This window comes from Streptosporangium sp. G12 (genome assembly GCF_052983175.1).
The window spans coordinates 115,344-230,686 of sequence record NZ_JBRIQO010000016.1 but is presented as its reverse complement, the minus strand read 5'-3'; the positions used below and the strand labels follow the sequence as shown (position 1 = coordinate 230,686).

Genomic DNA, 115,343 nt, shown 5'->3' with positions numbered 1-115,343 from the left:
GGCTAGCGAATCAGCGTGTGAGGCGCTTTGCTTGTCTCATTGCGCCTTATAAGGGCTGAGAGATGGGTAACATCCTGCCCCAGAGCGGGTAGACATACCGGTCTAATGCCGCAAGACATCACAAAGGTTCCCTGTGTCCCACGATTCAGCAAGCCACATGCCAGGCCCGCTGGGCCTGGCACGTGGCGTCTCCCCGTGGTTGCTCCCGACCGTGGCCGCCGCCGCCGTAACCTCCCTGCTCAGCCGTCGTGACCGGCGCTGGGCGCTGGCGGCGGTCCCGCTGACCGCGCTCACCGGCGGGATGCTCTGGTTCTTCCGCGATCCAGATCGCACTCCGGGCACCGGGCGGATCCTGTCGCCCGCGGACGGCGTGGTGCAGAGCATCGACCCGTGGCCGGACGGCCGCACCCGGGTCGCGATCTTCATGAGCCCTCTCGACGTGCACGTCAACCGGGCGCCGCTGGCCGGCACGGTCACCTCGGTGGAACACGTGTCCGGGGGTTACCTGCCCGCGTTCAACAAGGACAGCGACACCAACGAGCGGGTCGTCTGGCACCTGGACACCGCGCTCGGCGACATCGAGCTGGTCCAGATCGCCGGCGCGGTCGCGCGCCGCATCGTGCCCTACGCGGCCGCGGGGGCGAAGGTCGCCAGGGCCGAGCGGATCGGCCTGATCAGGCTCGGCTCGCGGGTCGACGTCTACCTTCCCGAGGGGATCGCCCCGGCCGTCTCCGTGGGCCAGAAGACGGTCGCGGGGGTGACGGGTCTTGACCACGGCTGACGCGAGCTGGCCGATGGACGAGACGGACGACGAGCCACGAGGACCCGTGGGCAAGGCGTTCCGCCTGTCGGCCGCGGACTCCCTGTCTCTCGGCAACGCCCTCTGCGGCTTCCTCGCGGTCTGCGTGCTGGCCTGGTCGGCCATCAGCGCGCTGCAGCAGGACAAGCCCTTCGCGGCCGACCCCCGGTTCTTCGGCACCGCCGTGGTGCTCCTGCTGATCGGCGCCACCTGCGACCTGTTCGACGGCCTGGTGGCCCGCAAGTTCCGCGCCTCGGCCATGGGCGCCGAGCTGGACAACCTCGCCGATGTGATCAGTTTCGGCTTCGCGCCCGCCTTCATGGTGGTCATCTGGGCGGGGTTCAACCAGCAGATCCCCTTCCTGCTGGTGATGGCCGCGGCGTCGTCGGTGCTGCTGGCCGGGGTCATCAGGCTCGCGCGCTTCGCCTGCGTGAAGACCAAGAGTGGCGACTTCATGGGGCTGCCCATCCCGATGGGCGCGATGACCGTGGTCTCGGTCGTGCTGCTGTTCCCCCCGTCGATCTGGACGATCCTGCCCGTCTTCGGGGTGGCGTACCTCATGGTGAGCCGGATCGAGTACCCCAAGCCCAAGGGCAATCTGGCCGCCGCCGTGCTCGCCTGGATGATGATCAACGTCGCCTGCCTGACCATCTGGGTCGCGGGCCTGGCCGGCGGCGACACGCTGATCAAGGTCGGGGCCGTCATGCAGATGACGATCGTGGCGACCATCCCGCTGCGGGTCCTGATGTTCAAGAGGGAGAAGCGCAAGGAACAGCGCAAGGCGTCGGCCGAGGTCGGCTGACCGCCCGCGGCGTGCTCACGCCGTTTCCCCGCGGGCATGGCGGATGGTCGCCGGTACGCCATGCCCGAATCCGTTCTCGTCCCGGAATGCCCCGGCCCGCTTCCCATGTCCGGCGCGGCTGCGTTCAATTGCCTCATGGGAGCTGAGCCGCATGAGCACACCCGCACCTACTTCCTCGGCATGCTCGCCCGCGAGCTGGAGCTGAGAGGCATGAGCGTGACGCTCAAGCGGAGCCCGCCGTCTCTGCGGGTCAGCGATCCCGAGGCGGCGATGTTCAACGAGACCCTCGACTGCGTCCCGCTGGCCGAGGGCTGGTTCTACCGCTGGTCCTGGGGCGACCTGGTGGAGCGGGTGGAGGATCCGGCCAAGGCCGCGGATCGGATCCTCCGGGTCTTCGGCGGCTGACGTCCGCCTTCCCGCCGCGCTCGGGCCCCACCCGGGCGGCGGGGAGTCCGGCCGTACGGGCCCGGACTCCCCGCCGCCCGAGCGGGGGTGTCACCAGCCGCGCTCGCGCCACTCGGGCAGCGAGGGGCGCTCGGCGCCCAGCGTGGTGTCCTTGCCGTGGCCCGGGTAGACCCAGGTGTCGTCCGGCAGCCGGTCGAAGATCCGCTCCGACACGTCGGCGAAGAGCCGGGCGAACCGTTCGGGGTCCTTGTTGGTGTTGCCGACGCCGCCTGGGAAGAGCGAGTCGCCGGTGAACAGGTGGCCCGGGTAGTGCAGGGCGATCGAGCCGGGGGTGTGCCCGCGCAGGTGGATCACCTCCAGGCTGACCACGCCGACGGTGACACCGTCGCCGTCCTCCACCTCCAGGTCCACCGGCACCGGCAGCGCGCCCGCGTCGAGCGGGTGGGCGATCACCGAGGCGCCGGTCGCCCTGGCGACCTCCTCCAGGGCCTGCCAGTGGTCGCCGTGCTGGTGGGTGGTGACGATCTTGCTGATCGGCTGGTCGCCGATGAGTTCGAGCAGCCGGTCGGGCTCGGCGGCCGCGTCGATGAGCGCGCCGTCGCCGGTCTGGGTGCACCGGACCAGGTAGGCGTTGTTGTCGAACGGGCCGACGGCCAGCTTGGCGATCGTCAGGGCGGGCAGCTCGCGCAGGTCGGCGGGGCCGCCGACCTGAACATCACCGGTGTACGTCACGGATTCTCCTCGGACGGGGTCGCGGGAGGGCAGGGCGGTGCGCGCTCTGCCCCCGTCACCCTCATCATTCCGCCCGGCGGGCAGGTTGGGGCATAAGGCGGGTGTTCACATCGTTGAAACCGTGGGCCACCTGCCAGGTCTGGGTGAAGGCCGTAGTCTGGAGAGGGCGGGAAAACGACTCCGGACGCCGGTCCGGAAAATTGTCGGCCCCTCTCGCTAGTCTTCCCGCGACCGCTTCCAACCCTCTATCAACGACGTCGGGACTGCTGTGGCTGACCGCCTCATCGTGCGTGGTGCACGTGAACACAACCTCAAGGACGTCTCGCTGGAGCTGCCGCGAGACTCTCTGATCGTCTTCACCGGACTGTCCGGCTCGGGCAAGTCCAGCCTGGCCTTCGACACGATCTTCGCCGAAGGCCAGCGCCGCTATGTCGAATCGCTGTCGGCGTACGCGCGGCAGTTCCTCGGGCAGATGGACAAGCCCGACGTCGACTTCATCGAGGGGCTCTCGCCCGCGGTGTCGATCGACCAGAAGTCGACGAGCCGCAACCCCCGTTCCACCGTCGGCACGATCACCGAGGTGTACGACTACCTGCGCCTGCTCTGGGCGCGGATCGGCAAGCCGCACTGCCCGCAGTGCGGGCGGGCGATCGCCAGGCAGAGCCCCGAGCAGATCGTCGACCGGGTCATGGAGCTGGAGGAGGGCACCCGCTTCCAGGTGCTCGCCCCGGTGGTCCGCGGCCGCAAGGGCGAGTACGCCGAGCTCTTCACCCAGCTCCAGGCGAAGGGCTTCGCCCGCGCCCGCGTCGACGGCACGGTGGTCCGGCTGGACGAGCCGCCGACGCTGAAGAAGCAGGAGAAGCACGACATCGAGGTGATCGTCGACCGGCTGGCCGTGAAGGAGGGCGCGAGCAGCCGCCTGACCGGCTCGGTGGAGACCGCCCTGAACCTGTCGGGCGGGACGATCACCCTGGAGTTCGTCGACCTGCCCGAGGACGACCCCAACCGCGAGCGCTTCTACTCCGAGCACCTCTACTGCCCCTACGACGACCTGTCGTTCGAGGAACTGGAGCCTCGCTCGTTCTCGTTCAACTCGCCCTTCGGCGCCTGCCCGGAGTGCACGGGCCTGGGCGTCCGGATGGAGGTCGACCCCGACCTGGTCGTGCCCGACCCGGAGAGGCCGCTGGGCGAGGGCGCGCTCTCCCCGTGGGCCGGCGGCCACACCAGCGACTACTTCGTACGCCTGGTCGAGGCGCTCGGCCTGACCATGGGCTTCGGTCTCGACACCCCGTGGGAGCGGCTCCCCAAGAAGGCGCAGAAGGCCCTGCTGTACGGCCACGACGAGCAGGTCCACGTCCGCTACAGCAACCGCTACGGCCGCCAGCGCTCCTACTACACCACCTTCGAGGGGGTCATCCCCTGGGTGCAGCGCCGCCACGGCGAGTCCGACAGCGACGGCATGCGCGAGAAGTACGAAGGCTACATGCGGGAGATCCCGTGCCCGGCCTGCGAGGGGGCCAGGCTCAAGCCGGTCTCGCTCGCCGTCACGGTCGACGACCGCTCGATCGCCGACGTCTCGTCGATGTCGATCGGCGACTGCGCGGCGTTCCTGGCGGGGCTGAAGCTGTCCGACCGCGACATGCAGATCGCCGAGCGGGTGGTCAAGGAGATCAACGCCCGGATGGGCTTCCTGCTCGACGTGGGTCTCGACTACCTGACCATGGACCGGGCCTCCGGCACCCTCGCCGGTGGCGAGGCGCAGCGCATCCGGCTCGCCACCCAGATCGGCTCGGGCCTGGTCGGGGTGCTGTACGTGCTGGACGAGCCCTCCATCGGCCTGCACCAGCGGGACAACCAGCGGCTGCTGGAGACCCTGATCAGGCTGCGTGACATGGGCAACACGCTCATCGTGGTCGAGCACGACGAGGACACCATCGCCGCCGCCGACTGGGTGGTCGACATCGGCCCCGGGGCGGGTGAGCACGGCGGCCAGGTCGTCGTCTCGGGCACCGTGGCCGACCTGCTGGCCTCGGAGACCTCGATGACCGGCGCCTACCTGTCCGGCCGCAAGACGATCGCGATCCCCGCCACCCGCCGTAAGCGTGACAAGAAGCGGCAGATCACCGTGAAGGGCGCCCGCGAGCACAACCTCAAGGGCGTCGACGTGGAGTTCCCGCTGGGGCTGCTGACCGCGGTCACCGGGGTCTCGGGGTCCGGCAAGTCCACCCTGGTGAACGACATCCTCTACAACGCGCTGGCCAAGGAGCTGAACGGTGCGCGCACCGTCCCCGGCCGCCACGCGCGGGTCAACGGGATGGACCTGGTCGACAAGGTCGTGCACGTCGACCAGTCGGCGATCGGCCGCACGCCCCGGTCCAACCCGGCGACCTACACCGGTGTCTTCGACAAGGTCCGCGACCTGTTCGCGCAGACCACCGAGGCCAAGGTCCGCGGCTACCAGAAGGGCCGGTTCAGCTTCAACGTCAAGGGCGGCCGGTGCGAGGCCTGCTCGGGAGACGGCACCCTCAAGATCGAGATGAACTTCCTGCCGGACGTCTACGTGCCCTGCGAGGTCTGTCACGGGGCGCGCTACAACCGGGAGACCCTGGAGGTCCACTACAAGGGCAAGACGATCTCCGAGGTGCTCGACATGCCGATCGAGGAGGCCCTGGACTTCTTCGACTCCATCCCGGCCATCAAGCGCTACCTGAAGACGCTCAACGACGTCGGCCTGGGCTACGTCAGGCTCGGCCAGCCCGCCACGACCCTGTCCGGCGGCGAGGCCCAGCGCGTCAAGCTCGCCTCCGAGCTGCAGCGCCGCTCCACCGGCCGGACGATCTACGTGCTCGACGAGCCCACCACCGGCCTGCACTTCGAGGACATCCGCAGGCTGCTGGGCGTCCTGGGCAAGCTCGTCGACGGGGGCAACACGGTCATCGTCATCGAGCACAACCTCGACGTGATCAAGACCGCCGACTGGCTGATCGACATGGGCCCCGAGGGCGGCTCCCGGGGCGGCAGCGTGCTCGCCGTCGGCACGCCCGAGGAGGTCGCCCTGGTCGACGAGAGTCACACGGGCCGCTTCCTGGGCAAGATCCTCGGCAGCTGAAGGCCGGATTCCGGACCGGGCCGCCCCGTCAATACCCTTGACGCGGAGCCCGGTTCCGATCCGGGGACGATGTTGCGAGAAGGGCCGAGATGAGCACGCAGGAGGCCTCCGCCATGCCCGCGCGCAGGCAGGTGATCGCCGCCGCGGGGGCCGTGGCGTGCGGGGCGGCGCTGGCCGGGTGCGGCGGCGGGGAGTCCGCCGCCGCCATCGTGCCGCCGGGGATCAAGGGGAAGGTCATCGCGCGGACCACCGACATCCCGGTGGGCGGCGGCAAGGTGATCACCAAGTGGAAGATCGTGATCACCCAGCCGTCCTCGGGGGTGTTCAGGGCGTTCACGGCGAGCTGCCCGCACCGGGGGTGCGCGGTCGGCAGGGTCGGGGACGGCGTGATCCGCTGCCCCTGCCACGGCAGCGAGTTCGCCGCCGACTCCGGCAAGTGCCTCAAGGGCCCGGCGGAGGCGCCGCTGGTCCAGTACGCGCTGAAGGTCGAGGGCGACGGGATCGTCATGGTCTGACGGTCCGCGCCGTCTTCCCCTCGGGGCGGCGCGGGTCCTGTCGGGAGTGCAGGAGCCGGTTGGCCGGGTCCGAAGCCCACCCCGAGGGTTTCCAGGGGGATTCTCCGGATGGCCCGGAAAGAGGGCTGAGGTGGTAATTCTTCACAGTCTCCTGACATGACGTACGGCATGCTGAACCGTCATCGGGGTTCCAGCCGTACCTGAAGATGATGATCCTGGAGGATATTCATGACTGAGACGACACGTCGTACCGTGATATTGAGCGCCGGTGGGGCCGGGATGGCCGCGGTGCTGACCGCGTGCGCGGGATACGGAGAGCCCGCGGCGGACGGCGGGGACACATCCGCGACCGCCGCCTCGCAGGCGCCGGAGGCGGCCGAGACGAGCGCGGGTGCCGAAGGGAACTCCGGGGCGAACGCCCTGGCCAAGACCGCGGACATCCCCGAGGGGGGCGGCAAGGTCTTCAAGGACGAGAAGATCGTGATCACCCAGCCGACCGCGGGGGAGTTCAAGGCGTTCAGCTCCGTCTGCACCCACCAGGGGTGCGACGTCGACAAGATCGTGGACGGCACCATCGACTGCCCGTGTCACGGCAGCAAGTTCAAGATCACTGACGGTTCCGTGGCGAACGGCCCGGCCGACAAGCCGCTGGAGGAGAAGGCGATCAAGGTGGACGGCGACTCCATCGTCCTCGCTTGAACCCGGCCGCGGGCCCGCCGCCGGGAGGAACGTCCCGGCGGGGGGCCGGGTGTCACGCGGCGGCCCCCGTACGGCCCGGGTCACCTCGCGGAGCGGCGGGCCTCGCATGAGGGTGTGGCCCGCCCCGCCGGGGCCGGGCCGCCGGGCCGTGTCCCGGCTGCCGGCCGGGCGGGAAGGCCGCCACGAAGGCCGGCGGGGAAAGCTGTAAGGAAACCTGTCGGTCCGGGCCGATAGTCTTTCCGTGTGGCGAGATCTGTGGGTGGTCCGGTGAGTTTCCGGCCGAAGCCGGGGTCCATCCCCGAGTCCCCGGGCGTCTACCGGTTCAAGGACGCCGAGGGCCGGGTCGTCTACGTCGGCAAGGCCAAGAGCCTGCGCCAGCGGCTCAACTCCTACTTCGCCGACTTCGCGGGCCTGCACCCGCGCACCCAGACCATGCTCACGACGGCCGTGGACGTCGACTGGACGGTCGTCGGCACCGAGGTCGAGGCGCTCCAGCTCGAATACTCCTGGATCAAGGAGTACGACCCCCGGTTCAACGTCAAGTACCGCGACGACAAGTCCTACCCCTACCTCGCGGTCACCATGGGTGAGGAGTTCCCCCGGGTCCAGGTGCTGCGCGGCGCCAAGCGCAAAGGCACCCGTTACTTCGGCCCCTACTCCCACGCCTGGGCGATCAGGGAGACCGTCGACCTGCTGCTGCGGGTCTTCCCGATCAGGAGCTGCTCGGGCGGGGTGTTCAAGCGGGCCGCGCAGATCGGCCGCCCCTGCCTGCTGGGCTACATCGACAAGTGCTCCGCCCCCTGCGTCGGCCGGGTCACCGCCGAGGAGCACCGGGAGCTGGCCGACGACTTCTGCGAGTTCATGGCGGGCAACACCGGCCGGTTCGTCAAGCGGCTGGAGCGCGAGATGCGCGAGGCCGCCGTCGCGCAGGAGTACGAGCGGGCCGCCAGGCTGCGTGACGACATCCAGGCGCTGCAGCGGGCGATGGAGAAGCAGGCCGTGGTCCTCGGCGACAACACCGACTGCGACGTGGTCGCCCTGGCGGAGGATCCGCTGGAGGCCGCCGTCCAGGTGTTCTACGTGCGCAGCGGGCGGATCAGGGGACAGCGCGGCTGGGTGGTCGACAAGGTCGACGAGGTCGCGCCGGGCGAGCTGGTCGAGCAGTTCCTGCTGCAGATGTACGGCGACGCGGCCGCCGAGGCGCTGCCCAGGGAGGTGCTGGTGCCCGTCCTGCCCCCCGACGCCGAGGCGGTCACCGAGCTGCTCGGCGAGCACCGCGGGGCACGGGTGGAGATCAGGGTCCCCCAGCGCGGCGACAAGAGGTCGCTGATGGAGACCGTCGAGCGCAACGCCGTCGAGTCCCTGAAGCAGCACAAGCTGAGGCGGGCCAGCGACCTGACCGCGCGCAGCAGGGCGCTGCAGGAGGTCGCCGACGCCCTCGACCTCGACCAGGTGCCGCTGCGCATCGAGTGCTACGACGTCTCCCACATCCAGGGCACCAACGTGGTGGCCTCCATGGTGGTGTTCGAGGACGGCCTGGCCCGCAAGAGCGAGTACCGCAGGTTCTCCGTGCGCTCCACCGAGGGTGACGTCGCCTCCATCCACGAGGTGATCTCCCGCCGGTTCAAGCGCTATCTGGAGGAGCGCTCCGCGACCGGGGAGCTCGACGCGGACGCCGGGGCCGATCCCGCGGAAGAGGCCGCAGAAGAGCCGGGGGAGGGGTTGCGGACGCCGGGCATCGACCCGGAGACCGGCAAACCGCGCAAGTTCGCCTACCCGCCCAACCTGGTCGTCGTCGACGGCGGTCCCGCGCAGGCCGCGGCGGCCCGCAGGGCGCTCGACGAGCTGGGCGTGGACGACGTGGCGGTGTGCGGCCTGGCCAAGCGGCTGGAGGAGGTCTGGCTGCCCGGCGAGGACCTGCCGGTGATCCTCGCCCGCTCCAGCGAGGCCCTTTACCTTCTCCAGCGGGTACGCGACGAGGCCCACCGCTTCGCCATCGCCTACCATCGATCCAAACGGTCGAAGAGCGTCAAGGAAAGCGCTCTGGACGAGGTCCCCGGTCTCGGCCCGGCCCGCAGGCAGGCGTTGATCAAGCATTTCGGATCGGTGAAGCGGCTGCGGGAGGCGACCGCGGCGCAGATCTGCGAGGTTCCCGGGATCGGCCCCTCGACGGCCGAGACGATCGTGTCGGTCTTGAAGGGGCAGAACCCATGAGCGAAAGAGAGCCCGCGTTCGTCCTCGTCACCGGAATGTCGGGGGCGGGGCGGAGCACCGCCGCCAAGGCCCTGGAGGACCTGGGGTGGTTCGTCATCGACAACCTGCCGCCCGGGCTGCTGTTCGCCATGGCCGAGGAGGCGGGGCGGGTCAAGCTGGCCGCCGACAAGGTGGCCGCGGTGGTCGACGTGCGCAGCCTGGCCTTCACCAGCGACCTCAACAGCGCGATCGAGGAGCTGGAGGGGCGCGGCGTCGCCGTGCGCGTGGTGTTCCTGGAGGCCAGTGACGAGGAGCTGGTCCGCAGGTTCGAGAACGTCCGCCGCCCGCACCCGCTGCAGAGCGACGGCCGCCTGGTCGACGGGATCGCCCGCGAGCGCGGCATCCTGCGCGAGGTCCGGGCCAACGCCGACCTGGTGATCGACACCTCCAACCTCAACGTCCACGAGCTCCGCGGGAAGATCGTCGCCTTCTTCGGCGGCGAGGACCGCCCCGGCCTGCGGGTCAACGTCGTCTCCTTCGGCTACAAGTACGGCCTGCCCGTCGACGCGGACCTGGTCGTCGACTGCCGGTTCCTGCCCAATCCCCACTGGGTTCCCGAACTTCGCCCCATGAACGGACTGGACGCTCCCGTGCGGGAGTACGTTCTCAACCAAGCGGGTGCGAAGGAACTCCTCGACGCCTACGAGGAGGTGTTCGCCATCATCGCCTCCGGCTACACCCGTGAGGGCAAGAGCTACGCCACGCTCGCCGTCGGCTGCACCGGCGGCAAGCATCGCAGTGTCGCCATGGCCGAGCAGCTCGGCGGCCGGCTGCGCGATAGGGGTGGCATGGAGGTGCAGGTGAGCCATCGGGATGTGGGCCGGGAGTGAACGAAGGTCTCAAGATCGTCGCACTGGGTGGAGGACACGGGCTGTACGCCTCGCTGTCGGCGTTGCGGAGGGTCACCTCCCGGCTGACGGCGGTGGTCACCGTCGCCGACGACGGAGGGTCGAGCGGCCGTCTCCGTCGTGAGCTCGGCGTGCTCCCCCCGGGAGACCTGAGGATGGCCCTGGCCGCCCTGTGCGGTGACGACGAGTGGGGGCGCACCTGGAGCGAGGTCGTCCAGCACCGCTTCCGCAGCGAGGGCGACCTGCACGGCCACGCGATCGGCAACCTGCTGATCGTGGCGCTGTGGGAGCGGCTCGGCGACACGGTCTCCGGGCTCGACTGGCTGGGGCGGCTGCTCGGCGCGCACGGGCGGGTGCTGCCGATGTCCTCGGTGCCGCTCGACATCGCCGCCGAGGTCGAGCTGGACGGTGAGGTGAGCACGGTGCGCGGCCAGGTGGCCTGCGCCCTCACGCCCGGCAGGGTCCGGGCCATCTCGCTGCTTCCCGAGGATCCGCCGGCGTGCCCCGAGGCCGTCCAGGCGGTCCTCGACGCCGACTGGGTGGTGTTCGGCCCCGGATCCTGGTTCACCAGCGTGCTGCCCCACCTGAAGGTGCCCGAGCTGGCCGAGGCGCTGCACACCACCCGCGCGCGCCGCCTGGTCGCGCTGAACCTCGCCCCGCAGCCGGGGGAGACCGACGGCTTCTCCCCCCAGAAGCACCTGGAGGTGCTGCGCCAGCACGCGCCCTCCCTGGAGATCGACGTCGTCATCGCCGACACCGGGGTGATCGAGGACCGCGACGAGCTGGAGAAGGCCGCGGCCGACCTCGGCGGGCGGCTGGTCCTCGCCTCCGTGGCGGACGAGGACGGCTCCCCGCGACACGATGCACAACGTCTTGCCTCCGTCCTGGACGAGATTTTCCGTGAGAAGCGTTGATCCTGGTCAGCGGTGCTCAGGAGTGCGAGAAACTTCTGTGAGCCCGATTTATCTCGGGCCGCATGGGGTCTGTATGGGGGAGGACGAACGCGCATGGCGATGACAGGTGTGGTCAAGGACGAGCTGAGCAGGCTGCCGGTCCTGAAGCCTTGCTGCCGTAAGGCCGAGGTGTCGACGCTGCTGCGGTTCGCGAGCGGGTTGCATCTGGTGAGCGGCCGGATCGTGATCGAGGCCGAGCTTGACACCAATGTCACCGCCCGGCGGCTGATCAAGGACATCGGTGAGGTCTTCGGGCACAAGGCGGAGGTGCTCGTCCTGGCCCCCGCCGGACTGCGCAAGGGCTCGCGTTACCTCGTGCGGGTCTACCGCGACGGGGAGGCGCTCGCCCGCCAGACCGGTCTGATCGACAACCACGGGCGCCCGGTCCGCGGCCTGCCCCGCCAGGTCGTCGCGGGGGCGACCTGCGACGCCGAGGCGGCCTGGCGGGGGGCGTTCCTGGCGCACGGTTCGCTCACCGAGCCGGGGCGCTCGATGTCGCTGGAGGTCACCTGTCCCGGGCCGGAGGCGGCGCTCGCGCTGGTCGGGTCCGCGCGGCGGTTGAAGATCCACGCCAAGGCCCGCGAGGTGCGCGGCGTCGACCGGGTGGTGGTCCGTGACGGCGACGCCATCGGCGCGCTGCTGACCAGGCTGGGCGCCCACGACAGCGTGCTGGCCTGGGAGGAGCGGCGGATGCGCCGCGAGGTCCGTGCGACGGCCAACCGGCTGGCCAACTTCGACGACGCCAACCTGCGCCGTTCGGCCCGCGCCGCGGTCGCCGCGGGGGCCAGGGTCCAGCGGGCCCTGGAGATCCTCGGGGAGGAGGCCCCCGAGCACCTGGTGATCGCCGGCCGCCTGCGGGTGGAGCACAAGCAGGCCTCCCTGGAGGAGCTCGGTCAGCTCGCGGATCCGCCCCTGACCAAGGACGCCATCGCCGGCCGCATCCGCCGCCTGCTGGCCATGGCCGACAAGCGCGCCCAGGACATCGGCATCCCCAACACCGAGGCCAATCTCACCGTCGACATGCTGGCCCCGTAGGTCCCTCTCCGGATCGGGCCGCGGAAGGGCCCGCCGCTCACGGCTGCTTCTTGGGCTCGAAGTAGTTCACCCGGCCGGCCTCGTCCGGCTGCGGGACGGACGAGGCGTCGTGGGCCGCGCGGGCGGCCTTGACGCGCCTGTTCACGAAGCTGAAGCTCGCGTAGGCGGCGACCACCCAGAACAGCAGCGCCATGGGGGCGCTCCTGATCGCGTCCGGGAAGGCGTCGAGGACCCGGACGACGGCGGAGCCGTAGTCCTCGCCGGACAGCCGCACCCAGGCGATGACGGCCCCGGCGATCTGGCCGAGGGCGGCGCCGGCGAGGGAGAAGAAGGCGGCCAGCGGCGGCAGTACCGGGCTGGTCGGCCTGACCGCGATCATGGCGAGGCCGACGAGGAGACCGACGCCGACGGCGGCGAATCCGATCTCGTACCCGCTGAAGGCGATGAGCGCGCCGTAGGCCGCGGCACCGGCGACGGTGGCCAGGAGACCGGCGACAATGCCTGGTAGGAGCCCGTTCGCCAGGTGCGGATCGTTGTCTGTCATGGCAGTTCCTCTTGGGGTTGGAGGTATTTACGGTGACGAGTCGGGCACTTTACTTGAATGGTGCGATACCTGTTCGTGGGTTAACGAATAACGGAGCACCCCCTCAAGTGGTCTAGGCCAATTTGGGTCCGATAAGGTTCGTGGTTGAGGTTTCAGCCCGCCCCAAGTCGCCGATCCGAGAGACCGGCGCACCGACGTACGAGGAGATCGGCACCGTGACCATCCGCGTAGGCGTCAACGGATTTGGCCGCATCGGCCGCAACTTCTGGCGCGCGGTCGCTGCCAGCGGCAAGGACATCGAGATCGTCGCGGTCAACGACCTGACCGACAACGCCACGCTCGCCCACCTGCTGAAGTACGACAGCATCCTCGGCCGCCTGCCGTACGAGGTGAAGAGCACCGCCGACGAGATCATCGTGGACGGCAAGACGATCAAGGCGTTCGCCGAGCGCGACCCCGCCAAGCTGCCCTGGGGCGACCTGGGCGTGGACGTCGTCGTCGAGTCGACCGGCTTCTTCACCGACGCCAACAAGGCCCGCGTGCACGCCGAGAACGGCGCCAAGAAGGTCATCATCTCGGCCCCGGCCAAGAACGAGGACGTCACCGTCGTGATGGGCGTCAACCACGACAAGTACGACCCGGCCAGCCACACGGTCATCTCCAACGCCTCCTGCACCACCAACTGCCTGGCGCCGATGGCCAAGGTCCTCAACGACACCTTCGGTATCGAGAAGGGTCTGATGACCACGATCCACGCCTACACGCAGGACCAGAACCTGCAGGACGCCCCGCACAGCGACCTGCGCCGCGCCCGCGCCGCCGCGATCAACATCGTGCCGACCTCGACCGGCGCCGCCAAGGCCATCGGCCTGGTGCTGCCCGAGCTCAAGGGCAAGCTCGACGGCTTCGCGCTGCGCGTGCCGATCCCCACGGGCTCGGCCACCGACCTCACCGTCGAGGTCGGCCGCGAGACCACCGTCGAGGAGGTCAACGCCGCGCTCAAGGCCGCGGCCGAGGGCGAGCTCAAGGGCTACCTCACCTACAGCGAGGACCCGATCGTCTCCTCCGACATCGTCACCGACCCGTCGTCCTGCATCTTCGACGCGCCCCTCACCAAGGTGATCGGCAACCAGGTCAAGGTCGTCGGCTGGTACGACAACGAGTGGGGTTACTCCAACCGTCTCGTCGACCTCATCGAGCTGGTCGGCGCCGACCTCTGATGAAGGACATCTCCGAGTTCGACGTGGACGGTCGGCGTGTCCTGGTGCGCGCCGACCTCAACGTCCCCCTGGAGGGGGACGTCATCACCGACGACGGCCGCATCCGCGCCTCGGTGCCGACGATCAAGGAGCTCGCGGGCCGGGGTGCCCGCGTGGTCGTCGTCGCGCACCTGGGACGCCCCAAGGGCAAGCCGAACCCGGAATACTCCCTGGCCCCGGTCGCCAAGCGGCTGGGTGAGCTCCTGGGCGCCGACGTCGCCTTCGCGACCGACGTGGTCGGCACCTCCGCCCAGGAGGTCGTGGAGGCCCTCCAGGACGGCCAGGTGGCCCTCCTGGAGAACCTGCGCTTCGAGCCGGGCGAGGAGTCCAAGGACGACGAGGAGCGGGCCGCCTTCGCCGCCAGGCTCGCCGCCTTCGCCGACGTCTACGTGGGCGACGGCTTCGGCGCGGTGCACCGCAAGCACGCCAGCGTCTACGACGTGCCCGGCCTGCTGCCGCACGCCGCGGGCCGGCTGGTCCTGGCCGAGGTCGAGGTGCTCAGGAAGCTGACCGACGACACCGAGCGGCCGTACGTCGTGGTGCTCGGCGGTGCCAAGGTCTCCGACAAGCTCGGCGTCATCGGCAACCTGCTCACCAAGGTCGACCGGCTCCTCATCGGCGGCGGCATGGCCTACACCTTCCTGAAGGCCCAGGGCTACGAGGTCGGCAGGTCGCTGCTCCAGGAGGACCAGCTCGACAAGGTGCGCGGTTTCCTCGACGAGGCGGGCAAGCGCGACGTGGAGATCGTCCTCCCGGTCGACGTCCTGGCGGCCGTCGAGTTCGCCGAGGACGCCGAGTACGAGGTGGTCGACGCCACCGCGATCCCGGCCGACCGCGAGGGGCTCGACATCGGCCCGCGCACCCGGGAGCTGTTCGCGGGCAAGCTGGCCGACGCCAGGACGGTGTTCTGGAACGGCCCGATGGGCGTCTTCGAGTTCGAGGCCTTCTCCGGCGGAACTCGCGCGGTCGCCGAGGCGTTGATCGCCTCTGAGGCCTTCACCGTCGTCGGCGGTGGAGACTCGGCCGCCGCCGTGCGCAGGCTCGGCCTGGCCGAGGACGGGTTCTCGCACATCTCCACCGGTGGCGGGGCCAGCCTCGAATACCTGGAGGGCAAGACCCTCCCCGGACTCGTGGCGCTGGAGCGGTAGAAGTGAACCCACGCGGTGAGCGGAGTGGCCGGTCGACGACCGAAGCCGTCCGCGCAGTGAACAAGGAGTGGTGAGCGAACGATGAGCACACCTCGCAAGCCGCTCATGGCAGGCAACTGGAAGATGAACCTCAACCACCTCGAGGCCATCGCGCACACCCAGAAGCTCGCCTTCGCGCTGAACGACAAGGACTTCGACCGGGTCGAGGTGGCCGTGCTGCCGCCGTTCACCGACCTGCGCAGCGTGCAGACCCTGGTCGACGGCGACAAGCTGCGGATCGTCTACGGCGCGCAGGACCTGTCCGAGCACGACGGAGGCGCCTACACCGGCGAGATCTCCGGGACCATGCTCGCCAAGATCGGCTGCACCTTCGTGCTCGCCGGGCACTCCGAGCGCCGCCAGTACCACCGCGAGGACGACGACGTCGTCAACGCCAAGGTGCAGGCGGCCTACCGGCACTCGCTCACCCCCATCCTGTGCGTGGGGGAGGGCCTGGAGGTCCGCAGGGCCGGTGGCCAGGTGGCCCACAGCGTCGCCCAGCTCGACGGCGGGCTCCGCAAGGTCACCGCCGAGCAGGCCGCCTCCGTCGTGCTCGCCTACGAGCCGGTGTGGGCGATCGGCACCGGCGAGGTGGCCACCCCGGACGACGCGCAGGAGGTCTGCGGGGCACTCCGGTCACGACTCGCCGAGCTGTACGACGCCGAAGTGGCCGCCGGTGTCCGTATCCTTTACGGTGGGTCGGTCAAGTCTGACAACATCGCCGGCATCATGGCCCAGCCTGATGTCGACGGTGCCCTGATCGGTGGCGCGAGCCTCGACCTCGGGGAGTTCGTCAAGATTTGCCGTTTTGGCGAATTGTCGAGCTGACTGAGTCATTCGGTGGGTACGACTTGACAGCACGTCATACCCTCTTAGAGCAAGTTTGAATCGTCACGCCTTCGGCGTACATCACGGGTCGTGCCCGGACGCGGGTCACGCGCACATAGGGAACAGGTCAACGGTGACAATCGGAATCTCCATCGCCCTCATCCTGTCGAGCTTGCTGATGATGCTGCTCGTCCTGCTCCACAAGGGCAAGGGCGGTGGTCTCTCGGATCTGTTCGGTGGCGGTTTCTCGTCGTCGTTCGGAGGCTCCTCCGTGGTGGAGCGCAACCTCGACAGGCTCACCGTCATCACCGGTGTCGTCTGGTTCGTCTGCATCATCGCGCTGGGCCTGCTTCTGCGGCCCTGACCCGGCTTCAACAGGCGTGACAGTGGTTCAGTCCCCGCATCCCCAAGCGTCGGGGCCATCGAGCAAGGAGTTCATCCGTGGGTAGTGGCAACGCGATCCGTGGCAGCCGTGTCGGTGCCGGCCCGATGGGGGAGGCGGAGCGCGGCGAGGCGGCCCCCCGTGTGCGGGTGCCTTTCTGGTGCGCGAACATGCATGAGACGCGCCCCAGTTTCGCCAGCGACGCGGCCGTTCCCGAGTTCTGGGACTGCCCCCGGTGTGGCCTCCCCGCCGGTCAGGACGAGGCCAACCCGCCCGCGCCGCCGCGCAACGAGCCTTACAAGACGCACCTCGCGTACGTGAAGGAACGCCGCAGCGACAAGGACGGCGCGCAGATCCTGGCCGAGGCCCTGGAGCGGCTGCGCTCCTCCTCGCGCCCGATCTACTAGCCGGGTCCTCGCCCGTACGGTCCGGCGGCACCGGCACGCACGCCTGAAAGGCCCCCGTGGGAGATCCTCACGGGGGTCTTTCGCGTGCCGTGGCCGCGACTCGTCGGGAGCCCGCGGGGCGGGGCCGGGCGCTCCCGGGGCGGCCTCCGCCGCGCGCCGCGCCTTGACTAGGGCCTGTTGGGTAGGTCGGGCCTGTGCGGCATGTCTGACCTGTTGGACGTGTCGCCCATGTGGGACATGCCTCTCCTTTGCGACATGTTAGTCATTTTCTTGGAGGCCATCGCCGCGGCTCCCAGGCCGAGCAGCAGGATGACGATGCCGGTGATGACGTTGTTCCAAATGCTCCCCCTCGTCGCCGAGCCGGTGATCCAGGGAGCCAGGATGGTCCAGATCCCGATGACCGGCGCGACCCAGCTGATCCCGTACGTCCGGCCGTAGGCGGACGCGAAGGCGAGGGCCAGGGCGGCGACCGCGATGCCGGTGACGAGGTTGCTCACGGTGAGTCTGGACAGGCCGTTGAAGCCGACCACCCAGGGTGAGATCGCCAGATACAGGCCCGCCAGGAGGCTCAGGCCCTCGATGACCTGGGCTATCGAGCTGGAGCCTGCTCGTTCGTACCTTTCCCGCATCTCGATGAGATCGGGGTGGTGTTCCAGACTTGTGGGTCTCGTCATGCCCCATTCCCCCTTACCGGTCTCCCGTAGTTTCGATGTCCCGCCAAAGCGTATTTATAGTGATATACCCGGCATAAGCTCCAAAGAGCCCAAAACAGGACAAGATTGTCTAATGACATCGCCGGGAGACGGAATCCGGCGGTCGGCTCCGGTGAGCCCGCCACGTCGTGACCCCTCGCGGTGCGGGCGATGGAGGAGGAGAACCCGTCGTGAACCGGCACGGTCGCCACGATGGCGCCACGGGTGGCGCGGGACGTCCTGGGTACGAGACGGGTCACACCCTCTCGCGCGAACACGAGAGCCGAGGGGAGCGAGGTTGCCCGGAGGTGACCTTATGGACGAGAAGACGGGAACGCACGACCACCCGAAGAGCGCGCTGAATCTGCGGCTCTTCCTGGCGGTCTTCGGCCTGGTGGTGTGCACGGCTCTGGCCCTCCTGTCGGCGTGGGCCGGGATCACCGCGCTCGCCGTGGCCCTGGCCGTGCCGGCGGTCGTCGCCGTGGTGGACATCGTGGTGGTCGGGATCCGGATCGCCCGCAGACGCCGGCGCGGTGAGCGGCACACCCTTTTCGAGTAGGAGACCGCGCGCACGGGCTGTGTTCGTGGCCGGCGGCTCGTCTCGCCGGTCTGCGCGGCCGATCGCGCCGTCCCCGGGGCGGACGTGGCGGTCGCGGGCCGGGGAGTCGTCCTGATCATCCGCACGAGGTATCAGGAAGATCCGTAATATATGGGGCTTCCTGATGCTTATGTGACGTGGGGGTCACCAGTGACGGCAAGCACGAACGGGGTCACGCGACGGCGGTTCCTCCAGGCGGGCGTCGGAGCCGTGCCCGCGCTCGCCCTGGGCGCGGGGCCCGCGCGGGCGGCGGCGAGGGAGCCGCTCGTCAGCGGGGTCGTTCCCGCGGCGCTGAAGGGCTTCGACGACGTGATGAAGAAGTACATCACGGAGCGCGAGATCGGCTGCGCGCAGCTCGCGGTCGCGCGGAAGGGCAGGATCCTGCTGGCGCGCGGGTACGGGACGTACTCGGTGCGCAACGCCCAGAACGTGCCGATCCTCGCGCGCGTGCAGCCGACCTCGCTGTTCCGCGTCGCCAGCCTGAGCAAGCACATCACCTGCGCCGCGATCATGCGGCTGGTCCAGGACGGCAGGCTCAGCCTCTCGGCTCCGGTCACCACGCTGCTCGGGCTCTCGGCGGCGGCGGACCCCAGGCTGGCCAAGGTGACCGTGCTGAGGCTCATGCAGCACCTGGGCGGCTGGGACACCGCGGTCTCCAAGGACCGGCTCTGGCTGGACCACACGATCTCCGCCGCGCTCGACGTGCCGCTGCCGATCGGCCACGCCGACATCATCCGCTACTCCACGGCCCGCCCCCTCGACTTCGACCCCGGTTCCAAGATGGTCTACTGCAACTACGGCTACGCGCTGCTCGGGCGGATCATCGAGAAGGTCTCCGGCACGAGCTACGAGTCGTACGTCAAGCAGAGACTCCTCGCGCCCGCCGGGGTCACCAGGATGCGGCTCGGCCGCAGCCTGCGGGCGGAGTCGCCGACGGGCGAGGTCAACTACGTCTCGAAGTACACCAACAAATCCGTGGTGGACGGCTCCGGCACCGTCGTGCCGTACCCCTACGGCGGTTTCAACATGCCCAACCAGGACGCCAACGGCGGCTGGACCGCCTCGGCGGTCGACATGGTGAAGTTAGCGATGGTCTTCGACGCCGCCGGTCCGGTCCTGAACGCCACCTCGATCGCGAAGCTGTTCGCGAAGCCGGAGACCGGCGTCAACTCCGGCGGGTCCTGGTACGGCGGCGGCTGGTGGGTCCGGACCTCGGGCAGCGGCATCAACACCTGGCACTCGGGCTCGATGCCCGGCACGTTCACCTATCTGGCCCGGCTGAGCGGCGGGATCTCCTACTGCGCCACGTTCAACCGCCGCGAGGAGGAGGGGTCGCCCGACTTCGACGTGATCGACCCGCTCCTCAGCCAGACGGCGCGCGCGGTGACCTCCTGGCCGACGGCCGACCTCACCTCGAGGTATTTCTGAACCCGGGTCTCGAGGCCCTCCCGGAGCTCCCCGCGGTGAGAGACCCGGATCCCCTTTCCGGTCTCTCACCACGGAGGCTCTGCTCCGGTGCCGCATCGGTGAGAGGCCCCCTCTCACCTCGACCGGTCGTCCAGGGCATAGGAGAGGTAGCGGTCGGCGGAGCGGCGGACGGCCTCGGCGCCGTCGGTGTGCACGATCCGCTTCCACCAGCCGCCGTAGACGCGTTCGAAGGAGTACGGCTCCAGCAGCGACAGGGCGCGGCGGATCGTGCCGGGCCGCTCGGGGATGAGGTTGGGGTAGCTGTACATGAAGCCGACCCAGCGGCGGTCCTGGACCACCTGGAGGATGTCGCCGGAGAACAGGGCTCCCCGGCCCTCCTCGCCGTCGCGCCAGTGCATGACCTGGCCACCGTCGAAGTGGACGCCCGCGTTGATCAGCGTCAGCCCCTCGCGTATCTCGTGGGTGTCGCCCTCCCAGAACACGACGGAGTCGTCGGGGCGGCCAACCCAGTCGCGGTCGGCCGCGTGGATGTGGATCGGCGCGTCGAAGGCGTGCGCCCACTCCACCATCGAGCCGTAGAAGTGCGGATGGCTGATCGCGATGGCGTCGATCCCGCCGAGCTCGGTGACCTGCCTGACCAGCTCGTCGTCGAGGTGGGTGACCATGTCCCACAGCACGTTGCCGCCGGGCGTGCGGACCAGCAGCGCCCGCTGCCCGATGGCCGTGGCGGGGTCGGTGCCGACCCCGACCACCCCGGTGCCCTCCTCGGCGACCAGTGACCGGTGTCCGGTCGCGCGCAGCTCGTTCAGGGAGGTCCAGCGCTGCCCCTCCCAGCCGACGTACTGCCGCTCGTCCTCGCAGATCGGGCAGTTCTCCCGGGGGGCGGCGTACTGGACCCCGCAGGTGACGCAGATGGGCAGGTCGTTCACGAAGGCTCCTCGGGTCGCGGTTCGTCCTCACCATAGGATCGCCGCGCCCGCCGCGCCCGCCGCGCCCGCCGGGGGTGGCGAGGGCCGTACGGACGGCGGGGCCGGTCGCGGACGTGGCCGGTCGGCGCGCCCGGGGGCCGCGATGAACGCCCATTTAATTTCCTATTCTTTGTAGTGATATATCGGGCGATACGCGGCCTTTCCAGCCTGCAAAAGAAATGTATCAGCCGTCTTGACGGCGCACGTTTGACGCAATAATAATCAACCGTAGGTGCCGCTGATCAGGGGAAACTCGATGCTCACGGAAATGGCATGAACCGTGGGCTTCCCCCCCTGCGTTCATTATTCATCGCTGGCAATACCGGCGGCGACAAGCCGTCGTCGAATTCAAATCGGCCGTCATTCTTCGCGGCCATCGGCGAGAAAGTGGTGTCACGGTGGTGGAACTCCTGCAACGCGACCTCATCGAGCGCAAGTACGACGTGTGCTTCGGACACGGCGACCAGAACGACGACGGCATCCTGGAGATGGCCGACTGCATCGCGCTCGGCGCGCGCGTCATCGCCTACCTCGAGGAGCCCTTCGACTCGCCCAAGGCCCTTGAGCTGCTCCGCAGCTTCGGCCAGTTCTGGCAGCATCTCACCGGCAAGCTCGACGCCGACCACGACGGCAAGATCACCCCGGAGGAGTTCAGGGAGGGCATGCGGCAGGCCTGGATCGACGATCCCAGCGGCTTCGAGACGGCGTTCCGGCCGGCCGCGCAGGCCCTGTGGAACCTCTGCGACAAGAACGACAACGGCACGGTCGGAGCGGAGGAGTTCGCCAGGTTCCACAAGGCGTTCGGCACGTCCGAGGAGAACAGCCGCATCTCCTTCGCGAGGCTCGACGTGAACGGAAACGGAAATCTCTCGGTCGACGAACTCGTCATCGCGTGGAAGGAGTTCTACACGAGCCTCGACCCCGACGCCCCGGGAAACTGGCTTTTCGGTGATATCTGGGAGAAGGACATCTGGGACGGCAACCGGGTGAAGCTCTGACCTGTTGACGGTTCTTTAACGGCCCTATGACGGTCCGTCCGGGTTTGACGAACCGTTGACGTCGAAAAGGCTCCTGGCGTGATTCTCCGGCCACGCCAGGAGCCTTTCGTCTCCGTCGGAACCCCCGGAAGGAAGGCTCGCGTGCCCACCATCCACGAACCGATAGCGGTGATCGGCCTGGGATGCCGGTTCGCCGCGGGGATCGACTCCCCGGCGGCTTTCTGGAGATTCCTGCTCGACGAGGGCGACGCGGTCGGCGAGGTTCCCTCCGGCCGGTGGGCGCGCTACGCGGACCGCGGCCCCGAGGACGCGGCGGTCCTCCGCCGGACCACGGCTCGCGGATGCTTCCTGGCCGACATATCAGGATTCGACAGCGAATTCTTCGGCATCTCGCCGCGTGAGGCGCGGTTGATGGACCCCCAGCAGCGCATCCTTCTCGAAGTCGCTTGGGAGGCGCTGGAGCACGCCGGCATCCCGCCCGCGGACCTCGCCGGATCCGACACGGGCGTCTTCGCCGGCGTCGCCGCCGACGACTACGGGCGCCGGCTGCTGGAGGACCTGCCGCGGATCGAGGCGTGGACGGGGGTCGGCGCCTCGCACTGCGGCGTCGCGAACCGCGTGTCCCACGCGCTCGATCTCCGCGGCCCGAGCGTGGCGCTGGACACGGCCTGCTCGTCCTCCCTGGTGGCGATCCACCAGGCGTGCCAGAGCCTTCGGCTCGGCGAGATCCCGCTCGCGCTCGCCGGTGGGGTCGTGGTGCTGGCCGGCCCCGGATACAGCGTGGTCCTGGACGCCGCGGGAGCGATCTCCCCCGACGGGCGCTCGAAGGCGTTCGACGCGCGGGCCGACGGGTACGGGCGGGGCGAGGGAGCCGGGGTCGTGGTCCTCAAGCGGCTCGGCGACGCCCGGCGCGACGGAGACCGGGTCCTCGCCGTGATCATCGGTGGCGCCGTGCACCAGGACGGCCGGACCGAGGGCATCATGGCTCCCAGCCGCGAGGCCCAGGAGCATCTCCTGCGCCGCGCCTACCGGAGCGCGGGCGTCGGCCCGGACACGGTCGACTACGTCGAGGCCCACGGGACGGGCACGCCGGTCGGCGACCCCGTCGAGGCGGGCGCGCTGGCCTCGGTGCTCGGCGCCGGCCGCGCGACCGCGGGCCCCTGCCTGGTCGGCGCGGTGAAGTCCAACATCGGGCACCTCGAGGCCGCCGCCGGGGTCGCGGGGTTCATCAAGGCGGTGCTCGCGATCGGGCACGGTGTCATCCCGGCCACCCCGATGCTGTCCGGGCCCAACCCGGCCATTCCATGGGGTGACAACGGCCTCAGGCTGGTCACCGCGACGACGCCGTGGCCCTCCACCGGCCGCCCCCGGCTCGTGGGAGTCGCCGGATACGGGTACGGCGGAACGATCGCGCACATCGTTCTCCAAGAGGACGTCCAAGACACCGTCCGAGGCACTGTCCAAGGCACCGTCCAGGACGCCCTCCCCGCAGCCCACGCCGTATTCCCGGAGACCCGCGACGTCCCGGAGACCCGTGACCGGGCCCCCGAGCCGGTCCCGCGGTGCGCGCCGGTGCGGGTGTACCCGCTGTCGAGCGCGAACCCGGCCGCCGTGCGCCTGGCCGCCGGACGGCTCGCCGACTGGCTCGACGCCCATGACCGGGCCGACCTGGCGTCCGTGGGCGGGACGCTGGCCCGCCACCGGTCCCACCTGACGGCCCGCTCGGCCGTGGTGGCCGCGGACCGGACGGAGCTCGTCGACCGGTTGCGCTCCCTGGCCCGCGGCACCCCCGGCACGCCCCGGGGCGTCGTCTCCGCCCGGGTGCCGCCGCGGGGGAGACGCGACCCGGTGTGGGTGTTCTCCGGCCACGGTGCCCAGTGGGCGGGCATGGGCCGGGACCTGCTCGCCGCGGAGCCCGTCTTCGCGGAGGTGATCGAACGGCTGGACCCGATCTACCAGGTGGAGATGGGCTTCTCCCCGGTCCTGGCGATCCGGGCGGGCGAGCTGGGCGGCACCGGGCGCGTCCAGTCGCTGCTGTACGCCGTCCAGGTGGGGCTCGCCGCGCTCTGGCGTTCCGCCGGTGTCCGGCCCTCGGCCGTGATCGGCCATTCGGTGGGGGAGATCGCCGCCGCCGTGGCCGCCGGCGTGCTCGACGTGGCGGACGGGGCCCGGCTGGTCTGCCGCCGTTCGCGGCTGCTGTCGCGGGTCACCGGACGCGGGGCGATGGCCATGGTCTCGCTGCCGTACGAGGAGGTGGCCCGCCGGGTGGCGGGCGCCGGCACGGTGTCGGCGGCCGTCGCCGCCTCGCCGTACTCCACGGTGGTGGCCGGTACGCCGGAGGCGCTGGAAGGGCTGACCGCGCGCTGGGCGCGCGAGGGCGTCGAGGTCCGGCGGGTCGATTCCGACGTCGCCTTCCACAGCCCGCAGATGGACCCGCTCCGCGCCGGCCTGCGCGCGGCGATCGCCGGCCTGCGCCCGGCCGGGCCCGCCGTCCCGCTCTACACGACCGCGCTGCCCGACCCCCGCGACCCGGCCGCGCGGGACGCCTCCTACTGGGAGACCAACCTGCGCGACCCGGTGCTCTTCGCGAACGCCGTCCTCGCCGCGGCCGAGGACGGCCACCGGACGTTCCTGGAGGTCTCCGCGCACCCGGTGGTGTGCCACTCGATCGTGGAGACGCTCGGGTCGGCGGGGATCCAGGACGCCGTCGTGGCGCACAGCCTCCGTCGTGGCGAGGACGGGCTCCGCGCCATGGCGGGCAACGTCGCCCTGCTGCACTGCCATGGCGTACCGGTGGACTGGACCGTGCTCCAGGGGGCGGGCGAGCTCGCCGACCTGCCGGCGAACGCCTGGCTGCACGTACCCCACTGGGCCGGGCACGAGCTTCCCGAGACGGCAGGGAGACCTCACGTCCCGGAGAGTCACACCCTGCTGGGGGCGCGAACGGCGGTGTTCGCCACCTCCCGGGCCGATGTGTGGCGGACGGTGCTGGACCGTTCCACCCGGCCGTTCCCCGGCGCCCATCCCGTGCGCGGTACGGAGATCGTGCCCGCGGCCGTGCTGCTGAACACCTTCCTCGAGGCGGCCACGGCGATCCGCGAGGCCGAGGGGGGCGGGCGGGGCGGGGCGGGCACCCTGCGGGAGGTGGAGATGCGGGTGCCCGTCACCACGGCCGTGTCGCGCGAGCTCCAGGTGGTTCACCAGGACGGGACGCTCAGGCTCTCCTCCCGCCTCGGCGCCGGCCGCCGGGAACGCCTTCCGGAACCCGGCGCGGACCACGGCCACCGGGATCCCGGCGAAGGGTGGCTCACCCACTGCGCCGCCCTGCTCGGCGACGGGCCCGAGGCGTCCGGCGACGTGGAGGCGGCCCGCTGGAGCGCCGGGCCGGGTGACGGGCCGGAGAACGGACCGGCCGGTGAACCGGCGGGCACGCCGGGCGACGGGTCGGGCGGGGGGCCGGATGACGAGGCCGTCGACACCGGCTGGGTGGTGGACACGCTCGCCGGGGCCGGTGTGGCGGCGATGGGCTTCCCCTGGCGGATCGAGGAACTGCGCCGTGGCCCGGGCACGCTGACGGCGCTGGTGGCGGCGGACCCGGAAGGCACCCTGCCCCGGCCGACCTGGGCGTCGATCCTGGACGCCGCGTTCTCGGCAGGAGGCGTCGCGGCCATCGCCCCGGCGGGCCGCGCCGAGCTGCGCATGCCGGTGCGAATCGCCGAGGCGACCCTGGTCACGGACCCGCCCGCGGAGCGGAGGGTGCTGGTCGGCGTGACCACCACCGGGCCGGACACGGTCGACATCCGCGTCGCCACCCTCGGCGGACGGACGGTGGCCGTCCTGCGCGAGGTGCGCTACACCACCCCTGAGCCCGAGCCGGACCCGGCGGCGGGAGCGAGGACGGACGACCTCCTGCACGAGGTGGTCTGGAAACCGCTGGCCCTGTCACCGGACGGCGCGCCCGGCGTGGCGCCACATCGGGTGGTGCTGGTCGGAACAGGCACGAGCACGGCGCCGGGTGACGGGGACGGCCTCGCGCACGCTCTCGGCGGGCTTCTCACGCAGCGGGGCATCCGGTTCGACACGGTCCCCGGACGTGACGGGCATGACGGGAGTGACGGACCCGCCGGGCTCGACGGGCTCCGTGAGCTGCTTCCCGGCCTGACGGAGGACGACGCGGTCGTCCTGCTGCCGCCCGCGCCGTCCGTGACGGACCCGATGGAGACCGGTCAGGACATCGCGGCGGCCGCGACCCGGCTGGCCGCGCGCCTGGCGGAGACCGCGCGGCTGCTGGGCGAGGCGGGCCGGGCCCGGCTGTGGTGCGTCACCTCCTCGGCCAGGGAGCCGGAGAGCGCGGCGGGACTGGCGCAGACGGCGCTGTGGGGACTGGCGCGGGTGGCCGCCACGGAGTACTCCGAGGTGTGGGGCGGTCTCGTCGACCTGCCGGGGAAACCGGGCGACGACGACCTCTCGGTCCTGGTCCGGCTGCTGGGGAGCCGGTGCAGGGAGGACGTCGTCGCCGTCGAGCACGGGGCCGCGAGCGGCGCCCGCCTGGTGCCCTACCGCCCCGAGGCGCGGGAGCGTGTCACGGGACGGCGGCCCGCGCGGCCGGGTCCGCTCTGCCGGGCCGGGGCCACCTACCTGGTCACCGGGGGCCTGGGCGCCCTCGGCCTGCGCGTCGCGGGATGGCTGGCCGACCGGGGGGCCCGCAGGCTGCTCCTGCTGGGCCGTACCGCCCTTCCTCCCAGGAACCGGTGGGACGCCGCCTGCGAGCCGGTGACGCGGCACGCGATCGACGCGGTCAGGTCCCTGGAGGCGAGGGGCGTCACCGTGCGGACGGTCGCCGCGGACATAGCCGACACCGCCGGCCTCGCCCGGCTGGCCGACCCCGGCACGCTCGGCCTGCCACCGGTCCGCGGGGTGGTGCACGCGGCGGGCGTGGTCGACAACCGGCTGCTGCGCGCGTACGACGAGGAGGCGCTGCGGGCGGTGATGCGGCCCAAGGTGGCCGGGGCGCTCGCGCTCCACGAGGCGTTCCCGCCGGGGACGCTGGACTTCCTGGTGCTCTTCTCCTCCGCCGGGCAGCTTCTGGGCCTCCCGGGGCAGGCCTCGTACGCGGCGGCGAACGCCTTCCTGTCCGGCCTGGCCAGGCACCGGCGGGCCGGGGGAGACGACACGGTCCTCTCCCTCGCCTGGACGAGCTGGCGCGGCCTGGGCATGTCGGCCTCCTCGGCGGTCGTCGACGCGGAGCTGCGTGCCCGGGGCACGGCGGACATCACCCCGGCGGAGGCGCTCCTGGCGTGGGAGTCGCTGGTCGCGGGCGGGCCGTCCGGCAACGCCGAGCTGGCGGTGCTGCGGGTCCTGCCCGTCACCCCCGGCATCCTCCGGCCGCCGCTGCTGCGCGACCTGGCCGGCGACCCCGGCCCGCCTCCGGTCCCCGGCGCGGACGAGGGCCCCGACTGGCGGGACCTGTCCGGCGCCCCCCTCGCGGACCTGTTGCGGAACGAGGTGCGGCGGGCGGTCGCGGCCGCCCTGCGTACCGACCCCGAGGCGGTGGACGTGCGGCGCCCGCTCGCGGAGATCGGCGTCGACTCGCTGCTGGCGGTCATGTTGCGCCGGACGCTCTCCGAACGGCTGGGGATCAGCCTGCCGATGAGCCTGCTGTGGAACCGCCCCACGGTCTCCGACATCACCGACTATCTGGCCGAGCAGCGAAGGAGTGACCCATGACGGCGGACACCGAGGTACGCCTGTTCGCGGAGGATCCCGTCGGTTTCTTCGGGCCCTCGCGATGGCGGATGCACACGCTCGCCCCCGACCGGCTGGCCGCGCTGCAGCTCGCCGCGCTGCGGATGCGCTACGCCGAGCTCCGCGACCGGATCCCGGTGCTGCGCACCATCGCCGACGAGCAGCGCATCGGGGAGATCGGGACGCTGGACGACGCGGCGCCCCTGCTCTTCCCGCACACGGTCTACAAGTCGTATCCCGTCTCCCTGCTCCTGGACAACCGGTTCGACCAGCTGGCGACCTGGCTCGGCAGGCTCACCACCGTCGACCTCGGCGGCGTCGACTTCTCCGGCTGCGACTCGATCGACGCGTGGCTGGACCTCCTCGACGCCCGGACCGACCTGCGGCTGGCCCACTCATCCGGTACGTCGGGCACGATGTCGTTCGTCCCGCACACCCGCCAGGAGTACGCGGCCCTGTACCGCACGGTGCGCCTGGACGCGCTTCCCGACGGCGTGCCGTGGCGGGAACCCGTGGACGTGGTCTGGCCGGGATTCCGCACCGGGCGCGGCGGGATCGACCGGCACGCGGGCGCGATGGCGGAGCAGATGGCGGACACCCCCGACCGGTTCCACGCCCTGCACCCCGGCTCGCTCAGCGCCGACGTCATGTTCCTCGCCGGCCGGTTGCGCGCCGCGGCGGCCAGGGGCGAGGTCGACCGGCTGGAGATCCCGCCGGCGCTGAAGGCGCGCCGCGCGGAGTTCGAGGAGGCGCAGCGGGCCACCGGTGCCGGGATGGCGCGGTTCGTCGAGGAGCTGGCCGACACGCTCGGCGGGCGGCGCGTGGCCTCGCTCGGCCTGTGGAGCGTCCACCACGCCATGGCGACCGCCGGGCTGGTCCGGGGCATCGAGTCCGTCTTCGCGCCGGACTCGTTCGTCTTCTCCGGTGGGGGAGCGAAGGGCACGGCACTGCCGGCCGACTGGGCGGAGCCGGTCGGGCGTTTCTTCGGGGTGCCCCGGGTGCGGCTCTGCTACGCGATGACCGAGGTGATGGCGGTCAACCTGCTCTGCGACGCGGAGCGCTACCACGTCGAGCCCTGGGTGATCCTCTACGTCCTCGACCCGGAGACCGGGGATCCGCTGCCGCGCAGCGGGGTGCGGACGGGCCGGGCGGCCTTCCTCGACCTCATGGCCGACGTGCACTGGGGCGGGTTCGTCTCCGGTGACGAGGTCACGGTCGACTGGTCGGCGTGCCGGTGCGGGCGCACCACGCCGAGCCTGTCGGCCGCCATCGGCAGGTTCGGCGGCAACGGCGGCGACGACAAGATCACATGTGCCGCGACCCCCGAGGCGCTCACCGAGGCCCTCGAGTTCCTCAACGGGGCGCTGGCATGAGCGCGGGGCGGGAGGAGACCCTCGCCGGGAACGACGGGGCACGGCGGGAGACCCGGATCGGCGGCGACCGGGTACGGCGGGAGACCCGGATCGGAGACGAGCGGACACGAGGGGAGACGCCGGCCGGGAACGAGCGGGCACGGCGGGAGTCCGCGGGGGCCGACCTGACGATCCCGGCCTTCATCCGGGGCGAGACGGTCGACACCGGCCTGGTCCCCTTCACCGGCCGGGGATCGGAGGCGTCCTTCCTCGCCCCCGACCCGATGGGCCTGCTCGACCGGCTGCCGCTGGGCGACCCGGCGCGCATGCGGGACCTGAACGCGCTGCGCGTCGACGACATCGTCGGCTTCCTCGCCGAGCTCGGGCCGCGCCTCGCGCCGTCGCGCAACGCGTTGCTGAGGGAGGCCCTCGAACGGTCGGCCACGTGGTCGGACATGACCCCGCCGCTGCTCGCCGCGTCGTACGAGCAGCTTCCCGGCCTGTTCCGCCCGGACGCGGTGCGGGCGGTGGTGGAGCGGACCGTCGGGGCCGGGCACCTGGACGGGTGGCACGAGGTGCCCACCGCGGACGGGGGCCGCGCGGCGGTCCGCGCCCTCGGCGCGCGGACCGTGCACGTCATCGCCGGCAACAGCCCGATCATCGCCGCGCTCACCGTGATCCGCAACGCCGTCACCCGTGGCGACGCCATCGTCAAGACGCCGTCGAACGACCCGCTGACCGCGCTCGCGATCGCGCGGACCATGGCCGAGATGGCCCCCGACCACCCGCTCACCCGCCATCTCTCGGTCGTCTACTGGAAGGGCGGCTCCGAGGCGTTCGAGCGGCGGCTCTACCAGCCGGCCCACGTCGAGAAGATCGTGGCCTGGGGCGGGCTGGCCTCCATCCGGCACGTCACCGGCTACGTCAGGCCGGGCCTGGAGCTGATCTCCCTCGACCCGAAGCTGAGCGCCACCGTCATCGGCCCCGAGGCGTTCGCCGACGACGAGCGGATGGCCGAGACCGCCCGGCTCGCCGCGGTGGACGTCGGCGCGCTCAACCAGCTCGGCTGCTTCAACGCCCGCGTCGTCTACGCCGTCACCGACCCCGGCCGGGCCGCCCGCTGGGGCAAGTTGCTGTACGAGGAGATCCTCCGGCTCCCCGAGCAGGTCAGCACGGCGGCCAGGCGGTTCGACCCGGGGCTGCGCGCCGACCTGCTCGCGATCCGGGCGAGCGCCGACTGGTACGACGTGATCGGCGGGCGCCGCGACGAGGGCGCGGTCATCGTCTCGCGGCTGCCCGAGCCGGTGGAGTTCCACCCCTCGCTGTCGGGCCGGGTGGTCAACGTGGTGCCCGTCGACTCGGCCTGGGACGCGGTGCGCGGCATGAACGCCTACACGCAGACCGTGGGCGTCTATCCCGAGGCGCTCAAGCGGGAGCTGCGCGACGTCGTGCCGCTCTACGGCGCCCAGCGGCTCGTGTCCCTCGGCTACGCCACCCGGGTGCGGGCCGAGCTGCCGCAGGACGCCATCGAGCCGCTGCGCAGGATGGTCAAGTGGATCGTGGACGAGACCTACGACCCCGCCGACGTCCATCCCTTCGGCCACCTGCACCCCGGGGCTCCCGCGTGGGACGCCCGATCGATCCTCGACCAGGGGGAGCGGCCGTGAAGGCGGAGCGGGAAGAGGACGTCGTCGAGCAGCTGATCTCCGATTTCGACCACCACCATCCGCGCTTCGACCCGGACCTGGCCTGCCTGGTCCACCGCGGCATCCGCAGCCGGTCGCGGGTCGCCTTCTCCCGCGCGTACGGCGGCGTGTGGATCCTGTCGCACTACCGCGACGTGGAGGCGGCGCTGCGCGACCACGAGACCTTCAGCTCGGCCTCGGGGGTCTTCTTCCCCCGCGCCCCGGGCACGCCGCCCTTCGCGCCGCTGGAGTACGACCCGCCCCGGCAGACCGCGTTCCGCACCCTGATGAAACCCCCGTTCACCCCGGCGCGGTCGCGACAGCTCGAACCGGAACTGCGCCGCCTGGTCGCGGACCTGGTCGAGCCGATCGTCGCGCGGGGCTGCGGTGACCTCGTCGCCGAGCTCGCGGTGCCGCTGCCGCTCGCCGTGGTGTCGCTCGCGGTCGGCTTCACCGACGCGGCGCAGCGCCGCATCCGCGACCTGACCAGCAACACCTGGGCGCGCATGCCGAGCGACGAGAGCGCGGAGGGCTTCTGGCCGCAGTTCGCCGAGCTGTTCCAGGAGGAGATCCGCCGGGCCAGGGAACAACCGGGTGACGACTACCTGTCCACGCTGGTCCGCGAGACGATCGACGGCAGGCCCGTCACCGACGAGGAACTGCACGTCATGATGGTCGGCTTCGCCGTCGCCGGTCACGAGACCTCGATGAACGCCCTGTCGCACCTGCTGTGGCAGCTGGCCCGCGAACCCGGCCTGCAGGACCGGCTGCGCAAGCGGCCCGAGCTGATGCCCGCCGCCGTCGAGGAGACGCTGCGGCTCTGGACGCCGGTCGACCACGGCACCCGGCTCACCACCCGGGACGTCGAGGTCGGCGGCGTCGTCATTCCCCGGGGATCGCGGGTCATCCTGCTCGCCGGGGCCGCCAACCGCGACCCCGCCGAGTTTCCCGACCCGGAGCGGTTCCGGCTCGACCGGGGCCTCGCACGCCACCTCGGTTTCGGGACGGGCGTGCACTTCTGCATCGGCGCCCAGCTCGCGCGCACCGAGTTCCTCGTGGTCCTGCGCGAGCTGGCCCGCCATCCCGGCTACGAGCTCTTCGGCGAACCCCGGCGCTTCTACGAGAACGGCCGCCACATCTGCTTCGACCGGCTGCCCGTACGGTTCCGGACGCCGCTCGGCCGGCGCCGGTAGACCTGTCGTGCTCGGATGCTCAGGGCTCCTGGAGGTGACGGGCCATCACGTCGAGGAGGGCGGCCGGCCGAGTCACGAACACCACCGAGCAGGAGCCCGGCGGCGTCACAGCCGGACGCCGCCGGGCGGGCGTCAACCGGGCCGTAAGCCATGATGCGTCGCAGGGCGAGCCGGAGTCGGCCGATCACCTCATCCGCACCGATCACCGCTGGGAGAGGTCAGCGGCGGTAGACCTCCCGGCCGTCGACGAAGGTCATGGCGACCCTGGTGCGCCAGATGTCGGCGGCCGGTTCGGTGAACGGGTCGCGGTCCAGGACGACCAGGTCGGCGCGGTTGCCGGGGACGATGGTGCCCGCGTCGTCGTCGTGGTTGATCCGGGCCGAGCCCGCGGTGTAGGCCGTCAGCGCGGTGGCCAGGGTGAGACGCTGGCCGGGCAGGAAGGGGGTCTGCGCCGTCGGGTAGCCCGCGTGCACCGAGCCGCCGGGTTCGGTGCGGTTGACGGCCACGTGCATGCCCTGGATCGGGTCGGCGTCGGAGACCGGCCAGTCGCTGCCCGCGCAGAACAGGGTGCCGTTGCGCCGCAGGTCGGCGAACGGGTACTGCCAGGCGGAGCGCTCCTCGCCCAGGAAGGGGAGGGTGAGCTCGTCCATCTGGGCGTGGTGGGTGGCCCACAGCGGCTGCAGGTTGGCGGTCACGCCGAGCTCGGCGAAGCGCGGCACGTCGGACGGCTCGACGATCTGCAGGTGCGCGATGTGGTGCCGGTTGGCCGGGTCGGTCCCCTCGAGGCTGTCCAGCGCCTCGCGGACGGCCCGCTCGCCGATGGCGTGGAAGTGCACCTGGAAGCCGTGCCGGTCCAGCTCGGCGACGTACTCCCTCAGCAGCGCCGGGTCGACGTACGACAGGCCGGTGCCGCCGCAGCGGCAGTAGGGCTCGATCACCGCGGCGGTGAAGTTCTCGGTGATGCCGTCCTGCATGATCTTCACCGAGGTGGCGCGGAACCGCTCCAGGCCCTCGGCGGAGCGGCGCCGTTCCAGCAGCTCGGGGATCTGCTCGGCGCCGCGCGCCCGGTCCCACCACAGCGCGCCCACCACGCGGGCCCGCAGCGCGCCGGAGGCCGCCGCCGAGACGTACGTGGGCAGCTGGTCGTCGGAGCCCGCGTAGGAGCCGACGATGGCGTCCTGCCAGCCGGTGACGCCGAGGGAGAAAAGGTGGTCCTGGGCCTCCATCAGCGCGTCGTGCAGGTCCCTCGCCGTGGGGCGGGGGGTGAGCAGGCCGACCAGGTCCATCGCGCCCTCGTGCAGCACGCCGCTCGGCGTGCCGTCGGCGTCGCGCTCGATCCTGCCGTCGGCGGGGTCGGGGGTGTCGCGGGTGATCCCGGCCAGCTCCAGGGCCCGGCTGTTCACCCAGGCGGCGTGGTGGTCGCGCTGGATCAGGTAGACCGGCCGGTCGACGACGTCGAGCTGGGAGCGGTGCGGCAGGCCGCCGGGGAAGGCCGACATGTCCCAGCCGCCGCCGTCGATCCACTCGTGGCCGGGACGGGAGGCGGCATAGGCGGTGATCCGCTCCAGATACTCCGGCAGGCCGTAGACCGCGGACAGGTCGCACCTGGCCCGCTCCAGGCCCGCCTGCACCGGGTGGAGGTGCGCGTCGGTGAAGCCGGGGGTGAGCAGCCCGCCGTCCAGGTCGACGGTCTCGTGGCCGGGGGCGGCCAGTCGTACGACGTCGGACTCCGCGCCCACGGCGGCGACGCGGCCGTCCCGGACCAGCACCGCCTCGGCGAAGGCGTCGGCGGCGAGGAAGACCCGGCCGCCGCGGAAGAGGATGTCGTTCACTCGGTTCCCACTCGGGTGGCGGGCGGGCAGGTCATGGCTCTCCTCGGCGTCCGTGGTCTCAGCGTGCTCGGCGTTTTCAGCGTTTTCGGCGTGCTCGGCGTGCTCGGGGTACGGCGATGCTCTCAGTGTCCGGTGATGAGCCGGTTCAGCGTCCGGTGATGGAGTCGGCGACGCGGGCCAGCACCGAGGTGCGGCCGAGCCCCGCCTTCTCCCTGGCGTCGGCCCGGCGGTAGAGGTCGTACATGGCGTGCACGCCGAGCCACCGCAGCGGTTCCACCTCCCAGCCTCGCACCTTGCGGCCCACCCAGGGCAGGGACGCCAGCTCGGTGTCCTCGCGCAGGATCAGGTCGCGCAGGGTACGGCCGGCGAGGTTGGTCGTGGTCACCCCGTGTCCGGTGTAGCCACCCGCCCAGCCGATGCCGGTGGTGTGGTCGACGTGCACGGTGGCGCACCAGTCGCGGGGCACCCCGAGCACCCCGGACCAGGCGTGCGCCACCCGGGAGGCCCGGAGCGCGGGGAACATCCCGGTCAGCAGCTCCCAGAGCGCCTCGATCGTCCACTCGTGGGTGTGGCCCCGGTCGTCCACCCGGGATCCGTACAGGTAGGGCTTGCCGCGCCCGCCGAACGCGATCCTGCCGTCGGCGGTGCGCTGGGCGTACATGTAGTAGTGCGCCATGTCGCCGAGCAGCTCGTGTCCCGCCCAGCCGATCTCGTCCCACAGCGCGCCCAGCGGCTCGGTGACGATCATCGAGCTGTTCATCGGCAGCCACGTCCGGTGGTACTGCCTCAGCTCGGCGGTGAAGCCCTCGGTGGCGCGGATGACGTACTCGGCGCGGACGGTGCCGTACGGCGTGCGGGCCTCGCGCGGGGCGATCTCGGTGACCGGGGTGCGTTCGAGGATCTCCACCCCGAGGTTCCGCACGGTCTCGGCCAGGCCCCTGGCCAGCTTGGCGGGCTGGATCCTGGCGCAGTGCGGGCTCCAGATCGCGCTGACCGCGCCGTCCACCCGCAGGCGCTCCTCCCGCTCGGCGGGGTCGAGCAGCCGCACGTCCTCCTCGGTCCAGCCCCAGTGGCGCTCGTGGGCGAGCAACTGGTGCAGCCGCCGGTCCTGGGCGGTGTTGGTGGCGACCGTGGTGACGCCGCCCTTGACGATGTCGGCGTCGATCTTCTCGTCCTCGGCGACGGCGACGACCTCGTCGACGGTCTCGAACATCACCCGCTGCAGCCGCCTGGCCGCGTCCGCGCCGTGCGTCCTGGCGTAGCGCTCGGGGGTGCCGGCCAGCTCGCCGACCAGCCAGCCGCCGTTGCGCCCGGAGGCGCCGTACCCGGCGAACTCCTTCTCCAGTACGACGACCCGCAGACCGGGGCTCGCCTTCTTCAGGTAGTAGGCGGTCCACAGGCCCGTGTAGCCGGCGCCGACGATGGCCACGTCGGCGTCGAGGTCTCCGGCGAGGGGGGCACCGGGGGAGGGGATGCCGAGGGAGCGGTACCAGAAGGAGACGTCTCCGTTGACGAAGTCCCCAGCCAGGGGAACGCGCGTGCTCATGGCCTCATATCCTGCTATATCCGTCTATCTGGGTGTGCCTGTCAACGGAAACCGTTGCAGAAACGCCGTACTGCCGCGTAACAAGGATCTTCCTAGACGTAACGATGGGCTCACTCATGTGTAGCAGTCCCGTAACAGTGTCAGGAAAGGCTATCCCCCAACAGAGGGAGCATTCTGATGGGGTTTCTGAGGATTCGTACGACCGTTGACGAGCGACCGGGACGGCTCGCCTCGCTGGCCGCCGCGCTCGCCGCCAAGGGTGGCAACATCCTGGGTCTGAGCGTGCAGACCGACGTGGACGGCACGGTCGACGAGTTCGTCACGGACATCCCCGCCGGGGCCGAGGCGGTGCGCGAGGCGCTGGAGGCCGCCGGCGGGCGCCGGGTCCAGGTCGTCACCGCCACCGCCCACGAGCTGACCGACGAGCCCACCCGCGTCCTCCTGCTCGCCTCCCGGCTGCGCATGACGCCCTGGCGCCTGCCCGAGTTGCTGGGGGAGCTGCTGCGCGCCGACGACTCCCGCTGGGTCTACGGTTCGGAGATGAGCGATCTTCCGGACCCGACCCTGCTGACCGTGCCCGTGGCACCGCGCCGCGCGATCAGGATCCGCCGGGCCGAGCTGCCGTTCACCCTGACCGAGGCCGCCCGCGCGGCCTCCTTCGTCCGCCTGGCGCAGCCCCCCGTCGAGCAGTCCGGGACCGACCGCGAGATCACGCTCTCCGACGGCGTCGAGGTCAGTGTCCGCCCGCTCACCCGGCTCTACCGCGAGGCCGTACGCGACCTGCACGACCGCTGCTCGCCGGAGGCCCGCAGGTTCCGCTACTTCACCTCGATGCCGGTGCTGCCGCCGAAGGTCTTCGACCGGCTCTGCGACCGCAGCCGGGGCCACTCGATCGTCGCCGGACACGACGGCCAGGTCGTCGGTCTCGCCAACCTGATGTTCACCCCGGATCCCGGCATCGCGGAGATGGCGTTCCTGGTCGAGGACCGCTGGCAGGGCAGGGGGCTGGGGACGGCGCTGGCCGGGATGCTCGTCCGCCAGGCCCGCGACCTGGGCTTCGCCGAGGTCAGGGCGACCCTGCTGTCCGACAACGTGCGCATGCGCAGGCTCCTGGTCTCGCTCGGCGCGACCCTGAGCTACACCGAGGACCCCGGCGTGGTGGAGGCCAGGCTGGCCGTGGGCGTGATGGCGACGGCATCCCCGAGCTGACCCCATCGCGTGGCCTTCCCGTTTCGAGATCGCTCAGGGGTCCCGAAGCGGGGAGGCCGCACTCTTCCGACTCTTCCGCGTTCCCGCCTCAGGAGGCCTGCCCCTCCTGGGGCGGGGACTCCGGGGTGCGGGGCACGCCGGAGACGTCGTCATCGTCCCGGGGCGTACCGGCGTCGCCATCGTCTCCGCCGGTGGTGGTGGTGCCGTCGCGAGAGGCGCCGCCGGTGTCGCGGGAGGTCTCGATGGCGTCCAGCCTGCGCTCGATCCGGTCCAGGCTCTCCTGGATGCGCTCCAGCCTGGCGGAGAACGTCGCTCCCATGACGTGGAAGCCCTCCTCCGCCGTCACCGCGCGCTCGGGGTCGCGCCGCCCGAGCAGCGAGATCACCTGGGCGCGTACGGCCTCGAGGCGCGCGCCCTGCCCCGTCAGCACCTGGGCGGCCACGCCCTCGCCCTCGCGGATCAGCCCGAGCAGGATGTGCTCGGTGCCGATGTAGGTGTGGTGCAGGCCGAGCGCCTCGCGCAGGGACAGCTCGAGCACCTTCTTGGCGCGCTGGGTGAACGGGATGTGGCCGCCGGGGCTCTCGTCGCCCCTGCCGATGATCTCCTCCACGTCGTTCCTGACACGCTCGCCGCTGATGCCGGAGGCCCGCAGGGCGCGACCGGCGACGCCGTCCTGCTCGAGGACCAGTCCGAGCAGGATGTGCTCGGTGCCGATGTGGCCGTGGCGCAGTCGCCTGGCCTCCTCCTGTGCCAGGACCACGACACGGCGGGCACGGTCGGTGAAGCGCTCGAACACGGGAAGCCTCCGTGAGGGGTGTCGAGGTGCCTGCCCCCACTATGCGCCAGACGGCCGGTGAGCGGGAGGACATCTCCCCCGGCAATTCCCGGCCCCGTGTCGGGGAAAGCTTACATTTTAGGGTTAGATTTGAGGGAAATGGCTTTCGCGTCCGGGGGCGGCGTGCGTAGGGTCCCCGCATGACGATCGACGCCTTCATCGACGCCCTGCCCAAGGTCGAGCTCCACGTCCACCTGATCGGCTCCGCCTCGGTCCCCACCGTGCTGGAGCTCGCCCGCCGCCACCCCGACGGGGGCGTCCCCACGGACGAGGAGGAGCTGCGGGCCTTCTACAGGTTCACCGACTTCCCGCACTTCGCCCGGATCTACCAGGCGGTCAACGCCCTGGTCCGCGAGCCGGAGGACGTGGCGACCCTGGTGCTCGGGCTGGCCGCCGACCTCGCCCCGCAGAACGGCCGCCACGTCGAGCTGACCGTCACGCCGTACGCCCACCACGTCGTCGGCATGCCGATGCGGGAGGTCACCGAGGCGCTCGACCTGGCCGCCCGGCGCTCCCGCGAGGAGCACGGGGTGCGGATGGCGTACGTGTTCGACATCCCCGGTGAGTACGGAGCCGAGGCGGCCCGGGTCACCCTGGACCACGCGCTGCAGGAACCTCCCCAGGCATTGGTAGGTTTCGGACTGGCCGGAATCGAGCAGGAACGCCCGAAGTATCGTGACGTCTTCGCGGACGCCTTCCGCGCCGCCACCGCCGCCGGGCTGCGCAGCCTGCCGCACGCGGGGGAGATGACCGGCCCCGAGACCATCTGGGAGGCCCTCGACCTCCTGGGCGCCGAGCGGATCGGCCACGGCACCTCCTGCGTGGACGACCCCCGCCTCGTCGCCCACCTTCGCGAGACCCAGATCCCCCTGGAGGTCTGCCCCACCTCCAACGTCTGCACCGGCCAGGTCGCCCGCGTCGAGGAGCACCCGCTGCCCCGCATGATCGAGGAGGGCCTGTTCGTCACCCTCAACAGCGACGACCCGCCCATGTTCGCCACCACCCTGAGCCGCGAGTATCGCGTCGCCGCCGACAAACTGGGCCTGGACCGCGAGACCCTCACAACCCTGGCCCGCAACGCCGTCGAGGCCTCGTCGATGGACCCGGCGGACAAGAAGGAGCTCCACGCCGAGATCGACACCGTCGCCGCCCAGCACTCAGGGACGGCGCTCTGACAGCCCACGGGCGGCGACGGCGAGAGCCGGGGTCAGGGAGAAGAGATCCGGCTCAGGCTCGAAGGGATCTTGGAGGCCGCGGCCCTGTCCAGCAGGAAGAGGGTGCGCTGACGACCCCGGGCACCGGCGGCCGGGACCTGCATGGTTCCCGAGTCCGACAGCGCCAGCCGTACCGCTCCCGCCTTCTCCTCGCCGGCGGCGATCACCCACACCTCGCGGGAGCCCTGGATGACCGGCAGCGTCAGCGAGACGCGGATGGGCGGAGGCTTGGGCGAGCCGTGCACCGCCACCACCGGGCGGGTGTCGTACAGGGCGGGCATACCGGGGAACAGCGAGGCGACGTGGCCGTCCGGGCCCATGCCCAGCATCATGAGGTCGAACGACGGGGCCGGGCCGTGGTCCTCGGGGCGCGCCGCCCGGCGCAGCTCCTCGGCGTACGCCTCGGCCGACTCCTCGGCGGTCATGCCGGAGTCGGGGCCGCGCATCACGTGGACCCGCTCGGGGTCGAGGTCGAGGTGGTCGAGCAGGGCCTTGCGGGCGCCGGTCTCGTTGCGCTCGGCGTCGCCGCTCGGCAGGAAACGCTCGTCACCCCACCAGATGTCCACCTTGCGCCAGTCGACGGCGTCCCTGGCGGGGGAGGCGGCGATCTCGGCGAGGGTGGCGATGCCGACGGTCCCGCCGGTCAGGACCAGATGGGCCGAGCCCTTGGCCGACTGGGCGTCGACGGCTCGGACGATCACCCGGGCGGCGACGGCCTTGGCGAGCACGTCGGCGTCGCGGTGGGTGATCACGGTGGGAACGCTCACGGGACTTCTCTTTCGAAAGGAGGTGCCCCGCGGCCGTGGCCGCGGGGCACTCGCGGCTCAGGACTTCTTGGTCTGGGCGAGTCGCTTGATCGCGGCCGCGTAGATCTCGTCGGGGTCCAGCCGCCGCAGCTCCTCGGCGAGCAGCTCCGACGTCGGGCGCCGGGTCAGGGCGACCCTGCGGTCCGGCTGGCCGGGACGCGACAGCGTGGCCATGCGGCCGTCGCTCCGGACGACGGTGATGTCACCCTCGGCCGAGACCAGCTTGACCGCGGTCAGGCCGGGCCCGGGGGACTCGGAGACCTTCACGGAGGCGCCGAGGCGGTCGCCGAGCCAGGCCGCCAGCAGCAGGGCGCTGGCATGACCGGACACGGCCTCCACGGTGCCCCGCTTGACCTTGCCCACCGGCTGGTCGAACGCGGCGGCCAGCAGGCTCCGCCACGTCGTCAGCCGGGTCCAGGCCAGGTCGGTGTCGCCGGGCACGTAACCACGGGCCCGGCCGGTGATCGCCTGGACCGAGTCGGCCGCCGACCGCGCGTCGATGATGCGGCGCTGGGCCAGCATGCCGATCGGGTCCTTGGAAGGAACCTCGGGACAGTCGCTGGGCCACCAGGCCACCACCGGGGTGTCGGTGAGCAGCAGCGGGCTGACCACCGAGTCGGCGTGCCTGGTCAGCTCCCCGTACAGGCGGAGCAGGATCACCTCGCCCGGGGTCGACTCACCGAACCGGATCTCGGCGTCGAGCCGGTTGGGCTCCTCCGAGTCGCGGGGGATGACGACCAGTATCCGGGAGGGGTGTTCCCTGGCCGCCTCGGTCGCCGCCCGGACCGCGTCGTACTGGTCGCTCTCGCCGCAGACCACCACCAGGGTCAGCACCATGCCGACCGCCGGGGTGCCCATCTGGTGACGCAGGTGGGTGAGCTGCGAGGAGATCTTCGAGGCGTTCGTGCCGCTGAGCATGAAACTGGTCATCTACAGCCGCCTCCAGGCACGCCCGTCACGGGCCATCATCTCGTCGGCCGAGGCCGGCCCCCACGTGCCCGCGGGATACTCCTCCGGCGGGCCCTGGGTGCTCCAGAACTCCTCGATCGGGTCGAGGATCATCCATGACAGCTCGACCTCGCGCTGGTGCGGGAAGAGCGGCGGGTCGCCGATCAGCACGTCCAGCAGCAGCCGCTCGTAGGCCTCGGGGGAGGACTCCATGAACGACTCGCCGTAGGCGAAGTCCATCGAGACGTCCCTGACCTCCATCGCGGTGCCGGGCACCTTGGAGCCGAACCGCACCGTGATGCCCTCGTCCGGCTGCACCCGGATGACCAGGGCGTTCTGCCCCAGGATCTCGGTGTCGTCCTTGCTGAACGGCAGGTGCGGCGCCCGCTGGAACACCACGGCCACCTCGGTGACCCGGCGGCCGAGCCGCTTGCCGGTGCGCAGGTAGAACGGCACCCCGGCCCAGCGCCGGTTGGCGATCTCCACCTTGATGGCGGCGTACGTCTCGGTGATCGAGTCGGGCGGGATGCCCTCCTCCTGGGTGTAGCCGATGACCGGCTCGCCGCCCTGCCAGCCGGACCCGTAGCGGCCGCGCGCGGTGGCCAGCGACAGGTCCGACGGCAGCCGCAGCGCCTTGAGGACCTTCTCCTTCTCCCTGCGCAGCGAGTCGGCCCCGAACGACGTCGGGTCCTCCATGCCGACCAGGGCCAGCAGCTGCAGCAGGTGGTTCTGGATCACGTCGCGGGCCGCGCCGATGCCGTCGTAGTAACCCGCCCGGCCGCCGATGCCGATGTCCTCGGCCATCGTGATCTGCACGTGGTCGACGTAACTGCGGTTCCAGATCGGTTCGAACAGGTTGTTGGCGAACCGCAGCGCCAGGATGTTCTGGACCGTCTCCTTGCCCAGGTAGTGGTCGATGCGGAACACCGAGCTCTCCGGGAAGACCGCGCTGGTGATCGCGTTGAGCTCCTGGGCGCTCTGCAGGTCGTGCCCGAAGGGCTTCTCGATCACCACCCGGCGCCAGGATCCGGCGGGGCCGTCGGCCAGGCCGGTCCGCTTCAGCTGCTGGACCACGACCGGGAAGAACTTCGGCGGCACCGACAGGTAGAAGCCGTAGTTGCCGCCGGTGCCCCGGGTCTGGTCGATCTCCTTGAGCATCATCGACAGCGCGTCGAACGCGCCGTCGTCGGTGAACTCGCCCCGGCAGAAGAAGATGCCCTCCGACAGCTGCTTCCAGACCTCCTCGCGGAACGGCGTCCGCGCGTGCTCCTTGACGGCGTCGTGCGCCAGCTGCGCGAAGTCCTGGTCCTTCCAGTCGCGGCGGGCGAAGCCGACCAGGGAGAAGCCGGGGGGCAGCAGCCCGCGGTTCGCCAGGTCGTAGATCGCCGGCAGCAGCTTCTTGCGCGCCAGGTCGCCGGTCACGCCGAACAGCACCAGCACGCACGGCCCCGCCACGCGCGGCAGGCGCTTGTCGCGCGGGTCGCGCAGCGGGTTGGCGTCGACCAGTGCCTCGGTGATGCCGACGGTCGCGGCGGCGGTGGCCGTGGTGGCCGTGGGCGTCACCTCCGGCGTGCCCGCCGTCGAGGCGTCCGGCGTGCCGGCGCCGGCGTCCGTCGTGCCCACGACGGCTTCCGTCGTGACGTTCTCCTCGGCGTGCCCGGTCTCCCCGGCACTCGTTCGGGAGTTCCCCTTGCTCATGCGAACCTCCAGCGGCCCATCAGACCTCCCGCGCGGCGGCGAGCAGCCGCGCGACTCCGGTGGCGCGGTCGGTCAGGTGCAGCCGTACGGTGGGACGCCCGCGGCTGGCCAGCGCGCCCTGGTCGCCCAGTGCCTGGGCGAGCTGGAGGCGGCCCAGCGTGTAGGGCTTGCCGGGGACCTCGAGGTCGTTCTCGACGGCCCCGGTGATCTGCAGGAACACCCCGTTCTGCGGGCCGCCCTTGTGGTACTGGCCGGTGGAGTGCAGGAAACGAGGGCCCCAGCCGAAGGTGACCGGGCGTTCGGTGCGGATCGCGAGCATCCCGCGCAGCGTGGCCGGGTCGGCCCCGCTCCACACGTCCGTCATCTCCTCGAACGAGGCGCCGTCGGGATACGGGGCGTCGAAGGCCGCCTCACGGTCGAGGTAGGCCATCACCGCGAGGTAACCGCGGTCGGGGATCGACTCCAGCAGCCGGGTGAGCACGTCCGACAGGTCCTTGACGTCCTCGGAGCCGGGGAACTCGCCGTACACCTCCACCGGGCCGTCGACCAGGAGCGGCGTGCCGACCGGCAGCTCGGCCCGGTCCAGCAGCTTGGCGGTGTTCTCCTTGGACTCGGCCACGTTCGGCTGATTGAACGGGTCGATGCCGAGGACGCGGCCCGCGACGGCCGTGGCGTACTCCCAGACGAGGAACTGCGCGCCCAGCGGGCCGACGACGGTCACGGCGGCGTCGGTGTCGATCCCGGCGAGCAGTTCGTCGTCGGCGTCACCCGGGTCGGCGCCCACGACGGGCAGGATGCCCTTGCCGGACTTGCCGGTGGACTCGGCGACCAGCTGCTCGATCCAGTCGGGCAGGCCGTTGATCTCCGACAGGCTGTCCTCGATCACGAGCTTGTCGCGACCGGCCGCCGCGGCGGCGCCCAGGGCGGCGCCGAGGTCGAGGCCGGGGTTGCCCTCGGTCCGCGACAGCAGCGGCGCCACCTCGGCCGCGTCGTCGAGCAGCCGCTCGACGTCGGCGCCCGCCAGCGCGCTGGGCACCAGGCCGAACGCGGTCAGGGCGCTGTAGCGGCCGCCCACGTTCGGGTCGGCCAGGATCACCTGGTAGCCCGCCTCGCGGGCGCTCAGCTCCAGGGGCGAGCCGGGGTCGGTGACGACGACGATCCTGCTCGCCGGGTCGATCCCCGCGTCGCGGAAGGCCTTCTCGTAGATCCGCCGGTGGCTGTCGGTCTCGACCGTGCCGCCGCTCTTGCTGGCGACGACCAGGATCGTGCTCTCCAGCCGGTCCTCCAGCGCGCGGCGCACCTGGCCGGGGTCGGTGGTGTCGAGCACGGTCAGGGGCACGTCGGCGGAGGCGGTGATGACCTCGGGGGCGAGGGAGGAGCCGCCCATGCCCGCCAGGACCACGTGGTCCAGGCCCTCGGCACGGGCCCGCTCCACCAGCGCGCCGATCTCGGGAAGCAGCTGCCTGCTCGTCGCCGGGAGGTTGAGCCAGCCGAGGCGGACGGCCGCCTCGGCCTGGGCCTCCTGGCCCCACAGCGTGGCGTCGCCGGAGGCCAGGGCCTGGGGAACCCCCTCGGAGACGAGCTGCCCGGCGGTCTCCCCGGCCTGCTCGGTGAGGTCGTCGTCGCCGAACGTTACGGACACTGACATATGTTCCTCACGCCTTCTTCAGCTCGGAGGAGACGGTCTCCAGCAGCTCTTTCCAGGAGGCCTCGAACTTGTCCAGGCCGTCCTCCTCCAGGAACCGCACGACGTCGTCGTAGTCGATGCCGGCCTCCTTGAGCGCGGCCATGGTGTTCCAGGCCTCCTCGTAGGAGGAGCGGACCGTGTCACCGGTGATGCCGCCGTGGTCGGCCGTCGCGTCGAGGGTCTTCTCCGGCATCGTGTTGACCGTGCCGGAGGTGACCAGCTGGTCGACGTAGAGGGTGTCGGGGTAGTCGGGGTTCTTCGTGCCGGTGGAGGCCCACAGCGGGCGCTGCGGACGGGCGCCGGCCGCGGCCAGCGCCTGCCAGCGCGAGGACTCGACGACCTCCTCGAAGGCGGCGAAGGCCAGGCGGGCGTTGGCGACGGCGGCCTTGCCCCTCAGCGCGAGGGCCTCGGGAGTGCCGATCTTGTCCAGGCGCTTGTCGATCTCGCCGTCCACCCGGCTGACGAAGAACGAGGCCACGGACTCGATGTTCGCCAGGTCCAGGCCGTTGGCCTTCGCCTGCTCCAGGCCGGTCAGCCAGGCGTCCATCACGGCGCGGTAGCGCTCCAGGGAGAAGATCAGCGTGACGTTGACGCTGATGCCCTCGGAGATCGCCTGGGTGATCGCGGGCAGGCCCTCGACGGTGGCGGGGATCTTGATGAACAGGTTGGGCCGGTCGACCAGCCACCACAGCGCGCGCGCCTCGGCGACGGTCTTGTCGGTCTCCCTGGACAGGCGAGGGTCGACCTCGATCGACACCCGGCCGTCCACCTGGCCGGTGGCGTCGTAGACCGGCCTCAGCACGTCGGCGGCCCAGCGGATGTCGTACGTGGTGATGGCCCGCACGGCCTCCTCGACGTCGACGCCGCGGATCTTCAGGTCGTGCAGCTGGCCGTCGTAGGCGTCGCCCTTGCTCAGCGCCGACGCGAAGATCGTCGGGTTGGAGGTGACGCCGACCACGTGCTTGTCGCGGATCAGGGACTGCAGGTTGCCCGTACGCAGGCGCTCGCGGCTGATGTCGTCCAGCCAGATGGAGACGCCCTGCTCGGAGAGCTTCTTCAGGATCTCACTCATGATCAGTTTCCCGTCGTCTCGCCCTTGTCGGCTCCGGTCTTGGCGAGGCTCGCCTTGGCGGCGGCGGCCACGCGCTCGGCGGTCAGGCCGAACTGTTCGTAGAGGGTCTTGTAGGGGGCCGAGGCACCGAAGTGCTCCAGGCCGACCACCACGCCCTCGTCTCCCACGAACTCCCGCCAGCCCAGCGAGATTCCCGCCTCCACCGCCACGCGGGCGCGCACCGAGGAGGGCAGCACCGTCTGCCGGTAGGCCGCGTCCTGGGCCTGGAACCACTCCACGCACGGCATCGACACGACCCGGGTGGCGATGCCCTGCGCCTCCAGGATCTCGCGGGCACCGAGGGCGATCTCGACCTCGGAGCCGGTACCGATCAGGACCACCGAGGGCTGCCCGTCGGAGGCGTCCCGCAGGACGTAGCCGCCGCGGGCGACCTTCTCCGCGTCGCCGGTGCCCTCGAAGACCGGCAGGTTCTGGCGGGTCAGCGCCAGCGCGGCCGGGCGGTCGTTGTGCTCGAGCACGACCTGCCAGGCGGCGGCCGTCTCGTTGGCGTCGGCCGGGCGGACCACGTCGAGGCCGGGGATGGCGCGCAGCGACCACAGGTGCTCGACGGGCTGGTGCGTCGGGCCGTCCTCGCCCAGGCCGATGGAGTCGTGCGTCCACACGTAGGTGACCGGCAGCCTCATCAGCGCCGCCAGCCGCACGGCCGGGCGCATATAGTCGCTGAACACCAGGAACGTGCCGCCGTACGGGCGGGTGCCGCCGTGCAGCGCGATGCCGTTGAGGATCGCCCCCATGCCGTGCTCGCGGATGCCGAAGTGCAGCGTGCGGCCGTAGGGGCCGCCGGGGAACTCCTTGGTCTGGAACTCCTCGGGAATGAAGGACGGCTCGCCCTTCATCGTGGTGTTGTTGGACTCGGCCAGGTCGGCCGAGCCGCCCCACAGCTCGGGCAGCACCGGCGCGAGGGCGCTGAGCACCTCGCCGGAGGCCTTGCGGGTGGCGACGGAGGAGCCGATCTCGAAGGACGGCAGCGCCTCGGTCCAGTCCGCCGGGAGCTTTCGCGCGGAGATGCGGTCGAACTCGGCGGCGCGCTCGGGGTTGGCCTCGCGCCAGCTCTCGTAGAGCTTGTCCCACTCGGCGCGCACGGCCCGGCCGCGCTTGACGACCTCACGGGAGTGCTCCAGGACCTCGGCGGGGACGTCGAAGCTCTTCTCGACGTCGAAGCCCATGATCTTCTTGGTCGCGGCGACCTCGTCGGCGCCCAGCGCCGAGCCGTGGATCTTGCCGGTGTTCTGCTTGTTGGGGGCGGGCCAGCCGATGATCGTGCGCAGCCGGATGAACGACGGCCTGCCGGTCTCGGCGCGAGCGGCCTCCAGCGCCTGGTGCAGCGCCTCGACGTCCTCGACGTAGTCGCCCGTCCGGGTCCAGTCGACGGTCTGGGTGTGCCAGCCGTACGCCTCGTAGCGCGCGACGACGTCCTCGCTCAGCGCGATCTGGGTGTCGTCCTCGATCGAGATGTGGTTGCTGTCGAAGACGACGGTGAGGTTGCCCAGCCGCTGGTGGGCCGCGAGGGCGCTCACCTCGTGGCTGATGCCCTCCTCGATGTCGCCCTCGGAGGCGATGCACCAGATGTTGTGGTCGAACGGGCTCGCGCCCGGGGCGGCGTCCGGGTCGAACAGGCCGCGCTCGCGGCGGGCGGCCATCGCCATGCCGACCGCGTTGCCGATTCCTTGGCCGAGCGGGCCGGTGGTGGTCTCGACGCCGACGGTGTGGCCGTGCTCGGGGTGGGCCGGGGTCAGGCTCTCCCACTGGCGCAGCCCCTTGAGGTCGTCCAGGCTGAGGCCGTACCCCGACAGGAAGAGCTGGATGTAGAGGGTCAGGCTGCTGTGACCCGCGGAAAGGACGAACCGGTCACGGCCCGCCCACGAGGGATCTGACGGGTCGTGCCGCATCACCTGCTGGAACAGCAGGTACGCAGCCGGCGCCAGGCTCATCGCGGTGCCGGGGTGACCCGATCCCGCCTTCTCTACCGCGTCCATGGCCAGGGCCCGTACGACGTCGACCGCGCGGCGGTCCAGGTCGCTCCATTCGAGGGCTGGCACGAGTTCACTGCTCAAGTGCTCGATCTCCGGATCTAATCGTCTGATTGGCGGCGCCGGTCTGGTATTTCCCGCCCACACCGGACCCTAACGGTTTCGACCTGGCCACCGTGGCGCAGGCCTACCCGGGGCGGGTCCGCGGGATCCGCAGGCGGCGCGCCTCCCGGATGGGAGCCCCCTCGCGCCGCTTCCGCACCCCGTGCCGGGACCGGCCCCCCCTGCAACTACAGTGAGTCCTCAAGGCTGGCTGGTGCCCGCATTCACGGATCCGCTCTAATCAGAGGTTACGCGTTGACCCCGCACGTGCTGGAAGCGCCTTAGATGGTGCTCACCGACAAGCAATCGACGGCCCCGCCCGAGGGGGGCACGACGGTCCCCGAGGCCGCGCCGCGCTCCTTCGGCGACGTCGTGAAGGCGTACGTCGCCCTCACGAAGCCGCGGATCATCGAGCTGCTGCTGATCACGACGCTGCCGGTGATGTTCCTGGCGGCCAAAGGCCTGCCGCCGCTGTGGATCGCCGTCAACACGCTGGTGTTCGGCACCCTGTCGGCCGGCAGCGCGAACGCGCTGAACTGCTACATCGACCGTGACATCGACGCGGCCATGCGCCGCACCCGGCGCCGCCCGCTCGCCCGCGACCTGGTGCCGCCGACGAACGCGCTGATCTTCGGGATCATCCTCGGTGTGTTGTCCACTCTTGGACTCGGCTTGACGGTGAATTGGCTCGCCGCGGGCCTGTCGCTGGGCGCGAACCTGTTCTACGTGCTCGTCTACTCGATGATCCTCAAGCGGCGGACCTCGCAGAACGTGGTGTGGGGCGGCATCGCCGGCTGCATGCCGGTGCTGATCGGCTGGGCGGGCGTCACCGGCAGCCTCGACTGGGCCCCCGTGGTGCTCTTCGGCGTGGTGTTCTTCTGGACGCCCCCGCACACCTGGACCCTCGCGATGCGCTACAAGGAGGACTACGCGGCGGCGAAGGTCCCGATGCTTCCTGTGGTGGCCACCGAGCGCCGCGTGGTGCTGGAGAGCATCGTCTACACCTGGGCCACGGTGTTCTGCTCGCTGCTGCTGTGGCCGATCGCCGGGACCACGCTCCTCTACCCCGCCGTGGCCGCCGTCCTGGGCGCGGCCTGCCTGTGGGAGGTCCACCGCCTCCTCGGCCGGGTCAACGCGGGCAAGACCGGTGTCGACCTGCGCCCGATGCGCTTCTTCCACTGGTCCAACGCCTACCTGGCGCTGCTGTTCCTGGCCGTCGCCATCGACTCGATGTTCGTCTGATGTCCGCCTGACGCTCATCCGACATCCGTCTGAGTCATCTCACACGTACGTTCTCCTCCGGTGCGCCCGTTTCCGCGCCCCGGCCACGGGGGAGACGTCTCCCGGGGGGAAGACGTTTTCTTGACCGGCCCGGGGCGGGCCTGGTCGTGGGGAGGGTGATTCGTGGTCTTCGGGAAACCCTGGGAGCCGGATTCCGGCTCCGGCCGCGGGGGCGGCCCATCACTCGGTACGCTCCCGGGATTCGCGGCGGTCGGACGGTTTCGCCGGATTCGCGGGGTTCGCAGGGTCGTCGGCGGGGCGTGCCCGTGCTCCGACGGCAGGAAGCGGTCCGGTATCGGCGCGGGGTTCGTCAACCTTCGGGCGGTAATCTCCCGGTTTGAGCCGTGGGGCGAGCGCCAGCGGTTACGGTGGCCACATGGCCGGCCATGACCCCCGCTGGGTGCTCAGGGACCGTCCGTCGGTCACGCTGATCGTCGGGCTCGTCCTGGCGGGACTGTGCGCCCTGGTGTCGTTCTCCTTCGACGTGCTGAACGGCGACCCGGTCTACTTCTTCATCGCCCTGGGCCTCGCGCTGGCACCCGTCCCGGTGCTGCTGGCCGCGGTGCTGGCGCTCGACCGCATCGAGCCCGAGCCGCGCGCCAACCTGCTCTTCGCGTTCGCCTGGGGCGCGGGCGTGGCGGTCCTGGTCGCCGGGGTGATCAACTCCTTCAACCTGATCTACGTCGAGAACACCGTCCGGCTGGGCTACGACTACGCGCGCAACCTCACCGCCACGTTCGGCGCCCCGGTGGTCGAGGAGACGATGAAGGGCCTGGTCCTGCTGGGCCTGCTCAGGTTCAAACGCGCCGAGCTGGACGGGCCCACCGACGGCATCATCTACGCCAGCATGGTCGGCCTCGGCTTCGCCATGAGCGAGAACGTCAGCTACTACGTGGCCGCGCTCGACGAGCTGGGCGCGCAGGGCCTGGCGGTGACCGTCGTGCTGCGCGGGATCCTCTCGCCGTTCGCGCACCCGCTGTTCACCTCCATGATCGGTGTCGCGGTGGCCTACGCGGCGCAGCGCCGGGGACCGGGGCGGATCTTCGTCATCGCCGCCGGGTGGATCGGCGCGATGCTGCTGCACGGCATCTGGAACGGCTTCGCCTCCTACGTCGGCATCGGCGGCCTGGCCATCGCCTACCTGCTGCTGATGGCCGTGCTGTTCGCGCTGATCTGGATCATCTTCCGCGACCGCAAGCGCATCATCGGGCTCATCCAGACCTACCTGCCCGCCTACTGGGCGACGGGGCTGGTCTCCTCGGGCGACGTGGCGATGCTCTCCTCCCTGCCCAGCCGCCGCCAGGCCCGGCAGTGGGCCAGGAACCACGGGGGCAGGACGGCCCTGCGGGCGATGAGCGACTACCAGCTCGCGGCCACCGAGCTCGGCCTGCTCCACGAGCGGGCCAGGGGCCACGTGATCGACGAGCGCACGTTCAACGAGGAGCAGCGGGCGCTGCTGGAGTGCATGGCCGGTGCCCGCGCCCGGTTTCCCGCGTCGCCCGCGGCCGGGAGCGCCACTGCGGGCCACACCTCCGGCGGCCCCGGCGGCGCGGGCGCTTCCCCCCATCCGCAGGGCGGCTCCGCCGGTCACCCCGGTCCCGGTCACCCGCCGCAGGGCGGGGCGTTCCGCCTGTAGGGCGTCCTGCCCGGGGTTCACCCCCGCCGGAGCGCGGTCTCCAGGGTGGTCTCGCGTGGCCCGGGGAAAACGGGGGGCGAGTCGAGGAGCACGGAGTCGACGAGACCTTTCGCCGAGGCGAGGAACTCACGGGCGGCGAGGCCGTAGGTGGACACCCACCGCTTGGACGAGTCGTCGCCCACGCCGAAGGTGTCCAGGCCCGCCGTGCGGCACAGGGTGACCGCCCTGGGCAGATGGAACACCTGGGTGACCACGGTGATCTTGGTGGCGCCGAACACGGTACGGGCCCGCACGCACGAGTCCCAGGTGTCGAAGCCCGCGTAGTCCAGGACCAGCGCCCCGGCCGGTACGCCGCTCGCCAGCAGGTAGTCGCGCATCACGGTCGGCTCGTCGTACTCCCTGCGGCTGTTGTCCCCGGAGAGCAGGATCGCCTCGACCCTGCCCGCCCGGTAGAGCTGCGCGGAGATGTCCAGGCGTCTGGCCAGCATCGGGGAGGGGACGCCCCCGACGACGCCCGCCCCCAGCACCAGCGCCACCGGGGCCTCGGGAACCCCGGCCACCCAGCCGGGGGAGGAGTCGGCGACCGCTCGGTGGCCGGAGCTGGACAGCCAGGCCCAGGTGATCGGGGCGACGGCCAGGACGCTCAGCAGCACGACGCCCTGGTAGCAACGCCGCATGATCGTGCGTGACGACGACATCCGATCATTGTCCTGCCGTACCGGGACCACGTCGAGTGCGGACGGCTTCCGGAGGCGTGCGGACGGCGTCCGGGCGGTGCGCGGACGGGGGTTCAGACGCGGACGGTGTCGCGTTCGCCGGTGACCGCCTCCGGGACGTCGCGCGGCCCGCGCGGGCCGGTCGCGAACAGCACCCGCAGCGCGCAGAGCCAGACCAGGGTCGCGCCGAGCACGTGCAGGTTGACCAGGGCCGCGGGCACGCCCAGGAAGTACTGGACGTATCCGACGACCCCCTGCGCCGCCTCCACGCCCAGCAACGTCCACGAGGCCCGCCGGGCGTACCCGGGCGCGTCGGTGATGTGCAGCGCGAACGCCAGCGCGAAGGTGAGGCCGACCACCACGTAGGCGACGTCGGCGTGGATCCTCGCCACGGTCTCGATGTCGAAGCCGAACCGGGAGGCCATCTCGTCCCCGGAGTGCGGCCCGGTGCCGGTCACCACCACGCCCACGACGAGCAGGACGAACACGGCGGCGACGAGCGCGAAGGCGAGCGTGCGGACGTGGCGGTGGACCGGCTGCCGGGACACGCTCTCGCTCCGGCCCTGACCGGCACGGGCGTACAGCGCGTACGCCGCGGCGATCATGCCGACGGAGACCAGGAAGTGCACGCTCACGGTCACCGGGTTGAGCGCGCTGCGCACGACCAGGCCGCCCCAGAGCCCCTGGAAGGCCACGCCGATCGGCTGCAGCCAGGCCAGCCTGACCAGGTCGGGGCGGCGGGCCGGCAGCCGCAGGGCGGCGATCAGGCAGGCCACGCCGACGGCCAGCACCAGGAAGGTCAGCATCCGGTTGCCGAACTCGATCGCCATGTTCACCGGGGAGATCTCGGCGTGGGCCACCGGGGTGAAGCTCTCCGGCGTGCACCGGGGCCAGGTGGGGCAGCCCAGGCCCGACCCGCTGACCCGTACCGCGGCGCCCGTCACCGTGATCCCGATGTTGACGACGACCGCCGCCAGCGCCCAGCGGCGCAGCGTGAGGAGGGTCGGCGGCCCCACGATCCGCGCCGACTTCGCGGCATGCCGGCGGGTCCGGTCAAGGAGGTGGTTCACGGCTCACATGCTAGGTGGCGAGGTGCGCGGTCCCGCCGCGGACCCCGGGTACCGGCCGCCGGCGCGGGCCGCCTGTGGCGGGGCGGCGTGCCGTCCGGGCCGGTGGGTAGGGGTGCGCGTGGGCCGACGGCACGCCTGCGATGCCCGTTTTGGTGCATTGATCCGATAGAGGGTATGTGACATAGTACTGGCGAGTCCGAGGCGCGGGAGCGAGGTGGGACATGCCGGACGTCGTGGTCATCGGCGCCGGAGTCGTCGGTGCCGCCTGCGCCTACTACGCCGCCCGCGCGGGACTGGACGTGGTGGTCGTCGACCGGGGCGCGGTGGCGGGCGGCACGACGGGTGCGGGTGAGGGCAACATCCTGGTCTCCGACAAGGAACCGGGACCCGAGCTCGACCTGGCGCTGCTCTCCAACCGGCTCTGGCGAGACCTGGCCGGGGGCGATGACGGTGCGAAGGGTGAGGCGCAGGGCGAGCCCGCCGGTGGGCCCGGCGCCGAAGCCGGAGCGGGGCGCGCCGGAGGGTCCGCGGCGGGCGGCGAGGGGTCCGAGCCGGACGGGGGGTTCGAGTTCGAGGCCAAGGGCGGCCTGGTGGTCGCCGAGACGGACGAGATCCTGGCGGCGCTCACCGGCCTGGCGGCGAAGCAGGGCGTCGAGCACGTCGCCGTCGCCCCCGGGGAACTCGGCGACTACGAGCCCCACCTGGCGAAAGGGCTCGCCGGAGGCGTGTTCTACCCGCAGGACGCCCAGGTCCAGCCCATGCTGGCGGCGGCCAGGCTCATCCGGAGGGGCGCCGAGCGGTTCGGCCGCGGCGCCCTGATGCTGCGGACCGGCGTCACGGTGACCGGCTTCGTCCGTGCCGGCGGCCGGGTCACCGGCGTCACCACCGACCACGGCGACATCCTCGCCGGAGCCGTCGTCAACGCCGCGGGCACCTGGGGCGGCGAGATCGCCGCGCTGGCCGGTGTGCGCGTCCCGATCCTGCCCAGGCGCGGCTTCATCCTGGTCACCGAGCCTCTCGCCGGGCCGCTCATCAGGCACAAGGTCTACACCGCCGCCTACGTCACCGCGGTGGCCAGCGACTCGGAGGGACTGGAGACGTCCGCCGTCGTGGAGAGCACCCCGTCGGGGCCGGTGCTCATCGGCGCCAGCCGCGAGCGGGTCGGCTTCGACCGCACGGTCTCCGTCCCGGTGCTCGAACGTCTCGCCCGCCAGGCCGTGGAGCTGTTCCCCGCTCTGGCGGCGTACCGGGCGATCCGCGCCTACTGCGGTTTCCGCCCCTACTGCCCGGACCACCTTCCGGTGATCGGGGAGGACCCCCGGGCACCCGGGCTCTACCACGCCTGCGGCCACGAGGGGGCGGGCATCGGCCTGGCCCCGGCCACCGGCCACCTGATCGCCCAGCTCCTGGCCGGGCTCCGCCCCGACCTGGACCTCGCCCCCTTCCGCCCGGACCGCTTCGCCAAGGAGGCGTCTTGACCTTCTCACGGAGCCGGAACCGGAACCGGAGCCGGGGTCCTTTCGCCGGAGGTGCCCGATGAGGGATCCGTACCGCCTGGTGAGGGCGCGGCCCGAGCCGGGGTTCGAGATCAGCGTGGACGGCACCCCCGTCCCGGTGGTCCCCGGCCAGACCGTCGGCGCCGCCATGCACGGCGCGGGCGTCCGTTCCTGGCGCACCACCCGTTTCGGCGGGCGCCCGCGCGGGCTGTTCTGCGGCATCGGGGTCTGTTTCGACTGCCTGGTCACGGTGAACGGGACCCCGTCCCTGCGCGCCTGCCTGACCGAGGCCCTCCCGGGAGACCTGGTGACCACCGGCGACGACGAGGGGGAGGGGTGAGCGGCCGATGACGCGGATCCACGACCTCGCCGTCGTCGGCGCGGGCCCCGCGGGGGTCGCGGGCGCGCTCACCGCCGCCCTGTCCGGGCTGGACGTCGTGCTGATCGACGGGGCCGCCAGGCCGGGCGGCCAGTACTTCCGGCACCCCGCCGAGGGTTTCCGCGCCGCGCGGCCCGGCGCGCTCCACCACGGGCTCGACCGGTTCACCCGCCAGTGGGAGACGCTCCGCGAGCGCGCCGAGGTGCTCCTGCGCCACCGGGTCTGGGCGGTCGAGCGCGCGGACGGGGCGATCACCGTACGGTGCCTGGAGGGAGACCGTGAGGAGCGGCCCCGCGCGGTGACCGCGCGCGGGCTGCTGATCGCCACCGGCGCGCACGACAGGCCGCTGCCGTTCCCCGGCTGGGACCTGCCGGGGGTGCTCACCGCGGGCGGCGCGCAGGCGCTGCTCAAGGGCGACCTGGTCCTCGCGGGAAGCAGGGTCGTGGTCGCCGGCACCGGCCCGTTCCTGCTCCCCGTCGCCGCGGGCCTGGCCGACGCGGGGGCCCGGGTGCTCGGCGTCCACGAGGCCGGCGGCGGGTTCGGGCTCGCCAGGCACCCGCTGGTCGCCGCGGGCCGGGCCGGGGAGGCCCTCGGGTACGGAGCGCGCCTGGCCCGCCACCGGATCCCGTACCACCGCCGCGAGGCGGTGGTCGCCGCGCACGGCGACACCGCGCTGACCCACGTCACCGTGGCGAGCCTGGACGGGGACTGGCGGCCGGTCTCGACGAGGACCGTCGAGTGCGACACCCTCGCCTTCGGCTACGGATTCGTCCCCCAGCTCGACCTGCCGGTCCAGCTGGGCTGCGACACCCGCCGCGACCCCGACGGCAGCCCGGTCGTCGCGGTCGACGCGGGCATGCGCACCAGCGTGCCCGGCGTCTACGCGGCTGGGGAGTCCACCGGCGTCGGCGGGGCCGCGCTCGCCGAGGTGGAGGGCCGCATCGCGGGCCGGTCCGCCGCCGCGGACCTGGGCCGCCCCGTGCCGCCGGACCCGGCCCTGTCCCGGCGCAGGGACCGGCTCGCCGCCTTCGCCCGCGCCCTGCAGGAGGCCTACCCGGTACGACCGGGCTGGCGGGAGTGGCTGCGCGACGACACGCTCGTCTGCCGCTGCGAGGAGGTGCCCCTGTCGGCCGTACGGGAGGCCCAGGCCATGGGGGCCGTCGACGCGCGTTCCGTCAAGCTCCTGGCCCGCCCGGGGATGGGGTGGTGCCAGGGCAGGATGTGCGGCTACGCGGTCGCGTGCCTCGTCGGGGAGGACCCCGCGCCGCCCCGGCGCCCGATCGCCCAGCCCGTCAGGCTCGGCGACCTCGCCGCGCGCCCGCCGTCCTCCCCGGAACGGCGGGAGAACCGCCCGGCGACGGGACGGCCGGAAACCCTCCTGGACCTGGACCTCGACATGGAGCTGGACCTGGACCTGGGGCCGGACCCGGACCCGGAACCGGATCGGCCGGAAACCTCCCCTGAGCCGGGCGGGCCGGAGCCTCACCCGCGCCGGGACCGTACGGGATCTCCCCCGGACCCGGACCCGTACCGGCTGGAAAACCCTTCGGAAGGATGAACCATGACGACCCCCGTGAAGCCCTGGCACGGTGTGACCGTGGCCACCGCTCTGCCCCTGGGCGCGGATCTCTCCGTCGACCTGGACGGCTACGCCGAGCACTGCCGGTGGCTGGTCGCCTCCGGGTGCGACGGCGTCGTGCCGAACGGGTCGCTGGGCGAGTACCAGACGCTGACCCCCGAGGAGCGGGCCTCGGTCGTGGAGACCGCGGTCGCCGCCGTCGGCGGTGCCCGCGTCATGCCGGGGGTCGCCGCCTACGGCGCCCTGGAGGCCCGGCGCTGGGCCGAGCAGGCCGCCGAGGCCGGGTGCCGCGCGGTGATGCTGCTCCCGCCGAACGCCTACCGCGCCGACGACAGGACCGTGGTGGAGCACTACCGGGAGGTGGCCAGGGCCGGCCTGCCGGTGGTGGCCTACAACAACCCCTTCGACACCCGGGTGGACCTCACCCCCCGGCTGCTGGCCACCCTCCACGCCGAGGGGCTGATCGTGGGGGTCAAGGAGTTCAGCGGAGACGTCCGCCGCATCTACGAGATCGCCGAACTCGCCCCCGGGCTGGACGTGCTGGCCGGGGCCGACGACGTGCTGCTGGAGCTGGTCACCGCCGGGGCGGTCGGCTGGGTGGCCGGATTCCCCAACGCGCTGCCCGAGTCGACCGTGGCCCTGTACCGCGCGGCCGCCGCGGGGGACACGGCCACCGCGCTGCCGCTCTACCGCGCGCTGCACCCGCTGCTTCGCTGGGACTCCAGGCCGGTGTTCGTCCAGGCCATCAAGCTCTCCATGGACCTGGCCGGGCGCAACGGCGGCCCGTGCCGCCCGCCCAGGCTCGGCCTCGCCCCCGAGCAGGAGGCCGCCGTACGCGCCGCCACGGAGAAGGCCCTGGCCGAGGGCCTGCGGTAGATCCACCCCTTACCCTTCCCCGTGAGGAGAGTCGATGAGAACGAAGAGGGTCTTCCACGCGGTGGACTCCCACACCGAGGGCATGCCCACCCGGGTGATCACCGGGGGGTTGGGGGTCATCCCCGGCTCCACCATGGCCGAGCGGCGTGAGCACTTCCTGGCCGAGATGGACCACGTCCGCACCCTGCTCATGTACGAGCCGCGCGGCCACTCGGCGATGAGCGGGGCCATCCTGCAACCGCCCACCCGGCCCGACGCCGACTACGGCGTGCTCTTCATCGAGGTCTCCGGCTGCCTGCCCATGTGCGGGCACGGCACCATCGGCGTCGCCACGGTCCTCGTCGAGACCGGAATGGTCGAGGTCGCCGAGCCGGTCACCACCATCCGGCTGGACACCCCCGCGGGCCTGGTCGTCGCCGAGGTCCGGGTCGAGGACGGCGCCGCCGCGGAGGTGACCATCACCAACGTGCCGTCCTTCAGCGCCGGGCTGGACCGCGTGGTCAAGGTTCCCGGGGCCGGGGAGGTCGTCTACGACCTCGCCTACGGCGGCAACTACTACGCGATCCTGCCGATCGAGTCGGTGGGCCTGCCGTTCGAGCGGTCGCACAAGCAGGCGATCCTCGACGCCGGTCTGGCGATCATGGGGGCGATCAACGAGCAGGACGAGCCCGTCCATCCGCTGGACCCCGGCATCCGGGGCTGCCACCACGTGCAGTTCACCGCGCCCGGTTCCGGCGCCCGGCACTCGCGGCACGCGATGGCGATCCATCCCGGCTGGTTCGACCGCTCGCCGTGCGGCACCGGTACCAGCGCCCGGATGGCCCAGCTGCACGCCAGGGGCGAGCTTCCGCTGGACACCGCCTTCGTGAACGAGTCGTTCATCGGTACCCGCTTCGTCGGGCGGCTCACGGAGGAGACGGAGGTGGGGGGCCTGCCCGCGGTGGTTCCGGCCATCACCGGGCGGGCGTGGGTCACCGGCACCGCCCAGTACTTCCTCGACCCCCGCGATCCGTTCCCCGGAGGCTTCCTTCTCTGACGCCCTCTAATGGGAGATACCGGCCGCCGGGCCGCCGATCGCCCGGTTTCCGGCCGAGCGGCCGGGACCGTTTCCCGCGCGGGCCCGCGACCGCAACCCCGGCACCGGAAAACCCCCGCGGGAGGCCGGTCCCGGCGCCCTCGGCCCCTCTCCGAGCTGCGAACACGCCGCCCTCCCCGGGGGTGATCCCCGGCGGGCCGCGGCACATGGGGAAACGGCGTCTTAACGCTAACGGTCTTGTTTCGGCCCTTGACGTGCACCGGCGTTGCGCGTGCAATATCACACATCATCGGACGTGAGGAGCCGCACATGCGTGCCATCCCCCTGAAGTGCTTCACCTCGCTGGCCGTTCTCGGTCTCATGGTCACCGGATGTGGCCAGGGACTGCTCGGTGACGGCGGCGGGGGCCAGACGGCCGCCGCGAAGGACGAGCCGATCGTCCTCGGCATGCTGATCCCGCAGTCGGGCAGCGAGGCCGCCATAGGTCCCTACATGAGCAACGCGGCGCAGCTCGCGATCGACGAGATCAACGCCAAGGGCGGTGTGCTCGGCCGCAAACTGGAGCTGAGGACCGCCGACGACGCCTGCGACGCCCAGTCCGCGGCGGCGGGCGCCAACAAGCTGGTCACCGAGGGGGTCGACGTCTCCGTGGGCGGCTACTGCTCCGGGGCGACGCTACCCACCCTGCCGATCTTCGGCAAGGCCGGAATCCCGATGATCATACCGGCCGCCAACTCCCAGGAACTGGTCGACCAGAAGCTCAAGCACGTCTTCCTGATCAACGGCACGGGCTCCCAGCAGGCCGCGGCCGCCGAGAAGTGGATCGCCAAGCAGGGGGCCAAGAGCGTCGCGCTGATGCACGACAACACCAGCTACTCCAAGGACATCGCGCTGCGCACCCAGGCCCTCCTGGAGGCCCCGGACGGAGCCGAGGCCGCGATCACCGAGGCGGTCACCCCGAAGGAGAGCGACTACAGCGCCAACATCACCAACGTGCTGGCCAAGAAGCCCGACTTCGTCTACTGGACCGGTTACTTCCAGGAGGGCGGCCTGATCGCGCGCCAGCTACGGCAGGCCGGATACAAGGGCTCCATCATGGTCGGCGACGGCTCGGTCTCCCCCAAGCTGATCGAGATCGCCGGAGACGAGGCCGCCGAGGGCCTCTACGCGACGATGACCCAGACCCCCGACACCCTCGAGGGCGCCGAGGGCTGGATCGAGGCGTACAAGAAGAAGTACTCCTCCGAGCCGGGCCCGTACTCCAACCAGGCCTACGACGCGGTGCGGCTCGCCGCCGAGGCGGTCACCAAGGCGGGCGCCACCGACGGAGACAAGGTCATCGCGGCGCTCGAGGCGATCGACGGCTTCTCGATGTTCTCCGGGCCGCTGAAGTTCACCCCCGAGCACACCCTGGCCAACGGCGGCTTCCAGATCCTTGTCGTCAAGGGCGACAAGTTCGCCCTGCAGGACGCCCTCCAGTGACGCAGCTCGTCTGGAACGGGCTGTTCGTCGGCTCGTTCTACGCCCTGGTGGCCCTGGGCTACAGCATGGTCTACGGGATCATCAAGCTGCTCAACTTCGCCCACGGCGACCTGTACATGCTGGGGGCGTTCGCCGGTTTCGCCATCCTCGGCGCGGTCGGCGGCGTGTCCTCCGCGATGGCCCTGCCGCTGCTGCTCGCGGTGCTCCTGGCGACCATGGTCGTCACCGGCCTGGCCGGGGTGGCGCTGGAGCGGATCGCCTACCGGCCGCTCCGCCGCGCCCCGCGGCTGTCCCTGCTGATCACCGCGGTCGGGGCCTCCTTCGCCCTGGAGTACGGCATGCGCGCGGTGGCCGGGGCCGATCCGCGCGTCTACCCGGTGCGGCTGGGCGGCACCTCGCTGGAGATCCTCGGGGCCCGGCTCACCGTGCAGCAGGTCGTCCTGGTCGGCGTGGCGGTGCTCCTCATGACCGGGCTCAACCTGCTGGTCACCCGCACCCGTGAGGGCCGGGCCATGCGGGCCATCGCGCTTGACCCGCGCACCAGCGCGCTGATGGGCATCGACGTCAACGCGGTGATCTCCCGGACCTTCTTCATCGGCTCGGCGCTGGCGGGGGCCGCGGGCGTGATGGCCGGGGCCTACTACGGGAAGATCGACTTCATGATGGGCTTCCTGATCGGGCTCAAGGCCTTCACGGCGGCCGTCATCGGCGGCATCGGCAACATCCCCGGCACGATGCTCGGCGGCCTGCTGCTCGGGCTGCTGGAGTCGTTCGGCACGTTCTGGCTGGGCGGTGAGTGGCGCGACGTGTTCGCCTTCGGGGTGCTGATCCTGTTCCTGACGGTGCGGCCCACCGGCCTGCTCGGCGAGCGCGTCACGGAGCGCGTATGAACGAGACCACCGAGCCCGCCGGGCCGACCGGGCCCGCCGGCACCGGCACCGGCACCAAGGTCCGCCGCCTGGGCACCGACAGGCCCCCCACCCGGGCGTCGAAGCTGCTGCAGAACCGCTGGGCCGGGATCGCCGGGCTGCTGATCGCGCTGCTGGCCCCCTTCGTCAACGCCACGCCGTACGCGCTGTCGGTCATGACCAGCGCGGCCATCGCCGTGATGCTCGCCGCCGGGCTGAACATCGTGGTCGGCTACTGCGGCCTGCTCGACCTGGGCTACGTCGCCTTCTTCGCGGTCGGCGCCTACACCAGCGGGGTGCTGGCCACCCGCTTCGACCTGCCGCTGCTCGCCACGGTGCCCGCCGTGCTCGTGGTCACGGTCGTCGCCGGGATCGTCATCGGCGCCCCCACCCTGCGGCTGCGCAGCGACTACCTCGCCATCGTGACCCTCGGCTTCGGGGAGATCATCCGGATCACCGCCAACAACCTGGACGTCACCGGCGGCCCCTCCGGCATCTACGGCATCCCGCACCTGGTCGAGCACCCGGCGGCCTTCTACTACGTCACCGTGGCCGTCGTCTCGCTGGCCGTCCTCGGCGCGGCGCGGCTGGGCCGCTCCCGCCTGGGCCGGGCCTGGCGCTTCGTCCGGGAGGACGAGGACGCCGCCGAGGCGATGGGCGTGCACACCTACCGGGTCAAGCTCGCCGCCTACATCGCCGGGGCGGTCTGGGGCGGCCTGGCCGGGGTGCTGTTCGCCGCGCAGCTGTCGGCCATCTCGCCGGGCAGCTTCACCTTCCTGTCGTCGGCGCTGGTGCTCATGGCCGTGGTCCTCGGCGGCATGGGCTCGGTGCCCGGCGTCGTCGTCGGCGCCGTCGTGATCAGCATCCTGCCGGAGATCCTGCGCGACCTCGCCGACTACCGGTTCTTCCTGTTCGGCGTGCTGCTCATCGTCTTCATGCTCCTGCGACCGCAGGGGATCTGGCCGGCTCGTTCCAAGGAGGTCCCGTGAGCCTGCTGAGCGTGGCCGACCTGCGCCTGACCTTCGGCGGGCTGGTGGCCATCGACGGCCTGTCGTTCTCGGTGGACGAGGCGGAGATCGTCTCGGTGATCGGGCCCAACGGGGCGGGCAAGACGTCGGCCTTCAACTGCGTCACCGGCTTCTACCGGCCGACCTCCGGCCGGATCACCCTGCGCGGCAGGGACCTGCCGGGGATGCGGCCCTCGGCCATCGCGGGCCTGGGGGTCGCGCGGACCTTCCAGAACCTGCGCCTGTTCGGCGAGCTGTCGGTCCTGGACAACGTGCGCGCCGGATCGCACCTGTGGCTGCGCCAGAGCGTCCTGGACGCCCTGCTGCACACCCCGCGCTACCGGCGCTCCGAGCGCGAGTGCACCGAGCAGGCCCATCACTGGCTGGACTTCGTCGGCCTGCGCGGCGACCGGTACGGGCAGGCGCGCAACCTTCCCTACGGTGAGCAGCGCCGTACGGAGATCGCCCGTGCCCTGGCCCGCCGCCCCGATCTGCTGCTGCTGGACGAGCCCGCGGCCGGGCTCAACCACGGCGAGAAGGCCGAGATGCTCGACCTGATCCGGCGCATCCAGGCGCTGGGGGTGGCCATCGTGCTCATCGAGCACGACATGGGCCTGGTCATGGAGGTCTCCGAGCGTGTGGTCGTGCTCAACTTCGGCAGGGAGATCGCCGACGGCCGTCCCGAGGACGTCCGGCGCGACCCGGCCGTCATCGAGGCCTACCTCGGCGGCGACCCCACCGTCACGAGGGACGAAGCCGACGGGACCGACGGGGCCGACCGGGCCGCGACGGCGGGGAAGGACGGTGCCGGGGAAGACGACGGCGCCGGGGGAGCAGCCGCGGGGAAAGAGACCGCGGGGAAGGACGGCGCGGCCGGGGGAGACGCCAATGCTTGAGATCGACGGGCTGGACGTCCACTACGGCGGCGTACACGCCCTGCGCGGCCTGTCGCTCGGCGTCGCCGAGGGGGAGATCGTCGCCCTGCTCGGCAACAACGGCGCGGGCAAGACCACCACGCTGTCGGCGGTCTCGGGGCTGCTGCGGCCCTCCGGCGGCAAGGTGGTCTTCGACGGGAAAGTGATCACCAGGGAGAAGCCGCACCGGATCACCGCGCGCGGCCTGGTGCACGTCCCGGAGGGCCGCAGGATCTTCAGCACGCTCAGCGTGCACGAGAACCTCCAGCTGGGCGGCTACCTGGTCCGCGACCAGGCGGAGATCCGCACGCGGATCGAGCGCGTCTACGAGCTGCTGCCCCGCCTGGCGGAACGGCGCGCCCAGCAGGGCGGCACGCTGTCGGGCGGCGAGCAGCAGATGCTCGCCATCGGCAGGGCGCTGGTCACCGGGCCCCGGCTGCTGCTGCTCGACGAGCCGTCCATGGGCCTGGCGCCCCTGGTGGTCGCCTCGGTCATGGAGCTCATCGCGGGGATCAACGCCCAGGGCACCTCGGTCCTGCTCGTCGAGCAGAACGCCGTGGCCGCCCTGGGGATCGCGCACCGCGGCTACGTGATCGAGAACGGCGAGTGCGTCCTCGACGGGCCCGCCGCCGAGCTCCGCCGGGACGCCCGGGTGGTCGAGGCCTACCTCGGCGGGGTCCGGGGGAGCGAGGGGGGATGACCGGCGGACCCGCCACCGGCGTCCTGCTCTCCGGATCGGCCCCCGGGTGTTCGGGGACGCACGCACAGCCTGGGAGGATGTGGAGGTGGCGGGTTCCGCCGATCAGGCGCGGACGCGAGCGACACGAGAGGCTCCGGTATGGCTCCTAGGGCGGACGGCCGGCTCGACCTGCCGGCCGTGAGCGAGCGGCAGAGCCTGCGTGAGCAGGTGGCCCACGCGCTCAGGGCGGCCCTCATCACCGGTGAGATGAGGCCCGGCATGGTCTACTCGGCCCCGGTCCTCGCCGCCCAGTTCGGGGTCTCGGCGACCCCGGTGCGCGAGGCCATGCTCGACCTGGCCAAGGAGGGCCTGGTCGAGGCGGTGCGCAACAAGGGCTTCCGGGTCACCGAGCTGTCCGACCGGGACCTGGACGAGCTGACCGAGATCCGCAGGCTCATCGAGGTGCCAACGGTGGCGCAACTGGCCGACGCCGGGCGCGCGCCGAGCTTCGAGACGCTGCGCCCGCTGGCCCAGGCGATCGTCGACGCCGCCGAGCGCGGCGACCTGCTCGCGTACGTCGACGCCGACATCCGCTTCCACCTGGACCTGCTCGCCCTGGCGGGCAACTCCCACCTCGTGGAGGTGGTTCGCGACCTGCGCAACAGGGCCCGCCTGTACGGCCTGTCGTCCCTGCACCGGAGGGGCACCCTCGCCGACTCCGCCCGCGAGCACCTCACCCTGCTCGCGCTGCTCTCCGAAGGGGACGCGAGCGGTGCCGAACGGCTGATGCGCGCCCACATCCGGCACGTCCGCGGCATCTGGGCCAGCCGGCCCGAGTAGCGGCGGCCCGGCGGCCGAGGGCGACCGGCCGGGACGCGGCGGCTCGGAGGGCGGGCCGGCGGTGCCCCGCGAGCGCCGGGCCGGGACGGCGGGACGGTCCGGGGTGCCGCGGGTGGCGCCCCGCGGCGGGAACCCGATCGGCGGGCGCCGCGGGTGGCGCCCAGGCGGGGACGGGGTCAGCCGCTGCCGCGGGTGGCGCCCACGCTGGCGATGACCACGCAGCCGATGGCGGCCCACTCCCGTACCTGGAGCACCTCGCCCAGCACCAGCAGCCCGACCAGCGCCGCCATCGCGGGCTCCAGGCTCATCAGGATGCCGAAGACCCGCTTGGGCATCCTGCGCAGGGCCTCCAGCTCGATCGAGTAGGGGATGACCGACGACAGCAGGCCCACCCCGAGCCCGATCAGCAGGAGCTCGGGCTGGAGCAGGTCGGTGCCGCCCGAGGTGATCCCGACGGGGGCGACCAGCACACAGGAGACGATCATCGCCAGGGAGAGGCCGGTGCTCCCGGGAAAACGCCGGCCGACCGAGGCGGACAGCAGGATGTAACCGGCCCAGCAGGCCGCCGCCACCAGGGCGAAGGCGATCCCGGCCCAGCTGATCCTGGACACCGTCGTGCCCCACGGGGCCAGCAGCACCACGCCCGACCCGGCGAGCGCGACCCAGAGCAGGTCGAGGCGGCGGCGCGAGGCCGCCACCGCGACGCCGAGCGGGCCGAGGAACTCGATCGCCACCGCGATGCCCATGGGCAGCCGGGCCAGCGCCTCGTAGAACGACAGGTTCATCACGCCCAGCGTCACGCCGAACGCCACCCCCGCCCCGACGTCCGCCCTGGACAGCCCGCGCAACCGGGGGCGGGCGATCGCGCCCATGATCAGCGCTCCTGTCGCGATCCGCAGGAACACCACGGCGCTCGGCGGCAGCTGGGAGAACAGATCCTTGGCGAAACCCGCGCCCACCTGCACCGACAGGATGGCCAGTATCACCAGCCCGGACGGCGGGACGGCGTCGGAGGCCGCCTTCAGCAGTGCTCCGGGCTTGAGCAGGCTCTGCTTGTACGGCTCGGCGGGCCCCTGCAGGGCTTCGGCGGTCACGGCTCTCCTCATGCCAGGTGCAAAGCGATTTATGACACCTTACTTTTCGTGACTCTCATTTTCAGCGGCGTCCGCGATGCGAGACGCCCGGCGAGAAGTGCCTCCCCCGCGAAGGTGCCGCCTCAGCGCTCTCAGCGCCCTCAGCGCCCTCAGCGCCCTCGGGGGCCTCGGCGTTCTCGGCGTTCTCGGCGGGGGTGACGGCCTCGCCGGTCTATCCGGTGGCGGGTGCCGGGTCGCGAGTGTAGAGCGCCACGGTCATACCGGGTACGCGGCCCGTCCGCCATGCCTTGATCCGGACGAATCCCTCCTTGACCAGGGCGGTGACCCGGCCGACGCGCGAGGCCGCCTCCGATCCGCCGCGCCAGACCACCCAGACCCGCTCGCGCCCGGCCACGGCGGCGGCCACGTCGGAGCGCTCCGGGTAGCCGAAGGAGTCCGGCAGGGGGCCGGGCCCGGCGAGCAGCACGTCGTCGGGCAGCCCCTTCCCCCCGTGCCGCGTCCCGTCGTAGTAGCGGAGGCCCTCACGCAGCGAGGAGCGCCCGTAGACGAGGGCGTCGCCCGGCCGGGACTCGCCGGCGAGGATCCGTGCCGCCCGGGGGAAGTTCTCGTGGTGCCCGTCCTCCCTGCGGAAGTCCAGCTGGCCGGGGAACCCGGCGGCCAGCACGCCCGCCAGCGCGAGCCCGGCGGGCAGGCGGGGCAGCGCGCTGAGCGCGAGCCCGGCCAGCAGCGCGTACGCGGGCACCGTCGCGAACAGGTAGCGGTCGACGTAGACCGGCGAGACCAGGTGGGACAGGGCGAACAGCAGCAGGGGCGGCAGGAGCGCCCAGGCGCCCAGCAGGACGATCCAGAGCCGGTCGGTGCCGTGTCGCCGGCGCAGGAGAGGGGCCGCCGCCGCGACGGCCAGCACCGCGCACCCCGCCAGGACGGTGCCCCCGGCCATCTTGGGCAGTGCCAGGAACACGTCGGGTCCCGGCATGGTGATCCAGCTGATCGCGTGCCGCTCGGCGAAGCCGACCGCCGCCCAGACGGCCCCCGGAACACACCCCAGGGCCACGCAGGCCAGCACCCTGGGCAGGACGCCCCGCCCGTACAGCGCGATCGCGAGCAGGTGCGCGGACATCACGAGCAGCGCGAACACCTGCGTGCAGCCCAGCAGCGCGACGGCGGCCGCGTACCTCCACCAGCCGCCGCGCCGCCCGGGCTCCTCGATCGCCCGGTACAGCGTCCAGGTGGCCAGGACCGCGGCGGCGGCGGCGAACGCGTAGGAGCGGATGTTCTGTCCGTGGTAGGAGACCGAGGGCAGGAAGACGTAGACGGCGGCGGCGGCCAGTCCGGCGGGCTGCGAGCTCAGCCGGCGTCCCAGGTCGGCGATGAGCGCGGTGGCCGCGCCCGTCGCGAGCGCCGAGGGCAGGCGCATCCACCACTCGGCCTGCCCGAACTCCAGCCACAGGTGCATGAGGCCGTAGTAGGGCAGGAAGTGCCCGTCGATGTGCTGGGCCAGCTCCCAGAGTCCTCCGGCGCCGCGGCGGGCCGCGCTGAGGGTGGCGAGCTCGTCCGACGACTGGGAGACCGTGGACGAGCCTGCGACGGCGACAAGCGCGGCGACGATCCCCATGACCGAACTCGGCCAGATCTGCCCCGTATATCGTGTCGCCGGACGGGATGAAGACCGCGTTCCGGTAATGATCACTTGGAGGATGGTAGATCTTGACGATCATCCTCGTAGATCTTTTACGTGGAACGTGGGGATATTTCCGATCAAACAGTTCCGGCGCGCGGGTCCGGCCGGGTCACTCCCAGCGGAACGTCCGGGAGGTCAGGAAGAGCGACACCGCCGCCCACGCCGCGAGGATCGCCGCGGCGGCGAGCGGGAGTCCCGCGCCGTCGCTCAGGACCGCGCGGAGCCCGCCGGTCAGCGCCGAGATCGGCAGCAGTTCCAGCACCGGCCGTACCGCCTCGGGGAATTTCGCCAGCGGGAAGGCGACCCCGCCGCAGGCGAGCAGGAGCAGGTAGACGAGGTTCGCCGCGGCGAGCGTGGCCTCGGCGCGCAGCGTTCCCGCCATCAGCAGGCCGAGCCCGCTGAACGCGGCGGTGCCCAGCACGACCAGCAGCAGCGCCGCGAGCGGCGAGCCCGTGGGGCGCCAGCCCAGGGCGAGCGCCACCCCGCAGATGACCGCCACCTGGACGACCTCCACGGCGATCACCGCGAGCGTCTTGGACAGCATCAGCCCGGTCCGCGACAGCGGGGTCGCGCCCAGCCGCTTCAGCACGCCGTACCGGCGCTCGAAGCCCGTCGCGATGGCCTGCCCGGTGAAGGCGGTGGACATCACGGCCAGCGCGAGCACCCCGGGAGTCATGAAGTCGATCCGGGAACCGCCGCCCACGTCGATGATCGGGGCGGAGGAGAGGCCGACGAGCAGCAGCACCGGGATGATCATCGTGAGCAGCAGCTGCTCGCCGTTGCGGAGCATCGCCCGTATCTCCGCGCCCGTCTGGGCCGCCACCATCCGGCCCAGCGGCGCGGCTCCGGGAGCCGGCGTGAGGTCCAGGGTCGTCATGGGGCTCTCCTGCGGTCTGGCCCGCGCTCCGGCCGGGACCGTACCCGGACGCGCGCGGGGAGGTGGCGAAGGGGTTTCGAGGGTGCCGCCTGAGCGGGGGGCTCCGGGAGCGTCGCCGCGGCAGGGGGTTCCGGGAGTGTCGCCGGAGCCGGGGGTCTCGAGGGCGTCACCGGAGTTCACGCCCGGTCAGCTCCAGGAAGACGTCCTCCAGGGTGCGCCGCTCGATGCTGAGGTCGTCGGCGGTCACCCCCTCGGCGGCGCACCAGGTCGTCACGGTGGCCAGGAGGCCGGGCGCGACCTGCCCCTCGATGATGTAGTGCCCCGCCGGCGACTCCTTGGCCGCGCTGCCGGCGGGCAGGGCGGCGAGCAGCTCGTCCAGGGAGAGACCGGGTCGGGCGCGGAAGCGCAGCTGCCGCTCGGCGCCGGTGAGGGAGGAGGGCGTGCCCTCGGCGACCACCCTGCCGCGGTCGATGATCACGATCTGGTCGGAGAGCTTCTCCGCCTCGTCCATGTGGTGGGTGGTGAGCACCACCGAGACCCCGCTCGCGCGCAGGTCCCGCACCAGCTCCCAGCAGGCGTGCCTGGCCTGCGGGTCCAGACCCGCGGTCGGCTCGTCGAGGAAGACCAGCTCGGGACGGCCGATGACCGCCCCCGCCAGCGACACGCGCTGCTGCTGGCCGCCGGAGAGCCTGCGGTACGGGGTGCGGGCGTGCTCGCTCAGCCCCAGCCGCTCCAGCAGTGCCGCCGGGTCGAGCGGGTGGGCGTGGAAGCGGGCCATCAGCCGCAGCCACTGCCCGCAGCGGGACGCGGGGGGAACGCCGCCCGCCTGGAGCATCACCCCGACCCTGGCCCGCAGTTCCGGTCGTGACGGGTCGAGCCCGAGCACCCTCACGGTGCCGCCGTCGGACCGGCGGAATCCCTCGCAGATCTCCAGGGTGGAGGTCTTGCCGGCCCCGTTGGGGCCCAGCACCGCGGTGACCGCGCCTCGGGCGGCGTTGAAGGTCAGTCCGTCGATCGCGGTCGTCCCGCCGTATCTCTTGACCAGGTCGACGATCTCGACGGCTGGGGAGTCCATGGCCACGAGTTTAGGGACTGCGCTCGCCGGTCACGCTTCCGGACCACGCGTCCGGGGCCGCCGCGGCCTCGTTTCCCGGCCGGAACCGGACCCGCCCTACTGGCGCTTAAAGGTTTTTCTGAGGAAATTTCCGAAATACAGGAATTCGGATGACCGGCTGTTGGTTGGGACGCTTCGGCCCCTGTGGGCCCATCGTCGCCCGTGACCGGCGGGCGTGGCCTGCAACCAAAAGGGGACACGGGTATGACCGCGGCCGTCGTCGAGCCGGAGGTGGCGCCGATCGCACGGCGCAGGACACTGCTACTGCTCATCCTGGGCGCGCTGTCGGCGGTGGGTCCTCTCTCGATCGACATGTACCTGCCCGCCTTCCCCTCCATCGCCGCCGACCTGGGCACCGGGCAGGCGCAGGTGCAGCTCACCCTCACCGCCTGCCTCATCGGGTTCTCCATCGGGCAGGTCGTCGCGGGCCCGATCAGCGACACGCGCGGCCGGCGCGGCCCGCTGCTGATCGGCATCGCCGCCTACGCCGCCGCCTCCCTGCTGTGCGCCTTCTCCCCGTCGGTGTACGGGCTGGTGGGGTTCCGCCTGTTGCAGGGCATCGCGGGCGGCGCCGCGCTGGTGATCGTCCGCGCGGTCGTCCGCGACCTGTACGAGGGGGCGGCCATCGCCCGGATCTTCGCCACCCTCATGCTCGTGACCGGCCTCGCGCCGATCCTGGCCCCGATCGCGGGCGCGCAGCTGCTCGACCACACCTCCTGGCGGGGCGTGTTCGTCGCGCTGAGCGTCGCGGGGCTCCTGCTGCTGGCCGCCGCGCTGTCCGGGGTGCGCGAGACGCTGCCCGCCGACCGGCGCGAGAGCGGCGGGCTCCGGCACACCCTCGTCACCTTCTGGCACCTGCTCCGCGACCGCTCCTTCATGGCCGCCACCCTGGCCGGTGGGCTGGGCTTCGCGGCCATGTTCGCCTACATCTCCGGATCGCCCTTCGTGCTCCAGGACGTCTACGACACCTCGGCGCAGACCTTCTCCCTGGTGTTCGGGCTGAACGCGCTCGGCCTGACCGTCACCGCGCAGATCGGCGGACGCCTCGCCGGGCGGCTGGACCCGGCCAGGCTGATCGTCGCCGGGCTGCTCATGAGCGTGGCCGGGGCCGCGGGGGTGCTCGTCGCGGCCCTGTTCCACCTGCCCCTGCCGGTGCTGGTCGCCGCGCTGTTCGTGATGATGTGCGGGGCGGGTTTCGTCCTGCCGGGCAGCGGCGCGCTCGCCCTGGCCGGCCAGCCCCAGCAGATCGCCGGGAGCGCGGCCGCGCTGACGGGCGTGCTGCAGTTCGCGCTCGGCGCGCTCGCCGCCCCGCTGGTGGGTCTGGGCGGCGAGGGATCGGCCCTGCCGATGGCCGTCGTCCTGGCCGGGTTCACCCTCGCCGCGCTCGCCGCCTTCGTCGGGCTGCGGGGAGCCTCACGGAGCGTTTCCCCAGCTTAGGTAAGGCTTACCTGCGTGACGAACCACATTCGGTCGGCCGTACATCGGGTTTGTAACTGGGGAAGCAATTACGGCACACTGATGTTGTGAAATACGTGACCGGGATGCAGGGCACCGAGGGATCCGCCGCCGCGCGGCCCTCCGGCGTGTCCGCCGAGCGCAGCACGCGAGCGCGTGTCGCCCGGCTCATCCTGGAGCACGGACCCATCACCGCCGCCGCCCTCGGCGAGCGGCTCGGCCTCACTCCCGCCGCCGTGCGCAGGCACCTCGACGCCCTGCTGGCCGAGGGAATGGCCGAGGCCCGCACCGCCAGGCCGCGGGGCCAGCGCGGGCGCGGGCGACCGGCCAAGCTGTTCGCGATAACCGACGCGGGCCGCAGCGCCTTCGAGCACGCCTACGACGGCCTCGCCGGGAGCGCGCTGCGTTTCCTGGCCGAGCGCGTGGGCGAGGAGGCCGTGGCGGAGTTCGCCAGGTCACAGGTGGCCGGCCTGGTCGACCGCCTGCGGCCGAGGATGAGCGAGGTCCCCGCCGACCAGCGGGTCCGCGTGCTGGCCGAGGCGCTGTCGGCCGACGGTTACGCCGCCTCGGCGAGCAAGGCCAGCCTCGGCGGCGAGCAGCTGTGCCAGCACCACTGCCCGGTGGCGCACGTGGCCGCGGAGTTCCCGCAGCTGTGCGAGGCCGAGACGGAGGCGTTCGGGCGCATCCTCGGCACCCCCGTGCAGCGGCTCGCGACCATCGCCCACGGCGACGGCGTGTGCACCACGCACGTGAGTCCCCGCAGAACCCCCGGGCCGGGCGCGAAAGAGCCCGCGACGGGCCTATCGATACCTGATCCGGCGCCACCGCCGGCAGTCCACGAAACGATCGACACATCGAGCAAGGAGACCGGAAGGTGACTGTCACCGACCGCCCGGAGCTGGAAGGCCTCGGGAATTACAAGTTCGGCTGGGCCGACTCGGACGCCGCGGGAGCGACGGCCCGGCGTGGCCTGTCCGAAGAGGTCGTCCGCAACATCTCCGCGCTGAAGAGCGAGCCGGAGTGGATGCTGGACCTTCGTCTGAAGGGGCTGCGCCTTTTCGGTAAGAAGCCCATGCCCAACTGGGGTTCCGACCTCAGCGGGATCGACTTCGACAACATCAAGTACTTCGTGCGCTCGACGGAGAAGCAGGCCGCCTCCTGGGAGGACCTGCCCGACGACATCAAGAACACCTACGACAAGCTCGGCATCCCCGAGGCGGAGAAGCAGCGCCTGGTCGCCGGCGTCGCCGCCCAGTACGAGTCCGAGGTGGTCTACCACAAGATCCGTGAGGACCTCGAGGAGAAGGGTGTCATCTTCGTCGACACCGACACCGCCCTCAGGGAGCACGAGGAGATCTTCAAGGAGTACTTCGGGACCGTGATCCCCGTCGGCGACAACAAGTTCGCCGCGCTGAACACGGCCACCTGGAGCGGCGGCAGCTTCATCTACGTGCCGCCGAACGTCAACGTGGAGATCCCGCTCCAGGCCTACTTCCGGATCAACACCGAGAACATGGGCCAGTTCGAGCGGACCCTGATCGTCGTCGACGAGGGCTCCTACGTCCACTACGTCGAGGGCTGCACCGCGCCGATCTACTCCTCCGACTCGCTGCACAGCGCGGTCGTGGAGATCATCGTGAAGAAGAACGCGCGCTGCCGCTACACGACCATCCAGAACTGGTCGAACAACGTCTACAACCTGGTCACCAAGCGCGCCGTGGCGTACGAGGGCGCGACCATGGAGTGGGTCGACGGCAACATCGGTTCCAAGGTCACCATGAAGTACCCGGCCGTCTACCTCATGGGCGAGCACGCCAAGGGCGAGACCCTCAGCGTCGCCTTCGCCGGTGAGGGCCAGCACCAGGACGCCGGGGCCAAGATGGTGCACCTCGCGCCGAACACCAGCTCCTCGGTGATCTCCAAGTCCGTCGCCCGTGGCGGCGGCCGCACCTCCTACCGCGGCCTGGTCCAGATCGAGGAGGGGGCGCACGGCAGCGCCAGCACCGTCAAGTGCGACGCGCTCCTCGTCGACCAGATCAGCCGCTCCGACACCTACCCCTACGTGGACGTGCGCGAGGACGACGTCTCCATGGGGCACGAGGCCACCGTCTCCAAGGTCTCCGACGACCAGCTCTTCTACCTGATGAGCCGCGGCATGGGCGAGGACGAGGCGATGGCGATGATCGTCCGGGGCTTCGTCGAGCCGATCGCCCGCGAGCTCCCGATGGAGTACGCCCTGGAGTTGAACCGCCTGATCGAGCTGCAGATGGAAGGGGCCGTCGGCTGATGGGTCTCGACACCGGAAAACCCCTGTCGACCCTCCACGAGAAGGCCTCGTACGACGTGGCCGACTTCGCGGTACCGACCGGCCGGGAGGAGGAGTGGCGCTTCACCCCGCTCTCCCGGCTCAAGGGCCTGCACGAGGGCGTCGCGGCCTCCGCGAACGTCGTCGTGCACGTCGACGCCGCCCCCGAGGTCACCGTGGAGACCGTCGGCCGCGACGACCAGCGGGTCGGCAGGGCCTACGTGCCCGCCGACCGCGTCAGCGCCCAGGCCTACGCCTCCTTCGAGAAGGCCACCGTGCTCACCGTCCCGCGCGAGGCCGTCGCCTCCAAGCCGACGGTGATCACCCTCACCGGGTCCGGGCAGGGCGCCGCGTACGGCCACACGGTCGTGCGGCTGGAGCCGATGGCCGAGGCCGTGGTCGTCCTCGACCACCAGGGCAGCGCCGTCTACGCCGACAACGTCGAGTTCGTCGTGGGCGAGGGCGCCACGCTCAAGGTCGTCAGCCTGCAGGACTGGGCCGACGACGCCGTGCACGTCTCCCACCACCACGCCCTGCTGGCCAAGGACGCGACCTTCCGCGGCTTCGTGGTCACCCTCGGCGGCGACCTGGTCAGGCTGTCCCCGTCGGTCTCCTACGAGGGCCCCGGCGGCGACGCCGAGCTGAACGGCCTCTACTTCGTCGACGCCGGCCAGCACCTGGAGCACCGCCTGCTCGTCGACCACTCCAAGCCCGGCTGCCGCAGCAACGTCGACTACCGCGGCGCGCTGCAGGGCCAGGACGCCCACGCGGTCTGGATCGGCGACGTCATCATCCGCGTCGAGGCCGAGGGCACCGACACCTACGAGCTCAACCGCAACCTGTTGCTCACCGACGGCGCCCGCGCCGACTCGGTGCCCAACCTGGAGATCCTCACCGGCGAGGTCGCCGGGGCGGGTCACGCCAGCGCCTCGGGCCGTCTCGACGACGAGCACATCTTCTACCTCCAGGCCCGCGGGATCCCCTTCGAGGACGCACGCCGTCTCGTCATCAGGGGCTTCTTCGCGCAGCTGCTGGAGAAGATCGAGGTTCCCGAGCTTCGCGAGCGGGTGCTCGCCCGGGTCGAGGCGGAGCTTGAGAAGTGACGTTCGAGAAGGTCTGCAAGCTCGCCGACATCCCCGACGAGGGAGTGATCGGCCTTGAGGTCGGCGACACCCCCGTCGCCCTGGTCCGCCGGGGCGAGGAGGTCTTCGCGCTGCACGACGTCTGCTCCCACGCCGAGGTGAAGCTCAGCGAGGGAGAGGTCTACGACGGCACCCTGGAGTGCTGGCTGCACGGCTCGTGCTTCGACCTGCGCTCGGGCAAGCCCACCGGGCCGCCCGCCAACAAGCCCGTCCCCGTATACCGAGTAAAGATCGATGGCGATGACGTCCTCGTCTCGCTCTCGAAGGAGTCATAAAGTGTCTGACACGAGCCGAGTTCCCTCGGGTTCCACCCTGGAGATCCGCGACCTGCACGTCACCGTCGCCGACAAGGAGATCCTGCGCGGCGTCAACCTGACCGTGCGGGCCGGCGAGACCCACGCCATCATGGGCCCCAACGGCTCGGGCAAGTCCACGCTCGCGTACGCGATCGCCGGCCACCCCAAGTACACGATCACCAGTGGCCAGGTCCTGCTCGACGGGGTCGACCTGCTGGAGCTCACGGTCGACGAGCGCGCCCGCGCCGGCCTGTTCCTCGCCATGCAGTACCCGGTCGAGGTCCCCGGCGTCAGCGTCTCCAACTTCCTGCGCACCGCCGTCACCTCCATCCGCGGCGAGGCCCCCAAGCTCCGCGAGTTCGCCAAGGACCTCAAGTCCGGCATGGACGCGCTGTCCATCGACGCGACCTTCGCCCAGCGCAACGTCAACGAGGGCTTCTCCGGCGGCGAGAAGAAGCGCCACGAGATCCTCCAGCTGGAGCTCCTCAAGCCGAAGATCGCCGTCCTCGACGAGACCGACTCCGGCCTCGACGTCGACGCGCTGCGCGTGGTCTCCGAGGGCATCAACCGCTTCCGCTCCGGCGAGACCGGCGTGCTGCTCATCACCCACTACACCCGCATCCTGCGCTACGTGAAGCCGGACTTCGTCCACGTCTTCTCCGCCGGGCGGATCGTGGAGCAGGGCGGCCCCGAGCTCGCCGAGAAGCTCGAGGCGGAGGGCTACGAGGCCTACACGAAGGCGTCGGCCTGATGGACACCGGCCTTGACGTGGAGAGGATCAGGAAGGACTTCCCGGTCCTCTCCCGCGAGCTTCCCGGCGGCAGGCCGCTCATCTACCTCGACTCGGGCAACTCCTCGCAGAAGCCGACCCAGGTGGTCGAGGTGATGCGCGAGCACATGGCGATGCACTACAGCAACGTCGGCCGTGCCATGCACGTGCTGGGCGCGGAGTCCACCGAGGCGTACGAGGACGCCCGCGACAAGGTCGCCGCCTTCATCGGCGCGCCCGACCGCGACGAGGTCGTCTTCACCAAGAACGCCTCCGAGGCGCTCAACCTGGTGGCGTACGCCTTCGGCAACCCCATCGGCACCGACCCCCGCTTCCGGCTCGGGCCGGGCGACGAGATCGTCATCTCCGAGATGGAGCACCACTCCAACATCGTGCCGTGGCAGATGCTCGCGCAGCGCACCGGCGCGACGCTGCGGTGGTTCTCCGTCACCGACTCCGGCCGCCTGGACCTGTCCAACCTCGGCGAGCTCGTCAACGAGCGCACGAAGATCGTCTCGATCGTGCACCAGTCGAACGTGCTGGGCACGGTCAACCCGGTCGCCCCGGTGCTCGCCAGGGTCCGCGAGGTCGGCGCGCTGATGATGCTCGACGCCTCCCAGTCGGTGCCCCACCGGAAGGTGGACGTGGCCGCGCTGGACGTCGACTTCCTCGCCTTCACCGGCCACAAGGTCCTCGGCCCGTCGGGGATCGGCGTGCTGTGGGGCCGCGGCGAGCTGCTCGAGGCGATGCCCCCGTTCCTGGGCGGCGGCGAGATGATCGAGGCGGTCTGGATGGACCACTCGACCTACGCGCCCGCGCCGCACAAGTTCGAGGCGGGCACCCCGCCCATCGTCGAGGCCATCGGTCTCGGTGCCGCGATCGACTACCTGTCCGAGATCGGGATGGACGCCGTCACGCGCCACGAGCGCGAGCTCACGGCGTATGCGCTCGACGCTCTGGGGGAGGTCCCGGGGCTGCGGGTGATCGGCCCGCTGGACCTCGAAGACCGGGGCGGCACGGCCTCGTTCACCCTGGAGGGGATTCACCCGCACGACGTCGGGCAGATCCTGGATGACAACTTCGGGGTGGCCGTGCGCGTGGGGCACCACTGCGCCCGACCGCTCCACCTGAGGTTCGGGATTCCCGCGACCACGCGGGCGTCCTTCTACCTCTACAACACACCGGCCGAGATCGACGCCCTGGTCCGCGGCCTCCACCACGTGCGGAAGGTGTTCGCCTAGCCATGCCCGAGCAGTCGAGCCGGCGAGCGGGCGGACGGCGGGCGGCGGATGCCCGCCGCACGGCGTCCGGCGACGCGCGAGCGTACGGCGCAGCGAACGAGAAGGTGAGCACGGCCCTATGATCGCCGAGTCCATGTACCAGGAGCTGATCCTGGAGCACTACAAGCACCCGCAGGGGAGGGGGCTCCGCGATCCGTACGACGCCGAGGTCCACCACGTGAACCCGACGTGCGGTGACGAGATCACCATGCGCGTGAAGCTGGGCGACGGCGGCAAGGTCGAGGACGTCTCCTACGACGGGCAGGGCTGTTCCATCAGCCAGGCCGCGGCCTCCGTGCTGCACGAGCTGGCCACCGGCTCGACCGTCGACGACACCCTCGGCGTCGTGGACGAGTTCACCCGGCTCATGCAGGGCAGGGGAAAGGTGGAGGCGGACGAGGACGTGCTGGGCGACGCCGTCGCCTTCGCCGGGGTCGCCAAGTTCCCCGCTCGGGTGAAGTGCGCGCTACTGGCGTGGATGGCCTACAAGGACGCGGTCGTGAGGAGCACCAAATGAGCAAGGCTGTAGAGACCCCCACCACGGCGTACGACGGGGACACCACCCATGACGAGGTCATGGAGGCTCTCAAGGACGTCGTGGACCCCGAGCTCGGCATCAACGTCGTCGACCTGGGCCTGATCTACGGACTCCACCTGGACGCCGCCGAGCAGGGCGGCGAGGGCGCTGCGGGCGGCGAGGGCGTCACCCTGCCGGTCGCCACCATCGACATGACGCTGACCAGCGCGGCCTGCCCGCTGACCGACGTCATCGAGGACCAGGCGCACTCGGCCCTGGAGGGCATGGTCTCCGACGTGAAGATCAACTGGGTGTGGCTGCCGCCGTGGGGCCCGGACAAGATCACCGACGAGGGGCGCGAGCAGCTCCGGATGTTGGGTTTCAACGTCTGAGAAGTGGTTTCCGGTACGGCTCGCACCCCCCGGGGTTCGGGCCGTACCCAATTGTGTGAGAGGATTTCCGAGGCCGGGAAGAAAAGCCCGGCCTGGAGTGTTGACTCCAACCGACGGACAAGCGGCCGGCCGATGCCGGACGCCCCGACCGAACCCGGCACTGCGAACGCCGGGTATGCTTGATCGTGGTTTGACTGCGTGCGGGTAAGCTAGACCCGCCCCGTGCGGTGCGCCTCGACTTGCACCGCACTACCGCCCCCATGTGGGCGTTGATCCAGCGCGGCCTCAGGCCGTGCGTTCCAGGCTCGTCCTTTCGCAGAAGTGACGTGCCCCGTTCTTCTATCGAAAGGCACGAGTCTTCGTGACCATGCTTGACGCTGTTCTGCCCGAAATCACCGACATCACCGAGATCTCCCAGGCCCCCGCAGGCGTGTCCGAGTTCACTCTCCTCGGCCTGCCGAAGCCGCTGGTGACCGGTCTCTCCCGTTCGGGCATCGACAGTCCCTTCCCCATCCAGCGGGCCACGATCCCCGACATTCTCGCCGGTCACGACGTTCTCGGCCGCGGCCAGACCGGCTCCGGCAAGACGCTCGCCTTCGGCCTGCCCATGATGACCCGCATCGCCGGCGCCAAGGCCCGTCCCGGCCACCCGCTGGCCGTCGTCCTGGTCCCGACCCGCGAGCTCGCCATGCAGGTGACCGACGCGCTCGAGCCGCTCGGCCGCGGTCTGTCGCTGCGGATGAAGACCGTCGTCGGCGGCATGTCCATGGGCCGCCAGATCGAGGCGCTGCGCCGCGGTGTCGAGGTCGTCGTGGCCACCCCCGGCCGCCTGACCGACCTCATGCAGCAGGGTGAGTGCATGCTGGACGAGGTCCAGGTGACGATCCTCGACGAGGCCGACCACATGTGCGACCTCGGCTTCTTCCCGGTCGTCAGCGCGATCCTGCAGCAGACCCCGGCCGACAGCCAGCGCCTGCTGTTCTCCGCCACCCTCGACGGCGACGTCGACAAGCTCGTCCGCCGCTTCCTCACCAACCCGGTGACCCACTCGATGGCCCCGGCCGCCTCCTCGGTCGACACCATGGAGCACCACGTGCTGGAGGTGCACCGCGACGACAAGTTCCCGGTGACCGCCGAGATCGCCAACCGCGAGGGCCGGACCATCATCTTCGTGCGCACCCAGCACGGGGTCGACCGGCTGTGCAAGCAGCTCGCCCAGGTCGGCATCCGGGCCGGCGGCCTGCACGGCGGCAAGCGCCAGAACCAGCGCACCCGCATCCTGGCCGAGTTCAAGGAAGGCACGATCAACGTCCTGGTCTGCACGGATGTCGCGGCCCGCGGCATCCACGTCGACAACATCAGCCTCGTGCTGCACGTCGACCCGCCCCAGGACCACAAGAGCTACCTGCACCGCGGTGGCCGTACCGCCCGCGCCGGGGAGAAGGGCACCGTCATGACGCTGGTGCTCCCCAACGAGCGCCGCTCCACCGACTCGATGACCCGCCGCGCGGGCATCAAGCCGTTCCGCATCAAGGCCACCCCGGGCCACCCGCGCCTGGAAGAGGTCGCCGGCGCGCGTACGCCCACCGGCGAGCCGATCCCGGTCTGGGAGCCCTCGGCGCCGGCCGCCAAGCAGCGTCAGGGCCGCGGCGGCTTCGGCGGCAACGGTGGCGGCGGGCGTGGCCCGCGCCGCTTCCGCTCCGACCGTCCCGCCCACGGCGCCGGTGAGGGCCAGCAGCCCCGCGAGCGTTCCTTCGGTGACGACAACCGCGGCGGCGGCGCCTCCGGTGGCGGCCAGTACCGCTCCGAGCGCCCGGCCGGCGGCGGTTACCGTTCCGAGCGCCCGGCGGGCGGTGGCTTCCGCTCCGAGCGTCCCACCGGTGGCTACCGCGGTGGCGAGCGGCGCGAGCCGTTCCGCGCCGACCGTCCGGCCCCGGCCGGCGGCGGTTACCGCTCCGAGCGTCCCGCGGGCGAGCGCGAGCCGTTCCGCGGCGAGCGCCAGGGCGGCGGCTTCCGCGGCGGGGAGTTCCGCGCCGACGGCCGCGGCTCCGCCCCGCGCGGTGGCGGCAGCCGCTACGGCCGCTGATCACGCTGATCACCTCGTAGGACCCGAGGGTCCTACCGCGACACCCTGAAGGGCCGGTACGGCATCCGCCGTACCGGCCCTTCGGCTTTCCGGGGCTTTGCGGGGCTTTCCAGGGCTTTGCCCGGGGCTTCGCGCGACCGCGTCGGCGCCGAGCCGCCGCCCGGCCGGCGCCCGCCGGCGGCATGTCGCCCTGGCCGGGCCTTCCCGGTGGCCGGCGGGACAACGGCGGCAGGGGTCGATGCCGGCGGCTGCCGGATCCCGTGGTTGACGATCTAGCTTCAGCCGTCATTATGGCTGTATATCCCGCTATTTCCGTTCAACTTCGAATGCCCTGGGGGCCGGGCACTCTCCGCCGGGCTGCCCGCGTGATCAATTGATGCGTCCGGGATCTCCGAGATAAGAGGATAAATGCGCCTTTCGTGGTCCAGCCTCCGTGTTCTCGCTCGCCTTCCCCTCGTCGTCCTGCTGGCCACGGCCGTCGCCGCCGTTCCCACCGCGTCCCACGCCACGTCCGCCGTTCCCCACGCCGCGTCCTCAGCGTCCTCAGCGTCCTCAGCGTCCTCAGCGCAGAGTTACCGCGTCCTGCAGCTCAACCTCTGCCACAGCGGCGTCAACACCTCCTGTTTCAACGGGGCCGACGTCATCCAGGAGGCGCGCGACATCATCGGCGCCAGGCAGCCGCAGGCCGTCACGCTCAACGAGATCTGCCGCGACGACCTGGCCCAGTTGGCCCCCTCGATGGGGAACGGCCACCGGGCGTTCGCCCCGGCGCTGCGGCCCGACGGCACGCCGGTGCGCTGCGTCAACGGGGACGAGTACGGCAACGGGCTGCTCTTCCGCGCCACCGGGGCGACGAACTTCTCCGGCGTCTACGCCACCCAGGACGGCGGGAGCGAGAGGCGCGTCTACGTGTGCGCCGAGTTCCCCGACCTCACCGGTTGCACCACCCACCTGTCGACCACGGGGAGCGTCGCCATGGCGCAGTGCAAGGCCGCCATCGCCATGCTGCGCGACCGGGGCGCCGCCACCAGGCCGACCTTCCTGGCCGGTGACTTCAACATGAGGTACGCGCCGCTGTTCGGGCAGAACGTCCAGAACTGCAACTCCGCTCCCTTCTTCAGGAAGGGGGACGGGGACGTGCAGCACGTCTTCGCGGCGAGCATGGGCTTCGAGCGCACCGACGTCATCTCCATGAGGTACACCGACCACCCCGCGCTGCTCGTCACCCTGACCAAGCCGTGACGGGGCCGTGACGGGGCCGTGACGGGGCCTTGCCGGTCAGGCCCCTCGCAGGGACCCGGCCGGCGGGGGCGGGGGAGCGGTGCTGCCCCTGGGAGTGAGGCGGGCGGCCTCGTCCTGGTAGGGGCCGGCCTCCTCCCCGGCGACGAGGGAGAGGAGCCTGCGGGCGGCGTGGGCGCCGTAGGCGGAGATGTCGCGGCTCAACGCGGTGAGCGGCGGGCGGACGACCCGCGAGAGCGGGGAGTCGTCCCAGGCGACGATGGACAGGTCGCGCGGGACGTCCAGGCGCAGGTCCTGGGCGGCCGACAGCCCGGCGACGGCCATGATGTCGTTGTCGTAGACGATCGCGGTGGGCCGGGCGGGGGAGCCGAGCAGGCGCCGGGTGGCGCGGGCGCCCTCCTCGCCGGTGTGGTCGGTGTGCACGGTCACCTGCTCGGCGACGCCGTCGCAGGCCTCGGCGAAGGCGCGGTCGCGCAGCACGGTGTGCACCAGGTGCGGCGGCCCGGCGACCCTGGCGATCCTGCGGTGGCCGAGCGCGACGAGATACTCCACCGTCTCGCGGACGGCGCCGCCGACGTCGGACCAGACGGGGACCAGCGACCCCGCCCCCGCCGGATCGCCGATCACCACGGCCGGCAGGCCCAGCGCCTCGAAGGCGGGGATCCGGGGGTCGTCCACGTGCAGGTCGACCAGGATGGCGCCGTCGACGCGGCCCTCTCCCCACCAGCGGCGGTAGACCGCGACCTCCTGACCGTGGTCGGCGACCACCTGCAGCATGAGCGCGTACGAGCGGGCCGACAGCTCGCCCTCGATGCCGCTGACGAGCTCCATGAAGAAGGGGTCCATGCCGAGGGTGCGGGCCGGGCGGCACAGGGCCAGGCCGACGGTGTGGGCCCGCGCGCCGTTCAGGGCGCGGGCCGCGCTGCTGGGACGCCAGCCGATCTCCTCGGCGATCGCCAGGATCCTGGCGCGGGTGCCCTCCGAGACGCCGGGCTGCCCGTTGAGGGCGTACGAGACGGCGCCCTTCGAGACCCCGGCCCGCCTGGCGACGTCCGCGATCGTCGGTCTCCTCATGATCCTCTCTCCCCGACCGCTCCCCTCCTGCCTGCGGTGATTGTAGCTGAACCGGTCTAGCCGCCTATTGACAGTGCAGACACATTGACTTTACGGTCGCGTTACTTATCCGGTTCAGCAAGCGCATGCGGTCGCGTTTAAATCGGTTGGGAGCGCTCCCATGCTGGAGAGGAGACTGTCGATGCGGATTCGACGAAGGTTCGCGATCCTCGGGGCGGCGGCCTGCGCGGCCTGCATGGCCGTGGCGGGGTGCACCGGAGGGTCCACCACGCCGTCCGCTCCGAGCGCGGCGCCGCAGGGTTCCGGCGGAGCGGCCCCGTCGGCCGGAGCGGGCGGGGCGGGTGACGCGAACGCCGCGTTCCCCCGCAACGAGACCCTGTACACCAGCGGCACCCAGTGGGGTCCCCCGGCCAACTGGAACCCGCTGCGGACCTGGGACTCGGCCGTCGGCACCAAGGGGCTCATCTACGAGACCCTGTTCCTGTACGACCCCCAGACGGACAAGTTCACCCCCTGGCTGGCCGAGAGCGGCACCTGGACGGACGACAAGACCTACGAGCTCAAGCTCCGGCAGGGGGTCACCTGGGCCGACGGCAAGCCCTTCACCGCCGACGACGTCGTCTTCACGGTCGAGCTCGGCAAGATGAAGACCGTCCCCTACGCCAACCTGTGGGACTGGCTGGAGAAGGCGGAGGCGGTCGATCAGGGTACGGTCAGGTTCACCTTCTCCAAGGCCAACTACCAGCAGTGGGCCAACTGGGTCTACGGCAACGCGATCGTCCCCAAGCACATCTGGGAAGGGCTCTCCGAGGAGGAGGTGCTGAACGGCGTCAACGAGAAGCCGGTCGGCACCGGGCCGTACGCCTACCACAGCCACGACCAGGACCGGATGGCCCTGGTCAAGCGCGACGGCTGGTGGGCCACCGCCGCGCTGGGCAAGGACGTCAAGCCCAAGTACGTCGTCGACATCGTCAACTCCAGCAACGAGGTCGCGATGGGCCTGCTGCTGCAGAAGGGCCTGGACCTCAGCAACAACTTCCTGCCCGGGGTGGCCAACCTCGTCAAGGGCAACTTCGGCGTCCAGACGTACTATCCGGAACCGCCCTACATGCTCTCGGCCAACACCGCCTTCCTGGTGCCCAACACCACGAAGAAGCCGATGAACGACCCCGCCTTCCGCAAGGCGCTCGCCAACTCCATCGACACCAAGAAGATCGTCGAAGGCGTCTACGGCAACCTGGTCAAGGCGGCGAGCCCGACCGGCCTGCTGCCGCAGTGGGACAAGTACGTCGACCAGGCCGTGGTGAGCGAGAAGGGCTTCTCCTTCGACACCAAGAAGGCGAAGAAGCTCCTGGCCGACGCCGGGTACAAGGACGGCGACGGCGACGGGTTCGTGGAGAACAAGGACGGCTCCAAGGCCTCGCTGAAGCTCATCGTCCCGGCCGGGTGGACCGACTGGATGGAGGCGAGCCGGGTCATCGCCGAGGGCGCCAAGGCGGCCGGGATCGACCTCACCCCCGACTTCCCCGACTACAACGCGCTGGTCGACCAGCGCACGTCCGGCAAGTTCGACCTGCTGCTCAACAACGAGCGGCAGCTGTCCAACACCCCCTGGATGTACTACGACTACATGTTCCGGCTGCCGATCAACAAGCAGCAGAACACCGTCAACTTCGGCCGCTACGAGAACAAGAAGGTCTGGGACCTCGTCCAGGAGCTCGACGGCAAGAAGGCCGACGACGCCGAGGGCATGAAGCAGGTCGCCTCGGAGATCCAGAAGATCCACCTGGACGATCTGCCGGTGATCCCGCTCTGGTACAACGGCCTGTGGGCGCAGACCAGCAACGCGGTCTGGACCAACTGGCCGTCCTCGGCCGCGGGCACCCCCAAGACCCCGCCGACCATGTGGCGCAACTGGCTGGAGCTGGGCGGGGTGCTGACCCTGACCGAGCTGAAGCCCGCCGGCGGCTGACCCCGCGATCCTCGTCCCCCTCCCCGCGCGCCGCCCGGACGTCCCGTCCGGACTCCCGCCCGGTACGTCCGCCCGGACTCCGGGCGGGCCCGCCGGGCCCCGTTCCGGGGCCGCACGGGGGAGGGGCTCATCTCGCCGATTCTGGAGGATCGCGTGCGACGCTATTTCGGCCGGAAGCTGCTCGTGTACGGGCTCACCTTCCTCGTGGCCGTCACGATCAACTGGATGATCCCGCGCTTCATGCCCGGCGACCCGGTCCAGAGCATGCTGGCCAGGGCCAACGTGTCACAGCCTGCCGCCGTGGAGGCGATGCGCGCCCACTACACGAACCTGTTCGGGCTCGACCTGCCGCTCTGGAAGCAGTACGCCAACTTCTGGGCCGCGCTCTTCCGGGGCGACCTGGGCACCAGCATCTGGCTGTTCCCCACCCCGGTGACCGACGTCATCGTGCGGGCGGTGCCGTACACGCTGGCGCTGCTCATCCCGTCCATCCTGCTCAGCTGGTGGGCGGGCAACAGGTTCGGCGCCTTCGCGGCCAGGCGGAAGTGGCTGGACAACACGGCCCTGCCGATCGGGTACGTGCTCACCGCCACGCCCTACATGTGGCTGGCCATCCTGATGGCCTGGGGGCTGGGCGTCGTCGCGGGGGTCTTCCCCGTCTCCGGCGGCTACAGCTTCTCCATGCGGCCCAACTGGTCGTGGGAGTTCCTCGGGGACCTGGCGCTGCACTGGTTCCTGCCGTTCGTCTCGCTCTTCCTCGTCGCGTTCGGCGGCTGGGCGATCGGCATGCGCAACATGATCATTTACGAGCTGGAGGCCGACTACTCCACCTACCTGTCCTCGCTCGGGGCCTCGCAGCGGCTCATCCGTCGCTACGCGTTCAGGAACGCGGTCCTGCCGCAGATCACCGGCCTGGCCCTGCAGCTCGGCGTGCTCGTGGCCGGAGCCCTGGTCACCGAGATCGTCTTCTCCTATCCGGGACTCGGCCACCTGATCCTCAAGGCGATCCAGAACCAGGACTTCTTCCTGCTGCAGGGGGCCTTCCTGTTCATCGTCGTGGGCGTGCTGATCGCCAACTTCATCATCGACATCGTCTACGTCCTGGTCGATCCGCGTACCAGGACCGGGATGGGAGGGGAGGCCGCGTGACCGCCGTGCCCGCGGACCCGCGCCCGGACGGGAAGGCCGCCGTGACGGCCGTGCCCGCGAGGCGCCGCGAGGGCCTGTACTTCGCGATGCGCAACGGGAAGCTGCTGGCGGGGCTGGCCGTGCTGGTCCCGCTGCTCGTCCTGGCCGTCGCCGCTCCCGTGATCGCCGGAGGCGACCCCAACGCCTACGTCGCCACCCCCGCCTCGCCGCCCTCGGCCGAGCACTGGTTCGGCACCACCATGTTCGGCCAGGACATCTTCGCCCAGTTCGTCTACGGCCTGAGTCTCACCTTCCAGGTGGGGGTGCTCGGCGGCGGGCTGGCCGCGATCATCGGCATGACGGTCGGCTTCACCGCCGGGTACCGGGGCGGGCTGGTCGACGAGGTGCTGAACATGCTCACCAACATCGTCCTGGTCCTGCCCGCGCTCGCGGTGCTGCTGATCGTCAACGCCTACCTCGGGGTCCGCAGCGTCGGCGTGCAGGCGCTCTTCATCGGGCTCACCTCCTGGCCCTGGGCGGCCAGGGCCATCAGGGCCCAGACGTTCTCGCTGCGCTCGCGCGACTTCGTGGACCTGGCCCGGCTCAGCGGGGTACGCACCTGGAAGATCATCGCCAGGGAGATCGCGCCCAACATGAGCTCGTACCTCTTCATGACCTTCATCCTGCTGTTCGGCGGGTCGGTCCTGATCGCCGCCTCGCTCGACTTCATCGGCCTCGGTCCCAGCGAGGGCGTCTCGCTCGGCCTGATGCTCAACAACGCGGCCCGCTGGAGCGCCCTCCACCTGGGCATGTGGTGGTGGTTCGTCCCGCCGGGGGCCGGGATCACCGCCATCGTCGGCGCCCTCTACGTGATGAACGTCGGCCTCGACGAGGTGTTCAACCCGAAACTGCGGGAGCTGTGAATGACTCTGCGCGTGAACGACCTGCGGGTCCACTACCGGACCCTGCGCGGCGAGGTGCGGGCGCTCGACGGCGTCAGCTTCGACGTCGGCGACGGCGAGATCCTCGGCCTGGCGGGCGAGTCCGGCTGCGGCAAGACGACCCTCGGCAAGAGCCTCATCAGGATGGACGGCCGGATGCGGCTGGCCGGGGGCGGTGCCGAGCTGGACGGCGAGGAGCTGCCGATCGGCGACGACCGCCGGATGAACCCCTTCCGGTTCAGCCGGGTCTCCCTCATCCCGCAGTACTCCATGAGCGCGCTGAACCCCACCAGGAAGATCGGCCGGATGGTCGCCGAGCTGCTCGCCTCCCGGGGCGAGCGCCTCGACGTCACCGAGCTGGAACGTCGTCTCGACCTGGTCGAGCTGTCCCGCGGCGTCCTGGACCGCTACCCGATCGAGCTGTCGGGCGGGATGAAGCAGCGGATGGTGATGGTCGTCTCCACCCTGCTCGACCCGTCCCTGCTCATCGCCGACGAGATCACCTCCGCGCTCGACGTGTCGACCCAGAAGGCCGTGGCCAGGACCCTGGTGGAGTTCAGGGACCGGGGTTTCGTGCGCAGCATGATCTTCATCACCCACGACATCTCGCTGACCTACCAGATCGCCGACACGATCATGGTCATGTACGCGGGGAGGCTGGCCGAGAAGGCTCCGGCAGGGGTGATCGTCAACGAGCCGCGCCATCCGTACACGCGGATGCTGATCTCCTCGCTGCCCGAGGTCGGCGTCCGCCACGCCGAGCGCAGGCTGTCGGGCATCCCCGGGAGGCCTCCCTCGCTGCTCGACCCGCCCTCCGGCTGCCGGTTCAGGGACCGCTGCCCGCTCGCCTTCGAAAGATGCGCGGAGGACCCTCCGCCGGTCGAGGTCGCCCCCGGCCACCACGTCGCCTGCTGGAAGGCCTGACCCGAAGGATTCACGACGATGCTGAGACTCGAAGGGGTCACCAAGACCTACAGGGTGGGTGCCTTCGGCACCGCGGCCCTCACCGCCGTCGACGACGTGAGCCTGGACCTGGCACCGGGGGAGGTGGTCTCCCTCATCGGCGAGAGCGGCAGCGGCAAGACGACCCTCGGCAAGACCGTCCTCGGGCTGATCCGCCCGACGAAGGGCGTGATCACCCTCGACGGTGCCCCCGCCAGGCCGGGCAAGGCGTACTACCGGCACGTGCAGGGCGTGTTCCAGGACCCGTTCAGCTGCTACAACCCGATCTTCAAGGCCGACCGGGTGCTGCAGATGATCAAGGACGAGTACTTCCCCGGCGTCGCCGCCTCCGAGTGGGACGGCAGGATCGACGCGTCGCTCAAGGACGTCGGCCTCGATCCCGGGCAGATCCTGGGCCGCTACCCGCACCAGCTCAGCGGCGGCCAGCTGCAGCGCCTGCTGATCGCCAGGGCGCTCCTGCTCGACCTCAGGTACCTCGTCGCCGACGAGATCACCAGCATGCTCGACGCGTCCACCAGGATCGACGTCCTCAACCTGCTCGCCGACCTGAAGTCGCGCGGCCTCGGGGTGCTGTTCGTCACCCACGACCTGTCGCTGGGCAACTACATCAGCGAGCGGGCCGTGGTCCTGTACCGGGGGCAGGTGGTCGAGTCCGGTCCCACCGGCATGGTGTTCGGCAACCCCCTCCACCCGTACACGGCCAGGCTGCTGTCGTCGGTGCCCAGGCTCACCGCCCGGTGGGACGGCGAGCCCGCCGCCCCCGCCGAAGACGTGCGGGAAGGACCCTCCACACTGGTGGAGGCCGAACCGGGTCACCTCGTCCGGCGGGGCGACACCGCATCCATGGGGAGTGTGAATTGAGGGCGCTACACGACGGCTGGACCCTTCACCAGGTGGGCGCGGGCATCTCCCGCGTCCCGGCCACGGTGCCGGGGTGCGTGCACACCGACCTGTTGGCCGCCGGTCTCGTCGAGGACCCGTACCTGGACGACAACGAGAACCGGCTGACCTGGATCGGGCGCTCCGGCTGGGACTACGAGACGGTCTTCGTCTGGCACGCCGACGGGCACGACCGCACCGACCTGGTCTGCGAGGGCCTCGACACGGTCGCCACGGTCGAGCTCAACGGCGTCCGGGTCGCGAGCACGGCCAACCAGCACCGCTCCTACCGCTTTCCCGTACGGGAGCTGCTGCGCGAGGGCGAGAACACGCTGCGGGTGCGCTTCGCCTCCCCGGTGGCCTACGCCGAGGCGCGCAGGGCCGAGCTGGGCGACCGGCCCGGCAGCTACGAGGCGCCCTACCAGTTCATCCGCAAGATGGCCTGCAACTTCGGCTGGGACTGGGGCCCGGCCGTGGTCACCTCCGGCATCTGGCGGCCCATCGGCCTGGACGGCTGGAGCGGGGCCAGGCTGGCGTCGGTGCGGCCGCTGGTGAGCGGCGACGGGCGGGTCGAGGCGCACGTCACGGTCGAACGTGCCGACGACATGTCGGCCGCGCCCCTCACGCTGACCGCGGAGGTGGCCGGGGTCGTGGCGGAGACGGTGCTGGCCCCCGGCGAGCGCGAGGCCGTCCTGGAGGTACGGGTGCCCGAGCCCCGGCGCTGGTGGCCGCGCGGGTACGGCGCCCAGGACCGCTACGAGCTGACCGTGGGCCTGTCCGGACAGGGCGGCGAGGACACCTGGACGCGGCGGATCGGCTTTCGCGACGTGAGCCTGGACCGGGCCGGCGAGGGCTTCACCGTGGTCGTCAACGACGTGCCGGTGTTCGTGCGCGGCGTCAACTGGATCCCCGACGACTGCTTCCCGGCCCGCGTCACCCGCGAACGCCTGGCCGAACGCTTCGGCCAGGCCACCGGCGCGAACGTCAACCTGCTGCGGGTGTGGGGCGGCGGCCTGTACGAGAGCGAGGACTTCTACGACCTGGCCGACGAGCTCGGCCTGCTCGTCTGGCAGGATCTCCCCTTCGCCTGCGCCGCCTACCCCGAGGAGGAACCCTTCGCCACCGAGGTCGAGGCCGAGGTCCGCGAGAACCTCGCCCGGCTGTCCTGGCGCCCCTCCCTGGCGCTGTGGTGCGGCAACAACGAGGCCCTCGAAGGCCACGCCGACTGGGGCTGGCAGGACGAGCTGGACGGGCGCACCTGGGGCGCGGGCTTCTACCACGGGCTGTTCCCGGCCCTGGTGGCCGAACTCGACCCCACCCGCCCCTACTGGCCGGGCAGCCCTTACTCCGGCCACCCCGGCCTGCCGCCCAACGCCCCCGCCCACGGCACCACCCACATCTGGGACGTGTGGAACCGCGAGGACTACACCCACTACGCCACCTACGCCCCCCGCTTCGCCGCCGAGTTCGGCTTCCAGGGCCCGCCGGCCCACGCCACGCTGCGCGAGGCCGTCAGCGGCGAGCTGACCCCCGACGCGCCCCTGGTCCTGCACCACCAGAAGGCCCACGAGGGCAACGCCAAGCTCCTGCGCGGCCTGGGCGAGCACCTGCCCGCCCCGCAGACCTACGACGACTGGCACTACCTGACCCAGCTCAACCAGGCCAGGGCGGTCACCTTCGGCGTCGAACGCTTCCGCGCCCTGGCCCCCTACTGCGCCGGCACCATCGTCTGGCAGCTCAACGACTGCTGGCCGGTCACCTCCTGGTCGGCCGTCGACGGCCGCGGCCGGCGCAAGCCGCTGTGGTACGCGCTGCGCCGCGTCTACGCCGACCGTCTCCTGAGCGTCCAGGACGGCGCCGTGGCCGTGGTCAACGACGGCCCGGAACCCTGGACGGGCGAGCTGGAACTCCAGCGGCTCGCCCTGAGCGGGGAACCGCTGACCAAGGAGAGCGTCCGGGTCGACGTGGCACCCCGCTCGGTGACGAGGGTGCCGCTCCCGGACCCGGTGGCCGTCCCGGGAGACCCGTCGGCCGAGCTGCTGTCGGTACGGCTGGGCGGGCACCACACGCTCCACTTCTTCGCCGAGGACACCCGCGTCGCCTTCCCCGCCGCCGTCCACGACACCGAGGTGGCCGAGGCGGAGGGCGGCGGCCTGGACGTCACCGTCACCGCCCGCACCCTCCTGCGCGACCTGGCCCTGTTCCCCGACCGCCTCGACCCGGCCTCCTCGGTCGACGACATGCTCATCACCCTGCTGCCCGGCGAGAGCGTCACCCTGCACGTCACCGGCTCGCCCGACCCCGCCGCCCTCGTCACCCGCCCGGTGCTGCGCTGCGTCAACGACTGAGCGCTCCGGGGAGGTTTCCGGCCGTCCGGGGGAAAGGGGACGACGACCGGGCGGCGCGCGTCCCAGAGCGTGGACCTGCACGCGCCGGGGGCCGACGGCCCGTTAGGCTTGACGGGCACATCCGACGACGCCGAGAGAGACCATGAAGACCTTCGAAGAGCTGTACGCCGAGCTGTCCGACAAGGCGCGCACCCGGCCCGAGGGCTCGGGCACCGTGGCCGCGCTGGACGCCGGGGTCCATGCCATCGGCAAGAAGGTCGTGGAGGAGGCCGCCGAGAGCTGGATGGCGGCCGAGCACGAGTCGAACGAGCGGGCCGCCGAGGAGATCTCCCAGCTCCTCTACCACGTGCAGGTCCTCATGATCGCCAAGGGGATCGGACTGGACGAGGTCTACAAGCATCTGTGAGCCGGTGCGCCCGGCTCCGGCCCTCGTAGGCAATCCCGTCCACCTGTAAGGAAGCCCGCCATGCTGCGTCTCGCCGTACCCAACAAGGGCGCCCTCACCGAGGGTGCCCAGACGATCCTCAAGGAAGCCGGATACCGCGTCCGCAAGGACAGCAAGGAGCTCGTGGTCGCCGACCCGGAGAACTCCTGCGAGCTGTTCTTCCTGCGGCCCAAGGACATCGCCGTCTACGTCGGCGAGGGCACCCTGGACGCCGGGATCACCGGCCGCGACATGCTCCACGACTCCGGGGCGCGGGTCGAGGAGATCATCCCGCTCGGCTTCGGCCGCTCCACCTTCCGCTTCGCCGCCAACCCCGGCGACTTCGACTCCGTCGCCGACCTCAAGGGCAGGCGCGTCGCCACCGCCTACGCGGGGCTGCTGGAGACCTACCTCGCCGAGCAGGGCGTCGAGGCCCGGGTGATCAAGCTGGACGGCGCGGTCGAGACCGCCATCCGGCTGGGCGTGGCCGACGCCGTGGCCGACGTCGTGGAGACCGGCACCACGCTGCGCAACATCGGCCTGGAGGTGTTCGGCGAGCCGATCACCCACTCCGAGGGTGTGCTGATCAAGGGGGTCGGGACCGAGGAGACCCCGGGCCTGCGGCAGCTCATCCGCCGCCTGCAGGGCGTGCTGGTGGCGCGCGACTACGTGATGATGGACTACGACATCCGCGCCGAGCGGATCGAGGAGGCCATCGCCCTCACCCCCGGCATGGAGGGGCCGACGGTCTCCCCGCTGCACCGGGAGGGCTGGGTCGCGGTCCGGGCCATGGTCCCGCGCAAGGGGCACCAGCAGATCATGGACCAGCTCTGGGAGATGGGGGCCAAGGCCATCCTGGTGACCGCCATCTTCGCCTGCCGTCTCTGAGCCGCACCCTCGTCGCCTGCCGCCCCGGCCCGTAGCGCTGGGCACCCCGGGCGCGCCGCGCACCCCGGCGGGCCCGCCCCGCGTTCCCGCGGCGCCGGGGCGGCCCGCCGCCGGGGCCGAAGAGGCGGACCTCCCCGCCCGGCCGGACCCGCGGTCAGGAGGAGAGCGTCGCGGCCTCCTCGGCCTCGATCTGCTCGTTCCACTCGCGCTTGGAGGAACGCCAGGCCTCGTCGTCGCGGCCCAGGCGCCAGTAGCCCGAGATGGAGAGTCTCTCCAGCGGGATGCCGCGCTCGGCGCGCAGGTGGCGCCTGAGGTCGCGGACGAAGCCCGCCTCGCCGTGGACGAAGGCGTGCACGTCGCCGTCGGGGAAGTCGAGCTCGCGGACCGCCCTGACCAGCAGCTCGCCGTACGGGGCGCCCCCGCGGTGCAGCCAGACGATCCGCGCGTCACCGGGGGAGTCGATCTTCTGCTCCTCCTCGGGGCCCTCGACCTCGATGAAGGCCCAGGCCGGTGCTCCGGCGGGGAGGTTCTCCAGGGCGACGGCGATGGCGGGCAGCGCGCTCTCGTCTCCCGCGAACAGGTGCCAGCCGGCCTCGGGGTCGGGCGCGTACGCGCCGCCGGGGCCGAAGAAGTGGACCTCCTCGCCCGGCCGGACCCGGTCGGCCCACGGCCCCGCGAGGCCGCTGTCGCCGTGGTGGACGAAGTCGATCGTCAGCTCGCCCGCGTCGGCGTCCCAGCGGCGGACGGTGTAGGTGCGGGTGGTGGGCCACTGCTCGCGGGGCAGGTCGCGGCGGATCGCCTCCATGTCGAACGGCCGGGGGTAGCTCACCCCGGCCGGGGCGAACAGCAGCTTGACGTAGTGGTCGGTGTACTCGTCCGCGCGGAAACCGGCGAGACCCTCGCCGCCGAGCACCACCCGGATCATGTGGGGGGTGAGCCGCTCGACCCGCCGGACCAGGCAGCTCGTCACCTTCGGTGTGCGGCGCCCGGCCTTCTCGTCTGCCATGTGTCACTCCGTGGGAATCCAAGTTAGGTATACCTAACTCGTACCATACGTCACCTGAGGGCGGCGACGGCCTTCACCGCCTGGTCCACCTGTTCGGGGGTGGTGACGATCCCGGTACCGAAACGCAGGTAGACGTCCTGGTACGGGGTGGCGCTGGTGACGATCCGGTGGTCGCGGCGGAGCCTGCCCACCGCGGTGGGGGCGTCCATGCCGTCGACCACGCAGCAGACCAGCCCGGCCGACAGCTCGGCGGAGACCGGGGTGATCAGCCGCACGTTGGGCAGGCCCGCGAGCCCCGCCTTGAGCCGGGTGGCCTGCTCGGTGATCCTGGCCGCCACCCGCTCCTTGCCGATCGCCCTGTGGAAGGCGAACGCCTCGCCCAGCGCCCAGCGGTGCTCGAAACTGTGGTAGCCGCCGGGGGTGTGCAGCAGGCCGCCGGGGCCGTACGGCTCGTCGCCGGTCCCCGGATCGACGGTCACGTTGGAGAAGCTCGCGATCACCGGCAGCAGCGCGCCCCAGGCCTGCCCCCTGCCCCACAGGATGCCGGTGCCCCGGGGGCCGAACAGCCACTTGTGGGTGCCGCTGGCCAGGAAGTCGCAGCCCAGCTCCTCCACCCCGTCGGCCATCGCGCCGAAACCGTGCACCCCGTCCACGCACAGCAGCGCCCGGTCCCCGGCGTCCCTGGAGCGGTTGGCCTCGGCGACCATGTCGGCGATCGCCCTGACCGGCATCCGCACCCCGGTGCCCGAGTGCACCCAGGTGATCGCCACCACCCGGGTCCTCGGCGTGAGCGCGGCCTTCAGCCGGGAGACGATCTCGTCGGCGGAGGCCTTGGCCGGGTCGTCGTACAGGCCGACCCTGCGGACCTTGGCGCCGGTCCTGGCGGCGAGCAGTCGCAGGCTCTCGTGGGTGGCGAAGAAGTCGTGCTCGGTGGTGAGCACGTCCTGGCCGGGGAGCAGCCGCATGCCGCTGTAGAGCAGGCCCAGGCCCATCGTGGTGCTGTCGGTGAGGGCGACGTCGGGGGCGTCGGCGCCCAGGTAGGCGGCGGCGGCCTCGCGCACCGCCCCCTCCCTGTCCTCGCCGTGCAGGTAGGCGTCGGTGTCGGTGTCGAGGCCGCGCCGGTGTTCCTCGATCGCCCGCCGCACCTGGGCCGGGTGGGAGGCGAGGACGTAGGCGGCGAACTGCGCGTAGGAGGGGTCGAGCGGGAACTGGGCCCGCACCGACTCCCAGCTGGCGGGGTCGAACGGCGGAGGCTGCGGGGCGGCCGGGGTGGCCGGGGCGGCGGGGGCGGCGGGGGTGGCAGGGGTGTCGGCGGAGGTGCATCCGGACAGCGCGGCTCCGGCTCCGGCCAGGAGTCCCGCCCCGAGCAGTCCCCGCCGCCCGACCCGAGGTCCGCGATCGTCCATTCCGTGCCCCTTGTCGCCCCTCGTCGTCGTCTCGCCCTGTGCCCTTCCTACCGTGATCATGCGCGCCTGCCAAGGGGCGCGGCGCCGGCGCGGCGGATATTCGAATCTACAACGTAAAGGCGATGGCGCCCGGCATGGCGAGACGATCCGTCCCGACAACGGGCGGAACCGAGGAGCGAGGCCGGCGGGTGAAGGAGCCCTCAGCGCTGCATGGCCGCCACCTGGCGGATCAGGTCGGCGACCCGGACGACGCCCATGCAGCGGCCGACCTCGTCGGTGACGACCAGGTCGTCGTAGACGCGTTCGGCGTCGCGGCCCGCGACCTGCATGGCCGCTATGGCGGGGGTGGTCTTGGGAACCGTGCGCGCGGGGTCGGCCAGCCGCCCGGCGGCCTTCTTGCCGTGCAGGGCGTGACCGAAGCGCCCGGCGATCGACAGCAGGAAGCGGCTGCGGTCGAGGCTGCCCCTGGGACGCTGGTACTCGTCGACGAGGATCACGCTGGTGATGGACGGCTCGCTGCCGAAGGCGTCGATCACGGCCTCGGCGGTGGCCTCGTAGGGGAGGGTCACCGCGGGCAGCAGGAACTCGTGGACGCGGGGACCGAGCAGGAGCCGCGAGGGCTCCTGCTCGACGACCGGGAGCGGCACGTGCACCCGTCCCGACGGGCCGGGGATCAGCAGCGGGCCCTGGGCCAGCCGCACTCCCCAGCCGCGGATCACGGCGAGCTGCGCCTCGTCCCTCACTCCCGGGGCCAGCACGTGCGTCCCCGTTCCCCGCGCGAGCCGCGCCAGGCCCTCCCCGATCGCGGTGCGGCGCGGGTCGCCGGGCACCTGGTCGATCAGGTCCCGCGAGATCACCGCCAGGTACGGTGCCGCGTCGGCGAGCAGGTCCAGCGGGACGTGCGCGGTGCCCAGGTCGCCGACCGCGATGAGGTAGCCGATGGCGCGCAGGCCGTCCAGCCCGGTGAGCAGGGAGCGGCGCTCGAACTGGGCGAAGTCGCCTCGTACGGTGAGGATCACCTCGCGAGGCCGTCGGCCTGACGCGCGCAGGGCCTCGTGCAGCGGTGCGAGCGCGGCCGAGCCGCCGATCACCGCGGCCGTCGGCAGGGTGAGCACCAGGGGGAGCAGGGCCTCGCCCGCGGCGACGTCGCGCACCGTCTGGACGGTGGAGGAGATGTTCCCGCGTCCCTCGCCGTCCGCCTGGAAGGCGATGACGCCCCCGGTGTCGAGATCGACGACAGGCGTGACACCCGCGCCTGCCGCGGAGGCCTGCGGGACGGCTCGCGCTCTGGTCGTCACATTCCGAGCATGGGGCATTCTCTACCGTCACAGAAGTAACGCACTGTGATGTTCACCGATATTTCGCCATTCGTTGGACTTGACCAGTGAGACCGTGTGTTCGGCGAGGTCAGCCGGTAGTGTCGCGTTCCATGACGTCGCGACCGGCCAAGGGGGGAGGCCGCTGGGTCTCCGTGGCGCCCGAGCGCCTGAACCGCTGGATCGACGGCTTCGTCGACCGGCACGGCCCACCGAGCGTGACGGCCTCGGCCTCCGTCGTGCGCCTGGAGGGCGCTGACGGCGCGGTCGCCGAGTGCCAGGTGCCGTTCCCGCCGCTGACCTCCTCGGGGGGCGGCCCGATGGCGCGCCTGGTCACCCACGTGCGCACCGAGCGCAGGATCGGCGTGCTGCTGGTACGGCTGGGCGGCCACGCGGCGGGGATCTTCCAGGGTGCGGAGCTGCTCTCCTCCAAGGTGGGCTCGCGGCAGGTCCACGGGCGCAGCGCGGCGGGCGGCTGGTCCCAGCGGCGCTTCGCCCGGCGCAGGGAGAAGCAGGTGGACCAGGCGCACGAGGCGGCGGCCGAGGTGGCGCTGCGCGTCCTGGGCCCGCACGTGGGCGAGTTGGAGGCGGTCGTGCTGGGCGGCGACCGGCGCGCGGTCGACGCGCTGCGGCCCGACCGCAGGCTCGCGCCGGTCTTCGCGCTGGAGGCCGAGCCCTTCCTGACGGTCCCCGACCCGCGGCTGGTGATTCTCAAGGACACCCCCGCCCAGTTCCGCGCGGTCCGCATCAGGGTGAGCGATCCGGGATGACCGGGTCGCCGGTGAGCGGGTTCCGTGCGCAAGGGCCTGCGTGAACGGGGTTCGCGTGGCGGGGGCCCGCGTGCGCGGGTCCCCGGCGAGCGGGGCTCGACAAAACGTGGAGAAGCCGCCCGGTGTCGCGCCGTACACTGATCGGTATGCGCACTCCCGATTGACCGTCGTCCCGATGAAGGCGAGACGGCCGAGCCGAGAGCCGGGAGACACAGGGCGCGGCGGGTTCGGCCACAGTGAAGTGAGCCTGTGTATTTCCTGCTGGGAGTGTTCTCCAACCATGATCGTAGCTTCTGACATCGAATTGCGGGCCGGGGCCCGGCTGCTCATCGAGGGCGCGTCCTTCCGGGTGAACCCCGGTGACAAGATCGGGCTCGTCGGCCGGAACGGGGCCGGGAAGACCACGCTGACCCGCGTGCTCGCGGGAGAGGGGTCGGCCGCCTCGGGCACGGTCTCCATCAGCGGCGAGGTCGGCTACCTGCCGCAGGACCCGCGCACCGGCGACCTGCACGTGCTCGCCCGTGACCGCATCCTCTCGGCCCGGGGGCTCGACCAGGTGCTGCGCGAGCTGCGCGAGGCCGAGGCCGGCATGTCCTCGGCCGACGACCGCACCAGGGACCGCGCGGTCCGCGCCTACGGGCGCCTGGAGGACCGGCTGCACGTCCTGGGCGGGTACGCCGCCGAGTCGGAGGCCGCCTCCATCGCCTCCAGCCTGGGGCTGCCCGACCGGGTGCTCGGCCAGCCGCTGGAGACCCTCTCCGGAGGGCAGCGCAGGCGGGTGGAACTGGCCAGGATCCTCTTCAGCGGGGCGGAGACTCTCCTTCTTGACGAGCCGACAAACCACCTAGATGCGGACTCAATCGGGTGGCTTCGTGATTTTTTACGATCTCACCAGGGCGGCTTGATCATTATTAGCCACGACGTCACGCTTCTTGAAGCGACGGTAAACCGCGTCCTGCACCTCGACGCCAACCGCGCGGTGATCGACACCTACAACGTCGGCTGGAAGGCCTATCTGGCCCAGCGCGAGACCGACGAGAAGCGCAGGAGGCGCGAGCGCGCCAACGCCGAGAAGCAGGCCTCTGCCCTGATGTCGCAGGCCGACAAGATGCGCGCCAAGGCCACCAAGGCCAAGGCCGCGCAGGACATGCAGCGCCGCGCCGAGCGCCTGCTGTCCGGCCTGGAGGTGGAGCGGCGCAGCGACAAGGTCGCCAAGCTGCGCTTCCCCCAGCCCGCCCCGTGCGGGCGCACCCCGATCATGGCGGAGGGGCTGTCGAAGTCGTACGGCTCCCTGGAGGTCTTCACCGACGTCGACGCCGCCGTCGACAGGGGGAGCAGGGTCGTCATCCTGGGCCTGAACGGCGCGGGGAAGACCACTCTCCTGCGCATCCTGGGCGGCATCGAGGAGCCCGACACCGGCGCGGTCAAGCCGGGACACGGGCTCAAGCTGGGCTACTACGCGCAGGAGCACGAGACGATCGACCCCGAGCGGACCGTGCTGGAGAACATGCGCTCGGCCGGGGGAGAGCTGCCCGACGTGGAACTGCGCAAGGTCCTGGGCTCGTTCCTGTTCACCGGCGACGACGTGGACAAGCCCGCGGGAGTGCTGTCGGGCGGGGAGAAGACGCGGCTGGCGCTGGCCACGCTGGTGCTGTCCGCGGCCAACGTCCTCCTCCTGGACGAGCCCACGAACAACCTCGATCCGGCCAGCAGGGAACAAGTTCTTTCGGCGCTAACGTCCTATTCTGGGGCGATTGTGCTTGTCACGCATGATGAGGGTGCTGTAGAGGCTCTACGACCCGATAGGGTGATCTTGCTGCCTGACGGAGTTGAAGACGCGTGGAGCGACGAATTTTCCGATCTTGTGGCACTTGCCTGATCTTAATTTGAGCGGGTACGGATCTTTTCCCGTGGAGTAGGTAGCCGATCTCGCTGAAATGACTGATCATGGCGTGTGTAACGCTGCGGAAGTCTGGCACTACAGGAGGTACTCGTGGCCGAGACTCTGAAGAAGGGCACCCGGGTTACCGGGGCCGATCGTGAAAAACTGGCCTCCGATCTCAAGAAGCGCTACAGCGCGGGTGAAAGCATCCGTGCCCTGGCCGCTTCGACCGGCAGGTCGTACGGGTTCATCCACCGCATCCTGAGCGAGTCCGGCGTGACTCTGCGCGGGCGCGGTGGCGCCACCCGAGGCAAGTCCAAGCGCTGACCCCGCCTCGGAACGCGCGACCGCAGCCGCTCGTCCCCCACTCTGAAGCCGTCCCCGCCCGGACCTGTAGAACCTCATTCTGGGGAATCGATAGGCTCGGGCGAGGCGGACACCGAAGGTGGGAGAACAGGCGATGGCGGAAGTGGCGTTCGGGGGGAGTGCGGAGGAGATCTCTCTCGAGGAGGTCGGTCTGCGCTATGAGGTGGACGGCGAGATCGCGACGATCACGCTGGACCGTCCGGAGAAGCGGAACGCCCAGACGTTCGCCACCTGGTCGGCTCTGGCTCATATCGGTGACGGCCTGCCGCAGCAGGTGAGGGTCGTCGTGATCAGAGGTGAGGGGCCGTCCTTCTCGGCGGGGATCGATCTGAGGATGTTCACCCCGGAGGGAGTTCCCGGGCAGGGGTCGTTCGCGTCCTCCGCGACACTCGACGAGGCTGCTTTCGCCGAGCGGGTGGCGCAGGCCCAACGGGGTTTCCTCTGGCTGAGGCGTCCCGACATCGTCTCCGTGGCAGCCGTTCAGGGCCACGCGGTCGGTGCGGGGTTCCAGTTGGCGCTCGCCTGTGACCTGCGGGTCCTGGCGGACGACGCCAAACTGTGCATGAAGGAGCCGGCCCTCGGGCTGGTCCCGGACCTGACCGGCACCAAGCCGCTGGTCGACCTGGTGGGCCTGTCCAGGGCCATCGAGATCTGCCTGACCGCCCGCGTCGTGGGGGCGCAGGAGGCGGCGCGGATCGGCCTGGCCGAGCTGGTCGTCGCGCCGGAGGAGCTGACGCAGGCCGTACGCGACCTGACCGACGCGCTGCTGGCGACCGACCGCGACGCCGCGACGGCGACCAAGCGGCTGCTTCAGGGTGCTTCGGGGCGCACGCTGGAGGAGCAGTGCGCGGCCGAGGCGCGCGAGCAGGCGGGGCGCGTCAAGGCGCTTTTCGGGTAGGCCGTCCCGCTCGTGGCACGTGGTTCGCGGAAGGCCGTCACAGGGTCCGTCACACGGCCCGTCGCAGGGTCCGTCCCCAGTGGCCCTCCCGTGGTGTTCGCCCGAAGCTGACAGGGGAATGATCGTGCCTCTCCCGGTGCTCGCATCGGGAGAGGAGGCCGTATGGCGATGATGGGCGGGGGCCTCGGCCCCCAGGCGATGTTCTCGTTCCGGCGGGACAGGTCGGTGACCAAGCAGCGTCTGGCACCGGGCACGGTCAGACGCATCGCCCGCTACGCACAGCCCTTCTCGCGGCACATCGCCGCCTTCCTCGCGCTGGTCGTGGTCGGCTCGGTCATCGTGATCGCCAACCCGCTGCTGATGAAGGCGATCATCGACGACGGCATCATCGCCAAGCGCCAGGGGGTGGTGATCGCCCTCGCGCTCGTCATCGCGGGCCTGGCGGTCGCCGACGGGGCGCTCACCCTGGCCCAGCGCTGGTTCTCCGCGCGGATCGGCGAGGGCCTCATCTACAACCTGCGCACCGAGGTCTTCGACCACGTCCAGCGCATGCCGGTGGCCTTCTTCACCCGCACCCAGACCGGCGCCCTGGTCTCCCGGCTCAACACCGACGTCATCGGCGCCCAGCGAGCCCTGACCAGCACCCTGTCGTCGGTCGTGGCCAACGTGGTCATGCTGGTGCTGGTGCTCGGCGCCATGCTGGTGCTCTCCTGGCAGATCACCGTCGTCGCCCTCGTGCTGCTACCGATCTTCATCTTCCCGGCGAAGTGGGTCGGCAGGAAGATGTCCGGGCTCACCCGCGAGCAGATGGAGCTCGACGCCGAGATGAGCACCATGATGACCGAGCGGTTCAACGTCGCCGGGGCCATGGTCGCCAAGCTGTACGGCCGCCCGGACGACGAGACCGCCGCCTTCGGCGACAGGGCGGGGCGGGTGCGCGACGTCGGCGTCACCGTCGGCATGTACGGGACGGTCTTCCGCGTCGCGCTCGGCCTGGTCGCCGCGCTGGCCACCGCCCTGGTGTACGGCGTGGGCGGCGTGCTGGCCGTCTCCGACGTCTTCGAGCTCGGCACCCTGGTGGCGCTCGCCGCCCTCCTGATGCGCCTGTACGGCCCCCTGACGAGCCTGTCGAACGTGCACGTGGACGTGATGACCGCGCTGGTGAGCTTCGACCGGGTCTTCGAGGTCCTCGACCTGCAGCCCATGATCGCCGAGAGGCCCGGCGCCCGGCCCGTTCCCGAGGGCCCGGTCTCCGTGGAGTTCGACGACGTCCGGTTCAGATACCCGTCGGCCTCGGAGGTGTCGCTGGCCTCGCTGGAGGCGGTGGCCCGCCCCGACACCGGGCCGGGCCACGAGGTGCTGCGCGGCGTCACCTTCACCGCCCGCCCCGGCGAGATGGTAGCCCTGGTCGGCCCCTCGGGCGCGGGGAAGACCACCATCACCGGCCTGGTCTCCCGTCTCTACGACGTCGGCGAGGGCGCGGTCCGCGTCAACGGCCTGGACGTGCGCGACGCCACCTTGGCCTCCCTGCGCGAGACCGTGGGAGTCGTCATGCAGGACGCCCACCTGTTCCACGACACCATCGGGGCCAACCTCCGCTACGCCAGGCCGGAGGCCGGCGACGAGGAGATCTGGGACGCCCTGCGCGCCGCCCAGATCTCCGACCTGGTCCTGGGCCTCCCCGAGGGCCTGGAGACCGTGGTGGGCGACCGCGGCCACCGGCTGTCCGGTGGCGAGAAGCAGCGGCTGGCCCTGGCGAGGCTGCTGCTCAAGGCACCCCGCGTGGTGGTCCTCGACGAGGCCACCGCGCACCTCGACTCCGAGTCCGAGGCCGCCGTCCAGCAGGCGCTGAAGGTCGCGCTCGCCGGACGCACCTCGCTGGTCATCGCCCACCGGCTGTCCACGATCCGCGAGGCCGACCAGATCCTGGTGGTCCAGGACGGCCGGGTGGTCGAGCGGGGCCGCCACGAGGAGCTGCTGGCCAGGGGGGAGGTCTACGCCGAGCTCTACCGGACCCAGTTCAGTCAGGCCTCCTGACGCCCGGCGCCCCGCCCGCGAGTGGATCTTCCGGGGCGAATGGTGTTAGATCATGGGGACGTGGACGACCGGTTGAAACGCGATGACCTGACCGACGACGAGTGGGTACGGCTGGCGCCGTTGCTGCCCGCTCACGCCCGGCGGGGAAACCGGTGGGCCGATCACCGCACGATCATCGACGGGGTGTTCTTCCGCACCAGGACCGGCTGCCCCTGGCGCAAGCTGCCGGAGGCCTACGGCAACTGGAAGACCGTCTACAACCGGCACCGCCGTTGGTCGGCGGACGGCACCTGGGAGACGATCCTGGTCACGCTGCGGGCCGGCGCCGGCTCCACGGCCGTCGCGGCCGGCAGGCCCGCCCCGCAGGGGGACATCCGGCCCGGCGCGACGTTCGAGATCGCGAACTGGTGACTCCGCGTCCCTCGGCGAGACCTCGTGAAGGGGCCCGGACGGTGGCGCGGACGGTGGCGCGGACCGGCGTCAGGACGAGGTGGCGTAGCCCAGGCGGGTGAGCTCCTCGCGGGCGACCTTGGCCACCAGCTCGGAGTCCTGGCCGCGCAGGCGGGTGCGCCAGACGCCGACCTTCGGCACGCTCGGGCCCAGCAGGGCGATCTTGGGGACCCGGGTCTCCAGGAAGCGGGAGAGCCCGTCCAGGGCCTCGGCGGGGGAGGAGACCAGGTCCTCGTAGCGCAGGGTCAGCAACTGCTCCCGGGGCAGCTCCTGGTGGAGCGAGGCCGACAGCCGCACCGCGCTGCGCCAGCGCAGCGCGCACTTGCCCGCCGTGGGCATCGCCTTCCAGCGCTCGCGGTGCTCGCCGGAGTTGACGCCGAGGAACGGGTTGGGGAACTCCGTCTCGTCGCTCAGCATGGCCGGCTTGAACCACGTCAGGGACGCGGGGTCGGCCAGCATGTCGGCGGCCACGTCGCGGCCGTCCCTGATGAGCTGGACGAAACGGGCGTCGGGGAAGGCCTGCAGCAGCACCGAGGCGCTGTAGAGGAGGTCGGGGCTGGCGTCGCCGAAGCGGGCCACGGAGCCCGAGGCCACGCAGGGCCCCGCCCCGGTCACGCCGCCCGCCTCCCGGCACGTGGCCGGGCACTCCTGGCAGGCGCCCGGGACGATCTGCCAGGCCTCGGCCATGGCGTCGCGGAGCACGCGGGTCGCGCCCATGCCCCGTCCCGCGATCGAGGGCCGCCGGGCGAAGGCGTAGACGACGTGCGCCACCGCCGCCCGCCCCATGGTGACGTGGAATCCGGGGGAGCGTTTCAGGGCGCGGGCCAGCAGATCCGCGCCGGAGTGCGGGGCGGCGAGCACGAACACCGGCCTGCGGACCTTGATGCCGTTGACCACCAGGATGTGGGGCGGAGGTCGCATATGAAAGCCCAGTGTGGCACCGTTTGCGGAGTGAACGAACCGGCTGCCGGGATACCGGTCCCGCCCCCGCCGCGTCCGGGCGACACGGTGGCGGTGGTCGCCCCGTCCGGACCTCCCGATTCCGAGCGGCTGGCGCGCGGCATCCGCGTCCTGGAGGGGCTCGGGCTGAAGGTCGTCGTCGGTGCCCACGTCCTCGACAGGGATCGCTACCTGGCGGGCTCGGACGCCGGCCGCGCCGCCGATCTGCGGGACGCCTGGTGCGATCCCGCGGTGAGCGCGGTGTTCTGCGCCCGCGGCGGCTACGGCGCCACCCGCCTCCTCGGCCACCTCGACTGGGACGCCATGCGGGCCGCCGGCCCCAAGGCGCTGGTCGGCTCCAGCGACGTCACCGCCCTGCACAGCGCGTTCGCCGTGGAGCTGGGCGTCGCCTCCTGGTTCGGGCCGATGCCGGCCTGTTCCACGATCAGCGATCCCGAGGGGCCCGAGCCGCGCACCTTCGAGAACTTCACGGCCGCCCTCGCTGGAGCCCCGCCGGCGATCGGCGGCGACCGGGTGATCGTTCCCGGCGACGTCACGGCGCCGGTCACCGGCGGTAACCTCAGCCTGCTGGCCGCGCTCTGCGGCACGCCGTACGCGCTGTCGGCGCGGGGCAGGATCGTGCTGCTGGAGGACGTCGCCGAGGCGCCGTACCGGATCGACAGGATGCTCACCCAGTTGCTGCAGGCGGGGGCGCTCGACGGGGCCGCCGGGTTCGTCCTGGGGTCCTGGGTCGGCTGCGGCGACCCCTACCCGGTGCTGGAGGAGCTGCTCGCGCCGCTCGGCGTACCGGTTATCGCGGGGCTTCCGATAGGGCATGGAAAGCCACAGTTTTCTGTATTGCTCGGGGCACTTGGTGCTATTGATGCAAAATCGTGCTCTCTGACCTACTCAACAGGGGGCGCCGACCAGGCACTCTAGGTGCGAACCTAGGAGGAAACCGGCAGAGGGGGCGCACGCGTGAGATTGTTCCGGCGGCACCGTAACCGGCGAACCGAGACGCCCCCGCGTTCGGTCGAAGAGGTCGATCTCGACTCCCTGCTCGCCCTGGTCGCCGACAATCTCGGCTATTCCTGCGCCTTCGACCCCGGCGGCGCGGCCCTGACCCTCACCGGCCCGCGCCGGGTCGTGGTACGGCTCACCGGGCTGCGCGCCGAGGCGCTCCGGCGCTCCCGCGAGGACTGGCCCGTCCTCGTCTCCGAGCACCTGTCCCACACCCTGGCCACGGCGGACGAGCCGTTCGACGTCTGTGATCTGGAGCAGGTGCGCCCGATGCTGCGGACCCGCATCCAGCTCGACGACGACCTCGACCCGGCCCGCGTGGTCGGGCGCCACCTCACCGCCGACCTGGTCGAGGTGCTCACCGTCGGCGACGCCTCCGCCGGGCGCACGGTACGCCCCGAGGAGGTCGGTTGCTGGCCGATCACCGCGGGCCAGGCGCTCGACCTGGCCCTGGACAACACCAACCGGGAGGAGCGGCTCTCGGTCACGGAGGGTGACCTCGGCGGTGTGGCGGTCCGCAGGCTGACCGGCCCCACCGAGGGTGCCGCCGCCCACCTGCGCAGGCTGGGCGACTACCTGCCGGTTCCCTCCGACGGGGTCCTCGTCGCCCTGCCCGACCCGGCGACGCTGATCGTCCACCCGGTCGAGGGCATCGGCGTGGTCCGCGCGATCGAGCGGCTGCGGCTGTTCGCCCAGCGGGAGTTCGACAGGCGCGCCGGCGCCCTCAGCCCGCAGGTCTACTGGTGGCACGGCGGCCGCCTCTCCCTGATCAGGGCCGACCTGGTCAGCCAGGACGGGCAGACCCGGCTGGTGGTCGCGCCCCCGCCGGACTTCGCCCGGGTGCTCGCCGCCCTGGCCGTCCGCCCCGACGGCGCCACCGGCGGCTGACCCGCCCCCGGGGGGACGGTCACCCGCGTCCCGGCCCGGGGCCTGTTCCCGTACGGCGGAATCGTGAGCCGTGGAGACGGCGCGGGCGCGAGATGATGAGGACGCTCCCGCGCCCGTCCCGGCTGCCGCGACGCTCCGGGTCCTGGATCGGTACCGGCGCTCCGGCCCGCGCCCTGTCCGTGGTCGCCGGATGCGGGATGATGGGTCCTGATCTTCGAGGAGTGGACATGGCGCAGTGGTGCCTCGGTGTCGATCTGGGGACGAGCTTCTCCGCCGGGGTGATGGCGGCGGAAGGGCGCTTCGACGTCCTGGAGGTCGAGGGAGAGCGGCGCATCCCCTCCGCCGTCATGCTGGACGAGCGGGGGACGCTCGTGGCGGGCAGGGTCGCCCAGCGGGGCATCGCGATCAGTCCCGAGCGCGTCGAGCGCAACCCCAAGCGCTACGTCGGCCGGGGCCGGATGCTGCTCGGCGGCGTCCCGGTGGACGTGGCCGACGCCCTGGCGGCGCTGCTCGAGCTGTTCGTCGGCGAGGGGCGGCGGCGGTTCGACGGCGCCGAACCCGACTGCATCGCGCTGACCCACCCGGTGGCCTGGGGCGCCGACCGCAAGGCGGTGCTGCTGGCGGCGGCGAGGAAGGTCGTCAGCGGCGTGCGGATCGCGCTCATCGACGAGCCGGTGGCCTCGGCCCGCTACTTCGCGTCCGCGGGGCGGGCGACCGGCGGGTCGCGCCTGGCCGTCTACGACCTCGGCGGCGGCACGTTCGACGCGGCCGTGCTCACCGTGGACGGCGGCGACTTCGCGGTCGTCGGCGAGCCGGGAGGCAGTGACGAGATCGGCGGCGAGGGGTTCGACGAGCGGGTGTTCGCGTTCCTCGGCGCCCAGATCGAGCGGCTCGACGCCGACTGGTGGCAGCAGGTGACCACCAACCCCGAGCGCCGCTACGTCAGCTACGCCGCCGACCTGCTCAAGATGGCCAGGGAGGCGAAGGAGACGCTGTCGAAGTTCGACACCTCCTCCCACTACGTGGTGGGCATCAACGAGGACGTGCACATCACCAGGGCCGACCTGGAGGACCTCATCGGCGAGGAGATCGTCAGGACGGTCGACATCCTCGACGAGACGATCCGCGGCGCGGGGGTCGAGTCGGACGACCTGGCCGCGGTGTTCATGACCGGCGGGCCCAGCAGGATGCCGCTGGTCCAGAAGGCCGTCCGCGAGCGCTTCGGCGAGCGGGTCAGGACCTACGACGACCCGAAGATCGTGGTCGCCTACGGCGCCGCGCAGCTGGCCTGGAAGCTCAAGGTCGAGCACCGCGAGCCCGGCCGGGGACCCGCTCCCGCCACCGGTGGCCACCCGGTGCCCACCGGCACGTCCGGCGCTCCCGGCACCGGGCGGGTCTCCGGTACGGGGCAGCGGGCCTTCACCGGCCCCTCGGCGGACTCCCCGGTCCCCGCGGGCGGCCCCGCCGGGGGCCACCGGCCTCCCGGCGCGCCGGTCCCCGGCCCGCGGGCCTTCACCGGTCCGGCGGGCGGTGCCACCGGCGGCCACCGGGCCCCCACCGGACCGCCAGGGGGCACCGGGAGCGCCGGGAGCGCCGGGAGCGCTGCGGGCGCCGCGGGCGGGCCCACGGTCCAGGGGATCGAGAAGGTCACGGACGCCGTGCTGGAGGCGCGTGCCGAGGCAGGCCGGGTCTTCGTCCACCAGGCCTTCGACAACGGCCACCTCCTGCGCAGGCTCGACGGGATCGGCGGCCGCCACGACCGGGAGCTCCGCTTCGGCAGGCTCGTGGAGTGGGACGCGTCCGGAGAGGGCGTCGTCGCCGTGGAACAGGTGGGGCCCGCGCAGGTGCTGGTCCGCACCCTCACCCCCGACCTGGCCATCCGCGCCACCCACCCGCTGCAGATGTGGGGCGACCCGACCGTGATCGCGCATGGCCGTACGGCGTGGGTCTTCTTCCAGTCCCGGCAGGCCGTCCCGGTCGACACCGCAATGGGCCTGCCCTGGGGGGAGACCGGCCACCTGGCCGTGATCGAGCTCGACCTGGCGGGGACCCTCGCCTTCCAGGCCCCCCAGCCGCGCGAGCTGGGCCCGTACGCCCGGTGGTTCCTCAACGAGGACAACAGGCTGCGCCGGCTGCTCGACCAGGAGGCCCCCAGCGGCACCGAGCCGTCGTCCTCGGTGGGCGCGCCGGGCTGCACCGTGGTGCTCGGGCAGTTCAGCAGCAACAAGCCGATGTTCCAGAACCGGCACCAGGACTTCAGGCCGTGGCAGGTGTTGTGCCTGGTCGACCCCGGCGGCGTCGTGCGCCCGACGGTGCGCGAGCCGGGGCGGAGCTGGTTGCACCAGGTCGTCCTGCACCAGGGCAGGTGGTTCACCTCCGGATCGGCGGGGCTGGAGGCCGACACCGCGGACGGCAGGACCAGGCTGGTCATGCCGCGCCCCCGGGGCGGCGCGCTGCGCTGGTTCCCCGCCGGTCGCCAGATCTACGCGGTCGGCGTCGACCAGGTGAGCCCGGCCAGGGGCTGGTCGGTCGGGATCTTCGACCAGCGCTCCCAGACGCTGGAGTTCCTGATGGGCAAGCAGTCGGCGACGCTGGCCGGTCACCTCACCTCGCGGCACCGCTGGGAGCGCCCCAGGTTCGTCGCCGACGGCGACTCGATGTGGATGACCATGCGGGACGCGGACCGCAGCAGGCTGCTGCACGTCACCCCCGGCGGGGCACGGGAGGTGCACCGCACGCCGGGGACGTTCGAGCCGGTCGCCCGGGTTCCCACGGGCCTGCTCTGCCTGCACCGCCCCGCCGACGCGACCGGCGCCACCCGCGACCAGCCCGCCACCCTGGTGCACCTGCCGCTCTGACCGTTCACGGCCCCCGCCGGGGGCGGCGGGGGCCGTGAACGGCTCCACGGACGTGTCACGCCCCCGTCCCGGCCTCCGGTCAGGTCGTCACGGCGGGCATCGGCCGTTCCGCGCCCAGCGCGGCCACCGCGGCGGCGAGTTCCCTGCGGAGCTCCTGGCCGCGCGTGGTGAGGGTGCCGATCGCGGCGATGCGGTCCTCGCCCGACTTGCGAGCCTTGAGACGGTCGGCGGCCGAGCGGGCGGAGGCGGACCTCAGCTCGGCCCGCCGGGTCTCCAGCTCCCTGCGGCGCCGTGCCAGGCTCTCGTCCGCGGTCTGCTCGACGCCCACCCGCCAGGTCGCCACCATCCGCTCTAGGTCGAGCGTCATCTCCCTGGCGATCACCGAGAACTGGTCGCGCAGCGCCCCCCTGATCGCCGCCTGGCTGCGCTGCACCTTCTCCATCGAGCGGCGTCCCATGAAGATGGCCGCCCCGATGGCCGGGGCGACCAGGATGAAGCCCACCGGGCCGAGCAGGGCCGTGGCGAAGCCGCCCAGGGACAGCCCGATCGAGGCCGAGGGCAGCACGTCCCGGATCAGGTCCACGCCGCCCGGGTCGTCCGCGGCCAGGTCACCCCTGACCTGGACCTGCGTCAGGCTGGGCATCGCGCGACCGTCGGTGGCCAGGTCCACCGGGTCGAGGCCGAGGTCGCGGGCGAAGGCGTCCAGCGTGGTCCTGGCCAGCGTCTCCACGTCGTAGACGATCTGCGACCACGCCGCCTCCAGGGAGCGCTGCACGCTCTCCGGCAGCTCCGCCATGTACTGGTCGATCTGGGCCTGCTTCTTCAGCGTGGCGATCGTGTTCTCGTACGGCTGGCGGATCTCCGACACCCGCGCCGCCACGATGCCCGCCACCTCGCGCCCGAGGAAGGTGTTGGCCACCGCGCCCGCCCTGCGGCGCCCCGCCAGCGCGGTGAGCTCCGCCAGACCGGCGTCCACCTCGGCGAGCCGGGCGGTGACGTCGCCCTCGTCGCCGGAGCCCACGGCGACGTCGTCCTTGGCGCCGGTCGCCAGCGAGCCCAGCACCGACAGCGCGGCGGCGACCACGGTGGCGCCCCGCGCGGAGTCCCTGCCCTCGGCGAAGCCGCGCAGGTGCCGTTCCAGCGCGTCCATGCCGCTGCGCGCCCGCAGGGTGTCGGCGCGTTCCGTGCGCCCCTCGCGCCGCTTGGCCTCGGCGGCCTCGGCGAGCTTGGCGCTCACCGGGATCCACGGCGCCTCCAGGAGCGGGGCCAGCGTCGCCGCCCGGCCGGGACTCGCCGCGATCGCCTCGGTGACGAAGGTCCTCAGCCGGGCCTTGTTCTCCTCCTGCAGGGCGCGCCAGTTGGCCGAGTCCTCCACCTTCGTCAGGACGAACGCGATCGCCTGGACCCGCTCGGCGGCCTCGGCGAGGAACTCCAGCTCGTGCCTGAGTACCGGCTGGTCCTGGGCGCTGAGCGTGAACAGCAGCGCGTCGGCCCGCTGCAGCATGGCCACCGTCACCTGCCGGTGGCCCACCGTCAGGCTGTCCACGCCGGGGGTGTCGAGCAGCCGCAGGCCGTCGAGCAGCGGGTTGTCGAGGGTGATGTCCACGCTGACGACGTCGCGGCGCTTGCCCGCGTCGCCGCGCATCGAGGCGTAGTCGGGGATCGACTCGACGGTGATCGGCGTCTGGACCGGCCCCGCGTCGGTACCGCGGTGCACGACGGCGGCGAGCCGGGGGCCGCGCCGCAGCGACAGGAAGCAGTTGGTGGCGACGTCGGCGTCGACGGGGAGCAGGTCGGGGTGGGCCACCAGCGTGTTGAGCAGCCGGCTCTTGCCGCGCTTCTGCGCCCCGGCGACCACGATGTCGGTGCACTCGTCCTTCCAGCGGCCCGCGCACGCGGCCAGCACCTCCGCGAGGTCCTTCCTGCCGCACTGCCCGGCCAGCGCGTGGACCTCGTTGGCGTAGCGCAGCAGCCTGGCCACGGGGCCGGTCGGGTCGGGGGTCGTCATGGTCGGTCCTTTTCTCCTGTCGGGGATGGTCGGGTGTCGCGGGGGTGCCGCCTCAGGAACCGTCGCCGTAGTGCGCCCAGATGGTCTCGTACGCCTCGCACAGCGTCTCGGCGGCCCGCCGCTGCCGCAGGGAGAGCGGCCGGTGGGTGAGGGTGCGGAACCTGGCGCCCAGGGCGGCGGCGTAGCCCGCGACCTCGGCGCGAGGGGCTCCGGGCGGCGCTCCGAGCTGGGTGGCCAGCTCGGACCCGGCGAGCAGGAGTTCCAGCGCCCGCCGGTCGTCGGCGGGGACCATGGGGGAGGACCGCAGCGCCTCGACCGCGGCGGGGTCCACCCGGACCGGCGGGAGCGGTTCGCCGCCCCCGCCACCGGCGGAGGGCGTTCGCCCGTCCCGCGCGGTCCCGTCCGGTGCCGCCGCCTCCGGCGCGGCCTTCTCCGGTGCCGTCTCGTCCAGCGCCGCCGAGACGATGTCCTCCAGGACGGTCAGCACGTCCCTGGCCCGCTGCCCGCCGGTCCTGCCCTCGCTCATCATGGCGAGGGTGCGCCAGCGCATCGACGCCGCCGTGGCCGCGGCTGCGATCTCCGCGGGAGCGGCCCCCGGAGGCAGGCCGAGCTGCTCGGCGGGCTCGTCGTGGCGGGCCAGGCGCAGCAGCTCCGCGGTCATCTCCTCGTTCAGCACGAGCGTGCCGCGGCCGAGCGCCTCGGCGGCGGTGAAGATCCGCAGGCCGCCCAGGGAGGTCGCGATCGGCCGGTTCTCGTCGAGCTGGGCCGCCAGCGCGTCCAGGGTGGCGCGGTCGGCCCCCAGCGCGGGCGTGCGGGCGATCGCGCGCAGCCTGGTCAGCGCGTCGAGCGCCTTCAGCTGGTCGGCGCGGCGGGCGAAGTGGGCGATGCCCGCGGCCACCGAGCCGGTCGCGGCCCGGCCCGCCGAGGAGTAGCCGGAACGCTCCAGCAGGTGGGCGGCGAGCGCCTCGGGGTCGGCGGTCCCGGTCGCGCGCACCGCGTCCACCGCGCTGGTGATGCCGTAGCGGTGCAGCCGCTCCACCAGCCGGTGCCGCACCTCGGCCGGTACGGGCAGCTCGGGCGCCGAGCGGAAGTCGTCCAGGTCCAGGAGGTAGTCCTCCAGGTCGTCCTCGTCGAGCCCGGCCAGCGCCGCCAGGGCCGCCGCCTCCTCGGTGCCCAGCGGGCGGGCCCGCGCGGTCTCGGCCAGCAGGCCGATCACCGGGACCACGTCGAAGACGGAGGTGCGCAGGTCCGCGTAGCCCTTGGCGGCGAGCCGCCTCGCGGTCGGCCACGGGTCGCCCTCGTCGCCGCGCCGGTCGACCTGGCCGAGCACGGCGAGGGTGTTGACGCAGCTCATGCCGCAGGCGTCGGTGAGCCCGCGGAACTCGGCGAGGGTGGTGTCGTCGAACTTCTGGACGTAGCGCAGCACGTAGATCATCGCCTGCGCGCGGTCGTCCTCGTCGCCCGAGCCGAACAGCATGCTCCTGGCCGCCCGCTCGTTGGCGGCCGTCACCGTGTTCATGCCGGGGGTGTCGACGATGGTGATCGTGCGCAGCGACGGCAGGTCCAGCGTGACCCGCAGGCGCCGGATCCCGGCCACGTCGACGCCGAACTCGGCGGGGAGCCGGTGTCCCGGCAGCAGCCGGGAGTGGGCCACCCCGCCGTCGGCGAGCTCGACCGTGATGTGGCCGTCGTCCTCGCCGTACTCGTACTGGGTGACCACGAAGGTGCACTCGCCCGCGTCCACCGGGGCGACGGGCAGGCCGAGCAGCGCGTTCACCAGCGTCGACTTGCCACTGCTCACCGCGCCCGCCACCGCGACCCGCAGCGGCGCGTCGAGGCCGGCGCGCACCTGCCTCACCCGCTCGCGCAGCTCCGCGCCGGAGAGCCTGGCCGCGGTGGTGTCGCACAGGCGGCGCAGCAGGTCCGCGGGCCCGGCGTTCACGCGTCACCATCCCGGCCGCCGGAGGTGTTCCCGCGGGCGGGTACGCGGGCCCGGCCGTCCGGTACGGGTGTCTGAGCGGGCATGTCGGGATCTTCTCCTGGGTCGGTGCGGGGGGTGAGGGAGCGGCGCGGCGGGGAGGGACGCCTCAGCGCCCGGTCCCCGGGTCCGGCGGCGAATCCGCCGCCGGAACCGTCACCGCGCCGCAGCCGGTCAGCGCCGGCCAGGCCGGGAGCGGGGAAGGGAACGCGCGCCGGTCCCTCATCGCGGGCCTTCCTCGCCGGCCGCCCGTGTGACCCGGATCCGGGTCCCCCCTCGGTGAGATCACCCGGGCTCGTGCCGGTCTCCCCGGTTCGGACGGTCAGACGGTTCAGACGGTCGGGAAGGGGCCCGCGGTCTCGGTGTAGTCGGCGACCCCGTCACCGTTCAGGTCGACCCGCGTCTCGTCGATGTAGCCGTCACCGTCGTGGTCGAGGTAGACGACGTCGGTGACGCCGTCGCCGTCGGTGTCGTAGCGCTCCTCGTCGGCGAGACCGTCGCCGTCGATGTCGATCAGCTGGGCGTCGGTGCCTCCGTCGCCGTCGTAGTCGACCAGGTCGGTGCTGCTCACATCGAAATCGCTCATTGGTTCGATCCTTTCCGGTGGTGTTACATCGGATGAGAGTCACGATCGCACCGGATTGTTGCAGCCGAATCCCAGGTTTCTTTGCAGATTTCCGAAAAGCCATCCCACCCTCAGGACTTATCCGGACTAAAGGGGATAAATGAGGCTGGAAGTGCTCGGAGGTCGCCCGCTCAGCTGAGCGCGCGGGCGGTGTGGATCAGCGGAACGTGGCTGAACGCCTGCGGGAAGTTGCCGACCATCCGGCCGTAGCGGGGGTCGTACTCCTCGGCGAGCAGGCCGACGTCGTTGCGGAGCGACAGCAGCCGCTCGAACAGCTCGACGGCCTCGTCCTTGCGGCCGATCATCGCCAGCGCCTCGGCCAGCCAGAAGCTGCACGCCAGGAACGCGCCCTCGCCACCGGGCAGGCCGTCCACGTCGTTGTCGGGGGAGACCGGGTAGCGCAGCACGAAGCCGTCGACCATCAGCTCGCGCTGGATCGCCTCCACCGTCCCGACCACGCGGGGGTCCTCCGGCGGCAGGAAGCCGACGATCGGGATCAGCAGCAGGGCCGCGTCCAGCTCCTGCGAGCCGTACGACTGGGTGAAGGTGCCGCGCACCGGGTCGAAGCCCTTGTCGCAGATCTCGGCGTGGATGCGGTCGCGCAGGTCCTTCCAGCGCGTCAGCGGGGCGGGCTTGCCGAAGGCCTCCACCTGCCTGACGGCCCTGTCGACGGCGACCCAGCACATCACCTTGGAGTGGACGAAGTGCCGGCGCGGGCCGCGGACCTCCCACAGGCCCTCGTCCGGGTCGCCCCAGTGCTCCTCGACGTAGGAGATCAGCTCGAACTGCAGGGTCCACGCCCGGTGGTCCGCCTCGAGACCCGAGACGCGGGACAGGTGCAGGGAGTTCATGACCTCGCCGTAGACGTCCAGCTGGAGCTGGTCGACCGCGCCGTTGCCGATCCTGACCGGCCGGGAGTTCTCGTAGCCGGGCAGCCAGTCGAGCTCCAGCTCCGTCAGCCTGCGCTCCCCGGCGACGCCGTACATGATCTGCAGGTCCTGGGCGCGGCCCGCGATGGCCCGCAGCAGCCAGGACCGCCACGCGCCCGCCTCCTCCAGGTATCCGGAGCCGATCAGGGCGTCCAGGGTCATGGTGGCGTCGCGCAGCCAGCAGTAGCGGTAGTCCCAGTTGCGGACGCCGCCGAGGTCCTCGGGCAGCGAGGTGGTCGGGGCGGCGACGATGCCGCCGGTGGGGGCGTACGTGAGCGCCTTGAGCGTGATGAGCGAGCGGACCACGGCGTCGCGCCACGGCCCCTGGTAGGTGCACTGCTCCACCCATTCGGCCCACAGCGCCTCGGTCTCGGCCAGCTGCTCGTACGGATCGATCTCGACGGGCTTGGGCTCGTGCGAGGGGTGCCAGGTGAAGACGAACGCCATGCTGTCACCCTCGGACACCTCGAACCTCGCCCGGTGGGCGTAGTCGCCGCCCTCCAGCGCGACGGGGGAGTGCAGCCACACGGAGTCGGGCCCGCCGACGGCCTGCAGCAGGCCGTCGCTGCGGCGCACCCAGGGCACGATGCGGCCGTAGTCGAAGCGGATGCGGATCTCGGTGGCCATCTCCACCGTGCCGGACACGCCCTCCACGATCCTCACCAGGTCGGGGTTGGTGTGCCGGGTGGGCATGAAGTCGGTCACCCTCACCGTGCCGCCCGGGGTGTCCCACTCGCTCTCCAGGATGAGGGTCTCGCCCCGGTAGCGGCGCCGGGTGGCGCGCGGCCGCTCGGCGTGCGCGGGGCCGATCCACCACTGGCCGTTCTTCTTGTCCCCGAGCAGCGCCCCGAAGCAGGAGGGCGAGTCGAAGCGCGGCAGGCAGAGCCAGTCGATGGAGCCGTTCCGGCCGACCAGGGCGGCCGACTGCATGTCGCCGATGAGCGCGTAGTCCTCGATCCACATGACTCGAAGCTAACGCCTCCGCGCGGTCCACGGTGGCCTTGGGAGGAACTGGGCGCCCGGCTGCGTCCTGGGCATGAAGAACTGGCTCAGCGGCCCGATGGCGAGGGCGAACACCAGCGTTCCCACCCCCACCGTCCCGCCCAGCAGCCAGCCCACGGCCAGCACGGTGACCTCGATGACGGTGCGCGCCGCGCGGATGGACAGGCCGAGACGGTTCAGGCCGGTCATCAGGCCGTCGCGCGGTCCGGGGCCGAGCCCCGCGCCGATGTACAGGCCGGTCGCCGCGCCGGTGACCACGACGCCGAGCAGGAGGTACGCCCAGCGCGCGGCGAGGGCGTCCGGGGTCGGGAGCAGCCACATGGCCGCGTCGGCGAACAGGCCGAGGAAGACGACGTTGCTGAGGGTGCCCACCCCGGGCCGCTGCCGCAGCGGGATCCACAGCAGCATGACCAGGGCACCCACGATGATGATCCAGGTGCCGATCGACAGGCCCAGGTGGATGGAGAGCCCCTGGTGGAAGACGTCCCAGGGGCTGCCGCCCAGCCGCGACTCGATCAGCAGGGCGACGCCGACGCCGTAGAGGGCCAAGCCCGCGTACAGGCGGGTGAGACGGTTGGGGAGGGAGACAAGGGTGGGCAGGGAGAGTTCGCTCATGATGGCGTCAATCGTTCAGGCCATCCTGCCGGACCAAAAGGGCCAATCACTACAAGTGGCCTTACGATGGCCCGCATGGACCGGTATATGAGCGGCCCCCAGCTCGCCCGCCTCCTGTCGATCGACCCCACCGCCAGGCCGTACTACCGGGTCCTGGCCGGGACCGTGCGGTCACTCGTCCTCGACGGGCGGCTGCCCGTGCGGATGCGGGTGCCCGCCGAGCGGCATCTCGCCACGGCCCTGGGCGTGAGCCGCACCACCGTGACCGCGGCCTACGACCTGCTCCGCGAGCAGGGGTACCTGGAGAGCAGGCAGGGCGCGGGAAGCTGGACCTCGCTGCCCGACGCGGGCTCGCTGGGCGCGGACAACCCGTGGCTCGCCGCCGAGGGCGACGGGCTGCTGCCGATGCACGCCGCGGCCCCGAGCGCGATCTCGACGCTGCCCGAGGCGATCGCCGCCGCCGCCGGCCGTTATCCCCGCTACACGCTCGGCATGGGCTACGACCCGGTCGGGATAGCCCCGCTGCGCCAGGCGATCGCGGCACGCTACACCGCGCGCGGGGTGGCCACCCGCCCCGAGCAGATCCTCGTCACCACCGGCGCCCAGCAGGCCATCCACCTGGTGACCACGATGCTGCTCTCCCGGGGCGACCCGATGCTGGTGGAGTCGCCCACCTACCCGCACGTCCTCGACCTGGCCAGGACGCGCGGCGCCAGGATCGTCCCGGTCGGCGTCCCCGAGGAGGGCTGGCGTGACCTGGAACTGCTGACCTGCGCGATGCGCCAGTCGGCCGCCCGCCTCGTGTACGTCATCCCCGACTTCCAGAACCCGACCGGGCATCTGATGGACGACACGGCGCGGGCGGCCCTCGCCGCCGCGGCGAGGCGGTACGGCACCACCCTGGTGGCCGACGAGAGCTGGGGCGAGCTGGCGATCGACGAGGGGGCCGGGGCCACGCCGCTGGCCGCGTTCGACACCGACGGCAGGGTGATCACCATCGGCTCGGCGTCCAAGCTGTGGTGGGGCGGGCTGCGCATCGGCTGGATCCGCACCACCGCCGCGACGGTCCGCCGCCTGGCCGTGCTCCGCGCCTCGGTGGACATCGCCAGCCCGCTCTTCGAGCAGCTGGTGGTGACCGAACTGTTCGAGGACATCGAGCGGGCCAGGGCCGAGCGGGCCCGCCTCCTCGGTGCCTCCAGGGCCGTCCTGGCGGCCGAGCTGGCGGCGCGCATGCCCGACTGGAGCTTCCTGACACCCGCGGGCGGCGGCTCGCTCTGGGTGCGGCTGTCCGGCCCCTCAGCCGTCGCGCTGGTCGACGCGGCGGCCTGCCAGGGGGTCCGCCTGGCTCCCGGGCAGTGGTTCGGGGTGGACGGCACCCTGGAGGGGCGGCTCCGCCTCCCCTTCACCCAGCCGCCCCAGGTCCTCGTCGAGGCGGTGCGGCGCATCGCCGAGGCCAGGCGCAGGGGCGCGTACGGCACCCGCCCCGCCGCCCCTCTCACCCCGGCCCTGTGAACCGGCCGGGTGGACGGCGGGGCGTGGTTCAGTCGGAGGTGACGCCCCTGGCCAGCGGGGCCCGCAGTCCCAGCCGCACGGCCGCGATCCGCAGCCCGAAGGCGAGGCACGCGGCGGCCAGCGTGGCCGGCCAGCCGTGCAGGTCGAGGGTGTAGAGCAGCGCCATCAGCGCCGAGCCGAGCATGGCGGGCACCGCGTACAGCTGGCGGTCGTACAGCAGGGTGGGGATCTGCCCGGCGAGGACGTCGCGCAGGATGCCGCCGCCGACCGCGGTGGTGACCCCGAGCAGGGTCGCGTGCAGCGGGGAGAGGCCGAGGTACATCGCCTTCTCGGTGCCGACCGCGCAGAACAGGCCGAGCCCCGCGGCGTCGAACACGTTCACCGCGGGCATCACCCGCTCGACCTGCGGATGCCAGAAGAACACGATCACCGTGGCAAGCACCGGCACGACCACGTAGCCGACGCTGGAGAAGGCCGCGGGCGGCACGTTCAGGATCAGGTCGCGCGCGATCCCGCCGCCCAGCGCGGTCATCTCGGCCAGTACGGTCATGCCCACCACGTCGAGCCGCCTGCGCACGCCGACGAGGGCGCCCGAGAGGGCGAAGACGAAGATCCCGACGAGATCGAGCACATGATTCACGAATAAATCATCCCATGACCGGATATATGCGCTTTCCATGAGGTCGGCGGGACGGTCAGCGCGACGGGGCCGTGTCCGGCGCCCGGTGCTCGCGCATCATCGTATGCAGCCTGCCCGCGAAGGCGAGGAGCACCAGCGACGCCACGATGGAGATCGCGGCGAGGGTGAGGAAGTACGCGGGCTCCGACATGTAGTTCTTCAACCGCCCCGTCTGCCCGCCCACCGCGTCGCCCACCGAGAAGGACAGGAACCACAGCCCGAGCATCTGGCTCTTGAACGCCTCGGGTGCGAGCTTGGTGGTGACCGAGAGCCCGACCGGGCTCAGCGCCAGCTCCCCGAAGACCTGGACGAGGTAGACCAGCACCAGCCACCACACCGAGATCCTCCCGCTCTGGGCCAGCATGGCGGCGAGCGCCATGATCATGAAGCTCAGGCCGTTGACGAACAGTCCCACGGAGAACTTGTGGGGAGCGGTCACCCGGTTGCCCAGCCGGATCCACAGCGCCGCGAAGACCGGCACGAAGATCATGATGAACAGCGGGTTGAACGCCTGCGTGGTCGCCGGGGTGATCCGCAGGCCGAACAGCGACAGGTCCGTGTTGTTCTGGGCGAAGAACAGCAGCACGGTCGGCGCCAGGTCGTAGACCATCCAGAAGACGGCGGCCGCGGCGAACAGCCAGACGTAGGCCTTCATCCGGGAGCGCTCGTCGTCGGTCAGGTTGTGGCTGCCCAGCAGGATGTAGCCGAAGTAGAGCACCGGCACGGCCACGATGAGCAGCGTCATCACCAGGGCGAAGGTGTCGAGGCTGAAGGTGCCCGAGGCCCCCCACACGGCCAGCGCGCCGCCCGCCGCGACGACGGCCACGACGAGGGCGAGGGTGAAGTGCCGGCGCTCGCGCGGGGTCATCCGGTGGCCCGGCCGCTCGCCCACGCCCATGAGGTGGCGCCTGCCCAGCACGTACTGGAGAAGGCCCAGGGCCATGCCGACCGCCGCCGCGCCGAAGCCCAGGTGCCAGCGGTCGCCCTCGGCGAGCCGGCCG

96 protein-coding genes and 2 pseudogenes (2 of these 98 cut by a window edge) are annotated in these 115,343 nt (G+C 71.7%); 67 read left to right on the top strand and 31 right to left on the bottom strand.

Annotated elements, in window-relative coordinates:
• The 4 genes from ACVCAG_RS24910 to ACVCAG_RS24895 all read left to right on the top strand — a co-directional run.
• Window positions 1-6 carry the final stretch of a TerC/Alx family metal homeostasis membrane protein gene (locus ACVCAG_RS24910; RefSeq protein WP_440085021.1) on the top strand. 984 nt of this gene lie to the left of the window's left edge, so the window shows 6 of its 990 coding nt (coding positions 985-990); the start codon falls outside the window, past its left edge; its stop codon occupies window positions 4-6.
• A 127-nt stretch (window positions 7-133) separates the two neighbouring features.
• Window positions 134-781, top strand: coding sequence for a phosphatidylserine decarboxylase (locus tag ACVCAG_RS24905; protein ID WP_440085020.1), 648 nt, complete (start codon window positions 134-136; stop codon window positions 779-781).
• Window positions 768-1,601, top strand: a complete 834-nt coding sequence (pssA, locus tag ACVCAG_RS24900; RefSeq protein WP_440066003.1) for a CDP-diacylglycerol--serine O-phosphatidyltransferase — start codon at window positions 768-770, stop codon at window positions 1,599-1,601. Before ACVCAG_RS24905 ends, pssA begins: the two co-directional genes overlap by 14 nt.
• 135 nt (window positions 1,602-1,736) lie before the next feature.
• The gene (locus ACVCAG_RS24895) at window positions 1,737-2,006 is read left to right on the top strand and encodes a hypothetical protein (protein WP_440066004.1); all 270 of its coding nucleotides are present in this window, start codon (window positions 1,737-1,739) and stop codon (window positions 2,004-2,006) included.
• Window positions 2,007-2,096: 90 nt separating this feature from the next.
• On the opposite strand, the gene ACVCAG_RS24890 is transcribed toward ACVCAG_RS24895, so the two are convergent.
• The gene (locus ACVCAG_RS24890; RefSeq protein WP_440085019.1) at window positions 2,097-2,738 is read right to left on the bottom strand and encodes an MBL fold metallo-hydrolase; all 642 of its coding nucleotides are present in this window, start codon (window positions 2,736-2,738) and stop codon (window positions 2,097-2,099) included.
• Between the two features lie 268 nt (window positions 2,739-3,006).
• On the opposite strand from ACVCAG_RS24890, the gene uvrA reads away from it, so the two are divergent.
• The 7 genes from uvrA to whiA all read left to right on the top strand — a co-directional run bounded on the left by uvrA (window position 3,007) and on the right by whiA (window position 12,150).
• Window positions 3,007-5,847 carry an excinuclease ABC subunit UvrA gene (gene uvrA / locus ACVCAG_RS24885; protein WP_447190357.1) on the top strand — a complete coding sequence of 947 codons (2,841 nt, stop codon included), beginning with the start codon at window positions 3,007-3,009 and terminating at the stop codon, window positions 5,845-5,847.
• 89 nt (window positions 5,848-5,936) lie between these two features.
• Window positions 5,937-6,362 carry a Rieske 2Fe-2S domain-containing protein gene (locus tag ACVCAG_RS24880; protein ID WP_440085017.1) on the top strand — a complete coding sequence of 142 codons (426 nt, stop codon included), beginning with the start codon at window positions 5,937-5,939 and terminating at the stop codon, window positions 6,360-6,362.
• A gap of 228 nt (window positions 6,363-6,590) precedes the next feature.
• On the top strand, window positions 6,591-7,061 hold the full coding sequence (locus ACVCAG_RS24875) for a Rieske 2Fe-2S domain-containing protein (RefSeq protein ID WP_440085016.1): 471 nt from the start codon (window positions 6,591-6,593) through the stop codon (window positions 7,059-7,061).
• A gap of 255 nt (window positions 7,062-7,316) precedes the next feature.
• Window positions 7,317-9,275: an excinuclease ABC subunit UvrC gene (uvrC, locus tag ACVCAG_RS24870; RefSeq protein WP_447190364.1), complete on the top strand. Its 1,959-nt coding sequence runs from the start codon at window positions 7,317-7,319 to the stop codon at window positions 9,273-9,275.
• On the top strand, window positions 9,272-10,144 hold the full coding sequence (gene rapZ, locus ACVCAG_RS24865; protein WP_440066009.1) for an RNase adapter RapZ: 873 nt from the start codon (window positions 9,272-9,274) through the stop codon (window positions 10,142-10,144). The genes uvrC and rapZ overlap by 4 nt, the downstream gene beginning before the upstream one ends.
• Window positions 10,145-10,158: 14 nt before the next feature.
• Window positions 10,159-11,076, top strand: coding sequence for a uridine diphosphate-N-acetylglucosamine-binding protein YvcK (locus ACVCAG_RS24860; protein WP_440085041.1), 918 nt, complete (start codon window positions 10,159-10,161; stop codon window positions 11,074-11,076).
• Window positions 11,077-11,169: 93 nt separating this feature from the next.
• The gene (gene whiA, locus ACVCAG_RS24855) at window positions 11,170-12,150 is read left to right on the top strand and encodes a DNA-binding protein WhiA (protein ID WP_329079024.1); all 981 of its coding nucleotides are present in this window, start codon (window positions 11,170-11,172) and stop codon (window positions 12,148-12,150) included.
• A 37-nt stretch (window positions 12,151-12,187) separates the two neighbouring features.
• Here whiA and ACVCAG_RS24850 read toward each other — a convergent pair whose 3' ends face one another.
• The gene (locus ACVCAG_RS24850; RefSeq protein ID WP_440085015.1) at window positions 12,188-12,694 is read right to left on the bottom strand and encodes a hypothetical protein; all 507 of its coding nucleotides are present in this window, start codon (window positions 12,692-12,694) and stop codon (window positions 12,188-12,190) included.
• A gap of 215 nt (window positions 12,695-12,909) precedes the next feature.
• On the opposite strand from ACVCAG_RS24850, the gene gap reads away from it, so the two are divergent.
• The 5 genes from gap to ACVCAG_RS24825 all read left to right on the top strand — a co-directional run bounded on the left by gap (window position 12,910) and on the right by ACVCAG_RS24825 (window position 16,757).
• Window positions 12,910-13,914, top strand: a complete 1,005-nt coding sequence (gap, locus tag ACVCAG_RS24845; RefSeq protein ID WP_362685673.1) for a type I glyceraldehyde-3-phosphate dehydrogenase — start codon at window positions 12,910-12,912, stop codon at window positions 13,912-13,914.
• Window positions 13,914-15,101, top strand: coding sequence for a phosphoglycerate kinase (locus tag ACVCAG_RS24840; RefSeq protein ID WP_447190356.1), 1,188 nt, complete (start codon window positions 13,914-13,916; stop codon window positions 15,099-15,101). Before gap ends, ACVCAG_RS24840 begins: the two co-directional genes overlap by 1 nt.
• An 81-nt stretch (window positions 15,102-15,182) precedes the next feature.
• Window positions 15,183-15,968: a triose-phosphate isomerase gene (tpiA, locus tag ACVCAG_RS24835; protein WP_447190355.1), complete on the top strand. Its 786-nt coding sequence runs from the start codon at window positions 15,183-15,185 to the stop codon at window positions 15,966-15,968.
• Between the two features lie 133 nt (window positions 15,969-16,101).
• On the top strand, window positions 16,102-16,332 hold the full coding sequence (gene secG / locus ACVCAG_RS24830) for a preprotein translocase subunit SecG (protein WP_030905020.1): 231 nt from the start codon (window positions 16,102-16,104) through the stop codon (window positions 16,330-16,332).
• 77 nt (window positions 16,333-16,409) lie between these two features.
• Entirely contained in the window at window positions 16,410-16,757 is a 348-nt protein-coding gene (locus ACVCAG_RS24825; protein ID WP_012892502.1) for an RNA polymerase-binding protein RbpA, read from the top strand.
• 167 nt (window positions 16,758-16,924) lie between these two features.
• Here ACVCAG_RS24825 and ACVCAG_RS24820 read toward each other — a convergent pair whose 3' ends face one another.
• Window positions 16,925-17,431 (bottom strand): SPW repeat protein, encoded by a 507-nt coding sequence (locus ACVCAG_RS24820; protein ID WP_440066013.1) that lies wholly within the window; start codon window positions 17,429-17,431, stop codon window positions 16,925-16,927.
• Between the two features lie 334 nt (window positions 17,432-17,765).
• On the opposite strand from ACVCAG_RS24820, the gene ACVCAG_RS24815 reads away from it, so the two are divergent.
• Window positions 17,766-18,008: a DUF6343 family protein gene (locus ACVCAG_RS24815; protein WP_440066014.1), complete on the top strand. Its 243-nt coding sequence runs from the start codon at window positions 17,766-17,768 to the stop codon at window positions 18,006-18,008.
• Between the two features lie 189 nt (window positions 18,009-18,197).
• Window positions 18,198-19,475 (top strand): serine hydrolase domain-containing protein, encoded by a 1,278-nt coding sequence (locus ACVCAG_RS24810; RefSeq protein ID WP_447190354.1) that lies wholly within the window; start codon window positions 18,198-18,200, stop codon window positions 19,473-19,475.
• A gap of 113 nt (window positions 19,476-19,588) precedes the next feature.
• Here ACVCAG_RS24810 and ACVCAG_RS24805 read toward each other — a convergent pair whose 3' ends face one another.
• Window positions 19,589-20,404: a hypothetical protein gene (locus tag ACVCAG_RS24805; protein ID WP_440085011.1), complete on the bottom strand. Its 816-nt coding sequence runs from the start codon at window positions 20,402-20,404 to the stop codon at window positions 19,589-19,591.
• A 440-nt stretch (window positions 20,405-20,844) separates the two neighbouring features.
• Between ACVCAG_RS24805 and ACVCAG_RS24800 the strand changes: the two genes are divergently transcribed.
• The 5 genes from ACVCAG_RS24800 (at window position 20,845) to ACVCAG_RS24780 (ending at window position 31,416) form a co-directional block, all read left to right on the top strand.
• Window positions 20,845-21,441 (top strand): EF-hand domain-containing protein, encoded by a 597-nt coding sequence (locus tag ACVCAG_RS24800; protein ID WP_440085010.1) that lies wholly within the window; start codon window positions 20,845-20,847, stop codon window positions 21,439-21,441.
• Between the two features lie 141 nt (window positions 21,442-21,582).
• Window positions 21,583-27,168, top strand: coding sequence for a type I polyketide synthase (locus ACVCAG_RS24795; RefSeq protein WP_447190353.1), 5,586 nt, complete (start codon window positions 21,583-21,585; stop codon window positions 27,166-27,168).
• The gene (locus ACVCAG_RS24790; RefSeq protein ID WP_440085008.1) at window positions 27,165-28,559 is read left to right on the top strand and encodes a hypothetical protein; all 1,395 of its coding nucleotides are present in this window, start codon (window positions 27,165-27,167) and stop codon (window positions 28,557-28,559) included. The genes ACVCAG_RS24795 and ACVCAG_RS24790 overlap by 4 nt, the downstream gene beginning before the upstream one ends.
• Window positions 28,556-30,205 carry an acyl-CoA reductase gene (locus ACVCAG_RS24785; protein WP_440085007.1) on the top strand — a complete coding sequence of 550 codons (1,650 nt, stop codon included), beginning with the start codon at window positions 28,556-28,558 and terminating at the stop codon, window positions 30,203-30,205. Before ACVCAG_RS24790 ends, ACVCAG_RS24785 begins: the two co-directional genes overlap by 4 nt.
• Entirely contained in the window at window positions 30,202-31,416 is a 1,215-nt protein-coding gene (locus ACVCAG_RS24780) for a cytochrome P450 (protein WP_440085006.1), read from the top strand. Before ACVCAG_RS24785 ends, ACVCAG_RS24780 begins: the two co-directional genes overlap by 4 nt.
• 218 nt (window positions 31,417-31,634) lie before the next feature.
• Here the strand turns inward: ACVCAG_RS24780 and ACVCAG_RS24775 are convergent, their stop codons facing one another.
• Window positions 31,635-33,248, bottom strand: coding sequence for an amidohydrolase (locus ACVCAG_RS24775; protein ID WP_447190352.1), 1,614 nt, complete (start codon window positions 33,246-33,248; stop codon window positions 31,635-31,637).
• Window positions 33,249-33,393: 145 nt separating this feature from the next.
• Window positions 33,394-34,794, bottom strand: a complete 1,401-nt coding sequence (locus ACVCAG_RS24770; RefSeq protein WP_440085004.1) for an FAD-dependent oxidoreductase — start codon at window positions 34,792-34,794, stop codon at window positions 33,394-33,396.
• 177 nt (window positions 34,795-34,971) lie between these two features.
• Here ACVCAG_RS24770 and ACVCAG_RS24765 point away from each other — a divergent pair, with 177 nt between their 5' ends.
• Complete coding sequence (locus ACVCAG_RS24765) at window positions 34,972-36,003, top strand: GNAT family N-acetyltransferase (protein WP_440085003.1); 1,032 nt, start codon at window positions 34,972-34,974, stop codon at window positions 36,001-36,003.
• A gap of 370 nt (window positions 36,004-36,373) precedes the next feature.
• Here ACVCAG_RS24765 and ACVCAG_RS24760 read toward each other — a convergent pair.
• Window positions 36,374-36,799 (bottom strand): annotated as a pseudogene (locus ACVCAG_RS24760) (Clp protease N-terminal domain-containing protein); the annotation flags it as partial.
• Between the two features lie 179 nt (window positions 36,800-36,978).
• Here ACVCAG_RS24760 and add point away from each other — a divergent pair.
• Complete coding sequence (gene add, locus ACVCAG_RS24755; protein ID WP_447190351.1) at window positions 36,979-38,013, top strand: adenosine deaminase; 1,035 nt, start codon at window positions 36,979-36,981, stop codon at window positions 38,011-38,013.
• Window positions 38,014-38,045: 32 nt separating this feature from the next.
• Here add and pgl read toward each other — a convergent pair whose 3' ends face one another.
• Genes pgl through tkt form a run of 6 tightly spaced genes read right to left on the bottom strand, consistent with a single transcriptional unit; the run spans window position 38,046 to window position 46,299 of the window.
• The gene (gene pgl / locus ACVCAG_RS24750; protein ID WP_440085001.1) at window positions 38,046-38,819 is read right to left on the bottom strand and encodes a 6-phosphogluconolactonase; all 774 of its coding nucleotides are present in this window, start codon (window positions 38,817-38,819) and stop codon (window positions 38,046-38,048) included.
• Window positions 38,820-38,876: 57 nt separating this feature from the next.
• Complete coding sequence (locus ACVCAG_RS24745; RefSeq protein ID WP_440066029.1) at window positions 38,877-39,788, bottom strand: glucose-6-phosphate dehydrogenase assembly protein OpcA; 912 nt, start codon at window positions 39,786-39,788, stop codon at window positions 38,877-38,879.
• Window positions 39,789-41,504, bottom strand: coding sequence for a glucose-6-phosphate dehydrogenase (zwf, locus tag ACVCAG_RS24740; RefSeq protein WP_440085000.1), 1,716 nt, complete (start codon window positions 41,502-41,504; stop codon window positions 39,789-39,791).
• Between the two features lie 19 nt (window positions 41,505-41,523).
• On the bottom strand, window positions 41,524-43,152 hold the full coding sequence (locus ACVCAG_RS24735; protein ID WP_440084999.1) for a glucose-6-phosphate isomerase: 1,629 nt from the start codon (window positions 43,150-43,152) through the stop codon (window positions 41,524-41,526).
• Between the two features lie 7 nt (window positions 43,153-43,159).
• Window positions 43,160-44,263 (bottom strand): transaldolase, encoded by a 1,104-nt coding sequence (gene tal, locus ACVCAG_RS24730; protein WP_440099129.1) that lies wholly within the window; start codon window positions 44,261-44,263, stop codon window positions 43,160-43,162.
• Between the two features lie 2 nt (window positions 44,264-44,265).
• On the bottom strand, window positions 44,266-46,299 hold the full coding sequence (gene tkt, locus ACVCAG_RS24725; RefSeq protein ID WP_440085040.1) for a transketolase: 2,034 nt from the start codon (window positions 46,297-46,299) through the stop codon (window positions 44,266-44,268).
• A gap of 381 nt (window positions 46,300-46,680) precedes the next feature.
• On the opposite strand from tkt, the gene ACVCAG_RS24720 reads away from it, so the two are divergent.
• Window positions 46,681-47,637, top strand: coding sequence for a heme o synthase (locus ACVCAG_RS24720; RefSeq protein ID WP_440066033.1), 957 nt, complete (start codon window positions 46,681-46,683; stop codon window positions 47,635-47,637).
• A 415-nt stretch (window positions 47,638-48,052) separates the two neighbouring features.
• On the top strand, window positions 48,053-49,312 hold the full coding sequence (locus ACVCAG_RS24715) for a PrsW family glutamic-type intramembrane protease (protein ID WP_440084997.1): 1,260 nt from the start codon (window positions 48,053-48,055) through the stop codon (window positions 49,310-49,312).
• Window positions 49,313-49,329: 17 nt separating this feature from the next.
• On the opposite strand, the gene ACVCAG_RS24710 is transcribed toward ACVCAG_RS24715, so the two are convergent.
• Both ACVCAG_RS24710 and ACVCAG_RS24705 read right to left on the bottom strand, forming a co-directional pair.
• The gene (locus ACVCAG_RS24710; protein ID WP_440084996.1) at window positions 49,330-50,010 is read right to left on the bottom strand and encodes an ElyC/SanA/YdcF family protein; all 681 of its coding nucleotides are present in this window, start codon (window positions 50,008-50,010) and stop codon (window positions 49,330-49,332) included.
• 92 nt (window positions 50,011-50,102) lie between these two features.
• Window positions 50,103-51,098: a COX15/CtaA family protein gene (locus tag ACVCAG_RS24705; protein WP_440084995.1), complete on the bottom strand. Its 996-nt coding sequence runs from the start codon at window positions 51,096-51,098 to the stop codon at window positions 50,103-50,105.
• A gap of 221 nt (window positions 51,099-51,319) precedes the next feature.
• Between ACVCAG_RS24705 and ACVCAG_RS24700 the strand changes: the two genes are divergently transcribed.
• From ACVCAG_RS24700 to ACVCAG_RS24650, 11 genes are all read left to right on the top strand, one after another.
• A complete protein-coding gene (locus ACVCAG_RS24700) occupies window positions 51,320-52,576 on the top strand; it encodes an FAD-dependent oxidoreductase (RefSeq protein WP_440084994.1) in 1,257 nt (418 codons plus the stop codon).
• 58 nt (window positions 52,577-52,634) lie between these two features.
• Window positions 52,635-52,934 carry a (2Fe-2S)-binding protein gene (locus ACVCAG_RS24695; RefSeq protein ID WP_440084993.1) on the top strand — a complete coding sequence of 100 codons (300 nt, stop codon included), beginning with the start codon at window positions 52,635-52,637 and terminating at the stop codon, window positions 52,932-52,934.
• Between the two features lie 7 nt (window positions 52,935-52,941).
• Complete coding sequence (locus ACVCAG_RS24690; RefSeq protein WP_447190350.1) at window positions 52,942-54,531, top strand: FAD-dependent oxidoreductase; 1,590 nt, start codon at window positions 52,942-52,944, stop codon at window positions 54,529-54,531.
• Between the two features lie 3 nt (window positions 54,532-54,534).
• A complete protein-coding gene (locus ACVCAG_RS24685; RefSeq protein ID WP_440066040.1) occupies window positions 54,535-55,428 on the top strand; it encodes a dihydrodipicolinate synthase family protein in 894 nt (297 codons plus the stop codon).
• 34 nt (window positions 55,429-55,462) lie between these two features.
• A complete protein-coding gene (locus tag ACVCAG_RS24680) occupies window positions 55,463-56,464 on the top strand; it encodes a proline racemase family protein (protein WP_447190349.1) in 1,002 nt (333 codons plus the stop codon).
• Between the two features lie 309 nt (window positions 56,465-56,773).
• Entirely contained in the window at window positions 56,774-57,946 is a 1,173-nt protein-coding gene (locus tag ACVCAG_RS24675) for an ABC transporter substrate-binding protein (protein WP_440084990.1), read from the top strand.
• On the top strand, window positions 57,943-58,836 hold the full coding sequence (locus tag ACVCAG_RS24670; protein WP_440084989.1) for an ABC transporter permease subunit: 894 nt from the start codon (window positions 57,943-57,945) through the stop codon (window positions 58,834-58,836). The genes ACVCAG_RS24675 and ACVCAG_RS24670 overlap by 4 nt, the downstream gene beginning before the upstream one ends.
• Complete coding sequence (locus tag ACVCAG_RS24665; RefSeq protein WP_440084988.1) at window positions 58,833-59,843, top strand: ABC transporter permease subunit; 1,011 nt, start codon at window positions 58,833-58,835, stop codon at window positions 59,841-59,843. Before ACVCAG_RS24670 ends, ACVCAG_RS24665 begins: the two co-directional genes overlap by 4 nt.
• The gene (locus tag ACVCAG_RS24660) at window positions 59,840-60,757 is read left to right on the top strand and encodes an ABC transporter ATP-binding protein (RefSeq protein ID WP_447190348.1); all 918 of its coding nucleotides are present in this window, start codon (window positions 59,840-59,842) and stop codon (window positions 60,755-60,757) included. The genes ACVCAG_RS24665 and ACVCAG_RS24660 overlap by 4 nt, the downstream gene beginning before the upstream one ends.
• A complete protein-coding gene (locus ACVCAG_RS24655) occupies window positions 60,750-61,475 on the top strand; it encodes an ATP-binding cassette domain-containing protein (RefSeq protein WP_440084986.1) in 726 nt (241 codons plus the stop codon). Before ACVCAG_RS24660 ends, ACVCAG_RS24655 begins: the two co-directional genes overlap by 8 nt.
• A 138-nt stretch (window positions 61,476-61,613) precedes the next feature.
• Window positions 61,614-62,294 carry a GntR family transcriptional regulator gene (locus ACVCAG_RS24650; protein WP_362685797.1) on the top strand — a complete coding sequence of 227 codons (681 nt, stop codon included), beginning with the start codon at window positions 61,614-61,616 and terminating at the stop codon, window positions 62,292-62,294.
• Between the two features lie 176 nt (window positions 62,295-62,470).
• Here the strand turns inward: ACVCAG_RS24650 and ACVCAG_RS24645 are convergent, their stop codons facing one another.
• The 4 genes from ACVCAG_RS24645 to ACVCAG_RS24630 all read right to left on the bottom strand — a co-directional run bounded on the left by ACVCAG_RS24645 (window position 62,471) and on the right by ACVCAG_RS24630 (window position 67,021).
• On the bottom strand, window positions 62,471-63,388 hold the full coding sequence (locus ACVCAG_RS24645) for an EamA family transporter (protein ID WP_440084985.1): 918 nt from the start codon (window positions 63,386-63,388) through the stop codon (window positions 62,471-62,473).
• Window positions 63,389-63,599: 211 nt separating this feature from the next.
• Window positions 63,600-65,003: a glycosyltransferase family 39 protein gene (locus ACVCAG_RS24640; protein ID WP_440084984.1), complete on the bottom strand. Its 1,404-nt coding sequence runs from the start codon at window positions 65,001-65,003 to the stop codon at window positions 63,600-63,602.
• A gap of 175 nt (window positions 65,004-65,178) precedes the next feature.
• Window positions 65,179-65,946: an ABC transporter permease gene (locus ACVCAG_RS24635; RefSeq protein ID WP_440084983.1), complete on the bottom strand. Its 768-nt coding sequence runs from the start codon at window positions 65,944-65,946 to the stop codon at window positions 65,179-65,181.
• Between the two features lie 166 nt (window positions 65,947-66,112).
• On the bottom strand, window positions 66,113-67,021 hold the full coding sequence (locus tag ACVCAG_RS24630; protein WP_447190347.1) for an ABC transporter ATP-binding protein: 909 nt from the start codon (window positions 67,019-67,021) through the stop codon (window positions 66,113-66,115).
• 243 nt (window positions 67,022-67,264) lie between these two features.
• On the opposite strand from ACVCAG_RS24630, the gene ACVCAG_RS24625 reads away from it, so the two are divergent.
• The 11 genes from ACVCAG_RS24625 to ACVCAG_RS24575 all read left to right on the top strand — a co-directional run bounded on the left by ACVCAG_RS24625 (window position 67,265) and on the right by ACVCAG_RS24575 (window position 78,544).
• The gene (locus tag ACVCAG_RS24625) at window positions 67,265-68,497 is read left to right on the top strand and encodes a Bcr/CflA family efflux MFS transporter (protein WP_440084981.1); all 1,233 of its coding nucleotides are present in this window, start codon (window positions 67,265-67,267) and stop codon (window positions 68,495-68,497) included.
• 104 nt (window positions 68,498-68,601) lie between these two features.
• Entirely contained in the window at window positions 68,602-69,393 is a 792-nt protein-coding gene (locus tag ACVCAG_RS24620) for a winged helix-turn-helix transcriptional regulator (protein ID WP_440085039.1), read from the top strand.
• Window positions 69,390-70,802 carry a Fe-S cluster assembly protein SufB gene (sufB, locus tag ACVCAG_RS24615; RefSeq protein WP_362836595.1) on the top strand — a complete coding sequence of 471 codons (1,413 nt, stop codon included), beginning with the start codon at window positions 69,390-69,392 and terminating at the stop codon, window positions 70,800-70,802. The genes ACVCAG_RS24620 and sufB overlap by 4 nt, the downstream gene beginning before the upstream one ends.
• Complete coding sequence (gene sufD / locus ACVCAG_RS24610) at window positions 70,802-71,923, top strand: Fe-S cluster assembly protein SufD (RefSeq protein WP_440084980.1); 1,122 nt, start codon at window positions 70,802-70,804, stop codon at window positions 71,921-71,923. The genes sufB and sufD overlap by 1 nt, the downstream gene beginning before the upstream one ends.
• Window positions 71,920-72,237, top strand: a complete 318-nt coding sequence (locus ACVCAG_RS24605; RefSeq protein ID WP_362685816.1) for a Rieske (2Fe-2S) protein — start codon at window positions 71,920-71,922, stop codon at window positions 72,235-72,237. The genes sufD and ACVCAG_RS24605 overlap by 4 nt, the downstream gene beginning before the upstream one ends.
• A gap of 1 nt (window position 72,238) precedes the next feature.
• Window positions 72,239-73,009, top strand: coding sequence for a Fe-S cluster assembly ATPase SufC (sufC, locus tag ACVCAG_RS24600; protein WP_440084979.1), 771 nt, complete (start codon window positions 72,239-72,241; stop codon window positions 73,007-73,009).
• On the top strand, window positions 73,009-74,268 hold the full coding sequence (locus ACVCAG_RS24595; RefSeq protein ID WP_447190346.1) for a cysteine desulfurase: 1,260 nt from the start codon (window positions 73,009-73,011) through the stop codon (window positions 74,266-74,268). Before sufC ends, ACVCAG_RS24595 begins: the two co-directional genes overlap by 1 nt.
• 118 nt (window positions 74,269-74,386) lie before the next feature.
• Window positions 74,387-74,824 (top strand): Fe-S cluster assembly sulfur transfer protein SufU, encoded by a 438-nt coding sequence (gene sufU / locus ACVCAG_RS24590; RefSeq protein WP_362685821.1) that lies wholly within the window; start codon window positions 74,387-74,389, stop codon window positions 74,822-74,824.
• A complete protein-coding gene (locus ACVCAG_RS24585) occupies window positions 74,821-75,216 on the top strand; it encodes a metal-sulfur cluster assembly factor (RefSeq protein WP_362836589.1) in 396 nt (131 codons plus the stop codon). The genes sufU and ACVCAG_RS24585 overlap by 4 nt, the downstream gene beginning before the upstream one ends.
• Before the next feature lie 367 nt (window positions 75,217-75,583).
• Window positions 75,584-77,302 carry a DEAD/DEAH box helicase gene (locus ACVCAG_RS24580; RefSeq protein WP_440084977.1) on the top strand — a complete coding sequence of 573 codons (1,719 nt, stop codon included), beginning with the start codon at window positions 75,584-75,586 and terminating at the stop codon, window positions 77,300-77,302.
• A gap of 408 nt (window positions 77,303-77,710) precedes the next feature.
• Complete coding sequence (locus ACVCAG_RS24575) at window positions 77,711-78,544, top strand: hypothetical protein (RefSeq protein WP_440084976.1); 834 nt, start codon at window positions 77,711-77,713, stop codon at window positions 78,542-78,544.
• A gap of 36 nt (window positions 78,545-78,580) precedes the next feature.
• On the opposite strand, the gene ACVCAG_RS24570 is transcribed toward ACVCAG_RS24575, so the two are convergent.
• Entirely contained in the window at window positions 78,581-79,615 is a 1,035-nt protein-coding gene (locus ACVCAG_RS24570; RefSeq protein ID WP_440084975.1) for a substrate-binding domain-containing protein, read from the bottom strand.
• A 181-nt stretch (window positions 79,616-79,796) separates the two neighbouring features.
• Here ACVCAG_RS24570 and ACVCAG_RS24565 point away from each other — a divergent pair, with 181 nt between their 5' ends.
• From ACVCAG_RS24565 to hisG, 8 genes are all read left to right on the top strand, one after another.
• Window positions 79,797-81,587 (top strand): ABC transporter substrate-binding protein, encoded by a 1,791-nt coding sequence (locus ACVCAG_RS24565; protein ID WP_440084974.1) that lies wholly within the window; start codon window positions 79,797-79,799, stop codon window positions 81,585-81,587.
• A 153-nt stretch (window positions 81,588-81,740) separates the two neighbouring features.
• Window positions 81,741-82,736 (top strand): ABC transporter permease subunit, encoded by a 996-nt coding sequence (locus ACVCAG_RS24560; RefSeq protein ID WP_440084973.1) that lies wholly within the window; start codon window positions 81,741-81,743, stop codon window positions 82,734-82,736.
• Window positions 82,733-83,638: an ABC transporter permease gene (locus ACVCAG_RS24555; protein WP_447190345.1), complete on the top strand. Its 906-nt coding sequence runs from the start codon at window positions 82,733-82,735 to the stop codon at window positions 83,636-83,638. The genes ACVCAG_RS24560 and ACVCAG_RS24555 overlap by 4 nt, the downstream gene beginning before the upstream one ends.
• Window positions 83,639-84,580: an ABC transporter ATP-binding protein gene (locus tag ACVCAG_RS24550; protein WP_447190344.1), complete on the top strand. Its 942-nt coding sequence runs from the start codon at window positions 83,639-83,641 to the stop codon at window positions 84,578-84,580.
• Between the two features lie 18 nt (window positions 84,581-84,598).
• On the top strand, window positions 84,599-85,480 hold the full coding sequence (locus ACVCAG_RS24545) for an ABC transporter ATP-binding protein (protein WP_447190343.1): 882 nt from the start codon (window positions 84,599-84,601) through the stop codon (window positions 85,478-85,480).
• Window positions 85,477-87,846 (top strand): glycosyl hydrolase 2 galactose-binding domain-containing protein, encoded by a 2,370-nt coding sequence (locus ACVCAG_RS24540; protein WP_447190342.1) that lies wholly within the window; start codon window positions 85,477-85,479, stop codon window positions 87,844-87,846. The genes ACVCAG_RS24545 and ACVCAG_RS24540 overlap by 4 nt, the downstream gene beginning before the upstream one ends.
• A 142-nt stretch (window positions 87,847-87,988) precedes the next feature.
• The gene (locus ACVCAG_RS24535; RefSeq protein ID WP_012892448.1) at window positions 87,989-88,252 is read left to right on the top strand and encodes a phosphoribosyl-ATP diphosphatase; all 264 of its coding nucleotides are present in this window, start codon (window positions 87,989-87,991) and stop codon (window positions 88,250-88,252) included.
• A gap of 60 nt (window positions 88,253-88,312) precedes the next feature.
• Window positions 88,313-89,158, top strand: a complete 846-nt coding sequence (gene hisG, locus ACVCAG_RS24530) for an ATP phosphoribosyltransferase (protein WP_440084969.1) — start codon at window positions 88,313-88,315, stop codon at window positions 89,156-89,158.
• A 154-nt stretch (window positions 89,159-89,312) separates the two neighbouring features.
• On the opposite strand, the gene ACVCAG_RS24525 is transcribed toward hisG, so the two are convergent.
• From ACVCAG_RS24525 to ACVCAG_RS24515, 3 genes are all read right to left on the bottom strand, one after another.
• Entirely contained in the window at window positions 89,313-90,164 is an 852-nt protein-coding gene (locus ACVCAG_RS24525; protein ID WP_440084968.1) for an SIP domain-containing protein, read from the bottom strand.
• Window positions 90,165-90,214: 50 nt separating this feature from the next.
• Window positions 90,215-91,570, bottom strand: a complete 1,356-nt coding sequence (locus ACVCAG_RS24520; RefSeq protein ID WP_447190341.1) for an aminotransferase class V-fold PLP-dependent enzyme — start codon at window positions 91,568-91,570, stop codon at window positions 90,215-90,217.
• Between the two features lie 200 nt (window positions 91,571-91,770).
• Complete coding sequence (locus ACVCAG_RS24515; protein ID WP_440084966.1) at window positions 91,771-92,868, bottom strand: EAL domain-containing protein; 1,098 nt, start codon at window positions 92,866-92,868, stop codon at window positions 91,771-91,773.
• 131 nt (window positions 92,869-92,999) lie between these two features.
• Between ACVCAG_RS24515 and ACVCAG_RS24510 the strand changes: the two genes are divergently transcribed.
• The 6 genes and pseudogenes from ACVCAG_RS24510 to ACVCAG_RS24485 form a co-directional block, all read left to right on the top strand.
• Window positions 93,000-93,656, top strand: a complete 657-nt coding sequence (locus ACVCAG_RS24510; protein ID WP_440084965.1) for an acVLRF1 family peptidyl-tRNA hydrolase — start codon at window positions 93,000-93,002, stop codon at window positions 93,654-93,656.
• Between the two features lie 280 nt (window positions 93,657-93,936).
• A complete protein-coding gene (locus tag ACVCAG_RS24505) occupies window positions 93,937-95,535 on the top strand; it encodes an ABC-F family ATP-binding cassette domain-containing protein (RefSeq protein WP_362685863.1) in 1,599 nt (532 codons plus the stop codon).
• 114 nt (window positions 95,536-95,649) lie between these two features.
• Window positions 95,650-95,865 (top strand): helix-turn-helix domain-containing protein, encoded by a 216-nt coding sequence (locus ACVCAG_RS24500; RefSeq protein WP_030904785.1) that lies wholly within the window; start codon window positions 95,650-95,652, stop codon window positions 95,863-95,865.
• Between the two features lie 133 nt (window positions 95,866-95,998).
• Window positions 95,999-96,802, top strand: a complete 804-nt coding sequence (locus ACVCAG_RS24495) for an enoyl-CoA hydratase-related protein (protein ID WP_440084964.1) — start codon at window positions 95,999-96,001, stop codon at window positions 96,800-96,802.
• Between the two features lie 162 nt (window positions 96,803-96,964).
• A complete protein-coding gene (locus tag ACVCAG_RS24490) occupies window positions 96,965-98,839 on the top strand; it encodes an ABC transporter transmembrane domain-containing protein (protein WP_440084963.1) in 1,875 nt (624 codons plus the stop codon).
• 72 nt (window positions 98,840-98,911) lie between these two features.
• Window positions 98,912-99,166 (top strand): annotated as a pseudogene (locus ACVCAG_RS24485) (transposase); the annotation flags it as partial.
• Window positions 99,167-99,319: 153 nt separating this feature from the next.
• Here the strand turns inward: ACVCAG_RS24485 and ACVCAG_RS24480 are convergent.
• The gene (locus ACVCAG_RS24480) at window positions 99,320-100,210 is read right to left on the bottom strand and encodes a sulfotransferase (RefSeq protein WP_440084962.1); all 891 of its coding nucleotides are present in this window, start codon (window positions 100,208-100,210) and stop codon (window positions 99,320-99,322) included.
• Between the two features lie 30 nt (window positions 100,211-100,240).
• Between ACVCAG_RS24480 and ACVCAG_RS24475 the strand changes: the two genes are divergently transcribed.
• The 3 genes from ACVCAG_RS24475 to ACVCAG_RS24465 all read left to right on the top strand — a co-directional run bounded on the left by ACVCAG_RS24475 (window position 100,241) and on the right by ACVCAG_RS24465 (window position 104,994).
• On the top strand, window positions 100,241-101,167 hold the full coding sequence (locus ACVCAG_RS24475) for an LD-carboxypeptidase (RefSeq protein ID WP_440084961.1): 927 nt from the start codon (window positions 100,241-100,243) through the stop codon (window positions 101,165-101,167).
• 39 nt (window positions 101,168-101,206) lie between these two features.
• The gene (locus ACVCAG_RS24470; protein ID WP_440084960.1) at window positions 101,207-102,136 is read left to right on the top strand and encodes a hypothetical protein; all 930 of its coding nucleotides are present in this window, start codon (window positions 101,207-101,209) and stop codon (window positions 102,134-102,136) included.
• A gap of 227 nt (window positions 102,137-102,363) precedes the next feature.
• Window positions 102,364-104,994, top strand: coding sequence for an Hsp70 family protein (locus ACVCAG_RS24465; protein WP_447190340.1), 2,631 nt, complete (start codon window positions 102,364-102,366; stop codon window positions 104,992-104,994).
• Between the two features lie 79 nt (window positions 104,995-105,073).
• On the opposite strand, the gene ACVCAG_RS24460 is transcribed toward ACVCAG_RS24465, so the two are convergent.
• The 5 genes from ACVCAG_RS24460 to yczE form a co-directional block, all read right to left on the bottom strand.
• Complete coding sequence (locus ACVCAG_RS24460) at window positions 105,074-107,002, bottom strand: dynamin family protein (RefSeq protein ID WP_440084958.1); 1,929 nt, start codon at window positions 107,000-107,002, stop codon at window positions 105,074-105,076.
• A gap of 52 nt (window positions 107,003-107,054) precedes the next feature.
• Window positions 107,055-108,944 carry a dynamin family protein gene (locus ACVCAG_RS24455; protein ID WP_447190339.1) on the bottom strand — a complete coding sequence of 630 codons (1,890 nt, stop codon included), beginning with the start codon at window positions 108,942-108,944 and terminating at the stop codon, window positions 107,055-107,057.
• Between the two features lie 367 nt (window positions 108,945-109,311).
• Window positions 109,312-109,566 (bottom strand): hypothetical protein, encoded by a 255-nt coding sequence (locus ACVCAG_RS24450; RefSeq protein ID WP_362685896.1) that lies wholly within the window; start codon window positions 109,564-109,566, stop codon window positions 109,312-109,314.
• A gap of 170 nt (window positions 109,567-109,736) precedes the next feature.
• On the bottom strand, window positions 109,737-111,497 hold the full coding sequence (locus ACVCAG_RS24445) for a glycoside hydrolase family 15 protein (protein ID WP_440084956.1): 1,761 nt from the start codon (window positions 111,495-111,497) through the stop codon (window positions 109,737-109,739).
• A gap of 9 nt (window positions 111,498-111,506) precedes the next feature.
• Window positions 111,507-112,151 (bottom strand): membrane protein YczE, encoded by a 645-nt coding sequence (gene yczE / locus ACVCAG_RS24440; RefSeq protein ID WP_447190338.1) that lies wholly within the window; start codon window positions 112,149-112,151, stop codon window positions 111,507-111,509.
• Window positions 112,152-112,226: 75 nt separating this feature from the next.
• Here yczE and yczR point away from each other — a divergent pair, with 75 nt between their 5' ends.
• Window positions 112,227-113,663, top strand: coding sequence for a MocR-like transcription factor YczR (yczR, locus tag ACVCAG_RS24435; RefSeq protein WP_447190337.1), 1,437 nt, complete (start codon window positions 112,227-112,229; stop codon window positions 113,661-113,663).
• 28 nt (window positions 113,664-113,691) lie between these two features.
• On the opposite strand, the gene ACVCAG_RS24430 is transcribed toward yczR, so the two are convergent.
• Window positions 113,692-114,303: a TRIC cation channel family protein gene (locus ACVCAG_RS24430; protein WP_440084953.1), complete on the bottom strand. Its 612-nt coding sequence runs from the start codon at window positions 114,301-114,303 to the stop codon at window positions 113,692-113,694.
• A gap of 55 nt (window positions 114,304-114,358) precedes the next feature.
• Window positions 114,359-115,343, bottom strand: the 3' portion of a protein-coding gene (locus ACVCAG_RS24425) for an oligopeptide:H+ symporter (protein ID WP_440084952.1). 515 nt of this gene lie beyond the right edge of the window; 985 of the gene's 1,500 nt are visible here — the last part of the coding sequence; its start codon lies beyond the right edge, outside the window; it ends in the stop codon at window positions 114,359-114,361.

Coding starts and splice junctions, on each gene's coding strand:
- ACVCAG_RS24895 (WP_440066004.1), top strand. CDS start 1,737: ATGGGAGCTGAGCCGCATGAGCACACCCGCACCTACTTCCTCGGCATG.
- ACVCAG_RS24880 (WP_440085017.1), top strand. CDS start 5,937: ATGAGCACGCAGGAGGCCTCCGCCATGCCCGCGCGCAGGCAGGTGATC.
- ACVCAG_RS24875 (WP_440085016.1), top strand. CDS start 6,591: ATGACTGAGACGACACGTCGTACCGTGATATTGAGCGCCGGTGGGGCC.
- rapZ (WP_440066009.1), top strand. CDS start 9,272: ATGAGCGAAAGAGAGCCCGCGTTCGTCCTCGTCACCGGAATGTCGGGG.
- whiA (WP_329079024.1), top strand. CDS start 11,170: ATGGCGATGACAGGTGTGGTCAAGGACGAGCTGAGCAGGCTGCCGGTC.
- ACVCAG_RS24850 (WP_440085015.1), bottom strand. CDS start 12,694: ATGACAGACAACGATCCGCACCTGGCGAACGGGCTCCTACCAGGCATT.
- ACVCAG_RS24840 (WP_447190356.1), top strand. CDS start 13,914: ATGAAGGACATCTCCGAGTTCGACGTGGACGGTCGGCGTGTCCTGGTG.
- tpiA (WP_447190355.1), top strand. CDS start 15,183: ATGAGCACACCTCGCAAGCCGCTCATGGCAGGCAACTGGAAGATGAAC.
- ACVCAG_RS24820 (WP_440066013.1), bottom strand. CDS start 17,431: ATGACGAGACCCACAAGTCTGGAACACCACCCCGATCTCATCGAGATG.
- ACVCAG_RS24815 (WP_440066014.1), top strand. CDS start 17,766: ATGGACGAGAAGACGGGAACGCACGACCACCCGAAGAGCGCGCTGAAT.
- ACVCAG_RS24790 (WP_440085008.1), top strand. CDS start 27,165: ATGACGGCGGACACCGAGGTACGCCTGTTCGCGGAGGATCCCGTCGGT.
- ACVCAG_RS24785 (WP_440085007.1), top strand. CDS start 28,556: ATGAGCGCGGGGCGGGAGGAGACCCTCGCCGGGAACGACGGGGCACGG.
- ACVCAG_RS24770 (WP_440085004.1), bottom strand. CDS start 34,794: ATGAGCACGCGCGTTCCCCTGGCTGGGGACTTCGTCAACGGAGACGTC.
- ACVCAG_RS24765 (WP_440085003.1), top strand. CDS start 34,972: ATGGGGTTTCTGAGGATTCGTACGACCGTTGACGAGCGACCGGGACGG.
- add (WP_447190351.1), top strand. CDS start 36,979: ATGACGATCGACGCCTTCATCGACGCCCTGCCCAAGGTCGAGCTCCAC.
- ACVCAG_RS24745 (WP_440066029.1), bottom strand. CDS start 39,788: ATGACCAGTTTCATGCTCAGCGGCACGAACGCCTCGAAGATCTCCTCG.
- zwf (WP_440085000.1), bottom strand. CDS start 41,504: ATGAGCAAGGGGAACTCCCGAACGAGTGCCGGGGAGACCGGGCACGCC.
- ACVCAG_RS24735 (WP_440084999.1), bottom strand. CDS start 43,152: ATGTCAGTGTCCGTAACGTTCGGCGACGACGACCTCACCGAGCAGGCC.
- tal (WP_440099129.1), bottom strand. CDS start 44,263: ATGAGTGAGATCCTGAAGAAGCTCTCCGAGCAGGGCGTCTCCATCTGG.
- tkt (WP_440085040.1), bottom strand. CDS start 46,299: ATGGACGCGGTAGAGAAGGCGGGATCGGGTCACCCCGGCACCGCGATG.
- ACVCAG_RS24720 (WP_440066033.1), top strand. CDS start 46,681: ATGGTGCTCACCGACAAGCAATCGACGGCCCCGCCCGAGGGGGGCACG.
- ACVCAG_RS24715 (WP_440084997.1), top strand. CDS start 48,053: ATGGCCGGCCATGACCCCCGCTGGGTGCTCAGGGACCGTCCGTCGGTC.
- ACVCAG_RS24710 (WP_440084996.1), bottom strand. CDS start 50,010: ATGTCGTCGTCACGCACGATCATGCGGCGTTGCTACCAGGGCGTCGTG.
- ACVCAG_RS24700 (WP_440084994.1), top strand. CDS start 51,320: ATGCCGGACGTCGTGGTCATCGGCGCCGGAGTCGTCGGTGCCGCCTGC.
- ACVCAG_RS24695 (WP_440084993.1), top strand. CDS start 52,635: ATGAGGGATCCGTACCGCCTGGTGAGGGCGCGGCCCGAGCCGGGGTTC.
- ACVCAG_RS24690 (WP_447190350.1), top strand. CDS start 52,942: ATGACGCGGATCCACGACCTCGCCGTCGTCGGCGCGGGCCCCGCGGGG.
- ACVCAG_RS24685 (WP_440066040.1), top strand. CDS start 54,535: ATGACGACCCCCGTGAAGCCCTGGCACGGTGTGACCGTGGCCACCGCT.
- ACVCAG_RS24680 (WP_447190349.1), top strand. CDS start 55,463: ATGAGAACGAAGAGGGTCTTCCACGCGGTGGACTCCCACACCGAGGGC.
- ACVCAG_RS24675 (WP_440084990.1), top strand. CDS start 56,774: ATGCGTGCCATCCCCCTGAAGTGCTTCACCTCGCTGGCCGTTCTCGGT.
- ACVCAG_RS24665 (WP_440084988.1), top strand. CDS start 58,833: ATGAACGAGACCACCGAGCCCGCCGGGCCGACCGGGCCCGCCGGCACC.
- ACVCAG_RS24655 (WP_440084986.1), top strand. CDS start 60,750: ATGCTTGAGATCGACGGGCTGGACGTCCACTACGGCGGCGTACACGCC.
- ACVCAG_RS24650 (WP_362685797.1), top strand. CDS start 61,614: ATGGCTCCTAGGGCGGACGGCCGGCTCGACCTGCCGGCCGTGAGCGAG.
- ACVCAG_RS24640 (WP_440084984.1), bottom strand. CDS start 65,003: ATGGGGATCGTCGCCGCGCTTGTCGCCGTCGCAGGCTCGTCCACGGTC.
- ACVCAG_RS24635 (WP_440084983.1), bottom strand. CDS start 65,946: ATGACGACCCTGGACCTCACGCCGGCTCCCGGAGCCGCGCCGCTGGGC.
- ACVCAG_RS24630 (WP_447190347.1), bottom strand. CDS start 67,021: ATGGACTCCCCAGCCGTCGAGATCGTCGACCTGGTCAAGAGATACGGC.
- ACVCAG_RS24625 (WP_440084981.1), top strand. CDS start 67,265: ATGACCGCGGCCGTCGTCGAGCCGGAGGTGGCGCCGATCGCACGGCGC.
- ACVCAG_RS24620 (WP_440085039.1), top strand. CDS start 68,602: ATGCAGGGCACCGAGGGATCCGCCGCCGCGCGGCCCTCCGGCGTGTCC.
- sufD (WP_440084980.1), top strand. CDS start 70,802: ATGGGTCTCGACACCGGAAAACCCCTGTCGACCCTCCACGAGAAGGCC.
- ACVCAG_RS24595 (WP_447190346.1), top strand. CDS start 73,009: ATGGACACCGGCCTTGACGTGGAGAGGATCAGGAAGGACTTCCCGGTC.
- sufU (WP_362685821.1), top strand. CDS start 74,387: ATGATCGCCGAGTCCATGTACCAGGAGCTGATCCTGGAGCACTACAAG.
- ACVCAG_RS24585 (WP_362836589.1), top strand. CDS start 74,821: ATGAGCAAGGCTGTAGAGACCCCCACCACGGCGTACGACGGGGACACC.
- ACVCAG_RS24580 (WP_440084977.1), top strand. CDS start 75,584: ATGCTTGACGCTGTTCTGCCCGAAATCACCGACATCACCGAGATCTCC.
- ACVCAG_RS24575 (WP_440084976.1), top strand. CDS start 77,711: ATGCGCCTTTCGTGGTCCAGCCTCCGTGTTCTCGCTCGCCTTCCCCTC.
- ACVCAG_RS24570 (WP_440084975.1), bottom strand. CDS start 79,615: ATGAGGAGACCGACGATCGCGGACGTCGCCAGGCGGGCCGGGGTCTCG.
- ACVCAG_RS24565 (WP_440084974.1), top strand. CDS start 79,797: ATGCGGATTCGACGAAGGTTCGCGATCCTCGGGGCGGCGGCCTGCGCG.
- ACVCAG_RS24550 (WP_447190344.1), top strand. CDS start 83,639: ATGACTCTGCGCGTGAACGACCTGCGGGTCCACTACCGGACCCTGCGC.
- ACVCAG_RS24545 (WP_447190343.1), top strand. CDS start 84,599: ATGCTGAGACTCGAAGGGGTCACCAAGACCTACAGGGTGGGTGCCTTC.
- ACVCAG_RS24535 (WP_012892448.1), top strand. CDS start 87,989: ATGAAGACCTTCGAAGAGCTGTACGCCGAGCTGTCCGACAAGGCGCGC.
- hisG (WP_440084969.1), top strand. CDS start 88,313: ATGCTGCGTCTCGCCGTACCCAACAAGGGCGCCCTCACCGAGGGTGCC.
- ACVCAG_RS24525 (WP_440084968.1), bottom strand. CDS start 90,164: ATGGCAGACGAGAAGGCCGGGCGCCGCACACCGAAGGTGACGAGCTGC.
- ACVCAG_RS24520 (WP_447190341.1), bottom strand. CDS start 91,570: ATGGACGATCGCGGACCTCGGGTCGGGCGGCGGGGACTGCTCGGGGCG.
- ACVCAG_RS24510 (WP_440084965.1), top strand. CDS start 93,000: ATGACGTCGCGACCGGCCAAGGGGGGAGGCCGCTGGGTCTCCGTGGCG.
- ACVCAG_RS24505 (WP_362685863.1), top strand. CDS start 93,937: ATGATCGTAGCTTCTGACATCGAATTGCGGGCCGGGGCCCGGCTGCTC.
- ACVCAG_RS24495 (WP_440084964.1), top strand. CDS start 95,999: ATGGCGGAAGTGGCGTTCGGGGGGAGTGCGGAGGAGATCTCTCTCGAG.
- ACVCAG_RS24490 (WP_440084963.1), top strand. CDS start 96,965: ATGGCGATGATGGGCGGGGGCCTCGGCCCCCAGGCGATGTTCTCGTTC.
- ACVCAG_RS24480 (WP_440084962.1), bottom strand. CDS start 100,210: ATGCGACCTCCGCCCCACATCCTGGTGGTCAACGGCATCAAGGTCCGC.
- ACVCAG_RS24465 (WP_447190340.1), top strand. CDS start 102,364: ATGGCGCAGTGGTGCCTCGGTGTCGATCTGGGGACGAGCTTCTCCGCC.
- ACVCAG_RS24460 (WP_440084958.1), bottom strand. CDS start 107,002: ATGACGACCCCCGACCCGACCGGCCCCGTGGCCAGGCTGCTGCGCTAC.
- ACVCAG_RS24450 (WP_362685896.1), bottom strand. CDS start 109,566: ATGAGCGATTTCGATGTGAGCAGCACCGACCTGGTCGACTACGACGGC.
- ACVCAG_RS24445 (WP_440084956.1), bottom strand. CDS start 111,497: ATGTGGATCGAGGACTACGCGCTCATCGGCGACATGCAGTCGGCCGCC.
- yczE (WP_447190338.1), bottom strand. CDS start 112,151: ATGAGCGAACTCTCCCTGCCCACCCTTGTCTCCCTCCCCAACCGTCTC.
- yczR (WP_447190337.1), top strand. CDS start 112,227: ATGGACCGGTATATGAGCGGCCCCCAGCTCGCCCGCCTCCTGTCGATC.